Source organism: Bradyrhizobium sp. AZCC 1719, from assembly GCF_036924525.1.
Taxonomy (GTDB): domain Bacteria; phylum Pseudomonadota; class Alphaproteobacteria; order Rhizobiales; family Xanthobacteraceae; genus Bradyrhizobium.
On sequence record NZ_JAZHRU010000001.1, the window covers coordinates 6646002 to 6761344 of the forward strand.

Annotated in this window: 103 protein-coding genes and 3 pseudogenes (2 of these 106 cut by a window edge); 55 read left to right on the plus strand and 51 right to left on the minus strand. The window is 63.0% G+C overall.

Going from position 1 to position 115343, the window contains the following annotated elements; translation table 11 throughout:
* Positions 1-427, minus strand: the 5' portion of a protein-coding gene (locus tag V1292_RS31405) for a response regulator transcription factor (RefSeq protein WP_028348898.1). The gene continues 245 nt to the left of window position 1, outside the view; only the first 427 of its 672 coding nucleotides appear in the window; it begins with the start codon at positions 425-427; its stop codon lies off the left edge, out of view.
* A 270-nt stretch (positions 428-697) separates the two neighbouring features.
* Positions 698-850, minus strand: coding sequence for a hypothetical protein (locus V1292_RS31410; protein ID WP_176722012.1), 153 nt, complete (start codon positions 848-850; stop codon positions 698-700).
* Positions 851-1110: 260 nt separating this feature from the next.
* Between V1292_RS31410 and ku the strand changes: the two genes are divergently transcribed.
* Both ku and V1292_RS31420 read left to right on the plus strand, forming a co-directional pair.
* On the plus strand, positions 1111-2076 hold the full coding sequence (ku, locus tag V1292_RS31415; RefSeq protein WP_334376401.1) for a non-homologous end joining protein Ku: 966 nt from the start codon (positions 1111-1113) through the stop codon (positions 2074-2076).
* A gap of 40 nt (positions 2077-2116) precedes the next feature.
* Positions 2117-2353, plus strand: a complete 237-nt coding sequence (locus tag V1292_RS31420) for a hypothetical protein (protein ID WP_334376402.1) — start codon at positions 2117-2119, stop codon at positions 2351-2353.
* Positions 2354-2585: 232 nt separating this feature from the next.
* On the opposite strand, the gene V1292_RS31425 is transcribed toward V1292_RS31420, so the two are convergent.
* Positions 2586-2750 carry a Flp family type IVb pilin gene (locus V1292_RS31425; RefSeq protein ID WP_334376403.1) on the minus strand — a complete coding sequence of 55 codons (165 nt, stop codon included), beginning with the start codon at positions 2748-2750 and terminating at the stop codon, positions 2586-2588.
* A gap of 216 nt (positions 2751-2966) precedes the next feature.
* Between V1292_RS31425 and V1292_RS31430 the strand changes: the two genes are divergently transcribed.
* A complete protein-coding gene (locus V1292_RS31430; protein WP_334376404.1) occupies positions 2967-3158 on the plus strand; it encodes a hypothetical protein in 192 nt (63 codons plus the stop codon).
* A 42-nt stretch (positions 3159-3200) separates the two neighbouring features.
* On the opposite strand, the gene V1292_RS31435 is transcribed toward V1292_RS31430, so the two are convergent.
* On the minus strand, positions 3201-4784 hold the full coding sequence (locus tag V1292_RS31435; protein WP_334376405.1) for a porin: 1584 nt from the start codon (positions 4782-4784) through the stop codon (positions 3201-3203).
* A gap of 356 nt (positions 4785-5140) precedes the next feature.
* Between V1292_RS31435 and V1292_RS31440 the strand changes: the two genes are divergently transcribed.
* The 5 genes and pseudogenes from V1292_RS31440 (at position 5141) to V1292_RS31455 (ending at position 12424) form a co-directional block, all read left to right on the plus strand.
* Positions 5141-6775, plus strand: a complete 1635-nt coding sequence (locus tag V1292_RS31440) for a thiamine pyrophosphate-requiring protein (RefSeq protein ID WP_334376407.1) — start codon at positions 5141-5143, stop codon at positions 6773-6775.
* 440 nt (positions 6776-7215) lie between these two features.
* A pseudogene (locus tag V1292_RS33980) lies at positions 7216-7797 on the plus strand (GAF domain-containing protein); the annotation flags it as partial.
* Complete coding sequence (locus V1292_RS31445) at positions 7795-10788, plus strand: GAF domain-containing protein (RefSeq protein WP_442895641.1); 2994 nt, start codon at positions 7795-7797, stop codon at positions 10786-10788. The pseudogene V1292_RS33980 and the gene V1292_RS31445, both read left to right, overlap by 3 nt.
* A gap of 2 nt (positions 10789-10790) precedes the next feature.
* Positions 10791-11180: a response regulator gene (locus V1292_RS31450; RefSeq protein ID WP_334376409.1), complete on the plus strand. Its 390-nt coding sequence runs from the start codon at positions 10791-10793 to the stop codon at positions 11178-11180.
* Positions 11177-12424 (plus strand): adenylate/guanylate cyclase domain-containing protein, encoded by a 1248-nt coding sequence (locus tag V1292_RS31455; RefSeq protein ID WP_334376411.1) that lies wholly within the window; start codon positions 11177-11179, stop codon positions 12422-12424. Before V1292_RS31450 ends, V1292_RS31455 begins: the two co-directional genes overlap by 4 nt.
* Before the next feature lie 10 nt (positions 12425-12434).
* Here the strand turns inward: V1292_RS31455 and V1292_RS31460 are convergent, their stop codons facing one another.
* Positions 12435-14009, minus strand: coding sequence for an MDR family MFS transporter (locus V1292_RS31460; protein WP_334376413.1), 1575 nt, complete (start codon positions 14007-14009; stop codon positions 12435-12437).
* Positions 14010-14170: 161 nt separating this feature from the next.
* A complete protein-coding gene (locus V1292_RS31465) occupies positions 14171-14686 on the minus strand; it encodes a YcgN family cysteine cluster protein (protein ID WP_334376415.1) in 516 nt (171 codons plus the stop codon).
* A gap of 276 nt (positions 14687-14962) precedes the next feature.
* Between V1292_RS31465 and V1292_RS31470 the strand changes: the two genes are divergently transcribed.
* From V1292_RS31470 to V1292_RS31485, 4 genes are all read left to right on the plus strand, one after another.
* Positions 14963-17248 (plus strand): transglycosylase domain-containing protein, encoded by a 2286-nt coding sequence (locus V1292_RS31470; RefSeq protein ID WP_334376417.1) that lies wholly within the window; start codon positions 14963-14965, stop codon positions 17246-17248.
* 152 nt (positions 17249-17400) lie between these two features.
* A complete protein-coding gene (locus V1292_RS31475) occupies positions 17401-17979 on the plus strand; it encodes a DUF1214 domain-containing protein (protein ID WP_334376419.1) in 579 nt (192 codons plus the stop codon).
* The gene (locus tag V1292_RS31480) at positions 17976-18590 is read left to right on the plus strand and encodes a DUF1254 domain-containing protein (RefSeq protein ID WP_334376420.1); all 615 of its coding nucleotides are present in this window, start codon (positions 17976-17978) and stop codon (positions 18588-18590) included. Before V1292_RS31475 ends, V1292_RS31480 begins: the two co-directional genes overlap by 4 nt.
* A gap of 235 nt (positions 18591-18825) precedes the next feature.
* Positions 18826-19428, plus strand: a complete 603-nt coding sequence (locus V1292_RS31485; RefSeq protein WP_334376421.1) for a DUF4337 domain-containing protein — start codon at positions 18826-18828, stop codon at positions 19426-19428.
* Between the two features lie 185 nt (positions 19429-19613).
* Here the strand turns inward: V1292_RS31485 and V1292_RS31490 are convergent, their stop codons facing one another.
* Positions 19614-20468 (minus strand): MBL fold metallo-hydrolase, encoded by an 855-nt coding sequence (locus V1292_RS31490; protein WP_334376422.1) that lies wholly within the window; start codon positions 20466-20468, stop codon positions 19614-19616.
* Positions 20469-20561: 93 nt separating this feature from the next.
* Here V1292_RS31490 and V1292_RS31495 point away from each other — a divergent pair, with 93 nt between their 5' ends.
* Positions 20562-21443 carry a LysR family transcriptional regulator gene (locus V1292_RS31495; protein ID WP_334376423.1) on the plus strand — a complete coding sequence of 294 codons (882 nt, stop codon included), beginning with the start codon at positions 20562-20564 and terminating at the stop codon, positions 21441-21443.
* 130 nt (positions 21444-21573) lie between these two features.
* On the opposite strand, the gene V1292_RS31500 is transcribed toward V1292_RS31495, so the two are convergent.
* The 3 genes from V1292_RS31500 to V1292_RS31510 form a co-directional block, all read right to left on the minus strand.
* Positions 21574-21960: a hypothetical protein gene (locus V1292_RS31500; RefSeq protein WP_334376424.1), complete on the minus strand. Its 387-nt coding sequence runs from the start codon at positions 21958-21960 to the stop codon at positions 21574-21576.
* 168 nt (positions 21961-22128) lie between these two features.
* Positions 22129-22902 carry a hypothetical protein gene (locus V1292_RS31505; RefSeq protein ID WP_442895582.1) on the minus strand — a complete coding sequence of 258 codons (774 nt, stop codon included), beginning with the start codon at positions 22900-22902 and terminating at the stop codon, positions 22129-22131.
* 16 nt (positions 22903-22918) lie between these two features.
* A complete protein-coding gene (locus V1292_RS31510; protein WP_334376426.1) occupies positions 22919-23119 on the minus strand; it encodes a hypothetical protein in 201 nt (66 codons plus the stop codon).
* Positions 23120-23360: 241 nt separating this feature from the next.
* Here V1292_RS31510 and V1292_RS31515 point away from each other — a divergent pair, with 241 nt between their 5' ends.
* Positions 23361-24338 carry a DUF2336 domain-containing protein gene (locus V1292_RS31515; protein ID WP_334376427.1) on the plus strand — a complete coding sequence of 326 codons (978 nt, stop codon included), beginning with the start codon at positions 23361-23363 and terminating at the stop codon, positions 24336-24338.
* Here the strand turns inward: V1292_RS31515 and V1292_RS31520 are convergent.
* Genes V1292_RS31520 through V1292_RS31530 form a run of 3 tightly spaced genes read right to left on the minus strand, consistent with a single transcriptional unit; the run spans position 24335 to position 27254 of the window.
* Entirely contained in the window at positions 24335-24679 is a 345-nt protein-coding gene (locus V1292_RS31520; RefSeq protein WP_028348916.1) for a DUF1491 family protein, read from the minus strand. The genes V1292_RS31515 and V1292_RS31520 overlap by 4 nt on opposite strands.
* 33 nt (positions 24680-24712) lie before the next feature.
* Positions 24713-25435, minus strand: coding sequence for a peptidoglycan-binding domain-containing protein (locus tag V1292_RS31525; protein ID WP_334376428.1), 723 nt, complete (start codon positions 25433-25435; stop codon positions 24713-24715).
* Entirely contained in the window at positions 25428-27254 is a 1827-nt protein-coding gene (locus tag V1292_RS31530; protein WP_334376429.1) for a PAS domain-containing sensor histidine kinase, read from the minus strand. The genes V1292_RS31525 and V1292_RS31530 overlap by 8 nt, the downstream gene beginning before the upstream one ends.
* 422 nt (positions 27255-27676) lie before the next feature.
* Here V1292_RS31530 and V1292_RS31535 point away from each other — a divergent pair, with 422 nt between their 5' ends.
* Positions 27677-28108, plus strand: a complete 432-nt coding sequence (locus V1292_RS31535; protein WP_334377221.1) for a DUF5330 domain-containing protein — start codon at positions 27677-27679, stop codon at positions 28106-28108.
* An 82-nt stretch (positions 28109-28190) separates the two neighbouring features.
* Entirely contained in the window at positions 28191-28622 is a 432-nt protein-coding gene (locus V1292_RS31540; RefSeq protein ID WP_334376431.1) for a SufE family protein, read from the plus strand.
* Between the two features lie 66 nt (positions 28623-28688).
* Here the strand turns inward: V1292_RS31540 and V1292_RS31545 are convergent, their stop codons facing one another.
* Together V1292_RS31545 and V1292_RS31550 are read right to left on the minus strand one after the other, a co-directional pair.
* Positions 28689-29102 (minus strand): MucR family transcriptional regulator, encoded by a 414-nt coding sequence (locus V1292_RS31545; RefSeq protein WP_065728006.1) that lies wholly within the window; start codon positions 29100-29102, stop codon positions 28689-28691.
* A gap of 172 nt (positions 29103-29274) precedes the next feature.
* Positions 29275-30156: a DUF308 domain-containing protein gene (locus V1292_RS31550; protein WP_334376432.1), complete on the minus strand. Its 882-nt coding sequence runs from the start codon at positions 30154-30156 to the stop codon at positions 29275-29277.
* 358 nt (positions 30157-30514) lie between these two features.
* Here V1292_RS31550 and V1292_RS31555 point away from each other — a divergent pair, with 358 nt between their 5' ends.
* Positions 30515-32164 carry a glycosyltransferase family 39 protein gene (locus V1292_RS31555; protein WP_334376433.1) on the plus strand — a complete coding sequence of 550 codons (1650 nt, stop codon included), beginning with the start codon at positions 30515-30517 and terminating at the stop codon, positions 32162-32164.
* 108 nt (positions 32165-32272) lie between these two features.
* Complete coding sequence (locus V1292_RS31560; protein ID WP_334376435.1) at positions 32273-33256, plus strand: NAD-dependent epimerase/dehydratase family protein; 984 nt, start codon at positions 32273-32275, stop codon at positions 33254-33256.
* Between the two features lie 228 nt (positions 33257-33484).
* Here V1292_RS31560 and V1292_RS31565 read toward each other — a convergent pair whose 3' ends face one another.
* The 3 genes from V1292_RS31565 to V1292_RS31575 all read right to left on the minus strand — a co-directional run bounded on the left by V1292_RS31565 (position 33485) and on the right by V1292_RS31575 (position 37975).
* Positions 33485-34888 (minus strand): M20/M25/M40 family metallo-hydrolase, encoded by a 1404-nt coding sequence (locus V1292_RS31565; RefSeq protein ID WP_334376436.1) that lies wholly within the window; start codon positions 34886-34888, stop codon positions 33485-33487.
* A 6-nt stretch (positions 34889-34894) separates the two neighbouring features.
* Positions 34895-36217, minus strand: coding sequence for a glycosyltransferase family 87 protein (locus V1292_RS31570; RefSeq protein WP_334376437.1), 1323 nt, complete (start codon positions 36215-36217; stop codon positions 34895-34897).
* Positions 36218-36355: 138 nt separating this feature from the next.
* Positions 36356-37975 carry a helicase HerA-like domain-containing protein gene (locus V1292_RS31575; RefSeq protein WP_334376439.1) on the minus strand — a complete coding sequence of 540 codons (1620 nt, stop codon included), beginning with the start codon at positions 37973-37975 and terminating at the stop codon, positions 36356-36358.
* Between the two features lie 327 nt (positions 37976-38302).
* Here V1292_RS31575 and V1292_RS31580 point away from each other — a divergent pair, with 327 nt between their 5' ends.
* The 9 genes from V1292_RS31580 (at position 38303) to V1292_RS31620 (ending at position 46385) form a co-directional block, all read left to right on the plus strand.
* Positions 38303-38668, plus strand: a complete 366-nt coding sequence (locus tag V1292_RS31580; RefSeq protein ID WP_334376441.1) for a DUF2267 domain-containing protein — start codon at positions 38303-38305, stop codon at positions 38666-38668.
* A 52-nt stretch (positions 38669-38720) separates the two neighbouring features.
* Positions 38721-39128, plus strand: a complete 408-nt coding sequence (locus tag V1292_RS31585; RefSeq protein WP_334376443.1) for a DUF4332 domain-containing protein — start codon at positions 38721-38723, stop codon at positions 39126-39128.
* Positions 39129-39217: 89 nt separating this feature from the next.
* On the plus strand, positions 39218-40072 hold the full coding sequence (folP, locus tag V1292_RS31590; RefSeq protein WP_442895642.1) for a dihydropteroate synthase: 855 nt from the start codon (positions 39218-39220) through the stop codon (positions 40070-40072).
* Positions 40069-40440 carry a dihydroneopterin aldolase gene (gene folB, locus V1292_RS31595; protein ID WP_334376447.1) on the plus strand — a complete coding sequence of 124 codons (372 nt, stop codon included), beginning with the start codon at positions 40069-40071 and terminating at the stop codon, positions 40438-40440. Before folP ends, folB begins: the two co-directional genes overlap by 4 nt.
* Position 40441: 1 nt before the next feature.
* Positions 40442-40933, plus strand: a complete 492-nt coding sequence (gene folK, locus V1292_RS31600) for a 2-amino-4-hydroxy-6-hydroxymethyldihydropteridine diphosphokinase (RefSeq protein WP_334376449.1) — start codon at positions 40442-40444, stop codon at positions 40931-40933.
* A 92-nt stretch (positions 40934-41025) separates the two neighbouring features.
* Positions 41026-42894 (plus strand): methylmalonyl-CoA mutase family protein, encoded by a 1869-nt coding sequence (locus tag V1292_RS31605; RefSeq protein ID WP_442895583.1) that lies wholly within the window; start codon positions 41026-41028, stop codon positions 42892-42894.
* Positions 42891-43358 carry a GFA family protein gene (locus tag V1292_RS31610; protein WP_334376451.1) on the plus strand — a complete coding sequence of 156 codons (468 nt, stop codon included), beginning with the start codon at positions 42891-42893 and terminating at the stop codon, positions 43356-43358. Before V1292_RS31605 ends, V1292_RS31610 begins: the two co-directional genes overlap by 4 nt.
* A gap of 42 nt (positions 43359-43400) precedes the next feature.
* Entirely contained in the window at positions 43401-45557 is a 2157-nt protein-coding gene (gene scpA / locus V1292_RS31615; protein WP_334376452.1) for a methylmalonyl-CoA mutase, read from the plus strand.
* 108 nt (positions 45558-45665) lie between these two features.
* Positions 45666-46385: a DUF3298 and DUF4163 domain-containing protein gene (locus V1292_RS31620; protein ID WP_334376453.1), complete on the plus strand. Its 720-nt coding sequence runs from the start codon at positions 45666-45668 to the stop codon at positions 46383-46385.
* A gap of 7 nt (positions 46386-46392) precedes the next feature.
* Here V1292_RS31620 and V1292_RS31625 read toward each other — a convergent pair whose 3' ends face one another.
* Positions 46393-46863, minus strand: a complete 471-nt coding sequence (locus V1292_RS31625) for an SRPBCC family protein (RefSeq protein ID WP_334376454.1) — start codon at positions 46861-46863, stop codon at positions 46393-46395.
* A 222-nt stretch (positions 46864-47085) separates the two neighbouring features.
* Between V1292_RS31625 and V1292_RS31630 the strand changes: the two genes are divergently transcribed.
* From V1292_RS31630 to V1292_RS31655, 6 genes are all read left to right on the plus strand, one after another.
* Positions 47086-48081, plus strand: a complete 996-nt coding sequence (locus tag V1292_RS31630; protein ID WP_334376456.1) for a tripartite tricarboxylate transporter substrate binding protein — start codon at positions 47086-47088, stop codon at positions 48079-48081.
* A gap of 42 nt (positions 48082-48123) precedes the next feature.
* The gene (locus V1292_RS31635) at positions 48124-48609 is read left to right on the plus strand and encodes a tripartite tricarboxylate transporter TctB family protein (RefSeq protein WP_334376458.1); all 486 of its coding nucleotides are present in this window, start codon (positions 48124-48126) and stop codon (positions 48607-48609) included.
* 3 nt (positions 48610-48612) lie between these two features.
* Positions 48613-50124, plus strand: a complete 1512-nt coding sequence (locus tag V1292_RS31640) for a tripartite tricarboxylate transporter permease (RefSeq protein WP_334376460.1) — start codon at positions 48613-48615, stop codon at positions 50122-50124.
* A 53-nt stretch (positions 50125-50177) separates the two neighbouring features.
* Positions 50178-51170: a methylmalonyl Co-A mutase-associated GTPase MeaB gene (meaB, locus tag V1292_RS31645; RefSeq protein WP_334376462.1), complete on the plus strand. Its 993-nt coding sequence runs from the start codon at positions 50178-50180 to the stop codon at positions 51168-51170.
* On the plus strand, positions 51167-51808 hold the full coding sequence (locus tag V1292_RS31650; RefSeq protein WP_334376463.1) for a pyroglutamyl-peptidase I: 642 nt from the start codon (positions 51167-51169) through the stop codon (positions 51806-51808). Before meaB ends, V1292_RS31650 begins: the two co-directional genes overlap by 4 nt.
* A gap of 212 nt (positions 51809-52020) precedes the next feature.
* Positions 52021-53391, plus strand: coding sequence for a TIGR03808 family TAT-translocated repetitive protein (locus V1292_RS31655; RefSeq protein WP_334376464.1), 1371 nt, complete (start codon positions 52021-52023; stop codon positions 53389-53391).
* Between the two features lie 18 nt (positions 53392-53409).
* Here V1292_RS31655 and V1292_RS31660 read toward each other — a convergent pair whose 3' ends face one another.
* From V1292_RS31660 to V1292_RS31675, 4 genes are all read right to left on the minus strand, one after another.
* A complete protein-coding gene (locus V1292_RS31660; RefSeq protein ID WP_334376466.1) occupies positions 53410-53949 on the minus strand; it encodes a TIGR03809 family protein in 540 nt (179 codons plus the stop codon).
* 537 nt (positions 53950-54486) lie between these two features.
* Positions 54487-56220 (minus strand): S8 family serine peptidase, encoded by a 1734-nt coding sequence (locus V1292_RS31665; RefSeq protein ID WP_334376467.1) that lies wholly within the window; start codon positions 56218-56220, stop codon positions 54487-54489.
* 35 nt (positions 56221-56255) lie between these two features.
* Positions 56256-56966, minus strand: coding sequence for a hypothetical protein (locus V1292_RS31670; protein WP_334376468.1), 711 nt, complete (start codon positions 56964-56966; stop codon positions 56256-56258).
* Positions 56963-57532 (minus strand): sigma-70 family RNA polymerase sigma factor, encoded by a 570-nt coding sequence (locus tag V1292_RS31675; protein ID WP_028348949.1) that lies wholly within the window; start codon positions 57530-57532, stop codon positions 56963-56965. The genes V1292_RS31670 and V1292_RS31675 overlap by 4 nt, the downstream gene beginning before the upstream one ends.
* Positions 57533-57951: 419 nt before the next feature.
* On the opposite strand from V1292_RS31675, the gene V1292_RS31680 reads away from it, so the two are divergent.
* Positions 57952-59100, plus strand: a complete 1149-nt coding sequence (locus tag V1292_RS31680) for a GGDEF domain-containing protein (RefSeq protein ID WP_442895584.1) — start codon at positions 57952-57954, stop codon at positions 59098-59100.
* A gap of 62 nt (positions 59101-59162) precedes the next feature.
* Positions 59163-60275, plus strand: coding sequence for a DUF2336 domain-containing protein (locus tag V1292_RS31685; protein WP_334376470.1), 1113 nt, complete (start codon positions 59163-59165; stop codon positions 60273-60275).
* 189 nt (positions 60276-60464) lie between these two features.
* Here V1292_RS31685 and V1292_RS31690 read toward each other — a convergent pair whose 3' ends face one another.
* Positions 60465-61103: a DUF1109 domain-containing protein gene (locus V1292_RS31690; protein WP_334376471.1), complete on the minus strand. Its 639-nt coding sequence runs from the start codon at positions 61101-61103 to the stop codon at positions 60465-60467.
* 2 nt (positions 61104-61105) lie between these two features.
* A pseudogene (locus V1292_RS31695) lies at positions 61106-61652 on the minus strand (sigma-70 family RNA polymerase sigma factor).
* A 347-nt stretch (positions 61653-61999) separates the two neighbouring features.
* Here V1292_RS31695 and V1292_RS31700 point away from each other — a divergent pair.
* Together V1292_RS31700 and V1292_RS31705 are read left to right on the plus strand one after the other, a co-directional pair.
* On the plus strand, positions 62000-62677 hold the full coding sequence (locus V1292_RS31700) for a hypothetical protein (protein WP_334376472.1): 678 nt from the start codon (positions 62000-62002) through the stop codon (positions 62675-62677).
* Between the two features lie 113 nt (positions 62678-62790).
* A complete protein-coding gene (locus V1292_RS31705) occupies positions 62791-63570 on the plus strand; it encodes an enoyl-CoA hydratase (RefSeq protein ID WP_334376474.1) in 780 nt (259 codons plus the stop codon).
* Between the two features lie 82 nt (positions 63571-63652).
* Here the strand turns inward: V1292_RS31705 and V1292_RS31710 are convergent, their stop codons facing one another.
* Entirely contained in the window at positions 63653-65524 is a 1872-nt protein-coding gene (locus V1292_RS31710) for an acetyl-CoA hydrolase/transferase C-terminal domain-containing protein (RefSeq protein ID WP_334376476.1), read from the minus strand.
* 336 nt (positions 65525-65860) lie between these two features.
* Here V1292_RS31710 and V1292_RS31715 point away from each other — a divergent pair, with 336 nt between their 5' ends.
* The 5 genes from V1292_RS31715 to V1292_RS31735 all read left to right on the plus strand — a co-directional run bounded on the left by V1292_RS31715 (position 65861) and on the right by V1292_RS31735 (position 70802).
* Complete coding sequence (locus V1292_RS31715) at positions 65861-67276, plus strand: TolC family outer membrane protein (protein ID WP_334376477.1); 1416 nt, start codon at positions 65861-65863, stop codon at positions 67274-67276.
* A 355-nt stretch (positions 67277-67631) separates the two neighbouring features.
* Positions 67632-68054, plus strand: coding sequence for a hypothetical protein (locus V1292_RS31720; protein WP_334376478.1), 423 nt, complete (start codon positions 67632-67634; stop codon positions 68052-68054).
* Entirely contained in the window at positions 68047-69147 is a 1101-nt protein-coding gene (locus tag V1292_RS31725) for a hypothetical protein (protein WP_334376479.1), read from the plus strand. The genes V1292_RS31720 and V1292_RS31725 overlap by 8 nt, the downstream gene beginning before the upstream one ends.
* Positions 69137-69478 carry a hypothetical protein gene (locus V1292_RS31730; RefSeq protein ID WP_334376480.1) on the plus strand — a complete coding sequence of 114 codons (342 nt, stop codon included), beginning with the start codon at positions 69137-69139 and terminating at the stop codon, positions 69476-69478. Before V1292_RS31725 ends, V1292_RS31730 begins: the two co-directional genes overlap by 11 nt.
* 151 nt (positions 69479-69629) lie before the next feature.
* Positions 69630-70802: a LysM peptidoglycan-binding domain-containing protein gene (locus V1292_RS31735; protein WP_334376482.1), complete on the plus strand. Its 1173-nt coding sequence runs from the start codon at positions 69630-69632 to the stop codon at positions 70800-70802.
* 329 nt (positions 70803-71131) lie between these two features.
* On the opposite strand, the gene V1292_RS31740 is transcribed toward V1292_RS31735, so the two are convergent.
* Entirely contained in the window at positions 71132-72730 is a 1599-nt protein-coding gene (locus V1292_RS31740; protein ID WP_334376484.1) for an FAD-binding oxidoreductase, read from the minus strand.
* A 117-nt stretch (positions 72731-72847) separates the two neighbouring features.
* On the opposite strand from V1292_RS31740, the gene V1292_RS31745 reads away from it, so the two are divergent.
* Positions 72848-73411 carry a hypothetical protein gene (locus V1292_RS31745; protein ID WP_334376485.1) on the plus strand — a complete coding sequence of 188 codons (564 nt, stop codon included), beginning with the start codon at positions 72848-72850 and terminating at the stop codon, positions 73409-73411.
* A 150-nt stretch (positions 73412-73561) separates the two neighbouring features.
* Entirely contained in the window at positions 73562-74527 is a 966-nt protein-coding gene (locus tag V1292_RS31750) for an amidohydrolase family protein (RefSeq protein ID WP_334376486.1), read from the plus strand.
* Here V1292_RS31750 and V1292_RS31755 read toward each other — a convergent pair.
* From V1292_RS31755 to V1292_RS31765, 3 genes are all read right to left on the minus strand, one after another.
* The gene (locus V1292_RS31755) at positions 74515-75423 is read right to left on the minus strand and encodes a hypothetical protein (RefSeq protein ID WP_334376487.1); all 909 of its coding nucleotides are present in this window, start codon (positions 75421-75423) and stop codon (positions 74515-74517) included. The two genes, V1292_RS31750 and V1292_RS31755, sit on opposite strands and share 13 nt — an antisense overlap.
* Before the next feature lie 15 nt (positions 75424-75438).
* The gene (locus V1292_RS31760) at positions 75439-76914 is read right to left on the minus strand and encodes a hypothetical protein (RefSeq protein ID WP_334376488.1); all 1476 of its coding nucleotides are present in this window, start codon (positions 76912-76914) and stop codon (positions 75439-75441) included.
* 182 nt (positions 76915-77096) lie between these two features.
* Positions 77097-78494 (minus strand): CoA transferase, encoded by a 1398-nt coding sequence (locus V1292_RS31765; RefSeq protein ID WP_334376489.1) that lies wholly within the window; start codon positions 78492-78494, stop codon positions 77097-77099.
* A gap of 149 nt (positions 78495-78643) precedes the next feature.
* On the opposite strand from V1292_RS31765, the gene V1292_RS31770 reads away from it, so the two are divergent.
* The 4 genes from V1292_RS31770 (at position 78644) to V1292_RS31785 (ending at position 81717) form a co-directional block, all read left to right on the plus strand.
* Positions 78644-79414, plus strand: coding sequence for an SDR family NAD(P)-dependent oxidoreductase (locus tag V1292_RS31770; protein ID WP_334376490.1), 771 nt, complete (start codon positions 78644-78646; stop codon positions 79412-79414).
* A 418-nt stretch (positions 79415-79832) separates the two neighbouring features.
* A complete protein-coding gene (locus V1292_RS31775; RefSeq protein WP_334376491.1) occupies positions 79833-80105 on the plus strand; it encodes a PilZ domain-containing protein in 273 nt (90 codons plus the stop codon).
* A 170-nt stretch (positions 80106-80275) separates the two neighbouring features.
* A complete protein-coding gene (locus tag V1292_RS31780) occupies positions 80276-81193 on the plus strand; it encodes a hypothetical protein (RefSeq protein WP_334376492.1) in 918 nt (305 codons plus the stop codon).
* Positions 81194-81285: 92 nt separating this feature from the next.
* The gene (locus V1292_RS31785) at positions 81286-81717 is read left to right on the plus strand and encodes an MgtC/SapB family protein (RefSeq protein ID WP_334376493.1); all 432 of its coding nucleotides are present in this window, start codon (positions 81286-81288) and stop codon (positions 81715-81717) included.
* 662 nt (positions 81718-82379) lie between these two features.
* Here the strand turns inward: V1292_RS31785 and V1292_RS31790 are convergent.
* The 5 genes from V1292_RS31790 to V1292_RS31810 all read right to left on the minus strand — a co-directional run bounded on the left by V1292_RS31790 (position 82380) and on the right by V1292_RS31810 (position 90932).
* Positions 82380-83195 carry a slipin family protein gene (locus V1292_RS31790; RefSeq protein ID WP_334376494.1) on the minus strand — a complete coding sequence of 272 codons (816 nt, stop codon included), beginning with the start codon at positions 83193-83195 and terminating at the stop codon, positions 82380-82382.
* Positions 83196-83206: 11 nt separating this feature from the next.
* The gene (locus V1292_RS31795) at positions 83207-84607 is read right to left on the minus strand and encodes an NfeD family protein (RefSeq protein ID WP_334376495.1); all 1401 of its coding nucleotides are present in this window, start codon (positions 84605-84607) and stop codon (positions 83207-83209) included.
* Positions 84608-84884: 277 nt separating this feature from the next.
* Complete coding sequence (locus tag V1292_RS31800) at positions 84885-88361, minus strand: error-prone DNA polymerase (protein ID WP_334376496.1); 3477 nt, start codon at positions 88359-88361, stop codon at positions 84885-84887.
* Positions 88358-89851: a Y-family DNA polymerase gene (locus V1292_RS31805; RefSeq protein WP_334376497.1), complete on the minus strand. Its 1494-nt coding sequence runs from the start codon at positions 89849-89851 to the stop codon at positions 88358-88360. Before V1292_RS31805 ends, V1292_RS31800 begins: the two co-directional genes overlap by 4 nt.
* Before the next feature lie 286 nt (positions 89852-90137).
* On the minus strand, positions 90138-90932 hold the full coding sequence (locus tag V1292_RS31810; RefSeq protein ID WP_334376498.1) for an ImuA family protein: 795 nt from the start codon (positions 90930-90932) through the stop codon (positions 90138-90140).
* A 208-nt stretch (positions 90933-91140) separates the two neighbouring features.
* Here V1292_RS31810 and V1292_RS31815 point away from each other — a divergent pair, with 208 nt between their 5' ends.
* Complete coding sequence (locus tag V1292_RS31815) at positions 91141-92502, plus strand: UdgX family uracil-DNA binding protein (protein WP_334376499.1); 1362 nt, start codon at positions 91141-91143, stop codon at positions 92500-92502.
* A 257-nt stretch (positions 92503-92759) separates the two neighbouring features.
* Here V1292_RS31815 and V1292_RS31820 read toward each other — a convergent pair whose 3' ends face one another.
* Positions 92760-93230 (minus strand): VOC family protein, encoded by a 471-nt coding sequence (locus V1292_RS31820; RefSeq protein WP_334376500.1) that lies wholly within the window; start codon positions 93228-93230, stop codon positions 92760-92762.
* Positions 93231-93631: 401 nt separating this feature from the next.
* On the opposite strand from V1292_RS31820, the gene ppk2 reads away from it, so the two are divergent.
* Positions 93632-94558: a polyphosphate kinase 2 gene (ppk2, locus tag V1292_RS31825; RefSeq protein ID WP_334376501.1), complete on the plus strand. Its 927-nt coding sequence runs from the start codon at positions 93632-93634 to the stop codon at positions 94556-94558.
* Positions 94559-94702: 144 nt separating this feature from the next.
* Here the strand turns inward: ppk2 and V1292_RS31830 are convergent, their stop codons facing one another.
* On the minus strand, positions 94703-95875 hold the full coding sequence (locus V1292_RS31830) for a M20 aminoacylase family protein (protein WP_334376502.1): 1173 nt from the start codon (positions 95873-95875) through the stop codon (positions 94703-94705).
* A gap of 173 nt (positions 95876-96048) precedes the next feature.
* Between V1292_RS31830 and V1292_RS31835 the strand changes: the two genes are divergently transcribed.
* Positions 96049-97671, plus strand: a complete 1623-nt coding sequence (locus V1292_RS31835) for a GMC family oxidoreductase (protein ID WP_334376503.1) — start codon at positions 96049-96051, stop codon at positions 97669-97671.
* 52 nt (positions 97672-97723) lie between these two features.
* On the opposite strand, the gene V1292_RS31840 is transcribed toward V1292_RS31835, so the two are convergent.
* Positions 97724-97990, minus strand: coding sequence for a hypothetical protein (locus V1292_RS31840; protein WP_334376504.1), 267 nt, complete (start codon positions 97988-97990; stop codon positions 97724-97726).
* Positions 97991-98129: 139 nt separating this feature from the next.
* Between V1292_RS31840 and V1292_RS31845 the strand changes: the two are divergent.
* Positions 98130-98222, plus strand: a pseudogene (locus V1292_RS31845) (tautomerase family protein); the annotation flags it as partial.
* Positions 98223-98325: 103 nt separating this feature from the next.
* Positions 98326-98640, plus strand: coding sequence for an EthD family reductase (locus tag V1292_RS31850; RefSeq protein WP_334376505.1), 315 nt, complete (start codon positions 98326-98328; stop codon positions 98638-98640).
* A 317-nt stretch (positions 98641-98957) separates the two neighbouring features.
* Here V1292_RS31850 and V1292_RS31855 read toward each other — a convergent pair whose 3' ends face one another.
* From V1292_RS31855 to V1292_RS31885, 7 genes are all read right to left on the minus strand, one after another.
* Complete coding sequence (locus tag V1292_RS31855; RefSeq protein WP_214492169.1) at positions 98958-99110, minus strand: hypothetical protein; 153 nt, start codon at positions 99108-99110, stop codon at positions 98958-98960.
* A gap of 159 nt (positions 99111-99269) precedes the next feature.
* Complete coding sequence (locus tag V1292_RS31860) at positions 99270-100736, minus strand: flavin-containing monooxygenase (protein WP_334376507.1); 1467 nt, start codon at positions 100734-100736, stop codon at positions 99270-99272.
* An 81-nt stretch (positions 100737-100817) separates the two neighbouring features.
* Complete coding sequence (locus V1292_RS31865) at positions 100818-103007, minus strand: hypothetical protein (RefSeq protein WP_334376508.1); 2190 nt, start codon at positions 103005-103007, stop codon at positions 100818-100820.
* A 29-nt stretch (positions 103008-103036) separates the two neighbouring features.
* Positions 103037-104191, minus strand: a complete 1155-nt coding sequence (gene grrM / locus V1292_RS31870; RefSeq protein WP_334376509.1) for a cyclophane-forming radical SAM/SPASM peptide maturase GrrM/OscB — start codon at positions 104189-104191, stop codon at positions 103037-103039.
* 417 nt (positions 104192-104608) lie between these two features.
* Complete coding sequence (gene ahcY / locus V1292_RS31875; protein WP_334376510.1) at positions 104609-106042, minus strand: adenosylhomocysteinase; 1434 nt, start codon at positions 106040-106042, stop codon at positions 104609-104611.
* A 128-nt stretch (positions 106043-106170) separates the two neighbouring features.
* Positions 106171-107364, minus strand: a complete 1194-nt coding sequence (gene metK, locus V1292_RS31880; protein ID WP_334376511.1) for a methionine adenosyltransferase — start codon at positions 107362-107364, stop codon at positions 106171-106173.
* 60 nt (positions 107365-107424) lie between these two features.
* A complete protein-coding gene (locus V1292_RS31885) occupies positions 107425-108777 on the minus strand; it encodes a hypothetical protein (protein ID WP_334376512.1) in 1353 nt (450 codons plus the stop codon).
* Positions 108778-108976: 199 nt separating this feature from the next.
* Here V1292_RS31885 and V1292_RS31890 point away from each other — a divergent pair, with 199 nt between their 5' ends.
* Positions 108977-109180, plus strand: a complete 204-nt coding sequence (locus V1292_RS31890; protein WP_334376513.1) for a hypothetical protein — start codon at positions 108977-108979, stop codon at positions 109178-109180.
* On the plus strand, positions 109173-110036 hold the full coding sequence (locus V1292_RS31895) for a TIGR02281 family clan AA aspartic protease (RefSeq protein WP_334376514.1): 864 nt from the start codon (positions 109173-109175) through the stop codon (positions 110034-110036). The genes V1292_RS31890 and V1292_RS31895 overlap by 8 nt, the downstream gene beginning before the upstream one ends.
* A gap of 245 nt (positions 110037-110281) precedes the next feature.
* Here the strand turns inward: V1292_RS31895 and V1292_RS31900 are convergent, their stop codons facing one another.
* The 6 genes from V1292_RS31900 to V1292_RS31925 all read right to left on the minus strand — a co-directional run.
* The gene (locus V1292_RS31900; RefSeq protein ID WP_334376515.1) at positions 110282-111400 is read right to left on the minus strand and encodes a cobalamin-independent methionine synthase II family protein; all 1119 of its coding nucleotides are present in this window, start codon (positions 111398-111400) and stop codon (positions 110282-110284) included.
* 35 nt (positions 111401-111435) lie between these two features.
* Positions 111436-112152, minus strand: coding sequence for an ABC transporter ATP-binding protein (locus V1292_RS31905; protein WP_334376516.1), 717 nt, complete (start codon positions 112150-112152; stop codon positions 111436-111438).
* Positions 112145-112897, minus strand: a complete 753-nt coding sequence (locus V1292_RS31910; protein WP_334376517.1) for an ABC transporter ATP-binding protein — start codon at positions 112895-112897, stop codon at positions 112145-112147. Before V1292_RS31910 ends, V1292_RS31905 begins: the two co-directional genes overlap by 8 nt.
* Positions 112894-113925: a branched-chain amino acid ABC transporter permease gene (locus V1292_RS31915; protein WP_065744262.1), complete on the minus strand. Its 1032-nt coding sequence runs from the start codon at positions 113923-113925 to the stop codon at positions 112894-112896. The genes V1292_RS31910 and V1292_RS31915 overlap by 4 nt, the downstream gene beginning before the upstream one ends.
* Before the next feature lie 7 nt (positions 113926-113932).
* Entirely contained in the window at positions 113933-114802 is an 870-nt protein-coding gene (locus V1292_RS31920) for a branched-chain amino acid ABC transporter permease (RefSeq protein ID WP_334376518.1), read from the minus strand.
* A 127-nt stretch (positions 114803-114929) separates the two neighbouring features.
* A protein-coding gene (locus V1292_RS31925; protein ID WP_334376519.1) for an ABC transporter substrate-binding protein crosses the window boundary here: on the minus strand, positions 114930-115343 show its end. Its footprint extends 759 nt past the window's final position; 414 of the gene's 1173 nt are visible here — the last part of the coding sequence; the start codon falls outside the window, past its right edge; its stop codon occupies positions 114930-114932.

Genomic DNA, 115343 nt, shown 5'->3' on the forward strand with positions numbered 1-115343 from the left:
CGCTGACCCGCCCGGTGCGGGTATCCAGCGAGACCGGGCCGCAGGTCAGTTCCGACTGGGCATGGCCGGTGGAGCGGCGCAGCAGCGCGCGAATGCGCGCCAGCACTTCTTCGAGGTGAAACGGCTTTGCGACATAGTCGTCGGCGCCGGCATCAAACCCCTGCACCTTGTCGCTCCAGCGGTCGCGCGCGGTGAGGATCAGGACAGGCATGGCACGGCCGTTGCGGCGCCACGCCTCCAGGACCGAGATGCCGTCCATCTTCGGCAGCCCGATGTCGAGCACGACGGCGTCATAAGGCTCGCTGTCGCCCAGATAGTGCCCCTCCTCGCCGTCGAACGCGCGATCAACCACATAACCGGCATCCGTCAAAGCCGTCGTAAGCTGACGGTTGAGATCCGGATCGTCCTCAACAACAAGCAGGCGCAAGCTGGCCTCCAATAGTGAGCCCTACAATATCAGTTCTCATGATGAGGCTCAGCGGGGTGAACGGGCCATGAACGAGGCACACCGGCAGTGCGACTTTTTCGTCATGACGCTTTCTGCGGCCCCGGGCGCGCCCGCAAACCGCAGGCCAAACGCCTAACATGCCCGATCGGATGGCCCAAGGGGCCGGCAGGTTGCTTACAACGGCTCCCGAAAAAGCGGGACCCACGTCTCAGCCGCGCAGATCCTGGTCGCGCAGCCTCGGTCAGTCCCTTACGTGCGGAAGAATATGAACCAGACGATGCCAAGGATCAGAATCGCGAGCCCGGTCGATACTGTCAGGAGCGCAAGCACGGACGGACCGGGTTCGGCTTGGCGTGCCTCGGTCGGGGTTTCGACGATCTGGCCATGTCGTTTCGTTGCCATGGGGACCTCTTCGAGTAAGTGCCTGTAATGTCAGCGAATGCTCCGACATTGCCTGTGAAAGCAACGCATGATCGAATGTGATGTTCCGGTATTGGGCCGTGTCGCGCGGCCGCCGTGTTCAAAAAGGTCGCAGGCCGCGGCCGCAGAACGGCCCCTCGAGGGTTAACGCCGTTCCGAGATTCCGTAGCCCGGCATGTTTGAGCCGGGGTCATCCGGTGGTATCCTTCCCAGTCGTCTGTTGCGTATTTTCGGAGTAGCCCATGGCCCCCCGCGCCAATTGGAAGGGTTTTCTGCGCCTGTCGCTCGTGACCTGTCCGGTCGCCCTCTATCCGGCGACGTCGGACACCGAGAAGGTCTCGTTCAACCAGATCAACCGCAAGACCGGCCACCGCATCAAATACGCCAAGGTCGACGCCGAGACCGGCGAGGAAGTCGCCAGCGAAGACATCATGAAGGGCTACAAGATCGACACCGACACCTACATCGAAGTGTCGAAGGATGAGCTGGACGACATCGCGCTGGAATCGACCCGCACCATCGAGATCGACGAATTCGTTCCGAAATCCGATATCGACGGCCGCTATCTGATCCGCCCCTATTATCTGGTGCCGGACGGCAAGGTCGGCCACGATGCGTTTGCGGTGATCCGTGAAACCATCCGTAGCATGGACAAGGTCGCGATCGGCCGCGTGGTACTGACCAACCGCGAGCACATCATCGCGCTGGAGCCGCTTGAGAAGGGGCTGATGGGAACGCTGCTGCGCTACCCCTATGAAGTGCGCAACGAGCAGGAATATTTCGACGATATCCAGGACGTGAAGATCACCAAGGATATGCTTGATCTGGCAAGACATATCGTCGAGCAGAAATCCGCCTCATTCGAGCCCGAGCAGTTCGAGGACCGCTACGAGCAGGCGCTGATCGATCTCATCAACCAGAAGCGCAACGGCCTGAGCACGAAGGCCAAGGCGCCGCCGAAGACCAGCGGCAACGTCATCAATCTGATGGATGCGCTCAAGCGCAGCCTTGCCAGCGAACAGCAGGCCGCCCCTGCCGCCGCCAAGACCAAGGGCAAGAAGCCGAAGAAGGCCGCCGCCGGCCAGCGCGAGATGCTGTTGCCGATCAGCGGTAGCGGAAAGCGCGCCGCCAAGGAGACGGCGAAGGAAGCGCCGAAGAAGGCGGAAAAGCCGGCGCGTACCGCCGCCCGCACCAAGAAGGCCGGATGATCGGGCAAGGAGCGCGATAGATAGAACCATCTAGCGCGCGATGCCGTGGTCGACCCCGTTCGATGATCCGATACCGCTTCGCGGCGGCCGTAAGCTCGCGACGCTGCAGCAGGCCGCCGACTATGTCATGACATTGCCGGAAGAAGTGCAGCACGAGGCGCACTGGCAGGTCGCGGTGGAAAATCTGATCAACGCGGCCGAGACCGGCGGCGGCTGGCTGATGTTCGCGCGGATCGCGATGCTGCGGGCCCTCAATGCGGACCCAAAAGACAAGTAGCGCCGGTTTCAATCCCCGCCGCCGTCCCCGTCCCCACTGCCAAAGTCCAACCCGCCATCGCAACCACCAGACGACCGGTCGCTGACCATCCAATCGATCAACAAGGCTGCGACCAATATCGCGGAGAACACGCGCCACGGATTTTGCTGGACGTAGGCTAGAATTGGCGGCCCCCAGGACACCAACAGCGGCCCAAACAGCAGTTCCAGCATGTGTCTGTGCGGCCTTGCCGCTACTTGAGCGAGGTGCTGATGTCGTTGAATTTCGTGCCGAGCGCGATGCCGACGCCGTTGACGGCGGTGACGATCACGATGCCGATGCCGGTCGCAATGAGGCAATATTCGATGGCGGTAGCACCGCATTCATCGTCGACAAATCGTTCCAGTAATCGACGCATGGACAAACTCCTGTCGACGCTCCCCGAAATTCTCCCGCGCCGTACTGCTTAAACTCTAGGTCGGAACGGTTGAAGAGGCCTTGCGGAACAGAATGAACGACTGATTAAGACTGATGAGGAATCCCGCCCCGGAATCATGCGGTACGGAAAATTTACCATCGATTGTGTGCCGACCGGCCACCCTCGCCCGACCGGCGTCTTGCGGAGTAAGCGCACATGATTGCGCAGAAGCGCGAAGCGGGAAGGAATTACATCGGTCTCTTGCACGACGAGACCGAGGAGCGGCGCGTCGCCGACATCTCGGCGGCCGCGAACTACGCTATCGTGGATCTGGTACTCGAGCTGATTGCGGCGATGTTCAGCCGCCGGAGCGAAGCGGGGCAGTCACCCCGCCCGCCGTGGCGTTGAGTTGAACTAGGACCGGGCAGGAGCCCGGTCCGAAGGTCGTTCTCAGAAGTTACGCTGGGCGCGGAACTGGAGCAGGACGGTGTCCTGATCCTTGAACTCGTACAGCGCGTTCGGCTTCGGCGCGGTCGCCGTGAAAACCGAAGAGCCCGACATCTTCTGATCGAGGTGGAACCACTGGACTTCGCCCGAGAACGTCAGGTTCTTGACCGGGGTCCAGCGGGTCACGACGCCGAGCTGCGAGACGTTGAAGTCGGGGTTACAGCTATAGGTGCCAGCCGCGGAGGCAACACCCGTCTGGCCGGCGTGGCTCGCGGCGAAAGCGTTGCAATAAGCGCCCTTGGCCGTCGTGGTTCCCGCACCCAGCAGGTTGTCGTCGGCTCCGCCGTCATACCTGACGGCGGCATAGCTGCCGAACAGGCTGGTCGACCAGTACGGATTCCAGTTGTGATTGAATGCTCCGCGGACGCCCCAGGCCGTCGTCAAAGCGATACCGCCGGTGCCGGCCGCGCCCGGGAAGTAGACGCCGTCGGTGGTCGCGCCGAAGCCGACGCTCTGATAGCCGAAGCCGCTATCGCCGAACATCGCAAAATTCGGTGAGGAGCCGCTGGTGGAGATGACGTACTTGGTGGCGCCCTTGGCGTAGGAAACGTCGAGCTTGATGTCGTCGCCTGCACCGGTCGGAATGTTCTTGATCTGCAACGCCGCCATCACCGCGCCGCCCCACTTGCTCTCGGGGTGGCCGCTGATTTCGGAAAGTGCGTTCGGGGCAGCGCCGGCGCCTAACGTGTTGTACGAGCCGTTCACCTCATGCGCGGCAGCCGAAAGCTGGAACAGACCCCAGGCCTGATCGACCCGGATTCTGCCGACGATGTCCGGAGCGTGCACGCCAGCATAGGCATTCGACCCAGTTCCGTTGGCGCCGATCGCGCTGGGGATGCTCAGATTATAGACGGCAGTGCGCTCCCACACGGTCGGATCGTCGAGACCGATCGAGGCCGATACACCGTTGCCGAACTCGGCGGTGTACTGGATGTTGTTGACGCCGGTGTCGGTATTCTGACCGCCGAGCAAGTTGGAGTTGATGTTGCCCGGGAACCCCTGCCACGGCGTGGAATAGGCCGATGCGGATTTACCGAAGGTGAAACCGGCGAACTGAATGAAGAGGTATTCGACTGCGACATAGCCGCCGCCGGCGGTCGACAGCGAATTCGAACTGAATGGCAGAGTCGGATTGGCGCTGCCGCCACCGATATTGTTGAACTGGAAGTCGCCCTGGCCGAAGGTGCGGACCACGCCATACTCGGTCGCGGTGCGGGTGTCGACCGTCAGCGCCATACGGGAGCGGGCGACGAAATAATCGCGATAGCGGTTTTGCTGGCCGAGATCGCCGCTCCAGGCCGGCGTACCGTGAGCCCCGCCATTGAAGGTCACGTCCGCACGCAGGTAACCGCCGATCTTGATGCAGGTATCGGTACCCGGGATGTAGAAGAAGCCGGCGCCGTAAAGCGAACAGATCCTTACGTATTCGACTGCCTTGGCCTTGACCGGAAGATCGGCCGCCTGTGCACCGCTCAGGGCGATCAGACTTGCCGCTGAGCCGAGAATGAGTGTGCGCGCCCCAATCATTTTAAACTCTCCTGTCCTGCGATTCATGCAGTTGCATGCTGCACTGGTAATCCAAAAATCCTTACTGTGAATGACAAGCCCGTGATGCCGCTTCACTTGGGCTGCGGCTGTGATGTTTTCGCAACGCAGTGGGATCGAACCGCAGGTCGGACGATACTTTTTCAGTCAGATAAGCCGCGCTTATAGCAACAACGTTCTCACCCTGTTGACGGCCGATCGCGGCCAAAGCTTACGAAACGCATATCAGCACTTCCGCGCGCACGTGCCGCTTCGCTTTACCGCGCGCGGAAATCCTGTTCCTACTGTCGCAAATCGGCCGGACCCAAACCGGCCTGCATCCAGGGGGAGAGACCGTCATGAAACTCGGCGCCGCCATCGCAGAAATCATGAAGCGCGAGGGAATCGAAATCCTCTGCGGCTATCCGGTCAATCATCTCATCGAATATGCCGCCAATGCCGATATCCGCCCGGTGATGGTGCGGCAGGAACGCATCGGCGTTCACATGGCGGATGCGATCTCGCGCGTTACCTCGGGCCGCTCGATCGGCGCGTTCTGCATGCAGCACGGGCCCGGCGCCGAGAACGCGATGGGCGGCGTGGCGCAATGCTACGGCGAATCCGTTCCCGTGCTGGTGCTGCCGATGGGCTATGCGCGCAGGCTCGCCAATGTCGACCCGAACTTCAATTCCAGCCAGGCGATGAAGGCGTTCTCGAAGTCATCCGAGCCGATCAATATCGCGGCAGAAGTCTGCAACATCTTCCGGAGAGCGTTCACCAAATTGAAGAACGGCCGGGGGGGACCTGTCATTGTCGAAATCCCGGCCGACATGTGGAACGAGGAAGTGCCGGAGCCTCTCAACTATACGCCGGTGCTGCGCACCCGCTACGGTGCAGACCCCGTGCATGTAAAGGAAGCGGCGGCCCTGCTCGTCGCAGCGAAGCGTCCGGTGATCTATGCCGGTCAGGGCGTGCATTACGCAAAGGCCTGGCCGCAGCTCAGACGGCTGGCCGAGCGCCTCGCCATCCCCGTCACGACAAGCCTTGGCGGCAAGTCGTCATTTCCCGAGACCCATCCGCTATCGCTGGGCTCGGGCGGCCTCGCCGTGCCACGCGCGGTGCCGAAATTCTTGGGCGACGCCGACGTGATCTTCGGCATCGGCTGCTCGTTCACCGAAACCTCGTTCGGCATCGCCATGCCGAAGGGCAAGACCATCATTCATTCGACGCTCGATCCCAATCATCTCAACAAGGATGTCGAGGCCAAAATCGGTCTGGTCGGCGATGCCGCCCTGGTCCTCGATGCCTTGCTGGAAGAGATCGGCAAGACCGTTACGTCCGATCGGGACGCAACCGCGGTCGCCGCCGAGATCGCCGCCTCTCACAAGGAGTGGCTGGCGAAATGGATGCCGAAGCTGACGCATAACGAGGCGCCGCTGAGCCCCTATCGCGTGCTGTGGGACCTGCAGCACACTGTCGACATCAACAACACCATCATCACCCACGACGCCGGCAGCCCGCGCGACCAGCTCTCGCCGTTCTGGAAATCGGTCGAGCCTCTGTCCTATATCGGCTGGGGCAAGACCACGCAGCTCGGCTACGGCCTTGGCCTTGCGATGGGCGCCAAGCTGGCAAAACCCGACAAGCTCTGCATCAACGTCTGGGGCGACGCCGCGATCGGCTTCACCGGCATGGATTTCGAAACCGCGGTGCGCGAGCGCATCCCGATCATGTCGATCCTGCTGAACAATTTTTCCATGGCGATCGAATTGAAGGTGATGCCGATCTCGACCGAGAAATACCGCTCCACCGACATTTCCGGCGACTACGCCGCGATGGCGCGCGCGTTCGGCGGCTATGGCGAGCGGGTGTTGAGGCCGGAAGACATCATCCCCGCCATCAAGCGCGGTATCCAGAAGACGCAAGAAGGCGTCCCGGTGCTGTTGGAATTCATCACCAGCAAGGAGACCGAGGTGTCGCGACCGGGGACTTGAGGCCCGAGCAACCGCCCTCGCCGATGCGCGCGTCACCATCATCTAAACCGGGCTTCGGCAGTGCACCGGAGGGTCCCCAAACAAAAATCTCGAAAACAACCCCATGCAAAGTAGAGGAGGCTCGGCGGCCGCGGTAACGCCTTACTCCGCCGGGCCGGCGAGCGGCCGCTCTTTCATGAGGACATCACCGCCCGGCAGCAGGCGTGTATGACGGATTCGAATGGATCGCGCCGCTCATTCCCGATGGTCGCCGAAAGGCCACCTTTAGACCTCCATGAGCGCTGGCTCTAACGCTTCCAAGATGAAATAATCCAGTTGGAACCGCGGCGCGAGTGACCAATCGATCATGCGCCGCGCTCCGGGCATGGACAGTTGGAATGGCGACGCTTCCCGAGAACAGGTCGGTCGCGATCGATGAGCTGGAATCAGCCATCACCGAGATGGAGTCGCGCCTCGAATCCGCCCGCGCCGAACGCAACGAGGCGAAGGCACGCCAGGTCGAGCTCGAGATCGAGAATGCGAATCTGCGTCGAGAACTGAACCTCGCGCGTGAGCAGCAGAAGGCTTCCGCCGGCATTCTCAGTGTCATCAGCAGTTCGGTGGCCGATACCAAACCGGTATTCGAAAGCATCCTCTCCAGCATCAAGCATCTTTTTGACAGCGAGGAGAGCCTGATTTTTCTCGCCAGCGAAGAAGGCCTGTTGCAAATTGCCGCCGCGCGCGGGGCAAACGCCGAGGCGGCGCGCGAGCGGTTTCCAATTCCGATTGAAGGAACGGCAAGCGAGCTTGCGATTCGCGAGCGACGCCTGGTGCGTTCTGCCGACGTCCAGAACGATCCGGACGTGCCGATCGACCTGCGCGAGACCGCTCGCAGGATCGGGCAAAACTATTCGATGGCCATTGCACCCATGCTCTGGAAAGACCAGGCAATCGGCACGATTTTCGTGGGCCGCACCTCGATGGTGCCGTTTACGGACCGGGAGTGCGAACTGCTGAACAGTTTCGCCGACCAGGCGGTCATTGCAATCCAGAACGCACGGCTGGTCAACGACACCCGCGAGGCGCTGGAACGGCAGACCGCGACCGCCGACATCCTCAAGGTGATCGCCTCCTCGCCTTCGGACGTGCAGCCGGTGTTCGAAGCCATCGCAGAAAGCGCCAAGCATTTGCTGGGCGGGTTCTCAACCACGGTACTGCATTTCATCGGCGATGAGCTTCATCTGGTCGCCTACACACCGACCAGTCCTGAAGCCGATGAAGCGCTGAAGGCCTCCTTCCCGCGCAAGCTCGCGGAATTCCCGACCTTTGCACTGGTCCGCAACGGCGAGACCATCCAGTTTGCCGATACCGAAGCCGAAGAGGTGCCGGACGCAAACCGTGAATTGGCCCGGCTGCGCGGCTTCCGCAGCGTGCTGTTCACGCCGCTGATGAACCGCGGCACGCCGGTCGGCATGCTCAGCGTGACGCGCAAAGAGCCCGGCGCCTTCGCGCCTCACCACGTACAACTGCTGCAGACCTTCGCCGACCAGGCGGTGATCGCAATCGAGAATGCGCGGCTGTTCAACGAAACCAAGGAAGCGTTGGAACGGCAGACCGCCACGGCCGATATCCTCAAGGTCATTGCGTCCTCGCCGTCCGACGTACAGCCGGTGTTCGACGCCATTGCACACAGCGCCAATCGCCTGATCGGCGGCTTCTCGGCCGCCGTGTTCCGCTACATCGACCACAAGATCCATCTGGCGGCCTTCACGCCAACTGATCCGGCCGGCGATGCCGTGCTGCAGTCCTCATTCCCGGTGCCGCTGGAGGAGTTTCCGCCCCACCGGCTGACGTGCGACGGCGCGCCGGCTGAACTGCCCGACACCGATCTCGAACCGGCGGCGCGCGACATCGCGCGCGCCCGCGGCTACCGCAGCATGCTTTTCGCACCGCTGATGAATGACGGCGCGGCGACCGGCATCATCACCGTCACCCGCGTCGCGCCCGGCCCGTTCGGCGAACAACATACCCGCTTGCTGCAGATGTTCGCCGACCAGGCCGTGATCGCGATAAAGAATGTCCGCCTGTTCGATGAGGTGCAGGCCAAGACCCGTGAGCTTGAGGAAGCTCTCACCTATCAGACCGCGAGCAGCAACATCCTCGGCGTCATCGCCTCTTCACCTACGGAGGTTGCACCCGCGCTGCAAGCGATCGTAGAGAGCGCCTGCAAGCTTTGTGATGCCTATGACGCCAATGTGCTGTTGAAGATCGGCAACGATCTGCATTTCAGCGCGCATCACGGGCCAATACCGACAGGTACGCACGCGCGTCCGCTCAATCGGGAATGGGTCACGGGACGCTCGGTTGTCGACAAAGTGCCGGTGCAGGTCCCGGATTTCGAGGCTCCGGACGCGGCCGAATTCCCCGAGGGGCAGCGGCAGTCGCGCGAACAGGGTCACCGCTGTACACTGAGCGTACCGTTGTTGCGGGAGGGAGAAGCAATTGGCGCGATCGCCCTTCGCCGGATGGAGCCCGTTGCCTTCAGCGACAAGCAGATCAGCCTGTTGCAGACCTTTGCCGATCAAGCCGTGATTGCCATCGGCAATGTGCGACTTTTCGAAGAGGTGCAGGCCAGGACGCGCGATCTGCAGGAAGCCCTCACCTACCAGACCGGCAGCGCCAACATTCTGCAGGTGATCGCCTCCTCGCCGACCGACCTCGATCCGGTACTGCAGTCTATCGTCGAAAGCGCCTGTGATCTGTGTGCGGCAAGCGATGCGGTCGTGCAGCTCCGGGACGGCGACGATCTGCGCTTCAGGGCGCATCATGGCCCCATCGATATCAATGTCGAGAAATGGCCGATCGGACGCGACTGGGCAGCCGGTCGGGCTTTCCTGGACCAGACCACAGTCCACGTGACCGACGTTTTCTCGGAACAAGCGAACGACTTCGCCGGCAGCCGGGAGCTGTCGCATCACACCGGCGGCGACGGCGTCCGCACCGTCCTGAGCGTCCCCCTGCTGCGCGAGGGCGAGAGCCTGGGAGCCCTCACGCTTCGCCGCCAAGAGGTGGAGCCATTCAGCGACAAGCAAATCGCCCTGCTCCGGACCTTTGCCGATGAGGCGGTGATCGCCATCGGCAATGTGCAGCTGTTCGAGGAGGTGCAGGCGCGGACGCGCGAGCTGTCAAAATCCCTCGAGGACCTCCGCACCGCGCAGGACCGCCTCGTGCAGACCGAAAAGCTCGCCTCGCTCGGGCAGCTCACCGCGGGCATCGCCCACGAGATCAAGAACCCGCTGAACTTCGTCAACAATTTCGCAGCCCTATCAGCGGAGTTGACCGACGAGCTGAACGACGTCCTCAAGCCCACTGAGCTCGCCGAAGAGGTCCGTGCGGAAGTCGATGAGTTGACGGGGCTGTTGAAAGACAACCTGGAAAAGGTCGTACAGCACGGCAAGCGCGCCGATTCCATCGTCAAGAACATGCTCTCGCATTCGCGCGAAGGCGGCGGCGAGCATCGGCCGTCCGACATCAATGCGCTGGTCGATGAGAGCCTCAACCTCGCCTATCACGGCGCCCGCGCCGAGCAGCCGGGCTTCAACGTCACACTCGAGCGCGATTTCGATCCGGCCGCCGGTCAGGTCGACCTGTTCCCGCAGGAGATCACCCGCGTCCTCCTCAATCTCGTCTCGAACGGGTTCTATGCCGTGACCAAGCGCCGAAAGGAAAGCGGCGAACCCGGCTTCGAGCCGACACTGCGGGCCGGCACCAAGGACCTCGGCGATGCCGTCGAAATCCGCATCCGCGACAACGGCACCGGCATTCCGCCCGAGGTAAGGGAGAAGATGTTCAATCCGTTCTTCACCACCAAGCCGGCCGGCGAAGGTACTGGTCTGGGCCTATCGATGAGCCACGATATTATCGTGAAGCAACATGGCGGCACCATTGACGTCGATACTGAACAAGGCCATTTCACCGAATTCCGCATCGTGCTGCCGCGAACAAGCAATTTTGCGGAAAAGTCCAGAGGATAGCCGTGAGTGTTCTGGTTCTAGTTGTGGATGACGAGCCCGACGTGGAAGCGTTGTTCCGCCAGCAATTCCGCCGCGACCTGCGTGCACAGCGATTCGTCATGGACTTCGCCAGGTCAGCGCCTGACGCTTTGGCGCGGGTCGGCTCGACCATCGAGCATTCGCTGATCCTGATCCTGTCCGACATCAACATGCCCGGCATGACCGGGCTGGAAATGCTGCCCAAGGTCAAGGAGATGCGGCCAGAGGTACCGGTCATCATGATCACGGCCTATGGCGATGCCGACACCAAACGCAAGGCGCTCGAGAATGGCGCAACTGACCTTCTGACCAAACCGATCGACTTCGTGACGCTGCGTCAGGAGATCGATGCCAGGCTCGAGCAAGCCGCATGACCGCAACCATCCTCGTGGTCGATGATGAGCCGGATCTGGAGGCGCTGATCCTTCAGAAATTCCGACGGCAGGTTCGCGACGGATTGGTCAGCTTCATGTTTGCGCGTGATGGGCTCGAGGCGTTGCAGTCGCTCGAAGCGCATCCGCACGTCGACCTGGTGGTCTCCGACATCAACATGCCACGAATGGACGGCTTGTCGCTGCTTGCCAAGCTGCAAGAATTTGAGGACAAGAAATCGACCATTGTCGTGTCGGCTTACGGCGACATGAACAACATCCGCACCGCGATGAATCGCGGCGCATTCGATTTCGTGACCAAGCCGATCGATTTCGCCGATCTCGAAGCGACGATCGACAAGACCCTTCGGCACATAGAAGTGCTGCGCGAGGCGCGTCGCCGTCAGGTGGAAGCCGAGCGCGCCCATGCTTCGCTCTCCCGCTATTTCTCGCCCGCGCTCGCCAAGCGGCTGGCGGCCAGCGTAGGCGACGGCACGGAGGTAACCTGGCGCGACGTTGCGGTCATCTTCACCGACATAACCGGCTTCACCTCGCTCGTGGAGACTGCCGCGCCCGAACTCCTTGGAGAATTGCTTAACGAATATGTGGCCGGAATGACCGATGTCGTCTTCGCGCATGAGGGGACCGTGGCAAAGGTGATCGGCGATGCGATCGAGGTACTGTTCAATGCGCCCAGCGACCAGCCCGACTATGCGACGCGTGCAGTCGCCTGTGCGCGGGAGCTCGACGCATGGGGGGAAGCGTTTCGCGAACGGTGGAAGGCGAGAGGCGTGAATTTCGGCGCCACCCGCATCGGCGTTCACGCCGGTCCTGCACTGGTCGGCAATTTCGGGGGCAGCCGCTTCTTTGACTACACTGCTTACGGCGACACCATCAACACGGCAGCCAGGCTTGAAGCGGCGAACAAGTTTCTCGGCACACGGATCTGCGTCAGCGCGACAATTGTAAACGCAGTGGAGAATTTCATGGGCCGACCGGTCGGCGATCTCGTGCTGCGTGGGCGCAGCGAACCATTGCGCGCCTACGAGCCCCTATCGGCTGCGAGTTTCGGTGCTCCGGCGGCATCGCAGTATGGCGAAGCTTTCGCCAGGCTCGAGGCCGGTGATGGCAATGCAATGCCGGCCTTTGCCGCGCTCGTCGGCTCGCACGCCGAGGATCCTCTGGCCAACTTTCACCTAAAGCGGCTCCTCAACGGCGCGAAGGGTGTCCGTATCCAGCTTGAATAGCCAAGCAGCCCTACTCCGCCATCTCCGCCGGTGTCGACGGGCCGGCCAGGGGCCGCTCCTCCATCGCAACAATGCAAAGCGCGGCGCAGGCCAAGAGCGCGGTGGCGGCGCCGAACACGTAGCGGAATGCGGTGATCATGTCGGCTATTGGTATCGCATTCGCCGGTCCCCGGTGTTCGCCGAGCGAGATCCCGGCGCCCAGCGCCATCAAGAGGATCGCGCTGAAGGCAGCGACCGTGAACGACGACATCAGCGCCCGGAAGAAGTTCATCGCCCCGGTGACGGTGCCGATCTGCGGGCGCGCCACCGCGTTCTGCAGCGAGACCACGCTGACCGGGAACGTCGTGCCAAGCCCGAGCGCGAACAGCGACAGGACGATCAGCAAGCCCCACAGCGGCAGCGTCGTCACGGTCAGCACCATACCGAAGATCGCCGCCGCCGAAGTGCCCACGATGGCCACGCGCTTGTAATGCTTGGCCCGCGCCATGGTCCGTCCGGCGATCGCGGCACCACAGGTGGAGATCGCGGCGAGCGGAATCAGCGCGAGCCCCGCTTCGCTCGCGGTCAGATGATAGACGACCTCGTAGTACAGCGGCAGATGCACGGTCAGCCCGGTGATGGCGCCGAGCGCGCAAGCGCCCGCCACCATGGCGTATGGCACCACCGTCCCACCGAGGAGCGGCAGCGGCAGGAACGGCTCTTCGGCATTGCGCGCGTGCCAGACAAAGGCGAGCGCCAGCGCCACCGAGGCGCCGATCATCGCCATGATCGCGGGCGACAGCCAGGCATAACGGTTGCCGCCCCAGGTGAGCACCAGCATGACCACGACGGCTGACGCCATCAGCAGCACGCCGCCGAGCCAGTCGACCTTGCGGCGCCGGTGGAACACCGGGATCTTGCCCATCTTCGGCAGCAGCAGAAACATCGCGCCGACCGCAAGCGGCACGTTGATCCAGAAGATCATCGACCAGTGCAGATGCTCGGCGAAGACGCCGCCGAGCACAGGGCCCATCAGCCCAGCCGCCATCCAGACGCCGCTGAAATAGGCCTGATACTTGCCGCGCTCGCGTGGGCTCACGACGTCGGAGATCACGGTCTGCACGACCGGCATGATGCCGCCGCCGCCAAGCCCCTGCAGGCCGCGCGCAACGATCAATACCGGCATGTTCGGCGCCACCGCGCAAAGAATCGAGCCGACCGTGAACAGGGCAAGCGAAACCGTGATCATGACGCGGCGGCCGTAGATGTCGCTCAGCGTGCCGAATACGGGTGCAACCGCGGTCGAGGCCAGGAGATAGGCGGTGATGACCCAGGACAGATTGCTGACGTCGTTGAACTGGCGGCCGATGGTCGGCAGCGCCGTCGCCACGATGGTCTGGTCGAGCGCCGCCAGGAACATCGTCAGCAGCAGGCTCATCAGGATGGTGCGGACCTCGTCCGGCGTCAGCGGCGCGGGCGGCGCAATCGGCGGCGCATCGCTGACCTCAATGACCTCTGTCGTGATGCGCGAGAGCTCGCCGCCGATATCGTCGGGCAATGTCGTCTGGTCGGCAGGTTCACGGCCCTGCCGTTGGTGCTGGTTCATGTCGGACGTAATATTGTTCTGCGCGACCAAAGCCGCCGAGATGGATTCGCCATATAGCGAGCACCTTAGAGGGCAAATTCCTCTCGGGGCAGCGCCTCGTGCGCATGGGTGCATCCCGCGAGAATATCGTCGCGTTTCCGTGATCGATCAGGTCGGGAGGTTCAGGCTTTGGGCCGCTTCTTGAGCCGCGCCCGCTTCGGCAATAAGGCCGGCCATTGCACGATGTGGTCCTCGAGCTCTTCGTCGGGGATCTCGTCCTCGGTGCCCTGGACCCGCCCGCGCACCGAAACGCCGGCTTCATGCACGGTATTGGGATCGCCCGAGATCAGCGGATGCCACCAATAGAGATCGCGTCCCTCGGCGACCAGCTTGTAGCCGCAGCTCGGCGGAAGCCAGGTCAGGGTGCGGACGTTCTCGGGCGTCAGGCGGACACAATCCGGAACCTTGTCGGAACGGTTCTGGTAGTCCTTGCACGTGCACAGGCCGGAATCGAGCAGCTTGCAGGAAACATGGGTAAAGTAGATTTTGCCGGTATCCTCGTCTTCGAGCTTTTCCAGGCAGCAGCGCGCGCAACCGTCGCACAGGCTTTCCCATTCGGCGTTGGACATCTCCTCCAACGTCTTGGTTTTCCAGAAGAAACCCTCCTGGCCGGAAGGCGATTTGCGCGGCGCGGTCATGCAATCAATCGTTTTCTCAGGCTCGGTCGGCTGCGGCCCTTCTAGGAGGTCCGGCAACGGAAGCGCAAGCGGGGCACACTACGGAGCCAAAAGCCAACGGCAGCGTTAGGCCTGACCGTCAAAATGGTGAGCGAGAGCATTGGTTTATAGCCCCCGCTCGGATAGAACAATGGCGAGTCTCCGAGGCCGTAAAAGCGCCTTGGGTTTGCCGCAACATCCAAGCAAGACGTCTCGACCGGCCCCGCCGGACGCGACCAGAACAGATCAAGGGCCCCGGTGCGCCAGATCGTACCTCCAGAGCTGCAGCAGAAGATCCGGAACTTCCTTCTGGATCTGGATGCGCGTATCGACTCGACGCTGTTCTCGTCGGGCAAGGGCCTGCGCGAGCTGTACGAGCGCTACTCCACCTTCATGGACCGCTTCTATGTCGGCCGCTGGAAGCGCTGGGTATTCATCGAACCATTTTCGGAAGCCGCCACCATCGGCCTGGGTGGCCTGATCGTGATGCTGGCGCTGGCGATCCCTGCGTTTCGCGAGACCGCCGACGACGACTGGCTGAAGAAATCCGATCTCGCGGTGCAGTTCCTCGACCGCTACGGCAACCCGATCGGCAACCGCGGCATCAAGCATAACGACTCGATCCCGCTGGAAGATTTTCCGGACAATCTGATCAAGGCGACGCTCGCGACCGAAGACCGCCGCTTCTACGACCATTTCGGCATCGACTTCCCCGGTACCGCGCGCGCGCTTGTGACCAACGCGCAGGCCGGCGGCGTGCGCCAGGGCGGTTCTTCGATCACGCAGCAATTGGCGAAGAACCTGTTCCTGAGCAACGAGCGCACCATCGAGCGCAAGGTGAAGGAAGCTTTCCTTGCGATTTGGCTCGAGACGCGGCTGACCAAGAACGAAATCCTGAAGCTATATCTGGACCGCGCCTATATGGGCGGCGGCACGTTCGGCGTCGACGGCGCGGCGCATTTCTACTTCAACAAGTCGGCGCGCGACGTCACTTTGGCGGAATCGGCGATGCTGGCCGGGCTGTTCAAGGCGCCGACCAAATACGCCCCGCACATCAACCTGCCCGCCGCCCGCGCCCGCGCCAACATCGTGCTCGACAACCTCGTCGATGCCGGCTTCATGACCGAAGGCCAGGTGTTCGGCGCCCGGCGCAACCCGGCCTTCGCCGTCGACCGCCGCGACGAAAACTCGCCGAACTACTATCTCGACTACGCCTTTGAGGAAATGCGCAGGCTGGTCGATACCTTCCCGAAATCCTACACCGAGCGCGTCTTCGTGGTCCGTACCTCGATCGACATCAACGTGCAGCGCGCCGCCGAGGAAACGGTCGAAAACCAGCTCCGCCAGTTCGGCCGCGACTACCACGCGACGCAGGCATCCGTCGTGGTTGCCGACCTCGATGGCGGCGTCCGCGCCATGGTGGGCGGACGCGACTATGGCGCGAGCCAGTTCAACCGCGCGACCGACGCCTACCGGCAGCCGGGCTCCTCGTTCAAGCCCTATGTCTATGCCACGGCGCTCATGAACGGTTACACCCCGAACTCGAAAGTGGTCGACGGCCCGGTCTGCATCGGCAACTGGTGCCCGCAGAATTATGGCCACTCCTATTCCGGCTCGGTGACGCTGACCCAGGCGATCACCCGCTCGATCAACGTCGTGCCGGTGAAGCTGTCGATTGCGCTCGGCGGCAAGGTGGCGAACCCGGCCAAGGCTGGGCGTGCCAAGATTACCGAGGTGGCACGCCGGTTCGGCCTCACGGCGCCCCTGCCCGATACGCCCTCGATGCCGATCGGTTCCGATGAAGTCACCGTGCTCGAACACGCGGTCGCCTACGCGACCTTCCCGAACAAGGGCAAAGCGGTGAAACCTCACGCGGTGCTGGAAGTGCGCACCGGCGCCGGCGACCTGGTCTGGCGCTTCGACCGCGACGGCAAGAAGCCGGTGCAAGCCATTCCCGCCTCCGTCGCCGCCGACATGTCGGAAATGATGAGCCATGTCGTCAGCGAAGGCACCGCCCGCCGCGCCGCGATCGACGGCATCCCGACCGCGGGCAAGACCGGCACCACCAACGCCTACCGCGACGCCTGGTTCGTCGGTTTCACCGGCAACTTCACCTGCGCGGTCTGGTACGGCAACGACGACTACTCGCCCACCAACCGCATGACCGGCGGCTCGCTTCCCGCGCAGACCTGGCACGACATCATGGTCGTCGCGCATCAGGGCGTCGAGGTGAAGGAGATCCCAGGCTACGGCATGGGCACGAAGCAGCCCCAGCCCGCCCAATCCGCCAGCGCCGCGGCCAATGGCGCGGCACGGGCGCCGGAGACCAAGCCGGGGCCGCCGCCAGTATTGACCAAGCGCGGCGCGGATATTCTGGTGCGCGTCGAGAAACTGCTCGACGAGGCCGGGAGGGCCGCGGGCAAGACCTCGTCCAACGACCAGAAGCAGCCCTCCAAGCCGATCACGTCAGGCGCGCTGGCGTTCCCGGAGAACTATGTGGCAGCCGCTGGCGAGCGGGCCGCGCCGGCGGAGCGGAAGAATTAAAAGGCATGATCCGGCAGAATCTTAACCGGCGTTCCTCGGAACAGATGCGAAGCGTCCGCCCCGACATGTTCGAAACAAGAGCAGCGCTTCAGGTTTCGGATGAAGCCGGTTCAAGCGGAATCTGACGCCGTGAGAGTTCGGAGCACTGGCCTGTGCGGCTGATCTTCATCACCTTGCTGGCATTGGCGCTTGCCACGGCCGTAGGTCTCGGCTCGACCTACCTGACGGCGACGCGCGGCACCGATCTCGGCACGCTCACGATCGGCGCCTGGACCGCGCGGCCCAAGGCCGGCAGTTCCGAAATCGATCCCTATTCGCGCGCCTCGATTGCCCGCAGCGGCGAATTGCCTGTTGGCACCGGCGACGGCATCGCCTTCACGGCCACCACCGACGACAAGAACAAGCCGCTCGACGGGCGCTGCGACGTAGTCGTCAGCGGGGTGACGCCGGCGGCCCGGTTCTGGACGCTGACGCTGTTCGACCGCAAGGGGCATCTGGTCGCCAATTCGCTGCAACGCTACGGCTTCACCAGCCAGGAAATCGTCCGTGGCTCCGACGGCGGGTTCGAGATCCGGGTGGCGGCGCGCTCGCGAGCCGGCAACTGGCTGCCGACCGGCGGCATCGAGCGCTACGCGCTGATGCTGCGGCTTTACGATACGCCGGTCGGCGTTGCGACGCGCACGCAGCGCGACGCGCCGATGCCCGCCGTCACCACGGTGAACTGCCCATGATCCGGCTGGCATTCACCATCATCGCAGGCGTGCTGCTGGGCGGCGTGGTGCATCTCGTCAGCGTGCTCGCGCTTCCGCGCATCGCGACGCAAGACGCCTATTCGCGGCTGACGCCGATGACCAAAGAGAACGCCGTCACGGCGCTGCCGCTCGCCGAACCGAACAACGCGCCGATGCCGTTCATGGACCCGGCCTTTGCAGTCGCGATCTGCCGCTACGACCTCTCCGGGGGACCGCTCAAGCTGACGGTGCCGGTCAGTCAGGCCTATACGTCGGTGTCGTTCTATACCCGCAACGAAGTCGCCTACTACGCCATCAACGACCGCTCGGCCGGCCGCAAGGTGATCGAGCTCGATCTGATGACGGAGGAGCAACACGGCGAGTTGCCGGAAGATGAGGAAATCACCGCCGCCGACCGGCTGATCATTGACTCCCCGACGACGACCGGCCTGATCGTGCTGAAGGCCTTGGCGCCGGAGCCCGGCCTGATGCCACAGGCGCAAGCCGCGCTCGCGGCGTCGCGTTGCGCCGTGGAGACCGAGCCTCCGCCGGCCAAGCAGCCCGAACCGCCCCCGCCGGCGCCGCCCCCCGCGCCGCGGTCAAAACGCTGATCACGGGCTGCTGGTGAGCAACACATCCCCGTGTTGCCCGCAACGGCAGCGCTCGTAATCCATGGGATCGTGGCTGTTGAAGATCGTTACGGCATCGCCGTGCTCCGATCCCTTCGTATGACCGATCGCGCCTGCCGCATTCTACGGAACAAATCAACGTGCTCGTGCGTCGCGATGGTGACATAACGCCGTTGTTTATCGTGCCTGCCCTTTAGGAGCGAGGAGGAGCCGATCGATGAAAGCCGAAGACGCCGCCGACATGATGGATCAGGAGAAGGCGAACGACCGCTTCAAGCAGCGCGCGGCCGTCGGCATCGCCATTCTGGCGATGCTGCTGGCCATCACCGGGCTTGGCGGCGCCAACGCCGGCAAGGAGGCGACCAACAACAACATCTATGCCGCGAACCACTATGCCTTCTACCAGGCCAAGAACATCCGCCAGACCGACTACAACCTCGCGGCCGATGCGATCGAACTGGCGTTCCTGCAGGACGGAAGCCTCAACGCCGAGGCCAGGACGGCCCTGAAGGCAAAAGCGGAGGCCTATCGCAAGACGGCGGCACGCTACGAGTCCGAGCCCGAGACGCAGGAGGGCAAGAAGGAATTGATGGTGCTGGCCAAGGACTACGAGAGCAGGCGCGACCATGCGCTGAAGCAGGATCCCTACTTCGACTATGCCGAAGCTCTTCTGCAGATCGCCATCGTGCTGATCTCGGTCTCGATCGTCGCGACGCTGCCCTGGCTTGCGATCGTCGGCGGCATCGTCGGTGCCGCGGGTGGCCTGCTGATGGTCAACGGCTACACACTGGCGGTCGAGATACCGTTTCTGGCAACATAGAGGTCCCCACGCGGATGGTGGTGCAAGTGCTGTTTGGCAAGAACGAGGGGAGCGACGACAATGTGATGCAGGCACAAGCAGCGCTCGCCGCGTCGCGTTGCACCACGGAGATCGAGCCGCCACCGGCGAAGCAACCCGAACCGCCCCCGCCAGCCCCCGCCCCCGCGCCGCGGTCCAAGCGCTGATCACGGGCTGCTGGTGAGCGACACATCCCCGTGTTGCCCGCAACGACAGCGCTCGTAATCAACGGGATCATGGCTGTTGAAGATCGTTACGGCATCGCCGTGGTTGGCCTTGAGCGTCCGCAAGCGCTCCTGGTTTTGGACGCGCATGGCGCGATCCATGTCGCCGCGGCGCTGAAACATGCCGAGCACTAGCGGCATTCGTGGCGAAGCGTGCATCTGGCCATGGAAGAAATAGGCATCGCCGGCGTGCAGCAGCCATTTGTCGCCGCTGCGCACGGCGATGCCGCAATGACCTGATGTGTGACCTGGCAGTGGGATCATCAGGATATCGGGTTCGCGGTCGCCGAGCGCGCGCACGCCCTTGAAGCCGAACCAATCCTCGCCACCCTCCCCGTAGAACGCCCAATCCGGACCGTGCTTCCACTGATCGGTGATGTAGCGGCCCTTCGGCGCGGGCGCCGTCCGCGCCACCGCCATGTCGTATTCGCGGCGATGGACATGCACCTTTGCGTTCGGGAAATCCGGAATGCCGCCGGCATGATCGCGGTCGAGATGCGTCAGCAGCAGATGCCGCACGTCGCCTTTCGAATAGCCGAGCGCCTCGACCTGCCGCACGGCCGTCTCGGCCGGATCGAGCCGCGGTGTCGTCTGCCGGACCCATTTGGGACCGAGCCGCGGCGGGTTCGCGATGTCGTCCAATCCGATGCCGGTATCGACCAGCGCCAGCCCGTCATGGGTCTCCACCAGCAAGCAATGACAGACCATCCGTGCCCGCTGAAAAATGCTGCCGGTGCCGTTCACCAGACGCCGGCCGATCGGGCACATGGTGCCGGTGTTGAAATGATGGACACGCATTGACGATCCCTCCTTGGGGTGAGGCACCTTGCTTGCCATCCGGTCTATCATAGGTAAAATATTGATATCCGATAATATCAATAGGATAAACCTATGGATATCCGCGAGCTCCGCTACTTCGCCGCCGTGTTCAGGGAGCGCAACCTGACGGCAGCCGCCAAGCGCTGCTTCATCTCGCAGCCCTCGATCTCGGCGGCCATCACCAACCTGGAGGCCGAGCTCGGCACGGCGCTGTTCATCCGGCACAAGAAGGGCGTGGCGCCGACGGAAGCGGCCGAACAATTCCACGCAGTCGCCCGGCGCATCATCGACGAGGCGGACGCCGCGAAAAACCTGTTCCGAAAACCTGCAACGCGAAACGCGCTGACGCTCGGCCTGATGCGCACGCTGGATATGCCCCGCACGATCGCGCTCCTGAAACCGCTGACCAACACGTCAGATGTCGCGCTCCGTCTCGTCGGCATCAACGAGCCAGCCGACGCCAGAATCATTTCCAAAAATATTCTCCAGTCCGACGAGCACTTCGTCTCGCTATGGATCGAGCGCTACGTCGCGGCGCTGCCGCCGTCGCATCCACTGACGCTGAAGGAGCGATTGCGCACGGCGGATCTCGCCGCCGCCGCCATGGTCGATCGCTGCCATTGCGAGCAGAGCGAATTCTTCGGTCGCGCCGCATTACCGTCGCGCGTGCCCGCGGCGATTGCCGAATCGGAAGACTGGGCGATGGCGCTGGTGGCCGCCGGCGTCGGCATTGCCATCGTGCCCGAAGGCGTGGCGCGCGCCAATTCCGACGTCGTCGTGCGCACAATCGACGTCGACGTGAAGCGTGAGGTCGGGCTCGCCTACAGCGCGGCGCGACCGCCGTCGGAAACCTTACAGAACTTCATCACGAAACTGCAGCGGCAACGGCCCAAAGCGGGTCGCGCCAAATCGGCCGGCAAAGACCGGGCGCTAGGACGAGCACGGATTAAATAAGAGATGTCTGCTTTTGAAGCAAAAGCAGACATGCGCTGATCACTCCGGAACTTTGCCTTTGACTCAAAGCAGACTTGGGGTCAACGTCACAGGTGCCGACTGGTACTTATTTGCTTTCAGCCGAAATGGCCTAGCTCGGCTTTCTGAACTTCCGATAAAAGACCCACGTAGGGGCATGTGGGCCGACTTCGCTGCACTGAGCATATCGAAATAGCTCATCCCGCAGGTAGTGCCCTGGCGGAAAGCGAAGCCTGGCATGGTTTCGTGCAGCTTCCGCGAACATAGGTGGCACGTCGCTGTATGGGCACAGATCATACTGCAGGCGCAATTTTGCGACGATCTCATCAACGGCGGCTTGAAACCCGCTGCCCGGTATAAGTTCGCTTCCACTGCGAACCTCAGCAAACCACCCGCCGTCATCTGAACGGAGTACATAAATGCCAAGCCCCCCGGGATCGCCGATTTCTTGGACGATCTTGCGAAGGAGCTCTTCCGCTGTAACCTTCATCTTGCTCATGTTGATAATCTAAAGAGGTCCGCCTTAGTTGGCGGCCTCTTCCATTCGCCGATGTGACTTTCCGTGTCGCCTATTGAAAGGCTCAGTTGTACCGACAACCTAGTGGCGAACTAAACTAGATTAAGGGAATTTGTTCAATTGCCCGGATGTTATGAGTAACGCGCTGGTCTACCCCTTCACCGTCACGGCCCGCCCGATCACCGGATGGGCCGCAACCGGCGGATTGGCGGTTTGCGCAGCGAGTTCGCCGATCAGGCGGTCGGCGTCGGCTGCGATACCGTCCGGCGCGTGGATCACCAGCCGCTCCAGCGCCCAGCGATACGACGAGATACGCCGCTCCAGGCATTGCTGGACCCATTGCACGATCAGCGTGTTCTCTTCCATGCGCGCGATCGCATCGGCCTGTTCGCGCGGCGACAGTTCCGACACCATCTTCAGGCTGGCGCTGCGCTTGCGGTCGAGTTCGATGACGCGGATGGCGGAGGCAAAGAACGGCTCGAACCTCGTGATGTCGTTGCGAACGTCTTCGATCAACTGCTGGTAACGCGAGGTGTGCGAGCGGTGCGGCTCGTCGATCAGCGCCCGTCCGTAGGTGGTGCGGTCGAACACCACTTTCTGCCGCCATGGCGAGGGCAGCGGCTGATAATCGCCGAACACGCTCTTCCAGGCGGGCCGCGAATGCGGCGGTTCGATGAGGGGATAGGCGAGATCGCGAAGCTGGCGTTCGTTTTCGGTGAGTTGGAAGTGTGAAGGCTTGAGGCCGACGCTGGCCGTGGCCTCGGCGCCTAGCCAGCGGTGCATGTCGTCGTTACGCATGTCGGCGCGGGTGCGGCCGAAATCGCCGCCGCTGCAACCGCCGAGCGCTGCACCTGCAACAAGCAGCATGAAGGCCGGGAGTGACCGAAGCCCGGTGGTCCGGATCGGGAGGCACTTTTCCGGCATTGCAAACGTCCGTCGTTCAGGGGCGCCGCCGGCGACGGCGACCGGGCGCCGTCCCCTCTTCCGGCCCGCGCCCGTCACCGGTTCCGCCGGCTTCGCGTTCGATACGGACAACAGGAAGAATAAGCACGGTACCCAGGCCATCGCGTGGAGCGCCATCCATGGCTGAGCCCGGCCGTCGCGAAGCCGCATCCGCCGGAAATTCAATGATGGTGCCCATATTCCGTTCTCTCTGGTTGCCGCCGACACCACTTGGCCGGCGACACGCCATCATTCAGAACAGAACGTGGTTAACGGCATCTTAATTTGAGGGACCGGTACAGTTACGGGTTCGGCGCCTCTACTCCGTTCGAAAAGCTCGCATTTTATCGAATTCCTTCACGGGCTGTTTTCCTTAACCAACCATTAAAGCGCGCTGCGTAGCCTGACGCGAGGGATTACCGAAGTCGCGTACACCTGACATGACTGCAGCTCCATTGTTTCCGGGATTCGACGGGCTGATGACGCTCTCGCGCCGCGAGGGCGTCGATATCCGCCCGACCTTGCTGCGCGTGCTGACCGACCTTTATGTCCAGGCCAGCGCCCATTCCGCCGACGAGGAGCGGCAGTTCATCGAACTGACGTCCCGCCTGATCGACCAGGTCGACGACGCCACCCGCGCGGCGGTGCGGGCGCGGCTCGCGATCTATCCGGCGACACCGGCCGAGGTCATGGACAGGCTTGGGCTGCGGCGTGCGCACCCCGACCAGCCCCTGCCGCTCGCGGCTGCAATCACCGCTCCCCCGACCGACGCGCCGACGGTGAAGGCGCCGACCGAGGCGCAGTTGCGGATGGCGTCCAATCTGGCAATGCGGCCCAACGATGCCGCCGAGATCAGCGATATGTTCTTCACGGCCGGTCCCAGCGAGCGCGCGCTGATCCTGCACAATCTCGCCGATACGCCGCTGAAGGCCTCGGCGCGAATTCCCGCAGCCCGCGCCGCCCGCGCGCTTCATATCCTGGAAATGGCCGCGTTCGCCGAGGACGCCGAAAGCTTCGCGCTCGAACTCGGCGACGCCCTGATCCTGCCATCGCGGATCGCAACGCAAGTTGTCAATGATCCCGGCGGCGAGCCGCTGGCATGCGCAGCGAAGGCGCTCGACATGCCGAGCGCAATCTTCCAGCGCGTGCTGCTGTTCCTCAATCCGGAATTCGGCTCATCCGTGCACAACGTCTATCGCTTGTCGCGACTTTACGACTGCTTGAGCGAACGATCCGCGCTCGTCATGCTGGCCGCATGGCGCGGCTCGACCATGGCAGTCAGCCGCGCCAAATATCGCGCCGCGCTGTACGACGAAGAACGGCACCGCGCGCGTGCGGCGGGTTCGCAAACACGTCCCGCGGTGCAGCCTGGAACCGCGCCGGCCGCACGCACCGGCACCGACGGCTCGAAGCGCTAAGCTTTCGCCAAATCGAGAAAATGCCGCCCTGCGCGGTCTTCGGTCTCGACGATCCAGGCGTCGGGATCGAAACGGAGTTCCTTGGCGAGACGCTCCTCCACCGATTGCTCGGGCACCGGCTGCGGCGAGGCCGGCGCGAACAGCCGCTCGGCTGGACGACTCTCGTCATAGACGGTCTGCGGCGCAGGCGCATAAAGCATGGCGTTGCCGTCGAGCAGCGCCACCTTGACGAAAACCGCCCCCGCCTCCTCAGCCCCGCGCTTGCGCACGGCGCCAAAAATTCCCTCATTCTGGCAGCGGCGCAGGTAAGCGGCCACCCAGATGGATGATTTCAATCGCATGAGATCAACGATAGGCCGACGAGCGGGCAGATGCTAGTCGATCGGATGCCCGATCATCGCCGTGAGTTCGCGCACCAGGCGATCGGACATCTGGCCGGTCACCGGCAGCTTGCGGTCGCGCTCGAATTTCGAGATCGCGGCCTGGGTGTCCGCACCGACCGCGCCGGTCGGCTTCAACTGGCCGTAGCCATATTGCGTCAGCGCGCGCTGCACCGCCGCCACGCGGCGCGCGCCGGCACTTTGTCCATTCGCCGGAATCGGCGCCGGCGGACGCACCACATTGCTAGGGGGCGCGGCGGGCGCGCCGGTCGACTTGACCACCAGATTGGTCATCGAATCGGCGTTCTTGGAATCATTGTTCCTGGGCTCGGCGCTCTTGGCCTCGACGTGTTTGGGATCGGCGCCCCTCACCTCGACCGGCCTGATTTCCGGCGGATCGGAATCGACCGGCCTTGTTATTTCGACCGGGCGCGGGCGCGGCAGCGGGCTCACGAGGGCAGCTTGCGACGCCGGCAGCGTGACGACCGAGCCGAACATCGGCGAGGGATGGCGGCCGGCCTGCAGGAACAGCGCATTGGCGACGATGGCGCAGATTGCGGCAGCCGCGAGCAGGCCCGCGATCATGTCTTTCGGGCTGTGCAGGAGAATGCGCGTCACGAGGCCGCGCTCTTCCTCCGCTGCTTCGATCGCAACCGCTTTCGCGCCGCGACGGCGGCGGCGCGGCATCTCGTCATCGTCGTCAATACGCCTAGGCACTTTTCTTCACCTGATGGACTTCATCCTGAGATTCGGGATCCTGAGATTCGGGTCGCAGCGCCGGCTTCAGCGTCGCGACGTTGCTCGAAGTGGTCAGCGACGGCGCAAAGTCAAGCGGCAAGGTAACAGCCACCGTGGTACCCTCGCCGACCCTGCTCTGCACGTTCATCTCGCCGTTGTGCAATCCAACCAGACCTTTGACGATCGACAGGCCGAGGCCGGTGCCTTCGTGCTTGCGCTGATAGGTCTTGCCGGCCTGGAAGAACGGATCGCCGATCCGCGCGAGATCCTCGGCCGCGATACCGACCCCGGTATCGGTGACACTCAGCATCAGCCGCGATCCCTCGACCGCGGCGGAAACCGTCACGCTGCCGCCGCGCTCGGTGAACTTGATGGCGTTGGTGATGAGGTTCAGCGCGATCTGCTTGAACGCGCGGGGATCGCCGTTCATCACAGGCAGGTCCTCTGATGCGCGGGTGATCAGGTCGACGCCATTGTCGCGCGCCTTCAGCGCCAGCAAATCGCAGCAGTGCAACAGTGCCGCGCGCGGCGCGAACGGCTCCGGCGAAATTTCGAAATTGCCGGTTTCCATCTTGGACATGTCGAGGATGCCGTTGACGACCGACAACAGATGCTGGCCGGAGTCGTTGATCAACTGCGCGTATTCCCTGCGGCGCGCGGCGTCGAGCATCATCGCCTCTTCGTGCACGATCATCTCGGAGAAGCCGATGATGGCGTTCAGCGGCGTGCGCAGTTCGTGGCTCATGGTAGCCAGGAACCGCGTCTTGGAGGCATCCGCCTGCTCGGCGGCGGTGCGCGCCGTTTCAAGGGCCTGCTCCTGGATCTTGCGGTCGGTGACGTCGCGCATCACGGCGACGACGTCGGCCTCGGGCGAAACCTGCTCGAGCGGCCGGCAACGCATCTCTACCCAGATGAAATCGGCGGAAGCGTTCTGGCCGCGGACCGCGTCGCGGCGCAGGCGGAATTCGACGCTGCGCTGCTCGCTGCCGCGCGCGGCATCCGACAGGGCCGTGAGATAGGCCGGACGATCGGCGACATGGACGCGGTCGAACAGGCCATGGCCGGTGAGCCGGGCGCCGGGCGTGCCGAGCATGGCTTCCGCCGCCGGCGAAATGAACTCCACGGCGCCGCTGCGGTTGTGACGCGAAATCACGTCGCTCATGTTTCGCGCAAGCAGACGGTAGCGGTCTTCCTCGAGATAAAGCAGCGACACGGAAGTGCGCGCCAGCGATTCCGCGCTGACAGCCAGTCCCGCCGCATAGAGCGTTGCCGAAGCAACGCCGGCACCCATCAAGACGGTGCGCAGCGCCGCGTTCGGCTCCGCCATCGGCAGCAGGTGAAAATGCCCGAGCGCGATCAGCGAGGCGGCGCATGACAGCGCAAGCGCAGAGGCAAACACGACCACGCGGCGCGAGGCCGACAGCGCCGCTTCCAGGGGAACGACGATGAGCCAGACCGCAGCGAACGATTCGATGCCGCCGGTGGTCACGGCGACCATCATGACAAGGCCCGCCAGCGCCAGCGCGGACAGGATATGCGCGCCCTCGTAGCGGCCGGTGCGCGACAGGAACCAGGACAACAGGATGGGTGCGATCAGCCAGGCGAAGGCAGCGACCTCGAGCGCCGTGGGCGCACCGCGCATCGCCAGATAGACCGGAAAGGCCGCAAGCGCCACCAGGCTGCCGAGCAGCCGCGGCGCCATGAAAGCGCGATGACGCGCACTCGTCAGCGCATCATATCGTGCCGAGGGATGCAGCAGCGCATCGAGACAATCGCGGATGATACTCAAAACAGTCACGGCTCTCGCGCTTCGGCTTGTTCGTCAGACAGACGCGCCGGAACGCCCCCTTATCTTTGCGTCACCGTGTCAGAGTGAGCTTAAGCGAACGCTAAGGCCCGGCGCATGGCCGACCAACAACGCGCATCCGCGGAGTTTTGACGTCCCACACGACGGTCATTCGACCCGGATGGTGAACGACAGGTTTCCAGCGCGATCGATCTATGGTTTCGAAATGGTGGATACGCGAGCGGCGCGAATTTTCGCGCGGCGGTGATCGTCAATCGAAAATTTACGCCGAATCGAATCGTTGCGGTTTTCAGAAAATTTTCGGCGATTTTACCTCAATGCAAACACTTGCGATTTATCGAGGGCTGTTAGTCAGAAACAAAGCTAGCGGACTTAACCGCAACACAACCATAAGAGACGACCGGGGTCGCGAGATGTTTTTTCTGCTTCGCATGGCATTCTGGCTCGGGCTCGTGCTCGTGCTGTTGCCCAGAGAAAAGACGCCTGAATCGGACAAGGTGCCGCAGATCGGCGCGTCCGAGGCCGTATCGGCTGCGACCGCCGCCGTCTCCGACATGGGACAGTTCTGCAAGCGCCAGCCGGCGGCCTGCGAGGTCGGTGGCCAGGCCGCCACCGCGCTCGGCCAGCGCGCCCAGGACGGCGCCCGCCAGTTGTACAAGATCATCACCGACAAGAAGCCGGAGCCGCCCGCCGTCCCCGAAAAGAAGCCCGACCATACCAGCTCGATCGGCACCGCCGGCGACGCCGAGGCCGTCATCGCGGCCGCCTCGCCCACTGACGCGCTGACGGAGGACGATATGGCGATCGAATGGCGGATGCCGCGGACGCCCTTGGCTTCAAAATAAGGCCGCGGAACCGGTTCCGTTTCCGTCGCTTTCGTTCAATCCGCATCCTATATAAGGCTTACGAAAACGGACGCGGGCCAAGATGACGATCGACGAAATCAGGGACAATTTCGAACTGCTTGACGAGTGGGACGACCGCTACCGGTACGTCATCGAACTCGGCCGCACCCTCGACCCGATGCCGGAGGCCGAGCATTCCGCCGCGAACAAGGTCAATGGCTGCGTCAGCCAGGTCTGGCTTTCCAGGCAGATCGACCGCAGCGGCAACGGCGAACCGAGGCTGAAATATCTGGGCGACAGCGACGCTCACATCGTGCGCGGCCTGATCGCGATCCTGCTCACGCTCTATTCCGACCGCACGCCGCAGCACATCCTTTCAACCGATGCGCTCGAGGTATTCGACGAATTCGGATTTCGCGAGCACCTGACGCCGCAGCGTTCCAACGGCCTACGTTCCATGGTCGAGCGCATCCGCTCCGACGCGCGTGAGGCGCTTGCCGCGGCCTCGTTATAGATAGGCCTATATTTGGCGCGTTTTCTTCACGCGAACCGGTTCCCACTTCGCTTGAAAACGCTTTGGCTACTTCCGCTTCCGCGCCTGCTGGCCAAGTCCCATCTTCTTGGCGAGTTGCGAACGCGCCACCGCGTAGTTCGGCGCCACCATGGGATAATCCGGCGGCAGCCCCCATTTGTCGCGGTATTGCTCCGGCGTCATGTTGTACTGCGTGCGCAGATGGCGCTTCAGCGACTTGAAGCGCTTGCCGTCCTCCAGACAGACCAGATATTCCGGCGTCATCGACTTCTTGACCGATACGGCCGGCTTGGCTGGCTCGAGCGGGGTCTCGGGCCGGCCGCTCGACACCCGCATCAGCGCGGCATGGACCTGGCTGATCAGGTTCGGGATTTCCGAGGCCTGGGTCGGATTGTTGCTGAGATAGGCCGATACGATATTGGCGGTCAGTTCGACGGGCGTCTTGCCTGCGGGATCGGTCATGGCTCAACCTTCTGGGATCACGATGCATCTGTACGGTTCGGACAGTATCCAACCGCACCTATACATCGGCGGCATCCTATACAACTTGGCGTATATGAACGAAGTGCCGGGAAATTGACAAGAACGGCGCTGCTTTATTTCCAATAGTCGCCGTCCGGCAAGTATTGCCGGTTCAGGACCGCTGATCGAGATGCGCGCGCAGTTCGTCGATCGAGGCGAAGCGCATCATCCCCTCGGGCATCTGGGCCTCGATCGAACCGTCGGAGTAGAGGGAGTAGGCCATGCCATCGACGACGCCGGACTTCAGCACTGTCACCGCCGGCTGATCCTCCGTGCGCGGCGGTCCACCATTGGCTTCCTCGGGCGCCGGGGGAGTGCGGCCGCCGCGGCGCTGCAGCGGGGTTTCGCCGGATTTTGCGCGCTCCGCTTTCGGCCAGGTATCCTCGAACGACGGCCGTGGCGGTTCGGCCGGCGGCACGGCGGGTGGATTGGAACGAAGGTCCGATGACAAAAGGTCCGGCGGCAGCAGCTCACTGGCGCGCCCCTGCGCGCGCTCGCGCTCTCTTCGTGACGTCGAGGAAAACAGCAAATTGCGCTTCGGTTTCGGAGCCGATGGTGGGGTTTCGGGGTGTGTCGGCTCCGGGATCGGGTGATCCCGCAGGACAGCCTCGTTCTGCCAAGGCGGCGGCGCCGCCGGCGAGAAAGGCGGCGGTGCGGTTGGGGAGAATGGTCCGGGACCAGTGGGCTGCTCGGCGGCCGGGAAACCGCCGCCGAATGCAGCGGAATCCCGCGTCGCCGCAGCAGGAAGCACCGGCCGCACCGCAGCCTCGCCGCGCGCTTCAGGCATACTGGCGCCGAGCCGCCGCGCAACGTTCTTCAGCTCCCGGACCGCTATCCAGAGCGCGAGCATGATCGCGCCGGTGCAGACGCCGATCACGCCGGCGATGATCAGCGTGTTGCCGGTGCTGAATTCCTTGATCGGTATCCCGAAGCCGATCGCCAGCAGCCCCGCCAAAACGAGGCCGATCCCGGCGACCAACATAACAACCATCATTGAACTAACCCCTCAGCCGCGCCCGAAACGCTCGCAAGCCGCCCAACGCCACGATACCGTCATACTGTGCGCATCGCCACCCCGCCAATTGCACACCGGGTTCCGCATGGCGTTGTTCGGTTGCAGGAATTCTGACAGGAATCCTGGTCGCAGGTGTTTCGTGCCATTCAGGTGCCGTTCACTCCGGCACCCGTAACTTTACCGCCTACCAATTACTGCCCTTTTGTTGCATTGCATCAGGGATTTACGCCACAATTCCCAATTACTTGGTAATGGAACTGCGCTATATGGGTACCCGGGGAATGAGGCTCAAGAATATCCACGCTGGGCCATAGGGGACGCTGGGTTACCAATCGCCATGTCATCCATTACGACTTCTGCTCTCGATACGCCTGCGCGGCGCTCGGTGGAGCGGACCTGTGACGACCTCGCCATCTTCGCGTTGGCCGTTGTCACGCTCGTTGCTGGCCTGACCTTCCGCGACTATGGGCTGGGCTGGGACGACTACACGCACGCCGAATATGCCGATCTGCTGCTGCGGATGTACGGTTCCGGCTTCACGGACACCGGCGCGCTATCGTTCGCCAATCTCTACATGTATGGCGGCGGCTTCGACATGGCGGCGGCCCTGCTGCACAAGGTCATTCCACTCGAATTGTTCGAAACGCGCCGCCTGCTCGGCGCCGTCGTCGGCCTGATCGGCCTTGCCGTGACCTGGCGGCTGGCGCGGCGCGTCGGCGGCCCGCTTGCCGGGCTCGCGACGCTGCTGCTGCTGGCGCTGTGCCCGACCTTCTACGGGCACATGTTCATGAACCCGAAGGACGCGCCGTTTGCCGTCTCGATGGTGATCCTGATCCTGGGTCTGGTGCGCCTCGCCGAGGAGTATCCCGCGCCCTCACCGCGTACCATCCTGATCATAGGCCTCGGCGCCGGTCTCTCGATCGGCTGCCGGATTCTCGGCGGGCTGGCGGTGGTCTATGCGATGGTGGGCTTCGTCCCGCTGTTGATCGAGGACGTTCGCACGCAAGGCTGGCGCGAGGCGATCCGCCGCTTCGCCCATGTCGTGTACGTCCTGGTCCCGGGGCTCGTGTTCGGATACCTGATCATGGGCCTGGTGTGGCCGTGGTCGATCATGGAGCCCGGCCATCCGTTCCAGGCGCTGACCTATTTCTCGCATTTCTTCGAAAAGCCCTGGAAGGAAATGTTCGACGGCGCGCTGGTCTCGGTGCCCGACATGCCCTGGTCGTATCTGCCGACGCTGTTCGCGCTGCAGCTTCCCGAGATATTGCTCGCACTTCTGGTTGGCGGTGTCGTCGGCACTTTCATGTCGCTGTCGCGCGCTGACGTAGCTGCCCGCCGCAAAACCATCCTGTTGATGCTGACGCTGGCGGCGACGCTGCCGCTGGTGATCGCGATGGTGAAGCGGCCGGCGCTCTACAACGGCATCCGGCATTTCATCTTCGTCGTTCCGCCGATGACGGTGCTTGCGGGCGTCGCGTTCGCCTGGGGAATGAAATGGCTGAAGCAAAATCGCCGCAGTTGGCAGCCCGCCGCGCTTGCAGTGTTCTCGTTCGGTTTGCTGTTGCCGCTCAGCGAGATGATCCGCCTGCACCCTTATGAATACACCCATTTCAATCACATTGCCGGCACGGTTCGCGGCGCCGACAAGATGTTTATGCTGGATTACTGGGGGCTGGCGCTGAAGCAGGCTTCCGACGGTCTGCGCGAGGATCTGGTCGAACGGCAGGAATTTCCGCCACTGGGACGCAAGTGGAAGGTCGCGGTGTGCGGCCCGCAGCGTCCGGCGCAGGTGGCGCTCGGCCCGGACTTCACGATCGGTTGGGACAGCCAGTCGGCCGACTTCGCGATGACGCTGGGCGAGTTCTACTGCAAGGGCCTCACCGCGCCCGTCATGGTGGAAATCAAGCGCGACGACGTCGTGTTCGCGCGCGTCTACGACATCCGCGGCCGCGCCATCTCGACGTTGCTGGCAATTCCGGCGCCCTGATCCCGCATAACAGCCGCGCCCGGCCCGTGCCTTGCTGCTGAGCTGGCGCAGGGCTACGTTCGCTCCCGAAAATCAACAATTCTCGAGCGCGCGAAAGGTTGTGGCGGCGTGACGGTACTGGTGACCGGCAGTTCCGGCCATCTCGGCGAGGCGCTGATGCGTACGTTGCAGGCGCAGCGGCGCAAGGCCATCGGCATTGACGTTCTGCCCGGCGTGTTTACGCACCATTTGGGCTCGATCGCTGACCGCGCTTTCGTGCGCCGTTGCATGAAGGGCGTGACGACCGTGCTGCACGCCGCGACGCTGCACAAGCCGCATGTCGCGACCCACAGCCGCCAGGAATTTATCGACGTCAACATATCAGGCACGCTTAATCTGCTCGAAGAAGCCGCTGCAGCCGGCGTCACGGCGTTTGTCTACACCAGCACCACAAGCGTCTTCGGCGAGGCGCTGGTGCCACCGCCGGGCGAGCCGGCGGCATGGATCACCGAAAACGTCACGGCGGTGCCGAAAAATATCTATGGCGTCACCAAGGCTGCCGCGGAGGATCTGTGCCAGCTCTTCGCGCGAAATCACGCGCTTCGCACCATCGTGCTGCGCACCTCGCGTTTCTTCCCTGAAGAGGATGACAATCGCGCGACACGCGAGGCCTACACCGACGCCAACATCAAGACCAACGAGTTCCTCTATCGCCGCGTCGATATCGAAGACGTGGTCAGCGCGCATCTGATGGCGGCCGACCGCGCGCCATCGGCCGATTTCGCGAAATACATCATCAGCGCCACCACGCCATTCTCACGGAACGACACGGCGGAACTGCGCCACGACGCGCCGCGTGTGGTCCGCCGTTACGTGCCGGAGTTTGAGGCCGAATTTGCGCGGCGCGGCTGGACGATGATTCCAGGCATCGATCGCGTCTACGTCAACGACCGCGCACGTGCCGAACTCGGCTGGCAACCGCGCCATGATTTCCGCGCACTGATTGCGCGGCTGCGGGCCGGCGAGGACATCCGCAGTCCACTCGCGCGGGAGATTGGCAGCAAGGGCTATCACGACCGCGTTTTTCGCGGGGGACCTTACCCGGTGGAGTGACGGCACCGCGAGAGTAACCGGTGGACAAGCCGCGTGGATGCGCTAAACTGCCTGTTACACACCCTCTACACGTCTCGGAATCAAACGCCGTCCAATCCCGGGCGGCGTTTTTGTTTGTTGGCCTGTAGGGTGGGCAAAGCGAAGCGTGCCCACCATTCAAAGGCTATGGCTCGGAGAGATGGTGGGCACGTCGCTAGCGCTCCTTTGCCCACCCTACATGCTACACGCTTAGCGCGGCGTCTCCGCGAACGCGCCCAGGATCCGCGCCCAGGAGCGGATGCCCTTGTGATAGCTCCTGAGATCGTACTTCTCGTTCGGCGAATGGATGTTGTCGTCGTCGAGGCCGAAGCCGACCAGCACGGTGTCGAGGCCGAGCGTGCGCTTGAAATCCGCCACGATCGGGATCGAGGCGCCCGAGCCGATCAGGAGCGCTTCCTTGCCCCACTCGTCCGTCAGCGCTTGCTTGGCGGCGGCCAGCGGCTTCATGTTCCAGTCGAGCGCAATGGCCGGCGCGTTGGAGTGGTCGGTGAACTCGGCCTTGCAGTCGGCAGGCACGCGCGCCCGAACGTAATCTCGGAAAGCCTTGCGGATCTTTTCCGGGTCTTGTCCCTCCACCAGGCGGAACGAAACTTTCGCGGAAGCTTCCGCCGGGATCACGGTCTTGGAGCCTTCCCCTGTATAACCGCCGATGATGCCGTTGATGTCGCAGGTCGGGCGCGAGGAAACCTGCTCGATCAGCAGGCGATCCTTTTCACCGGCCGGAATCGAAAGACCGATCGGCTTCAGGAATGACTCCGGCGTGAGGTTCAGATTCTTCCACTGCGCCAGGATGTCCGGCGGCAGGTCCTTCACACCATCGTAGAATCCGGGAATGGTGATGTGGCCGTTCTCGTCATGCAGGCCGCCGAGAATGTTGGTCAGCACCCGGATCGGGTTGCGCGCGCCGCCGCCAAAAATGCCGGAATGCAGGTCGCGATTGGCAGCCTTGATCTTGACCTCGTCATAGACAAGCCCGCGCAGCGAAGTCGTGATCGCCGGCGTGTTCTGATCCCACATGCCGGTGTCGCAGACCAGCGCGAAGTCCGCCTTCAGATCGGCCTTGTTCGCTTCCAGGAACGGCACGAAGTTCTTCGATCCGATTTCCTCTTCACCTTCGATAATGATGGTGATGTCGACCGGCAGCGAACCTGTGACCTTCTTCCAGGCGCGGCAGGCCTCGACGAAAGTCATCAACTGGCCCTTGTCGTCCTCCGCACCGCGCGCGACGATGATCTTGCGGCCGTCGGCATGGTCGGTGACGACGGGCTCGAACGGCGGCCGGTGCCACAGATTGAGCGGATCGACCGGCTGCACATCGTAATGCCCGTAGAACAGAACGTGCGGCCGGCCGTCGCTGCTGCCATTGAGCTTGGCAACGATCGCCGGATGCCCCGCCGTCGGCCTCACCTCGGCCTTGAAGCCGAGTGTGGCGATATCCTTCGCCAGATGATCGGCGGCCGCCTTGCAATCGCCAACAAAAGCCGGATCGGCCGAGATCGACTTGATCCGCAACAGCGCGAACAGCCGCTCGAGACTGTTGTCGAAATCGGCGTCGATGTGATCGAGGACCGGCTGGATCTTGGCGTTGGACATGGCTTGCTATCCCTGGCTATGAGCCTTGTTGTTAGCGTCAAGTTGTAGCTGGCCCGCGGCCTGAGGCAAGGCAACATCCGCGGCAGGCGGATGCAATATGTGCCAGACCAGCCCCGCCACGAGCAGGATGGTGGCGGCGAGATTGTTGCCATAGGCCTGCAGATCAACCGGGAACAGCGGCAGCGACAGGCACAGCAACCCGCCCGCGACGGCGAGCAACGTCCATGTCCCGGTTTTGACCGCCGGGCGCGGATCGTAAGCGGCACGGTGGATCAAAACAGTGATCGGGAAGAACAGCCACAGGAAGTAGTATTGCCGGGCAAGCGGCGAAGCGACCGTGATCAGGCAAAACAGGATGGCGATCTCTTCGGCATCCGACCGTTCCGTGCGGCGCGAAGCCGGCGGCATGACAGCGAGATAGCCGAGCCCGATCGCGAGCGAGATCGCCACCACGATCCAGTTCGCCGTCCTGAAATCGACGTCGACGATGTTCATCGTGCGCACGGGTTTGGCCGGATTGTCCTGGTTGTAGTTGACCGGCCGCGTCAGCCGGTGCGTCACCGCGATGATCGACTGGTTGACCCACGACCAGTTCTGCGTATCGCGCTGCCCGAACCCCTTCTCCGAGCTCGAACCCACCATGCCCTGGTACCAGGTCCTCAGTTCCGTGAAATTGTGCTGGAAGCCGCGAAACGGCGCCGGCAGCACGAACAGAAACAGGCCGATGAAAACCAGCATGCTCGCGGCTGCCGCCCACTGTCTTCGCCACACCAGATAAGGCAACACCGCGACCGGAAACACCTTGATCGCGGTAGCGAGCGCAAACATGCTTCCTGCCATCCAGCCACGGTGATCGCGTAGCAGCCAGAATCCGTAGAGCATCAGCGCCAGCAGCAGCAAGTTCGGCTGGCCGAGGTCGAACATGTCGAACACGAAGGTGACGGTGACGAAGCCGGGCAATGCTTCCAGCCATGGCCCGGGCTTATGTCCTGATCCCGCCATCGCGTGCGAGAATTGCGCCGTCATCCACCACGCGACGACGTTAAGAAACGACAGGCAGAGATAGAGCGGGATCTTGCCGAACCAGCTCGGGATCGCCAGCAGCACCGCCGACAGCGGCGGATAGATGAATTCGAAATAGGCGGCGGGGTCGTCAGGGTAGAGATTCTTGCCCTGCAGCACCTGCTGACCGGCCCAGAACCAGAGCGGATAGTCCTTGGTCTTGCCGTTGCCCCAGAGTTCCGGGACGAGGACATCGGCGGTCAAAGCGATGCAACATACCAGAAACAGGATATCGAGCGGCCTTCGTAGCGACGGATATCTCAGCACACGCTCGTTCCGGATTCAGAGGAGATTACGTCGCAGCTCTTCACGCGAACCGACAACACCTTCGCTCGAAAAAGTCTCATCTCTTTGTTTGAGCATGATCTTTTCGGAAAACCGCTTCGCACTTTTCCGGATCATGCTCTAGCGCCGCAGCAAGCCGCCGAGCGCGCCGCGCACCAGCGCGCGACCAACTGAACCGCCGAGCGAGCCACCAACCGATTTGCCGAGATCGGCGACGATGCCGCCGACCACCTTGTTGGTGACGGACCGCGTAACGTCTCGTGCAATCACCTGGCCGGTCGACAGCCTGCCGCGCCTGACGTTGGTGCCGAAGATCGTGCCGACGATCGAGCCGATCTGGCCGAGAATGCCGCCGCCGCCACCATCCTGGCCCTCCGCAGGCGCCGCCGTCGTGGCTACCCGCTTCTGCAGCATCTCGTAGGCGGATTCGGCGTCGACCGCGGTGTCGTATTTGCCTTTGACCGGGCTCTTGCCCATGATCGCCTTGCGCTCTTCCGGCGTGATCGGCCCGATCCGAGCCGTCGGCGGCCGGATCATGACGCGCTCGACCATGGTCGGCGTACCACCGCCTTCAAGGAACGACACCAGCGCCTCGCCCTTGCCGAGCTCCATGATGACGCGAGCGGTGTCGAGCTTGGGGTTCGGCCGGAAGGTCTGCGCCGCCGCGTTCACTGCCTTCTGGTCGCGCGGCGTGAAGGCGCGCAGCGCGTGCTGCACGCGGTTGCCTAACTGCGCCAGCACCTTGTCCGGCACGTCGATCGGGTTTTGCGTGACGAAATAGACGCCGACGCCCTTGGAGCGGATCAGGCGGACCACCTGCTCGATCTTGTCGAGCAATGCCTTCGGCGCATCGTTGAACAACAGATGCGCCTCGTCGAAGAAGAAGACCAGTTTCGGCTTCGGCAGGTCGCCGGCTTCCGGCAGCTCTTCGAACAGCTCCGACAGCATCCACAGCAGAAACGTCGCGTAGAGCCTCGGGTTCTGCATCAGCTTGTCGGCGACCAAAATGTTGACCATTCCCCGGCCGTCGCTATCGGTCTTCATGAAGTCTTTCAGCAAAAGCGCCGGCTCGCCGAAGAATTTAGTGCCGCCCTGGTTTTCCAGCACCAGAAGCTGGCGCTGAATGGTGCCGATCGTTGCCTTGCTGACATTGCCGTAACTCTGCGCGGCCTTTCGGATTTCGGCCAGCTCATCCTCCTCGGCATCCGGCCCCCTTTTGCCGCCGGCGGGCGCGATCGCATCCAGCAGCGACCGCAGATCCTTCATGTCGATCAGCGTCAGGCCGTTTTCATCCGCCACACGGAACGCGACGTTGAGGACGCCTTCCTGCACGTCGTTCAGGTCGAGCATTCGCGACAGCAAAAGCGGTCCCATTTCCGTGACCGTGGCGCGAACCGGATGGCCCTGCTCGCCGAACACGTCCCAGAACACAGTCGAGAACTGGTCGGGCTGGAAATTGAGGCCCATCTCGCCGGCGCGTTTGAGGATGAAGTCCTTGGCCTCGCCGATCTCGGAAATTCCGGACAGATCGCCCTTGATATCGGCCGCGAACACGGGAACACCGGCGCGGGCAAAGCCCTCCGCCATCACCTGCAGCGACACGGTCTTGCCGGTGCCGGTCGCTCCGGTGACGAGGCCATGCCGATTGGCAAGCGCCAACGTCAGCCAAGCCGTCTGTTCGCCCTTTCCGATGAAGATCTTGTCGTCAGTATCGGCTGTCTTGTTATCGGAAGTCGCCATCGCATCGCCTCTTCGCGCGCCGGGGGATTTGGTGGGCGATCATATCGCATCCTGCCCGCCGATTGAAACCGTCGGCGGTACATACGTGAGCATTCGCCCGCCTCTTCGTTCATGCTTTCTCATACTTTTTTCCAACCTTCGGCAGAAAAATCGAGAGCGCAGCGCAACAAGTCAGCATGAATCCGGCCTTCACTCTTGCATTGCTGCAACACTCGCGAGTCGATCTGGGCCTTCGCACCCGCGGATCGCTTGTATTTCAGGTCGCAGGCGCTCAAGATCAATTTGCAAGTAGACGACCGGTAAAGCCGGTTTGGGGACGGGGCAAATATGGACGAACTGGTAGGGCGACTGGCCTCCAAGGTCGGTATCGATCGCGCTGTCGCTGAAAAAACCATCGGCATCGTTCTGGGTTTTCTCCGCACCGAGGGCCCCTCCGACAAGGTTCAGGCCCTGATCGACCAAATTCCGGGTGCCGAGGCTGCGATTGCGGCTTCCAGCAGCAATAGCGGATTCGCGCGGCTGATGGGCGGAGGCTTGATGGCGGTTGGCACCAGGCTGATGGCGCTCGGTCTTGGCATGAGCGAAATTCAAAGCGTGGCGCGTGAACTTTTCAGGTTCGGTCGCGACAAAATCGGAGCAGATCAAATGGGCGAAATCATTTCGGGGACACCGGGCCTCAGCCAGTTCGCATAGTCAACTTGGTGAGCACATTCGGCCCGGGCACATTCTCTTTTCATCTGGTATCATGACTTATCCCCTTTCCGAGATCGACGGCCTGACCGCCTACTCTGCCTCGAAACTGAAATCGTTGGGCATTCGCACGACCGATGCGCTGCTGGAAGCTGCTCGCACCGTGAAAGGGCGCAAGTCGCTCGCAGCGAAGACCGGCATCAGCGAGCAGCAACTGCTGGAATGGGCCAATTTTTCCGACTACATGCGCATTCCCGGGATGGGCAAGGCCAAGGTAGGCCTGATGCGCGCCGCGGGCGTTACCACGGTACGCGAACTCGCCCATCGCAATCCGGCGCGACTCGCCCAGAACATGAAAGACGTGAACACGAAGTGCAAACTCGTCCGGGTTTTGCCCTCGGAGCGATCGGTCGAGCTACTGATCGAGCAGGCGCGCAAGCTGCCGCCCAAAATTAGCTATTGAAGATCAGCGACTGAAGCGCCCGGCCGGCCCCGCAGTGCCGGCTCTCACGCCTTGACTCGGCGGCGCGGACCGCGCAAAGCCACCGCATGATGGCAGCCCAGCCCAGACCTCCCGCTGCGTCCGGTCCCGCCGGTCAATCGGTGCTGCCTGCGCTGCTGTCCAAGCCCTATCCGGTGGTGATGGGCGTGCTGAATGTGACGCCCGATTCATTCTCCGACGGCGGTCAATTCGCCGCCCCGGAGCGGGCGCTGGCCCGGGCCCGGCGGATGATCGCCGAGGGCGCCGACATCATCGACATCGGCGCGGAATCGACCCGGCCCTACGGATCGGAACCGGTCTCGGCGGAAGACGAATTGAAGCGCCTGCAGCCGGTACTGTCCGATGTCGTCGCGCTCGGCATTCCCGTGTCGATCGACAGCATGAAATCGGCCGTCGTCGCCTGGGCGCTCGATCAGGGCGCCGCCATCGTCAACGATGTCTGGGGGCTGCAGCGCGACTCCGGCATGGCCGGGCTGGTCGCGGAGCGTGGCGCGCCGGTCATCATCATGCATAACCGCGAGCGTGCCGATCCTGCTGTAGACATCATGCAGGATATCGCCGCTTTCTTTGCGCGTTCGCTCGACATCGCAGCAAAAGCCGGAATTTCATCCGACAATATCGTGCTCGACCCTGGCATCGGCTTTGGCAAGACGCCCGAGCAAAGCATGACCGCGCTGGCGCGGCTCGGCGAGTTGCAGTCGCTCGGCCTTCCAATGTTGGTCGGCGCCTCGCGCAAGCGTTTCATCAGCACGGTGACGCCATCGGAACCGCATCAGCGCCTCGGCGGCTCGATCGCCGCGCATCTGTTGGCGGCCCAGAACGGGGCGCGGATCATCCGGGCGCATGACGTCGCCGAAACCGTACAGGCGCTGCGCGTGGCCACGGCAATCAGGGAACAGGGATGAGCGATACGATCTTCATCACCGGCGTCGTCATCCATGCCCGCCACGGCGTGATGGAGCACGAGACGAGAGTCGGGCAACGGTTCGTGATCGATCTCGAACTCTCCATCGACCTGTCGGAATCCTCGCACTCTGACCGCCTGTCCGACACGGTGTCTTATGCCAGCGTGGTCGAGACCGCCACCGCCGCGTTCACGAACACCAACTACAAGCTTTTGGAGCGTGCGGCCGGCGCCGTTTCAGACGCGATCTTCGCCGCGTTCCCACGCGTCCATGCGGTCAAGGTCACGGTCCACAAGCCGCATGCGCCGATCGCCGAGATCTTCGAGGATGTCGGCGTGGTACTCATGCGCAAACGGCAATCGCCCTGACATGGCGGACGTGCTGATCGCGCTCGGCGGCAATGTCGGCGATGTCCGCGCGACGTTCAAAAAGGCCATCTCCAATATCTGCGGCATGACCCAGGCTGCGCTGCTCGCGCGTTCTTCTGACTACATCACCCCGCCCTGGGGCGAGGAGCACCAGGCGCCCTTCATCAACGCCTGCATCGAGATCGAAACCAGCCTCGATCCGCATGCGCTGCTGTTTACGCTGCACAAGATCGAGAAAAAGTTCGGCCGCGACCGCGCCCATGAGACGCGCTGGGGTCCGCGCACCCTCGACCTCGACCTGATCGCCTATGATGACGTTAGCCTCGAAAAGCCGGAACTGACGCTGCCGCACCCGCGGGCTTTCGAGCGCGCCTTTGTGCTGGTGCCGCTGGCCGAGATCGTTCCCGACCGTGTCATTGCGGGACGCTGTGTGCGGGATGCGCTGGCACAATTGTCGACCGAGGGGATTGAGCGGTTACCCGACCTCGATTGACCCCGAAACGACCCAAAACACCGTTTGGCTTGGCGGCCGCCCCGTGGCAATTTCCGGCCAAATCAAGAGACGACCAGGGATTAATGGGCCGGATGACTGATAATGATGAACTGACATTGGCCGCGGAGTTTCCGCAAGCGACCTACGAGGATTGGCGCAAGCTGGTCGACGGGGTGCTGAAAGGCGCGTCGTTCGAGAAATTGGTCAGCAAGACGTCCGACGGGTTGAAAATCGATCCGATCTATCGCCGCGCGAAAGGCGCCGCGGTGGTCGCCGGCCGTGCGGCCGCCGCGCCCTGGCAGGTCATGCAGCGGATCGATCATCCCGACGCCAAAGCGGCCAACGCGCAGGCGCTGCATGATCTCGAAAACGGCGCGACCGGGCTCACGCTGGTGTTTGCCGGCGCCAATGGCGCCCACGGGTTTGGACTGGATCCTTCGGCCGAAGCCGTCGAAGCGGTTCTCGACGGCATTTATCTCGACGCCGGCATCAGTATCGAGCTGCAGATCGGTCCGCAGTCGCGCATGGCGGCCATTCACGTCGCCGAATACATCAAACGCAAAGGGCTTAATCCCGGGGCCTGCGATATCCGTTTCGGTCTCGACCCGCTCGGATCCTGTGCGGTGTCGGGCTCCAGCCCCTATAGCTGGAACGAAATCGTGCCCGCGGTTACGAGTGCGATCCAGGGCCTCACCGCCATGGGCTTCAAGGGTCCGTTCGCAGCGGCTGATGGACGGGTGATCCACGATGCCGGCGGATCGGAAGCGCAGGAGCTTGCATTCGTGCTCGCCTCCGGCGTCGCCTATCTGCGCGCGATCGAGCAAGCGGGAATCGCGCTCGAAGATGCGCAAGGGATGGTCTACGCGCGGCTTGCCGCAGACGCGGACCAGTTCCTGACGCTGGCTAAATTCCGCGCGCTGCGGCTGTTGTGGGCGCGGATCGAGCAGGCCTGTGGCCTGACGCCCAAACCGCTGTTCATCGCCGCCGATACCGCTTGGCGCATGCTGACGCAGCGCGACCCTTACGTGAACATGCTGCGCGCGACGATGGCGACCTTCTCCGCCGGCCTCGGCGGCGCCAACGCCATTACCGTATTGCCGCACACGGTGGCGCTGGGACTGCCCGATCCGTTCGCGCGGCGTGTCGCGCGCAACACGCAACTGGTGCTGCTGGAAGAGTCAAACCTCGCCAAGGTGAGCGACCCCGCCGCCGGCTCCGGCGGCATCGAAACATTGACGAAGCAGCTTTGCGAAGCTGCATGGTCGCTGTTCCAGGAAATTGAGAAGGCCGGTGGCATCTTCGCAGCGCTCGAGCAGAACCTGATCCAGAAGAAGGTCGCCGCGACGCGGGCGGCACGTGAAACCAACATTGCCAAGCGCAGGGACGTGCTCACCGGCGCGAGCAAATTCCCGAACCTGCACGAGGACGATATCGCGGTGCTCGATGCCAAGCCGATCGTGCTGCCGCCGTATGGCGAGGCGAAGTACAAGTTCGATCCGCTCACGCCGATACGGCTGGCCGCACCTTTCGAGGCGCTGAGGGACAAATCGGACGAAAAGCTCAAGGCGTCGGGCGCGCGGCCGAAAATCTTTCTCGCCAATCTTGGTACGCCCGCCGCTTTCACGGCGCGTGCGACCTTTGCCAAGAGCTTCTTCGAGACTGGCGGAATCGAGGCGCTGGACACTCAGGGGTTTGCCGACCCGGCGGCGCTTGCCAATGCCTTCGCGGCGTCCGGCGCGGCAATGGCTTGTCTGTGTTCCTCCGACAAGGTGTACGCGGAACACGCTGAACACTCCGCAAAGGCCCTTCAAGCCGCTGGCGCCAAGCATATCTATTTGGCAGGGCGGCCCGGCACACAGGAGGCCGCGCTGCGTTCCGCCGGCGTCGGCGATTTCATCTTTGCCGGCGGCGACGCGCTGGCGATGCTGCGGGAAGCCTGGCAGCGGATGGAGCGAGCATGACGGAAACCAACCACAAGACGGTCCTGACCGGCGGCTGCCAGTGTGGCGCCATCCGCTTTGCGGTGTCGAAAGTGCCGCCCAAGGTCAGCATCTGCCATTGCCGGATGTGCCAGAAGGCATCGGGCGCGCCCTTCGCCTCCCTCGCCGATATCGAGCACGAGCATTTCACCTGGACCCGCGGCAAGCCGGCCTCGTTCCAATCCTCCTCCATCGCCGAGCGAGATTTTTGCGCGGCCTGCGGCACGCCCCTGACCTACCGGCTGATTGGCGGCCCCCGGATCGAGATCATGACCGGCGCGTTCGACCGCCCAGACCTGGTCGTGCCGACCCGGCAATATGGCACCGAATCCCGGCTCGGCTGGGTGGTCGGCATCGCCAATTTGCCGAGCCAGACAACGCAGCAGAATTACGGGCCGGAGAAGATGGCGACCATCGTCAGCCACCAGCATCCGGACCATGATTAGGGATTGGCGGCCCTCGATTTCACATGTGCTATGATGGGTACCATGAGCCGTATACCGAATTTCGCAGACGTCGCCCTTGAACCCACCGCGCCCGCGCAGCCCGCCGGCAGTGCCGAGCCGTGGCTGACGCCCGAGGGCATTCCGGTGAAGGCCGGCTATAGCGAGGGCGATCTCGAAGGCATTGATTTCCTGGAGACGTGGCCGGGCGTCGCGCCCTATCTGCGCGGCCCCTACCCGACCATGTATGTCAACCAGCCCTGGACGATCAGGCAGTATGCCGGCTTCTCCACGGCGGAGGATTCCAACGCGTTCTATCGCCGTAACCTCGCCGCCGGTCAGAAGGGCCTTTCGGTCGCGTTCGACCTCGCTACCCACCGCGGCTACGATTCCGACCATCCGCGCGTGTCCGGCGACGTCGGTATGGCGGGCGTTGCGATCGATTCCATCTACGACATGCGCACGCTGTTTGCGGGCATTCCGCTCGACCAGATGAGCGTGTCGATGACCATGAACGGCGCGGTGCTGCCGATCCTCGCGCTGTTCGTCGCGGCCGCCGAGGAACAGGGCGTTCCGCCGGAAAAACTGTCGGGCACCATTCAGAACGACATTCTGAAAGAGTTCATGGTGCGCAACACCTACATCTATCCGCCGGCACCCTCGATGCGGATCATCTCCGACATCTTTGCCTACACCTCGCAAAAGATGCCGAAGTACAATTCGATCTCGATCTCCGGCTATCACATGCAGGAAGCCGGAGCTACCCAGGATCTCGAGCTCGCCTACACGCTGGCCGACGGCGTCGAGTATTTGCGCGCCGGGCTTGCGGCGGGCCTCGATGTCGACCGCTTCGCGCCGCGGCTGTCGTTCTTCTGGGCGATCGGCATGAATTTCTTCATGGAAGTCGCCAAGATGCGCGCGGCGCGGCTGCTCTGGGCCAAGTTGTTGAAGCAGTTCGACCCGAAGGATCCGCGCTCGCTGTCGCTGCGCACGCATTGCCAGACCTCCGGCTGGTCGCTGACCGCGCAGGACGTCTTCAACAATGTGATGCGCACCACCATCGAGGCAATGGCGGCGACGCAAGGCCATACCCAGTCGCTGCACACCAATGCGCTCGACGAGGCGCTCGCGCTGCCGACGGATTTTTCGGCCCGCATCGCGCGTAACACGCAATTGTTCCTGCAGCAGGAGAGCGGCACCAACCGCATCATCGATCCCTGGGGCGGCTCCTATTATGTCGAGCGGCTGACGCGGGATCTCGCGGTGAAAGCCTGGGGCCATATCCAGGAGGTCGAGGCGCTCGGCGGCATGGCCAAGGCGATCGAAGCCGGCGTGCCGAAGCTGCGGATCGAGGAAGCTTCCGCCAAGACCCAGGCGCGGATCGACGCCGGCAAGCAGGCCGTGATCGGCGTCAACAAGTACAAGCCGGTCAACGAAGCGCCGATCGACGTGCTCAAGGTGGAAAACTCCACCGTGCGGCGGCTGCAGATCGACAAGTTGAAGCGGCTGCGCTCCGAGCGCGACCAGAAGGAAGTCGATTCTGCACTGGCCGCGCTGACGCGCAGCGCCGGCGAAGGCAACGGCAATCTCTTGGCGCTCGCGATTGATGCCGCGCGCGCCAAGGCTACCGTCGGCGAAATTTCGGACGCGATGGAAAAGGTGTTCGGGCGGCACCGCGCCGAGATCAAATCCATCACCGGCGTCTACAAGCGGGAGGCGTCCGCCATGTCAAACCGGGTCGAAAAGGTGCAGGCGCTGATCGATGCGTTCGAGACTGCCGAGGGCCGCCGGCCTCGCATCCTCGTCGCCAAGATCGGACAGGACGGCCACGACCGCGGCCAGAAGGTGATCGCATCCGCCTTCGCCGATGTCGGCTTCGACGTCGATATCGGGCCGCTATTCGCTACCGCCGACGAGGCGGCGCGGCAGGCCGTGGAGAACGACGTGCACATTCTCGGGGTCTCCTCGTTGGCCGCCGCGCACCTCACCGCCGTGCCGGAGCTCAAGGCCGCGCTCAAGAAACATGGCCGCGAGGACATCATGATCATCATCGGCGGCGTGGTCCCGCCGCAGGATTATGAGGCGCTCTATGCGGCCGGCGCCGAAGCGATCTTCCCGCCCGGCACTGTGATCTCGGACGCCGCCGAGGAGCTGATCCACAAGCTCAACGCCCGGCTCGGCCATAGCGAGGCGGCGGAGTAGGCCGCCGCTGTTTCAAGCTTTTCCAAAGGATCGCTCTTGCGCGGCATTGCATTCCTCCCCCGGACAATCGGTTTGGCCGGCGCCCTCGCATGTACAGTGGCGCTGGGCATGGCGTCTGCCGCCGAGCCCAAGCCGGACTTTTCCATCAAGACCAAATGGCTCGAGGCCAGCGTCTTCCTCGACGCCAAGATCAAGGCCGATCCAGCGCTGGCGGCGAACTGCCTGGCGGAGGGAAAAGCGTGGGCGCAGAAGAACCGCGCCGATGCCGACAAGGAACGCAAGCAGGATCCGGACCTGTTCCGCAACGCGTGGTCGTATGAACGGAAATACGAGACGCGCTCGGTGGTCGACGGCCGCTATGTCAGCATCGTCAGGGCCGACTACGAATATACTGGCGGCGCGCACCCCAACAGCTCGTCGGACACGATCCTCTGGGACAAGTCAGCGGGCAAGCGCATCAGCATCCGTCCGTTCTTCACCGAAACGGCCGACAACGGCCCGACGCTGAAAGCGATGCGGCAAGGCGTCATTGCCTCCCTCACGGCCGAGAAAAAGAAACGCGGCGCGGAAGACACGGACGCCAGCGCCATCGAGGGTATCGAATCGAAGCTTCTCAAGATCGGCCCGATCGCGCTGGCGCCATCGACTGAGGAAGGCAAGAGCTCCGGCCTGAACTTCTACTACCCACCTTACGCGGTCGGCTCCTATGCCGAAGGCGAGTATGTCGCCTTCGTGCCGTGGGAGACGTTGAAGCCATATCTGACGCCGGAGGGCGCCAGAATTTTCGGCGGCGCGCGACCGAAGGAAGACGAAGACCGGCCGCACTGACGGCGGATCAAGCAGCAAGCCGGCCGAGCGACCGTTCGAGCGAATGCGTCCAATCCGGAATCCATGACTGGAACAACGCTTGCCAGCGATCGGCGTCCTGCGGCGCGGTGTCGAGCTTCACGAACCATTCGATGAAGGTCCGGTTGCCCTCGACGACCGGAAGCAAGTGCATCGTTCCCTCATAGCGCACCGGCGTGGGTGCGTCCGGAGTAAGCCCGGCAGGAAACGGCAGCGGCTCGATGCCCGCATAGGTCAGCGAATGCGCTTCATCGGAGTGGCCCGCCAGCCGCTGCCTGATCCAATTGCCGAGATAGCAAAAGCGCCTGACCGCGCCGATTTCGTCGCCGTCCTTGTCATCCTCGATCACGCTCTCACTGACCCCTTCGATATAGGCCGGATAATTGTTGAAATCGCGGATCAGGGCCCACACGGTTTCCATGGGATGGTCCAGCACGGTGCTGTAATAGGCTGTCGTCATGGCTCTCTCTTCGCAATTGATCGCGGCGCGATGACTGGGCCGCATGGATACCTATTCCGGGTGGCCCGATCGCCGCCACCCGATTTCCGGATGTGGCGAGATGCCACCCGGCGGCGGCGATCTCCATCATTCGCCAATGCCTTGCGACCCCAACGCAAAGCCGCCTAGAATGTCTCATCACAAGAGCGCCCGGCATCACGGACGCCGCAGGGAGGACCATCAATGTCCAAAAAGATCACGCGCCGCACCTTTGCGGCTTCATCCGCTGCTGCCGCGGCCGTCGCAGGCTTTGGTTTCAAGCCGGCTTCAGCGCAGGCCTATCCGTCCCGGCCGGTGACCGTGATCGTGCCATGGGGTGCCGGCGGCGGTACTGATGCGACCGCGCGCATTGTCGCGGCGCTGTTGGAAAAGGATCTCGGCCAGCCGTTCAACGTGGTCAACCGCACCGGCGGCTCCGGCGTGGTCGGCCATTCCGCGATCGCGACCGCACAGCCCGACGGCTACACCATCGGCATGCTGACGGTGGAAATCTCGATGATGCACTGGCAGGGGCTCACCGAACTGGCGCCAAAGAGCTATACGCCGCTGGCGCTGATGAACGAGGATCCGCCCGGCATCCAGGTCAGTTCCACCTCGCCCTACAAGACCGTGAAGGAGCTGGCGGATGCGATCAAGGCCGCCCCCGCCGGCAAGTTCAAGGCCTCCGGCACTGGCCAGGGCGGCATTTGGCATCTCGCGCTGGTCGGCTGGATGCAGGCGATGGGACTTGCCCCCAATCATGTGGCATGGGTGCCGTCGAACGGAGCGGCGCCCGCGATGCAGGATCTGGCGGCCGGCGGTCTCGACCTCACCACCTGCTCAGTGCCGGAAGCCCGCGCGATCATCGAGGCCGGCAAGGCGCGCAGCCTCGCCGTCATGGCTACGGCCCGCAACCCCGCATTCCCGGACGTGCCGACGCTGAAGGAAGCGATGGGCATCGACTATTCGACCGGCGCCTGGCGCGGCATTGCCGGCCCCAAGGGCCTGCCCGCCGACGTGGCCACGAAACTCACCGCGTCGCTGAAGAAGGTCTACGACTCCAAGGAGTTCAAGGATTTCATGAGCAATCGCGGCTTTGGAACGGTGTGGGGCGATGCGGCGCAATTCGCCGCGTTCATGGAGAAGGGCGACGCCCAGATGGGCGTGGCGATGAAGGCCGCCGGTCTCTCCAAGGCCTGATCTTGATCGGCTGACATCGCCCGATATCCGCGGAGCCAGTTCATGCGCCTACCCGATCGCGTCACGGGATTGTTTCTCGTTGGCCTCGGCGCGGCTGCCGCCTATGGCGGCTGGCAGTTGCCGCCGGTGCCCGGCCAGCCGGTCGGGCCCAATGTCTTTCCGCTGGTGATCGGAACGGGCCTGGCCCTTTGCGGGCTCGCGATTGCATTCGGGATCGGCCGCAGTTTTGAAGAGGAAGAACACCTCATTCCCGTCGAGGGCGGCCAGCCGCAGCCGCCCACCGGAAAGCTCTATGGCCTGCGTGCCCTGCTCCCGCCGGCGCTTTTGCTGTTCTACGTGGCGATCGCCGACCGGCTCGGCTTCATCCTCACGGCGGCGATGATCGTCTACGTGACCTCGACTGCGCTCGGCGCCCGCTGGAAGGTCGCACTGCCGCTCGCGCTGCTGGCGCCGATCGGCATCCACCTGATTTTCTCAAAATTGCTGCGCGTGCCGCTGCCGCCCGGCGTTTTGCCGATGCCCTGGTGATCGATGCTCAATACCCTGACGCAAGCCTTCGCGCTCATCACCACCTGGGAAGTCATCGTCGCGATGTTCGCGGCATCGGTCTATGGCCTCGTCATCGGATCGCTGCCGGGGCTATCCGCGACCATGGCGACCGCACTTCTGGTCCCCGTCACCTTCTATCTGTCACCGATCGCCGCGATCGCTACCATCGTGGCGGCATCCACGATGGCGATCTTCGCCGGTGACATTCCCGGAGCGCTGCTTCGCATTCCCGGCACCCCGGCCTCGGCGGCTTACGCCGACGAAGCCTATGCGATGACGCGCAAGGGCGAGGCCGAACTCGCGCTCGGCGCCGGCGTGTGGTTCTCCGCCGTCGGCGGCATCGCGGGCACGCTGTCGCTGATGATCCTGGCGCCGCCGCTGGCCGAAATCGCGCTGTCGTTCTCGACCTTCGAATATTTCTGGCTCGCATTCCTCGGCCTGATGTGCGCCACGCTGGTCGCGCGGTCTTCCCCGGTGAAGGCGATCGCCAGCATGTTCATCGGTCTGCTTGTCGCCTGCATCGGCATCGAAAACCCCGGCGGCGTGCCGCGCTTCACCTTCGGCATGACCAATTTGTTCGGCGGCATCGAACCGATCCCGGCACTGGTCGGTGTCTTCGCCGTGGCGCAGGTGATGCGCGCGATGCTGACACCGGAGCCGCCGCCGATCCCGCGGCGCAGATTCGGAAGCATCTTGGCGGGCCAGTGGAAGCTCACCAAAAAATACAACTGGCAGATGACGCGCGGGAACATCATCGGGATCATCATCGGCGTGCTGCCGGGCGCCGGCGCCGACATGGCCGCTTGGGTCAGCTACGCCATGTCCAAGCGCTTTTCGAAAGAACCCGAGAAGTTCGGAACCGGCCATGTCGAGGGCCTGGTCGAGGCCGGCGCCAGCAACAACGCCAGCATCGCCTCGGGCTGGGTGCCCTCGCTGTTGTTCGGCATTCCCGGCGACACCATCGCGGCGATTGCGATCGGCGTGCTCTACATGAAGGGCCTAAACCCCGGTCCGACGCTGTTCACCGAAAAAGCGTCGAGCATGTATGCGATCTACCTGATGTTCATCATCGCCAACATCATCATGATCCCGCTCGGCATCGTCATGATCCGCCTGGCGAGCTACGTGCTGCGCGCACCGCGCTCCACGGTGATGCCGGTCATCATGCTGTGCTGCGCGGTCGGGTCCTTCGCCATCGGCAACAACATATTCGGCGTGGTTATCGTCGCGACCTTCGGCGTCATCGGCTATGTCATGGAAGAAAACGGCTACCCGGTCGCCGCGATGGTGCTCGGCATCGTCATGGGCACCATGATCGAGCAGAGTTTTGTCACCTCGCTGATCAAGTCTGACGGCAGCGTGTTGCCGTTCTTCGAGCGGCCGATCGCCGCTATCCTCGCCGCCATGGCGATCGGCGCGCTGATCTGGCCGGTGCTGGTCTGGGTATGGCGGAAGCTCAAACGCGCGCCCGTCGCCGCCACATCGGCGCGCTGAAGGATTGCGCGGGGCCCCCTCGCCTGCATGGCGCGGGCGTTGTAAACCAAGCCATGACCCTGCCGAAGAATCCTTCCCCCGATGTCGGGAAACTCGCCAAAGAACTCCGCTCCGGCCAACGTGCGGCGCTGGCGCGTGCGATTACCCTGATCGAAAGCAGGCGTTCCGATCACCAGGCCGCGGCGCGCGATCTGGTGCAGACGCTGTTGCCTGACACCGGGAAGGCGGTGCGCGTCGGCATTACCGGCTCGCCGGGCGTCGGCAAATCCACCACGATCGACGCGCTCGGCATGTTCCTGATCGAGCGCGGCCACAAGGTCGCGGTGCTGGCGGTAGACCCCTCCTCGGCCCGCACCGGCGGCTCGATCCTCGGCGACAAGACGCGGATGGCGCGGCTGGCGAATTCGGAAGCCGCCTTCGTCCGCCCCTCGCCCTCGTCAGGCACGCTCGGCGGGGTCGCCGCCAAAACCCGCGAGGCGATGCTGCTCTGCGAGGCGGCCGGCTTCGACGTGGTGCTGGTCGAGACCGTCGGCATCGGCCAGTCCGAAACCGCGGTCTGCGACATGACCGATTTCTTTCTCGCCCTGATGCTGCCCGGCGCCGGCGATGAGCTGCAAGGCATCAAGAAAGGCCTGGTCGAACTCGCCGACATGATCGCGATCAACAAGGCCGACGGCGACAACGTCAAGCGCGCCAATCTGGCGGCGGCCGACTATCGCTCCGCGCTGCATATTCTCAGCCCGCGCTCGGAGCATTGGCATCCGCCGGTCGTGACCTATTCGGCGCTGACCGGTATGGGCATGGACACGCTGTGGCAGAAGATTTTGGATCACCGCACCGCCATGAACGCCTCGGGCGAGTTCGCCGGCCGGCGGCGCGAGCAGCAGGTGAAATGGATGTGGTCGATGCTGGAGCAGCGCATGATGGCGCGGCTCCGCTCCGATGCCGCGATCCGCGCCAAGGTAAGGAAGACCGAGGCCGAGGTCGCCGACGGCCGCATCACGCCGGCGGTCGCCGCCGAGCAGATCGCGGAGTGGATGCGGTGAGCGACAAGCTTCGCATTCTCATCACCGGATTCGGTCCGTTCCCCGGCGCGCCTTACAATCCGACGCAGCCGCTGGTGGCGAGGCTGACGCGCTTGCGACGTCCGGCCTTTAGCGACGTCGAACTGTCCAGCCACATCTTCCCCGTCACCTATAAGGCGGTCGACCACGAGTTGCCGCTGGCGCTGCAACAGCACCGGCCGCATGCGCTGTTGATGTTCGGCCTCGCATCTCGCACGTCGCATCTGCGGATCGAAACCCGCGCCCGCAACGCCGTCACCATGCTGTGGCCTGACGCCGCGCAAACCCGCGCCCGAAAAGGCTCCATTGCCGACGGCGCGGACGCGCAGATGTTTGGCCCTCACACTGCCAAGCTGCTGCGCGCAGCCAGAGGTACCGCGATCGATGCCCGCGCCTCGCGCGACGCCGGAAGCTATCTTTGCAACTATCTGAGCTGGCGCGCGATCGAAGCCGTGGATGCCGACAACTGCCCCCGCCTCGCCGCCTTCATTCACATCCCGCCGCTGGCGCGCGGCGGCGCGGTCAAACGAAAAGGCTTTCCGCGGATCACGCTGGAAGAGCTGGTCGATGCCGGCGAAGCGATGCTCATGGAAATGGTGCGGCTGGCCCGGAGAGCGTAGGGTGGGCAAAGCGCAGCGTGCCCACCATTGCGGTCCGCAAATGGAAATGGTGGGCACGGCGCAAACGCGCCTTTGTCAGCGCCGCACCCAACATTAACCCTACCCCTAACAATCGCCGCCTCTCTTCCCGGTCTTCACCATGCCCGGACGCATTTTCGCGATACCTATGAAACGCGAATGCCACGACCTGCATCGCGCTAGGGTCATCAGCCATGGATATGAATCGCCGCCATCTCATTGGAGCGTCCGCCGCCGGTGCAGCCGGTGCGCTGGCGATGTCGCCTGACGCTGCGCGCGCAGCGCCCCTCACCTCCATGCTCGGCCGCGACGTCACGCAATATGGCGTGCGTCCCGGCAGCCCCGACGATCAAACCGCGAAACTGCAGCGCGCGATCGACGAGGCGGCGCGCGCACAAGTGCCTCTGGCGCTACCGCCGGGCGTCTATCGCACCGGCATGCTGCGCCTTTCGAACGGCACGCAACTGGTCGGCGTCCGAGGCGCGACCAAGCTGGTGTTTACGGGCGGCGCCTCGATGCTGCAGAGCGAAGGCGCCAACAGCGTCGGCCTGACGGGCATCACCTTCGACGGCGGTCGCATTCCGCTGCCGACGCGCCGCGGGCTGGTGCATTGCCTCGGCGGTCGCGACGTCCGCATCGCCGACTGCGAAATATCAGGCAGCGGTGGCAACGGTATCTGGCTCGAGCAGGTCTCGGGCGATATTTCCGGTAACATCTTCACGAAAATCGCGACGACCGCGGTCGTATCCTTCGACGCACTCGGCCTGATCGTGGCGCGCAACACCATCACCGATACCAATGACAATGGCATCGAAATCCTGCGCACCGCGATCGGCGACGACGGCACGCTGGTTCTCGACAATCGGATCGAGGACATCAAGGCCGGCCCCGGCGGCTCCGGGCAGTATGGCAACGCCATCAACGCCTTCCGCGCCGGCAATGTGATCGTGCGCGGCAACCGCATCAAGAATTGCGATTATTCAGCCGTGCGCGGCAATTCGGCGTCCAATATTCACATCACGGACAACAGCGTCAGCAATGTCCGCGAGGTTGCGCTCTATTCGGAATTTGCATTCGAAGGCGCCGTGATCGCCAACAACACCGTGGATGGCGCCGCCGTCGGCATCTCCGTCTGCAATTTCAACGAGGGCGGACGCATCGCCGTCGTCCAGGGCAACATCATCCGCAATCTCCTGCCGAAGCGGCCGATCGGCACCGCGCCCGACGACGACGCCGGGATCGGTATCTATGTCGAGGCGGATTCGTCCGTGACCGGCAACGTGATCGAGAACGCGCCCTCGTTCGGCGTCATCGCCGGATGGGGCAAATATCTCCGCGACGTCGCGATATCAGGCAACGTGATCCGCAACGCCTTCGTCGGCATCGGCGTATCGGTGCTGCCAGGCGCCGGCACGGCCCTGGTCAACAACAACATGATTTCGCAAACCCCGCGCGGCGCCGTGGTCGGGCTCGATCACGCCCGCACGATTACGACCGATCTGTCGGCTGAAGGCGCGCAGCGTTACGCGCAGGTGGTTGTCGGCGGCAACGCCGTGCGACGGTAGTTCGCCCTTCTCGCCCGCCTACAGCGCGTTGCGCAACGCCGGATAGCGTTCCTTCATCGCGTCGAAATCGATCGCCGGGAATGGCATTTCCTCCAGCGCCAGCACATCCGGCACGGACGGCGCCTCGTCCGCCACGACGAGTTGGCTTTCCAGCGCGACCAGAACATCAGCAGGAATATCGGGCGGCGGCGCGGGCGCGGTCGGCGGTGGCGTCACGGGCATCGGCGCCGGTTGCGGCTGAAGCTGCACGACCGGCGGGCGATAGCCCTCGTCGCGCGGCAGCGGCGTCAGCAGTAGCGGCGTCGTTCGACGGCGGCCAAGCCAGGCCATGTCGATCTGCGTGTTGTCGAGCGAGGCTTCGCGGCTCAACAGGTCACGCCAGGTTGCCACGGCGGCCTTGGCTTCCTGGATGTTTTCGAGGAATTCGCGTTCGGTGTGAAAGCGGCGCCAGCGCCCGGTCTCGAACAGTTCAGTGAGGTATTCCAGCCGTTGCTCGGCAAGGCTGCACCAGCGCGCAACGATGTTGCGGCCACGTGCCACGTCTGCAGGATGTGCCATAAATCAGCCCGTAAGAGAGGGACGGACGCAGACGCAACCGAGACGAATCAGTGGGGTGTGACTGGGATATTCTGTGGAAAACTTTTTCGTTGTCCAGTGCGTGAAGCTACGGGAGTACGCAGCAATCGAAGAAACCCGCACAAATACGGGTTAATCCGCTCTATTCGCGATCAAGCAGCATGGCCGCACCGCGGCGAGCCTCGATCATTTCATTTGAGAAGATGCACGGGAAAATTGCGGCATCGCGCAGATGAGTCGGAAAACTTGCAGTTGCAAGCCGTCACGGTGCCGCACGCAACGCAGCTGCGTCCAAAAACCTGCGCTGAAAATGAAAGACCCGTCCGGGGGGACAACCGGACGGGTCAAGCTATATGGGCGCTTGGGGTGGATGGGCGCTCGCGCCGAATACAGCCTATGGGGAGGGATTACCGCTCCCACATAGATAAGTCGCAGGACCCTCGCCTGACGTTCAAAACGCCGGACGGTTTTTTAACCTTGCGTTCGGGGACGATCGTCGGAAAATCGCTGCGCGGCAGGCTATTTTGCGGCGTTTGCCGCCGATTTGTCCGCTGCCATTGAGGGCACGGGCTCGTTCAGTGCGCGGCTCACGGAAGTGTTATCCGCAGCCGGGTCATGCGTCGGCGCTTTCTCCCCCGCAGGCCTACCGGAGACCGAAGCAAGCGGAACCGCCGGTGCGGCGGCCGTGGCGGTAACGGCGGCAAAGGCGTCGGCTCCGCCTGCCCCAAACTGATCGTCACGGCCGGGGGTGCCGAGATCACGGGCGGTCCTGGTCAGGATTGCGCGAACATCGCCCGGCTTTAACGAAGGATTACGCTCCAGCATCAGCGCCGCGACGCCGCTGATATAGGCGGCGGAGAACGAGGTGCCCGACGTGATCTGGTATTTTTCATCGGGCGCCGGCAGGAAGATATCCGCGCCCGGTGCGGCTACCGCGATGTGGTTGCCCCGGTTCGATGCCGCAAACAGTCTTTCCTGCGCGTCGGTGCCACTCACCGCAATGACATTGGGATTGGCGGCCGGATAGAGCGGCGGCGATTTCGCACCGGCATTGCCGGCCGCAGCCACCATCAGGATGCCACGGGCTGCCGTCGCGGCGATGCCTCGCTCGATCAGCGGATCCTTCGGACCGGCAAAGCTCATATTGATGATCTGCGCGCCGTGCTCGGCCGCGTAGTCCAATCCCCGGAGGATGACATAGGATGTGCTCTCCGCACCCTTCGATCCCGCGCCGAACGCGCGGATCGCGATCAACCTCGCCTCCGGTGCGCTACCCATCAGCTTGGCATGCGCCACGATCGCGCCGGCAATGCCGGTGCCGTGGACATGCGGACCTTCCTTGCTTCCGAGCGCATCGAAACTGTCGGCAACCGAATTGGCGAGTTCGGGATGCTTGGCGTCGACACCTGAATCGATCACCGCAATGGTGACGTTCATGCCGCGGACGAGCGCGTGCGCCTGAGGCAGCCGAAGCTGGGTGACGGCGTATTGCGCGGCATCGCCCGCGGTCGAAGCCTTCTTCTGATCCTGCAGGAAGTATCGCAAATTGAGCTGCACCGAACGCACGCTGGCGTCGGCCGCGAGTTCGCGGCGCACGGTGTCCACCGGCCGGTTATCGACGATGCGGAACAGACCGATGGTGCCGCCGAGCAGCGGGAAGTTCTGCGACGCGATGCGCTCCAGGCCGTGGCGCCGCGCCAGTTCGTCGGCCTCGGCAGTAGATAACGCGCCGTCGATTTCGGCGACGAGCTCGTTCTTGACCGCGCGCAGGTTGACCGCCGCCTGTGCGTTGTTGTTGCCCGATCCGCCCTTGCCCTTCTTGGCCGAGATACCGTTGCCGCCGCCGGCCGACATCACCGGACGATCGAAGCACTCGCCGTCGGGACCGCGGAGCGCATAGGCGCAAGCCGGATAGAGGTTGGGCGAAAACCGCGCATGGGGAAGCGTCGACTGCACACCGGCCCCCGGACGGACTCGCAGGGTCGAACTCATGGTGCCGATCCGGGACGGCGGCGTCCGTGCGACGGTATCGGCGCGCATGGCCGGCCGCGCCGCAACGGTCGGACTGATCCGCGGCGTCACCGTCGGATTGATGGTGGGTACTCGCGCGCCGACGTTGAGATTGGGGGTGCGCATGATGCTTTGCGCATGCGCCGCCGAGGGTCCGACAGCGATCAGCGGCAACAGCGCGGCCGACACCACCCATGCCGCACACTGGGTCCTTGTCCACCAACTCACGCCATCATGAACCATGGGACCTCAGCTTGCCCTGACAGCGCCAGGCGGCCTTACGGCGTTGCCACCGCCAGGCTGACGATTTTCTCACGCTGCAGCCTGCTCAGCAGGCCAGCAACCTCGTCCTTGCTCATCGCCTTGTTGCCGAACTGCAGCCGGAACATGCCGCCCTTGGCGCCGTCGATCGATGCCTGGTAGTTGTCGAGCAGCGCCGTGATGTCGGCGATGCGCGCTTCAGGCGCGAACCGCACCAGCGCGCGCGGTGGCGCGAGGCTGCCTGCGAGATCGCGCGTAATCGGCGCCGATGGCCGCTCGTTCAGGCTTAGCGACGCCGTCTCGAACAACGCGGTCTGGCTCTTCATCAGCACGGCGCCGATCACGCCGGCCTGCAACACGAGCGCTACGGCACCGAGGCTCGCCGACCAGGCGAGCGTACGCGGCGACAGGCTTGCGAAAAATTCCGATACGCGCGTGGACAGGCTCACCGAGCGTGAGGGCTCGCGCACAGGCTCCGCGTCGATTGCGGCAAACAGCTTCTGCATGGCGCGCGTGGACGGTGCACCCAGGCTCTCGTTGAGGCTGATCGTCCCGGCGTATTCTTCGCGGATGACGGCATATTGCCGGGCAAGCTCGGGATCCCCGGCAAGCGCTTCCTCGACGCGGCGTGCATCGCGCGCGCTCAGGGTGCCGGCCGCGTGGAAGGGCAACAGCATCTCAACTTCGCTGGGCTCGTGATCCAGCATTTTCTTGCTCGCTGCCATCATGGCCAACCTCGCTCTATGCCTGCTGCCTTGAGCAACTCGGCCAATTTCTTGCGCGCATAAAACAGGCGCGTCTTGACGGTGTTCTCCGGAATACCGACGATTTCGGCCACCTCTTCCACGGACTTCTCGTGGTAGTAGACGAGATCGACGATCTCCCGATGCTCTGCCGAAAGTGCCGTCAGGCACTTGCGCAGCGCTTCACCCGTATCCTTCTTCTGCACCACCACTTCCGGATCGTCGGACGTATCCTCGATCGCGTTCGCGGTTTCCTCGTCCAGCCCAACGTCCTTGCGGCGCCTGAGTGCCGAAAGAGCCTTGAACCGCGTAATCGCCAACAGCCAGGTGGTAACGGCGGATCGGCCTTCGAACTTGCCAGCCTGACGCCACACATCGAGAAAAACCTCGCTGATAAGGTCTTCCGCGACCTGTTCGTCCCTTACGAGCCGAAGCCCGAAACGGAACACCCTGACATGGTGCCTTCCGTAAAGCACCTGCATGGCGAGCCGGTCGCCTTGAGCGATCCGAGCGATCAGAATTTCGTCTGAAGCCGCCTGTGTCGCGCTCAATGGCCGTCTCGCAAGGTTGGTCTGACGGGGGTGGCCGGCGGTTCGATGTGAAGAGTGAGATTCTTCACATTACGGCAATGCCCGAATCGCATGTGTGATTTATCCCACAGATGGCCATTGCCAGGCCATTTTGCCGCCAGAAAGGAGCTAAATCCCGGGATTGGTAGCATAATACGGAAACACTTTCCTGAAAACGCGCCGCCCAGACTTTAGCAAGGCTTCGCCGGCAGGGCAGCATTTGCGTGAAGCCCCAGGGTTCCCGCACGGGCAGGCTCCGCACTATCGGAATTCGGCAGATTTCCGTTGCGAAATCAGTGCAATGGCCGGGTTTTAACGGAGCCGATTCGGCCTCAAAAGATACCAAACCTAAAGGCTTTGTTCCCTAAAGTTTCGTCCGGCATCACCAACAGCGGCGGGACATGAGCAGCGCGGCATCATTGCTTCAGGGGCAAGGCTCCCACAATGCGACCACGCGCGTCGCCCGCCTGCCGCTGGAACTATTGAAGCGCCGAACCAGCCAGCGCCGCCAGATGCTGGCCGTGCAAGGCGTCAGCTATTTGCTCATCACCTCGGTCCTGCTGGTCTATTGCTACGCCGGCACCGTCCCGATCATCATTCCATCGACCTATTTCCTTTCCGGCATCGGATTGGTGTCGGTCTTTGTCGTGTTGTCGGAAGCCCACTTCAACGACCGGTTCGAGGACCATTATCTCACGATCTTCCAGGTCGCCGGCCACGTCGCGCTCCAGCTCTGTTTTCTGCTGGCCGCGCCACAGATCGGGTTTGCCTTCCTGAGCGTCGTATTCCTGATCTTCGGATTCGGCGCGCTGCGAATGACGTCCTGGCAGGCGATCATCACCTGGACCCTCACCATCGTAGGCCTGGCGCCGATCTTCCTGTTTGCCAGCACCCCGATCGGCCTGCCGATTACCACCCAGACCGAACGCGTCGCGGCCATGCTTTCCTTTGTCCTCACCATCGGACAATGCGCCTTCGTGGGGCTGTATGGCTCTACCATGCGCAAGATGCTCTACGACCGCAGCTTCGAACTGAAGGCGGCGTACAAGCGGATCGAGGAGCTTGCCGAACTCGACGAACTGACCGGGTCGTCCAACCGCCGCAGCATCATGCGAATGCTGGAGGAGGAGATTGCCCGCGCGAGCCGCAGCGGATCGCCCTGCTCGATCGCACTGATCGACCTCGACTGGTTCAAGCGCATCAACGACGCCTACGGTCACCCGACCGGCGACGAGGTGCTGCGGACATTCTCGATCACCATGTTTGCCAACATCCGCAGCATCGACCGGTTCGGCCGATATGGCGGCGAGGAATTCCTGCTGGTGCTGCCCGACATGGACGTCGACCAAGCCATGCAGGCGCTCGACCGGTTGCGCGCCATTATTGCCGATCTCGACTGGAGCGCGTTCTCGCCCGGCATGAAGGTGACGATGTCGGCAGGCGTTGCAACGCTGAACCCAAACGAAACATCAGACACATTCCTCGCGCGCGCCGATAGCGCGCTTTATGCAGCCAAGGCGCAGGGACGTAACCGTATTACCAGCGCCTGATCCGACATATTTCAGCTCCGGCGGCGAAGAAGCTCCGCCGCTTTTTGCTCCAGGACAGAGTCATGATTTCGAAGACCGCCACCTCTCCTTCTCCCGGAAACCTGCTCGACGAACTGCAGTCCACGCTTGCGCACGGAACCGTTGCTCGCCGGGTAGAGACGCTGCGCCGAGTGACCGATCTCTTCATCAACGGCGCGGTGGATTATTCGGACGAGCAGGTCGGGCTATTCGACGACGTCTTCCAGTGCCTGATCGACCACATCGAAACCTCGGCCAAGATGCTGCTGGCCAACCGTCTCGCCCCGATCGACACTGCCCCGCCGCTCACCATCCGCGCGCTTGCATTCGACGACGTCATCGAGGTTGCGGGTCCTGTGCTGTCGCAATCGATGCGGCTCGACGACAAGACCTTGATCGAGAATGCGCGCAGCAAGAGCCAGGCGCATTTGATGGCGATCTCGACCCGCAAGACGCTGAGCGGCGCGGTCACCGACGTGCTGGTTCAGCGCGGCAACGATCAGGTGATCCAGTCGACCGTCAACAATCCCGGCGCGGAATTCACCGAGCGCGGCTTTACCCGCCTCGTCAGCCGCGCCGAAGGCGACGACGATCTCACCGCCTGCATCGGCATGCGTCCGTCCGTGCCGCGGCATCTCTACCTGAAACTGCTCGCCAAGGCCTCCGACACGGTGCGACGGCGGCTGGAGGCCGCCAATCCGCAACAGGCGTCCGAGGTCCCGAACGTGGTCAAGGAGGCAACGCGGCGCGCGCGCTCGGCGACCTCTGAGATCACCAAGGACACTGAGATTGCGCACGCGCTGGTCAAGTCGCTGTACGAGCACGGCCGGCTCGACGAATCCGAACTGGCATCGTTTGCCGATGCCGGAAAATTCGACGAGGCCAACGCCTCGATTGCGGCGCTCGCCAACGTGCCGGTCGCAATCGCCGAGAACATGATGATCGAAAGCCGAGCCGAAGGCGTGATGATTTTGGCGAAGGTCGCAGGGCTGTCATGGTCGACGGTCAGGACCATCATCAGGATGCGCGACGAACTGTCCGGCGGGGAGCCGACCGATCTGGCGGCTTGCAAGGACACCTATGAGCGGCTGCGGCCTTCGACGGCGCAGCAGGTGCTGCGCTTCCACCGCATGCAGCAGAACGTGCCGGCGGCATGAGCTTCTTACCCTCCCCTGGAGGGGGAGGGTCGCCGCGTAGCGGCGGGGTGGGGTGACGGTCTCTCCACATCCAACAGTGCCCGAGTGGAGAGATCACCCCACCCCGTCTCGCATTTCGCTTCGCTCATGCGAGCCGACCCACGAGCGAGCTTCGCTCGTCTCGGACCCCTCCAGGGGAGGGTAAGAGCATCAATATTTCAGCAGCTTCGCTCCGGCGAGCGCGCCGATCGCTGCCACCAGCGCGGTCGCGATCGTGTACCAGGTCGCGACAAACAGCGGTGAATCATCCGTGCAATGCGAGGCATAGAGCGTTGCCGCCAATCCCGCCGACAACAGTCCGGCGATGGCGCCCGCCAATGCAGGCCGCGACGGGGCACCGTGACGCAATCCGAGCAGCGCGCCGGCCAGGATGGGCAGCGACAGCAGCAGAATTGCCGTCAGACAAACCCACGAATTCTTGCCGACCAGCCGCGTCATCATCGGCAGCCGTTGCGGCATCATCATTTCGCCGCCGATCCCGGCGGTCAAAATTCCCACCGGCGCCAGCAGCAGCCAACCAAATCCGCGCAGCGAGGCTTCGGGCCGCGACAGATGCAGGCTGACGGCAATTGCCGAGATCGCGAGCGCCAGCGTCACCGCGAATTTCAGGTCGAAGAACGGATTGCGCATCGCAACCATCACGTCGGGCCTGACGCCGAGCTCGGTGAAGAACATCAACAGCGAAACCGGCGCCGCGGCCAAGAGCGCCAGCATCAGCGCGAAGCCGACCGGCCGCGCGCGGTGCGCGTTGTCGGCCGCCAACGTTCGAATGAGCTGATCGGTATCCATGCTCAATTTTCCCGCAACTTCGCCGTCAAGCTGGTCAGCCCCCGGTGCAGCGCCACCCGCACCGCGCCCTCGCTCATCGAAAATTTCGCCGCCGTATCCTTGATCGAGGCGCTGTCGACCGCGATCGACTGCAGCACGTCGCGCTGCCGGGCCGGCAGCGTCTGGAGCTGGGCGGCAACTTCGCTTGGCGAAGCCGTTTCGGCCGGCGTTTCGCCCGGCAGAGTCTCGGCGAAATCGTCAATATCGACGAAAATCCGCCGGCCGCGGCGGCGCAGCGCGTCGATCAGCTTGTTGCGGGCGATCGCGAACAGCCATGGGGCAAATGGGGCGGTGACATCCCAGGTATGCCGCTTCAGATGGACCGCCAGCAAAATGTCCTGCACGATGTCCTCGGATTGATCGACCGGTTGCCCTGCCCGCGCCAGACCGCGGCGCGCCGCGGCCCGGAGCACCGGCGTGACGGCCTTGAGCAGGCGATGATACGCCGCGCTGTCGCCTGCAATGGCCGACCGCATCAGGCGCGGTCCATTCGTCATCCCGTTCGCGCACCCGCGCTCCTACCCTGCAATTCGATCGATCTTTCAATTTGTTACATCAGGACAACCCGATCACGAACTCGTGATCGGGGGGCCCCGTCGGCAGCTTGGGCTGGCTCCCCATCCGGGAATCGGGGACGGCCGGCCGCGCGATGGCAGGCTCATAACATCGATTGCGCAGGCTCGCATCCGGCGTAGCTCGCTAATTCCGCGTCGGCAAAATGCCCGCCAGCACGTCGGCTGACCGACATTGCCCAGCTTTTGCCCGGTGTTGCCCGAAGATTCCCATTTTCCGCCGCGCTGTGGACACCTCAGGGGTCTCATTTCGCCGCCGGGCGGCGGCCAATGGGGAGATTCCACATGACGATCCGAGCCAGCGCGGGGTCGGCCTTCATTCTTGCGGCAGGGCTTTTGTTGGGTTTCGCAGCACCATCGCCGACGATGGCCGCCGGTGCCGATGACGCTGCGGTATCGAAACCGGAAGGCGCGACGTCCGAGAAGTCCGCCAGGCAGGGTTCGCGTTCCCTGAAGAAGCGCTCCGCCCATCGCAAATCCACGCGTGCGGCATCGAAACCTGTCGAGAACAAGCAGCCTGAGGAAAAGCAGGTGGCCGATGCGAGTGGCGGCACTCCGTCCGGGATGCCCGAATGGCTCGCCAACGCCAACGCGCAAATGACGGCAGCCGATGCGCCGGCCGACAGCGCCAAGGGGATGTCGGCGGCGATGTCTGAGAAGGCCAATACCGTCCTGCAATCGGCCGCGGACAAGCCGGCTGACGCCGAGGCGCCGGCCGATGCCACCGTAATTGCCTCCGACGAGCTCAACGATGTCGATCGGGCGCTGCAGGCGACACCGCCCGAGGGCTCGGCCACGCAGACGGTCGCGATGGCTTCGACCAAACCTGCATCGGAAACCTCCGATCAGGTCGCCAGCAACGAGAGTTCCACCCTGGACAAGACCTCGCTCATCGGAAAGATCTTCATCGCCTTCGGTGCCCTGCTGACGGTGGCCTCGGCCGCGCGCATGTTCATGGCGTAGCTATCGGCATACCGGACGCGGCACCCCCGCATCCGGGATCCGTGCCAGCCCACTTGAAGCCCACCCCGGCAGCGGGCACATTGCCCGCGAAAAGGACCATCCGGGGTGGAATCATGGCAACGTTCGAGAACATCATTGTCGAGAGCAAGGGCGCGGTCGGCATCATTACGCTGAACCGGCCGAAAATGCTCAACGCGCTGTCGTTCGGCGTGTTTCGTGAAATCGCTGCCGCGGTCGATGACCTCGAGGCCGACGACAAGATCGGCTGCATCCTGCTCACCGGCAGCGAAAAGGCGTTCGCCGCCGGCGCCGACATCAAGGAGATGCAGCCGAAAAGCTTCATCGACATGTTCTCCAGCGATTTCACCGCCATTGGCGGCGATCGCGTCGCCACCTGCCGGAAACCGACGATCGCGGCCGTCAGCGGCTATGCGCTCGGTGGCGGCTGCGAGCTCGCCATGATGTGCGACATCATCATCGCTTCCGATACCGCCAAATTCGGCCAGCCCGAAATCACGCTCGGCACCATCCCCGGTATCGGCGGCACCCAGCGGCTGACGCGCGCAATCGGCAAGTCCAAGGCGATGGATCTCTGCCTCACCGGACGCATGATGGATGCGGCCGAGGCGGAGCGTTCCGGCCTCGTCAGCCGCGTCGTGCCATCAGACAAATTGATGGAAGAAGCGCTCTCGGCCGCGGAAAAGATCGCCTCGATGTCGCGGCCCGCGGCTGCGATGGCCAAGGAAGCCATCAACCGCGCGTTCGAGACGCCGCTGTCGGAGGGCATGAATGTCGAGCGCAACCTGTTCCACTCGACCTTCGCGCTGGAAGACCGCGCCGAAGGCATGGCGGCGTTCATCGAGAAGCGCAAGCCGGTGAACAAGAACAGGTAGGGCTCGGTTTCGTAGGGTGGGCAAAGGCGCGCAGCGCCGTGCCCACCAATCTTACGCTCCGCACAAAGTGATGGTGGGCACGCTACGCTTTGCCCACCCTACGGGACCTCCCGCTTCGCGCCAGCGCCGCGTTGACCAGCGCGCGATAGGCACGTTCGGCGAACGTCGTGGGACGATCGAGGCCCAGCCGCGCCAGGCATTCGCGGTTCGGGGCATCCGGCGGCTGGGTCATCCCCTGCCACAGCAATCCCGGCAGAAGCATCGGCCTCCGCTGCGCTTCTCGCAGCAACTGCAAGGCCGGTATCAGCCGCTGCTCGACCTCGGTAAAATCGCTGCCGAACGGAAATGACGGCAGCAGCCCGTCCTCGCGCGCAGGCTTCAAGGCATCCGCGATCCGCTCCGGAAAGTTCTCGCGATGCGCGCGCGGAATTTCATGCTCCTTCGGCAGCTTGCCGGCGTCCTTGGCGATCTTCACCAGTTCATCCTGGAAACGGGAATCCGTGACCGCGAGCATCGCCGCGATGGTCTCGGCGTCCGATTTGCCCCTGACATCGGCAACACCGTATTCGGTGACGAACACGTCGCGCAGATGCCGCGGGATGGTCTCGTGACCGTAGTTCCAGCGGATGTTGGAGTGCGTCCTCCTGCCCGCCTGCCGCGTCGCTTCCAGCGCAAGAATCGACCGTGCGCCTTGAAGCGCGAACGCCTGCGCGACGAAATTGTACTGGCCGCCGACGCCGCTGACGACCTGGCCATTGTCGAGACCATCAGAGACCGCCGCCCCCATCAGCGTTGCCATCATCGCGTTGTTGACGAAGCGGGCATCGACACGCGCGCGGCGCTTGGCATCCTCGTCGCCATAGAGCTCGTTGGTGAACGATACCGGCATCATCTGGATGCGCGCGAGCTGGTCGGGCGGCATCTCGCGCAACGCGCGATAGAACGATTTCGGTCCGAGGAAAAATGCGCCGTGCAGCACGACGCCGTCGAACTCGCGCTTGAGAATATCGGCCTCGATCAGGCTGAGAAACGCCTCGATCAGCATTTCGCTGACCCCATACAGCCCCTTCGCGAACGGCGCGCTCTCCACCGGCTCCACGCCGGGCGCGAGCCGCTTCATGATGGCCCGGAACTGCGTACTGTCCCGATGACGGACGATCAGCCCCTGCGCCAGCGCATCGCCGACTTGCCCGATGCCGATCTGCAGCGTGCCGCCATCAGGCACGAGACTCGCGGCGTGAAGCCCGATCGCGTATTTGGTGTCGCTGACCGGCTCGGCCGGCGGGGCGAACAGCGGGAAATCCGTCGCGGGGCTGTCGAGCACCGCGGAAAATTCGTCCCCCGGCAGATCGCCCGCACCCGGCATGAACGGCAGTTCTGAATTGACTTGCGCGAACACTTTGAACGAAGCGCGCCCCTCGGCGCGCGCACGCAGCAGATCAAGCGCCGTGTCAGTGTTGCAGCTCAGGCTGTAACGCGTCACGCCATCGACGACGCGCTTGGCCACCAATGGCGTGACGACATTGAGTCCGCGCGCCAGCAAATACGATGCAGCATGGGTATAGTTTGCGGAGATGTAATGCTGCTGCGCGAACGGCACGTGCAGCCATTTGCCGGCCAGGAAGAAAAACTCGATCACCTTGACGTTGGGCGGCAGTTCTCCGGCGTGCAGTGCATTTGCATAGGCGAGCTCGGGATAACCACCAAAGAGGCGATCGATCACCGGGCTGATGAAACGTTGTTCAAGCAGGCTCGAGGGCCGCGGCTTCTCCAGCGTCAGTGCCGAAAATAACGTCAGCTTGATCGAACGATCGGCAGCGGCGCGTGCGTACAGTGCGTTGATGATGTGGTTGGCCTTGCCGAGCCCGAGCGGCAATCCGACCACGAGATTGGTTCCGACATCGCGGATGATATCCTCCGCGATCGCTTCGGGATCGGAAAACAACTTTTGCATCACATGCGAACCTGGGCGTAGCTAGCAGGCAGCCGCCCTGGAATCGGACGCCAGCCACGAGAGCTATAGCCTATCTTCACCCAAGATTCGTCTGTGACGAACCGGCAACAGCCAAGCACGGACTTTCACCGAATTAATGTACTGATGTCGCGCGGCAGTTTGCCTGTGGCCATGGCGCCCCCTAAACAGGTAGACGACTGTCGGCGGGGGCGGACGGACAGTGCATGATCCGGATGGCGGGCAACCGGCACTCCTGAAGGTCATGCTCAAACTGGAAGATAGAACGGGATGGCTCGAAGCAGGGTTATCACGTTCTTGTGTTGACTACGGAATCAAATGACCAGGCGCGCCGCTAGGGTTGGCTACGTTGAAAGACGCTTGCTTCGATCGGGCATTGGCCTTGCTGCGGCTTGCCTCGCATTTGCGGCGCCGGCCGCGCATGGTGAAAGTCTTCCCGATGCGCTGGCCAAGGCCTACCAAACCAATCCCGCGCTCAATGCCGAACGCGCCCGCCAGCGCGCCACCGACGAGAACGTGCCGCAGGCACTTTCGGGTTATCGACCGCAGATCGTCGCCACTCTCTCCGCCGGCTTTCAGGCGGTGCGCAACCTCTTGCCCGACAACACCGTCCAGTCGGCGAATCTGAAGCCTTGGACCATCGGCGTGACCGTGTCCCAGACGTTGTTCAACGGCTTCAGGACCGCCAACAGTGTACGCGTGGCGGAGCTGCAGGTGCAGGCGGGTCGCGAGGCGCTGCGCAATGTCGGTCAGGGCGTGCTGCTGGATGCAGTCACGGTCTACACCAACGTTCTCGCCAACCAATCGCTGGTCGAAGCCCAGCGCGCCAACGTGGAATTTCTGCAGGAAACGCTCGGCATCACCCAGAAGCGTCTGAATGCCGGCGACGTCACGCCAACCGACGCTGCGCAGGCCGAGGCACGTCTGAGCCGGGGTCGCGCCGATTTGAATGCCGCTGAGGTCAATCTGGCCGTCAGCCAAGCGACTTATCTTCAGGTCATCGGCAACGCGCCCACCGTGCTCCGCCCTGCCGAAGCCGTGGATCGCCTGCTGCCGCGCAGCCGCGATGACGCCACCGGGCAGGCCTTCCGCGGGCATCCTGCCGTGATGGCGGCAAGCTTCGATTTCGACGTCGCCACCACCTCGATCCGCGTCGCCGAAAGCAGCCTGATGCCGACCATCACGCTGCAGGGAAGCGTCAGCCGCAGCAAGGACTCGGATCCCACGCTTGGCACCCTCGGGACCGACCAGGCTTCCGTGACCGGCCAGCTCACGCAGCCGATCTATGATGGCGGCATGGCCGCCTCACAGACCCGGCAGGCTAAGGAAATCGCAGCGCAAAGCCGGCAGGTGCTGGACCAGGTTCGCAACCAGGCTCGCACCGCCGCGGTCGGCGCCTGGGTCGCCAATGAAGGTGCCAAGATTGCGGTCACGGCATCCGAAGCTGAAGTGCGCGCTGCCACCGTCGCGCTGCAGGGCGTGCAGCGAGAGGCGGCGGGCGGCCAGCGCACCACGGTCGACGTGCTTAACGCGCAGCAGGACCTGATCTTGGCAAAGGCGCGGCTGATCGGCGCGCAGCGCGACCGCGTCATCGCCTCCTATACGCTCTTGAGCGCAATCGGCCGGCTCGACGTCAAGAATCTCGGCCTCAAAACGCCGGACTATCTGCCGGAAGTACACTACCACCAGGTGCGCGACGCCTGGCACGGCCTGCGGACGCCGTCCGGGCAGTAGGTTGTTTAACGTACCCTCCCTGGAGGGGTCCGAGACGAGCGAAGCTCGCTCGTGGGTCGGCGGCTCGCATTGAGCGCAGCGAAATGCGAGACGGGGTGGGGTGATCTCTCCGCTCGGGCACTGTTGGATGTGGAGAGACCGTCACCCCACCCCGCCGCGCGTTGCACGCGCGTCGACCCTCCCCCTCCAGGGGAGGGTAAACAAGACCGCGCACGAGCAAAGCTGTGGCTGCCTCCGCCATCGGTCCTGCCAGATCATTCCGCAGATCGAGGACCCCGGCCTGTTCAACGACGCCCTGCTCAAGACAATTGGAAAACTCTAGACTGGCCCGAGATTCGAACCGGCCGGAGACATCATGGACATCATTAGATTGTGCGCCTGGGGCTACGCCGCCCTGCTCGGCTTCGTCATCCTCACCGGCTACATCCCGGCCTTCATCGATGCCAATGACATGATCTTCGGCCTGTTTCGCCGCACCTGGTATGCCGACGGGCTGCATCTGGTGTCGGCGCTATGGGCCGCAACTGCGGCGATGACCTCGCGTCGCGCCTCGGAATTGTTCTTTCAATTGTTCGGCGTGTTCTATTTTGCCGATGGCGTGCTCGGCCTGCTCACCGGCAGCGGCTATCTCGACTTCGGCATCCTGATCAACGGCGTCCTCAACCTGCCGCTCTCGACGCGGTTTTTCGCCAACGCGCCGCATCTCGCCCTCGGTGGCGTCGCGATCGTGATCGGCTATCTGCTCGCGCCGCGGACGCGGATCGCCGTTCATGCTTAGGTGGCTGCGGCGTATCCTGGCTGTCGTCGCGATCCTGATTGCGCTGACGGTGCTTTTGCCACTGGCCTATATCGAGGGCACGTGCCGGCCCGCGGCCAGCACATCGACCTCGACTGCGCCGGCCGTCACCCTGCCCGCCATCGATGAGCCGGGCTACCGACGCAAGCTGAACAACACGTTCTTCACGTTTCCCGAATGGTACATCGTCTACTCCTTCGAGGATTTCGGCCGCTTCCTCGATCGCTCCAGCGAAAGCCATTTCAACTATCTCGGCCACATCTTCGGCTTCTGGCGCAGCTTCTGCACCATCAATCGCGCCGTGCCCGCAACGGGAGAATCGCTGGCCGAAGTGAAGACGATGATTTACGTGATCGGCATCAGTTATTCCGTCGAATACGCCGTCAAGGGATTCTACGAGAATACGATCGGCCGCGCGTTCGAATGGATCAGGGGCGAGAAGCGCACCCCACAGGATGAGTTCGGCCGCGCCGTACTGCAGGACTATGCCGCGTTCCTCTACACTGTTCCCTGGTACAAATACCCATTCAGCGAGAAGCTCGACGGCCTGATGGCAATTTCGGCGCCGACGCCGAGCAGCTTGCGTAGCCGGGAGCGCGACTTCGCGCTCGGCGCGGAATACTTCGTCAAGATCGGTTACGCCGCGCTGATTCAGAAGGCGCTAGACGCCAGCAATGACAGTGAGCCGCGCGACATCATGTTTGCCGTCGCGACATTGCCGCCGGAGATGCTGGCAAAAGAACCGCGCATCAAGCCGATTCGCGCGCTCAACGCACAATGGCAGCTCGTGCAGACGCCGCGCTACAAGGCGTTCACCGACATCCTGCAGCGGCTGCTGGATCAGGGTTATGGGGTTGCAGAGATCGCGGGCAATCACGACATCCATATCACCGTGATAGCGCCCGACGCCGCCAAGCTCGATATCAAGGGTACGACGGAGCTGTTTTCACTGGAACTCGATGCGAAGCCCGGCTTCCGCCGAGCGGGTCTGAAGGCAAGGATCGACCGTCTCGTCGATATCAACCGCGAGCTCAAGGCCAGGGGTGCAAGCATTGAGCACTTCTATGATTACTGACGGACAGCGCGGCGGTGGGCGTTGGGGCCAGATTGCCGGCGCGATCGCCCTCGTCGTGTGCGGCTGGCTTGCCGTCGTCACCGCGTTGACCTTCGGCTCAGCCCCCGGCAAGTCGATGGCGGTCATAGGTCCGCCGTCCCAGGCCCTGGCTGCGATCGCCAAGGCCAACGGCCGCATTCTTGCGTCGAATAACTACGTCACCATCGCGCGTTCCGACGACGCCGGTTTCGTCGGCCGTCTCTACGCGGCCGGCGCGCTGCTGGTGCTCGACGCCGAACAGGCGGGCGGCTGCAGCGGCCTGCCGCCGAATCGGTTCACCGCGCAGCTTTGAGGGACCAGGGTTCCAGCCATCCTCGCCCCGCCCGGCTCGAACGGTTTAATCCTTCTGTACTTGCAGCCTGTCTCCCGGCTTTAGTATCCATTTCGGCCGAAATCCCTGTATAATGAACGCGGGCCGACCTTCCGGCCGATGGGCTGAGACCATGATCAAGACACCAATGAACCGAATGGTCGTGCCCCTGATAGGGCTTGTTGTGGCCACTGGCATCGCAACGCTGGTCGCCATCCAGTACATCTGGCGCGAGCCGATTGCTGACAAGACCGCAAGCGTCGCGCCAAAGCCGGCCACTGACGAGCGGCTTAAGGGGCCGACGCTCGCAAGCGCGCAGGCGGAGGCAAACGCCGTGGCAGCCGCGCTGGCCGGATCGACCGCCGCGCCCGAGAGCGGCGATGGCGGACCGGCGTTCGACGTCGCGCGCGTCGAGCCGACCGGCGAAGCTGTCATCGCGGGACGCGCGGCGCCGGGCGTCACCGTGGAACTGCTGCGCAATGGCGAACTGCATGATCGCGCGGTCGCAGATCAATCCGGACAATTCGTGATGATCCCGCGCCCGCTACCGCCAGGCACCTACGATCTGACGTTGCGCGCCAAGCAGCCCGACGGCAGAGAGATCATGTCCAAGCAGAGCGTGACGGTGGCGCTTGAGCCGAACCTGACGGAACGGCCGGTCGTGGCCCTGATGACGCCAAACAAGCCTACCGTCGTGATGTCACAGCCGGCCCAGGCGAAGCCGGACACCGCTGCGGTGGTTGTGGAGGCGGTCGAGATCGAGGCCGGCGGCAAATTCCATGTGAGCGGCCGCGCGCGCTCGGGCGCTCCGGTGAGGCTCTATCTCAACGACAGCTATATTGCGTCGGTAACGGCGGCAGCGGACGGACGCTTTGCCGTCACGATCAATGAAGGAATCGGCCCCGGGAACTATCGCGTAAGGCTGGACGAGGTGGATTCGAAGTCCGGCGTGGTGCGTGGACGCGCCGAGGTGCCGTTCAATGCGCCCGACCCGGTGGTTACCGCCTCCGTACCGCCGCAGACCTCACCGTCCAGGCGGCCCGACTCCGCCGTCCCGTCCCAGGTGGCGGATGCTGCGGCTGCCACCCTGCCGACTGTCGCGGACTCCTCCACCGCGGTGGTGCCGAAGGTCACGACCACGACGGTATCGCGCGGCGATAGCCTGTGGCGCATCAGCCAGGCCACCCTCGGCGCGGGCACGCGCTATGCGACGATTTACAAGGCCAACCGAGAGCAAATCCGCAATCCCAACCTCATCTATCCCGGCCAGACCTTTGTCATTCCCAACCGGGAAGCCAATCCTTAAGGGGTGCTCAAACGGACTTTCATGCTCCTGCCGTTCTTAAGAAATGGCCTTCGAAAAATAACGAACGCGTCAAAGGCACTGCCTGGTCGGCTCCGTACTCGGTGCTTGATGGCACCTTGGACGAATGCATCACCAAGTTTCTGGAGCAACCGCTCAGCCAACGTCATCTCTACGAGATTCATACCGTCCCACAGGGCGATTTGATCCCTAAAATAATCTCCGCCGAACTCGTCGTTGAACTTGCGAGGCTGCGAGATTTCTTGTGATGTCCATGATTACCGTCTCGCTTTGCCGAGCGATGCACGATGCTCCCGGATGGCAGACAGGCATCACGACGCGTACTTCTGGTAAAACGTATTCGTGAACAACTCGCCCGGATCATACTTCCGCTTCGCTGCGAAGAAATCTCTGATCTCCGGGTATGAGCGCTGCAACTGGTCCTTCGAATAGTAGAGTTGGTAAGGCAGGAAGAACCGGCCCTTGTGCGCGATGGTGAGGTCGATCAGTTCTTCCGTCGCCTTCTTCATCCGCCGGTTGCCCTCGTCGTCCGTCGTCTGGTTGATGTAGAGCACCAGCGAGAATGCCGGCTCCGGCGAATAAGTCAGGAAATTGTTTTCCTGATGCACGACCCGCACCGACGCGTTCAGCAGATTGGTCTTGTTGTCGATCAGCACCTTGCGCATGCCGTCGACAAACGAGACGAACTGGCTGCGCGGGATGAAATATTCGTGCAGGATGTCGGTATCGTCAGGCAGCGAGTTGCGCAAATAAGGCACGGAATCGTGCATGGGATCATTGCGGTTGACGAGACAGGCCTCCGCGGATCCGATCGCTTGCGCGCGCGTCACCGTGCAGTTTTCCATCCGATGCTCGATGTGCTTCTCGGACAGCCATTTTATCTCCTGAAACAACGGCCCTTGCTTGGAAAGGTTGATGGTCAGCCGCCGCAGCTTGGTGCCGCTGACCTCGCCGAGCGGCTGGCGCTTGAAATCGGTGCCGTCGATCTTGGTGTAGGTATAGAGCAGCAATTCCCTTAGGAACGTGCTCGGCGCGGTCGAGAGATGGCCGTACATCAGGCCGATACTGGCGTCCTTCTCGATCTCGCCGGCGAACAGCGCGGGAAATTCCTTGTAGTCCATTACGCGACGGCCGGTCTGGTAGACGAGGTTGTCAGCAATATCGAGCTCGGCATCGACGATCACGCCGAACAGGCCGTAGCCGCCGACCACGAGGTTGAACAGATCCGCATTCTCGGTCGACGATACCGTGCGCAGCGAACCGTCCGCCAGCATCACCTTCATCGACTTGATCGATTTCGCAAGCGCGCCGGCCTGATGGTCCATGCCATGGGCATTGACCGAGATCGAGCCGCCGACGGTGAAGATGTCGGTCGACTGCATGGCGCGCACCGCAAAGCGCGGATGCAGCACGTTCTGGATGTCGTGCCAGGTCGCGCCCGGCTGCACGGTGATCGATCTGGCGCTCTCGTTGAGCACGATTCTGTTGAAGCCGCGCATGTCGAGCACGATGCCGCCCTTGCGGAAGGCGTGCCCACCCATGCTGTGGCGGACGCCGGCGGTGGTGACGGAGAGCTTGTTGTCGCGCGCAAAGGCCAGCGTCTTCGCAATATCCTCGACGCTGCGCACCGCGACCACGCCGTAGATTTCGGTCTTGTTGAGACAGCTCGCATCATTGATGCTGCCGCCAAGCTGCGACCATTTCACGTCCTTGAGCGGCGCTATCGCCTTGATCCGCTCCAGATCGATTTTCGCCTGCTCGCCGCCGCCGACCGCCGGGCCGCAATCCTTTTCGCCCGCGGGATCGGCCGCCAGCGCCTGAAGCTTGCGATAGCTGTAAACGCCGAGCAGCACGACGACCACGGCGGCCACGGAGACGCCGGTTTTGAATTTTTGCGAAAATTTCTTCATGAATTGATTCCAGGGGATTGCGAGATATTCCGGGAGGGCGAATGTTTAGTCAAATTTGGGCGGCTTCTGGTTCGATAGACCGGTTGCGTTACCGAAGCGATAAACCGGAGCGAACGAATGAAGAGCTGCCGCATACACGTGATGGGAGCATCGGGCGCGGGCGTCACCAGCCTCGGCCGTGCTCTCGCCAGTGCGCTGGCCATCCCGCATCACGACACCGACGATTACTTCTGGCTGCCGACCGATCCGCCCTACCGGCACATGCGCGACGTCGCGGAGCGCCTGAAGCTGATGCAGGACGTCTTCCTGCCGCGCGCGGCCTGGGTATTGAGCGGATCGCTTAACGGGTGGGGCGATGTGCTGATCCCGGATTTCGACGTGGTGATATTCCTCACAACCCCTCGCGAGATACGATTGCAGCGGCTGCGCGCCCGCGAGGCCACCCAATTTGGCACTGAGGCGGTGGCGCCCGGTGGCTACCGGCATGCAGAGACCGAGGAATTCATCGAATGGGCGTCAGGCTATGAGGAAGGCAATGTGAGCCGTACTCGAGCAAAACATCAGGCCTGGCTCGCCAAACTGCCCTGTCCCGTGCTGCGGATGGATGGATCGCGGCCGTTGCCCGAACTTGTCGCCGACGTTCGCGCAATGATCCCCGGCCAGCACGACGGACCGGCGTGATGGATACCTTCCCGCGGCCCACTTCTGCCGATATTCTCTCCGCGCAGACCGCGGCGAAGCAATGCCGCTCGCTTGGGAAACGCTGAAGGTGACGGGCAACACCTGTCCGAACGCCAGCAATCAACAACACAAATCGCAGGGAGGACACCAATGCTGACGCGACGCAGTATGATGTTCGCCTCCATCGCGGCCGGAGTGATCATGAACAATAGAACCGCCTCTGCCAAAGCGGCGCAGCCGGCGACGCCGGTGAATTTCGACGTGCCCATGGGCGCCTGCGACTGTCACACCCATATCCACCCCGATCCCGAAAAATTCCCGTTCTTCCCCGGCCGCGTCTACACGCCCGAACTGGCTTCGCCCGAGGAAATGACCGCCCTGCACAAGGCGCTGCACATGGAGCGCGTGGTGATCGTCACGCCCTCGATCTACGGCACCGACAACTCGGCCACGCTGTTCGGCATGGCGGCACGGGGGCCGACCGCGCGCGGGATAGCCGTAATCGACGACAAGACGTCGGAGGGCGATCTCGATGTCATGGGCAAGGCCGGCATTCGCGGTGTCCGCCTCAATCTCGCAACCGGCGGCGTCAACGATCCGAGCGTCGCCCGGCCACGCTTCACAGCCGCCGTCGAGCGCATGAAAGCGCGCGGTTGGCACGTGCAGATTTACACCAACCCGGCGATGATCACCGCGATCAAGGATCTGGTGATGGCCTCGCCGGTGGCGGTCGTGTTCGACCATTTCGGCGGCGCCAAGGCAGGCCTCGGCGTTGAGCAGCCGGGCTTTGCCGACCTCGTGGATCTCGTCAAATCGGGCAAGGCCTATGTGAAGATTTCCGGCGCCTATCGCGCCTCCAAACTCGCGCCCGATTACACCGATTGCATCCCGCTCGCCAAGGCGCTGATATCAGCCAATCCCGACCGTATCGTCTGGGGCACCGACTGGCCGCACCCCAACTCGGTCACGCCTGCTGACAAGAAGATTACCGACGTCACGCCGCTATTTCAGATCGACGACGGGCGGCTGTTGAATCAGCTTCCGGTGTGGGCGCCGGATGCGGCGATCCGCAAGAAGATCCTGGTCGACAATCCCGCACAGCTCTACGGGTTCTGAAGCCCGGCAGTCGACATCGCGGCCTGCTGCTGTCCGAACAGATCGCGGTCGTAATTGCGCAACCAGTCACCGGCCTTGCGCAGGCCGCCGAACGGGAACAGGTGGAATCCGGCGATCGGCGCGGTTGCCGCCGCAGGCGCCGCTCGCAATCCCCTGACGACGTCGTCAGGTCCGGTGTCCGTCAGCAGGCGGCCGAACCGGCCGATCTGGGCCCGCAGCGCGCGCATGGAATTGCCGATGCCGCAGCGGAGCGCGAACTTTGTCAATGTCGCCGGCGTTGCCGGTCCGGCCAGGCCGACGATGATGGGCAGATCGATGCCCGCGCGATCGAGGGCGCCGATCCATTCCAGGATCGGCGTGCTCTCGAAGCAGAATTGTGTGACGACATCGACCCGCGTTCCCGTCCGCCGCCCCCAGTCGCGCCACGCCTTGAGGCCGTTCAGCGCGTCCGGCAGATCGAGATAGGGGTGCCCCTCGGGATGACCGGCAATGCTGACGGCTGCAATCGCATGCGCCTCGAGCAAGCCGCTGGCGGCAATATCGCGCGTTGATTTGAACGGGCCTCTCGCAGCGGCAACATCGCCGGCAATCAGGAGGATGCGCGAGACATCGGCTTCGCCGCGCGCCCGCGCCAGGAAATCGTTGAATGCCTCCCGCGAGGCCATTTCGCGCACCGCGATATGGGGCACCGGATTGTAGCCGGCGCGGCGCAGCGCGGCAGCCGTCTCAATGTTGTGACGGTAATTGTCGCCGGGCAGGAACGTAATCGTGACATCGGTGCCTTCAGCGAAATGGTCGCTCAGTTCCGCGATCTGATGTCCGCGCGAGGAAATTTCGACGGAGGCCTTCGACAGTAGTGCGGCTAATCTGGCGGATGCTTGATCGGAGACGATCACGAGCGCCTCCCTTTGTCATGCCGGCGCGCGGCGGCGCGAGATCACATAGGTCTCGTCGTTGAACCACAGGCCGCCATGTTTCCTCAGCACGCGATCGGTGGCTTCAAGATAGCGGCCATCGCGAACCACTTCCGACAACCTGTTATCCTCGATCTGCGCCACGTAGATCGCGGCGTTCCAGGCGGCGAACAGCGTCGAGGTGCCGATCGGGCCGCTGACCTCGTCCGGCAGCGTGTGCATCTGGTAGCGGAAGATCGAGCGCGCATCGGAGGACGCATTGAAATTGTAGTGGCGTGCGGCCGCGCCAAGCTCGTGCTTGACCTGGCGCAGGATCGCGTAGCGGTCGGTCTTGAAGGGGTCGTCGCCCGGCCAGACCTGATCGATGATCTCGATGCCGGGATCCTTGCCATGCGAATGGATGCCGATCAGCCGCCCACCCGGCCGCAGGGCCTTGACCAGCGGTGTCACCACTTTCGAAGCCTTGAACTCGACGCTCGCCCGCGCCCGATAGGGTTGCGAGGCGATGACCAGATCGTAATCGGCCATCACGCGGCCGGGCCGCGGCATGATCGGATCGAGCAGGAAGGAATGGTCCTCGCGCCGCAGCGTCAGGATCACCGGGCGCTGATAGACCGGATTGCCCGTGGTCGGGCTGATGCCGGCGCGCCAGTTCTCGGCGAGAAAGCTTTCGAGCTCGCCGATCTGCTCGGCGAAGCCGTGCGCGGTGTTGCCTGATAGCGTGACGTCTTTCCAGATCAGGCCTTGCGCTGACGTCACCGAGCGTGGCGTCAACCACGGCGCCTCGGCGTAATAGAGGTTGGTCACGACCAGCACGGTGGCGGGATGCTCGAACAGGCGGTCCGCCATCTTCTCCAGCATCAGGCGGACGTCTTCGTAAGAGATCTCCTTCGCCACGACATAGAGCGGCATGGTGGGAAATCGCGCATGCACGGCCCGCATCACCCGCGACAGCACGGTGCCGTCGCCGACGCCGGCATCGAAAATGCGAAGCGCCGGCGGCGCCGGCTGCAGATTGCCGAGCTCGAGTGAAATACGGTTGCCGACCTCGGTCTTCTCGCTGCAGGTCGAAACGAACAGCAGGTACTTTTGGCGGTTGTCGAAGAACCGGAAGCCCGGCGGCGCGACGGCATTGGCGGTGGCCGCGTCGTTCAGTGGTTTGGCCGAGAGCGAATTGGCCGGCGCGCCGTCCGATTCCGGCCGGTGCTCGGCGAGATACGCGCGGACCTTGTCGAGCGTGCCTGTCGTGATCCGGGCGCCATCGCGCAAGCGCGACACCAGCTTGCCGTCATTGACCACCAGCCGCCCGAAGGTCGATTCGGCCGTGCGCGTCTGGCGGCAATAGTCGCGGATCTCTCCGAGGATCTGCTCGGCCGTGGGCGCCGATTTCGCCGGCGCCGCGTGGCCGTTTGGTTGCCCCGTAGATACTTGGCTAGATCCTTGGCTGGATCCTTGGCTTTCCTCGATCCGCATGGCTTTCTCCTGCGGTTATCCCTGCCGGCATCAAGGGACGGCCGCCGGATCGCGTCAACCACAAACCGAGTGGGCAGGAAACACGGGCATGTGCCCACAACTATCGGGATCGCCCAAAACCGAAAATAGCCGTACCGGACGCGATTAAAGTTTGGAGAGGCAGCCCTGAGCGAGGGGACCTCCTATTCGCGTACGGGCCATTGCGGCGGGTGGCTGCCGAGTGGCATCGCCGGGCGCTCCCAGAAGGCTGGCGTTTTCGACAACAGTGCCGAGTGCGTCACGTACCGCAACGGCCCGAAGCCGGAGCCAGCCTCCGCAATGAACGGCTTCACCGCTTCCCCCCTCAAATCCTCGATCGCAAGACCGTCGGAGACGCGGCCGAGATTCCACAGCCAGCGTCCGGTTTGCGCCAGCGATACCTGGACGTGCCAACTGCCGCCTTCGCGCGCCTGGCGCACTTTGGCCATCATGGCGCCGAACGCCATGAAGTAACCGGTGGCGTGGTCGAGCATCTGCGCCGGCAATTCCTTCGGTCCGTCGACACCGGCGGCCTGCCCCTCGGCATGGTTGAATCCGGTCGCCGTCTGCACCAGCGAGTCGAAGCCGCGCCGCTCCGCCCACGGCCCGGCATGACCATAGGCCGACAACGTGACGCAAATGATACCGGGATTGATGCGCGCGGCATCCTCCGGCGAGAAGCCGAGGGCGGCGAGTGCGCTGGGTCGATAGCCTTGCGAAAAGATATCCGCCTGCGCCAGCAGATCGCGCAGCACGCCACGCCCCTGCTCGCTCTTGAGTTCGACAAAGCTCGTCAGCTTGCCCCTCCCGGTGTCGATGACGAGCCAGGGGATCGCCGGCAAATCGGGTCCCGAGATTAACAGCACGTCGGCGCCATGCGCGGCGAGCGTTCGCCCCACAACGGGACCTGCGATGACGCGCGACAGATCAAGCACGCGAATACCTGCGAGCGGCCGCTCGCCCTTGGCCCACTGCTTTGGCGGAGCCTCGCCGATCTTCGTGATTGAGATCAGCGGCAATCCGGCGAGCGCCTTGGCCTGTGGTGTCGCCAGCCATTCGTCATGCGAGCGCATGAAGGCGACAACGCCACCGCTCGCATAGGCCGCGGTCTCGAACGCCTCGCCGTCCCATTGCAGCAGCGCGGCCTGCACAGCGTCACGCTCGGGCTTGCAGTTCAGCACCTTGCAGACAGCATCGCGGTGATGGGGAAAATTGGTGTGCAGGCGCACGAAGCCGTTATCGCGGGTTTTGTAGATACCCGCGATGGCGTCCCAAGCCGGCGGCGGCGGGTTGCCGTCGACGCGCAGATAACGCTCACTCCGGCACTCGACCACGGCATGGCGCATAGCCACCGCGACGTCCTGCGTCTCGCCGCTGCGCGTTTTCCAGATCTCGGCCGCGGCGAGCGCGGTTGCGGCGACGCTGACCTGCGCCGCGGCGGCAACGCGAAACGACGACGGCAATTGCGGTTCGTCGCCGGTCAGCGTGAGCGCGCCAAGCGCGGACGGATCGCCGCCGATGGAGGTCCAGATATCGGAGAGGATTTCTCCAGGGCTTTGCATCGGTGTGTCTCTCCCCTAACCTTCAAGGTCTGCCCGCCAGCGTAGCCGGGATGGAGCGCGAGCGAAATCCGGGGACGGTTTCTCGGTTTGAGCTTTCGTCGTGACCACGGTCGCTACAATATGGTTGGATCAAACGAAGGAAAAACAAAATGGATTTGGGTTTGAAAGGCAGGAACGCCGTCGTGCTCGGCGGCACGCGCGGCATCGGGCGGGCGATTGCGGAAACGCTGGCGGCCGAAGGCTCGGGCGTCGCCGTGTGCGCCCGCAATGCGGATCAGGTCGCGGCCACCGTTACTGAGCTGAAAGGGCTTGGCGTGCGCGCGACCGGCGCGCCGGTTGACGTCACCGACGCGGCCGCGCTGAAATCATGGGTGTCGGATGCGGCCGCCGAGCTGGGGAGCATCGACATGCTGTTTTCCAATGCCGGCGCCATGGCGCAAGGCGGCGATCCCGCCTCATGGGAGCAGAATTTCCGGCTCGACGTGCTCGGCGCCGTCAACGCATTCGAGGCCGCGCGGCCATTACTCGAAGCGAGCGCGCAGAAGACCGGCGACGCGGCCTTCATCATCATATCGTCGATCTCGGCGGCGCAGGCGGATAGCGCCAGCTCCTACGGCCCGATCAAGGCGGCGCTGATCCACATGGCCAAGGGACTGGCGCGGCAATACGCGGACAAGAAAATCCGCGTCAACGTGGTGTCGCCGGGCACGGTCTATTTCAGGGGCGGCATCTGGAACATGGTCGAGCAGAACATGCCGAAGCGTTACCAGGATGCGCTGGCGCGTAACCCGACCGGCCGCATGGCGACACCGCAGGAAATCGCCAACGCAGCCGTGTTTCTGGCGAGCCCGGCGTCCTCGTTCACGACCGGCTCGAACCTCGTCGTCGACGGCGCGATTTCGAACCGCGTGAATTTTTGAGAAGTTCGTAGGTGAGCTGCGTGAGCGCCGTACGTACCGTCCATCCGCCTCCCCGCCGTCATTCCGGGGCAGCCCGCAGGGCTGAACCCGGAATCCATTTCACAGCGCAAAATCCGGCCTGATGGATTCCGGGTTCGCGCTGCGCGCGCCCCGGAATGACGGACGGAGCGCCTACTTCACCGTATCCGCGCCGGCCTTGCAGGCGACGGCATCCTGGTCGCCGGTGGCACCGCTGCAACCGTATTGCGTAGGCCTTAACGTCCCGACGGGACTGGCAGAGTTGTGAGAGCTCGGCTTACAACTCGCAAACCAAACCGGTCAATTTGAATCGATAAGCTAACTGAACTTTACGAACTTTCCCTCACTGTGGCGCCTGCTTCGATGACCCAGCCACTGGGTCCAATGACGGATGGCCACGATGATTGTCGACGAGCAAAGGACAAAAGTGCAGCGCGAACCGCGACGCGAACTCCGCAAGCGGCCGACATGGATGACGACCGACAACGGGATCACGAGGATTGAATGCTTTGTCCTGGACGTCTCACCGGGTGGCGCCAAGATCGTGACCGATGTCGCGTTCGACGTCAGGGATAGCTTTCAGCTGGCGCTGGTGCCCGACCATACGACGCGCCAGTCATGCGAGGTGGTGTGGCGCCGGGGCAAGACCTACGGCGTGAAATTTTTATCCTGAGCAGCGGCGTCTTCGCTCGCGGCTCGAAGGCTGCGGGCCCGTCTGCCGCCGCATGGCCTTCCTCGCCGGCGGAGTGCCATCCCGCCCCGCCCCACTCTCGTCGCCATTGGCTTCGATATGTGACTGTATTATTACAGTCAGATGTCAGTTCGATTACGGCGGAGCGGCGAATGAGCTTGGAATGGCAGGCGCGGTCAGGTTCCCTGGCCTGGTCGAATCCCGTGTCCTGGTGGTGGGGCCTGCTGACGCTGGTGAGCGGCGTCAATATCGCCATCTGGTTCGCGCTGTATCGCGAGCTTCCCGTGCAGCCGACCGGCGCTGCCAGCGGCTCGTCCGGCATCCGGATGATGCTGCTGTTCTGCGCGGCCTATGTGTTCGGCTGCGCCTTCAGGTCGTTTCTGCCGCGCGCCGATGTCCAGCGGATCTGCCTGGTCGACACCTGGCTGTCGAGCGTCATGGTCGGACGTTCCGTGGCAACCGTGGCCGAGATCTGCTTCGTGGCGCAATGGGCGATTATCCTGCACCAGCTCGGCACGATGACCGGCGCGGATACGGCCGTGAATGTCGCGTGGGTGATCGTGCCGCTGATCCTGATCGCGGAATGCCTTTCATGGTATGCGGTGCTGACCAGGAATTATCTCGGCAACGCCATCGAAAATTCGCTGTGGGCGGTTGCCTTCTTCGCCGTCGGCGTCGGACTTTGCCGCCTGCTTCCGGAATTCAATGGTGCGGTTCGCATAGGCCTCGTCGTCGCCATCGCGGGCATTGTGGGCTTCCTGGCGTTTCTGATGACGATCGACGTCCCGATGTACCTGAAGCGCTGGCGGACCGGAGACGCCGATGGCGACAAGCGCCTGACGCCGCGCGAGGGCTTGCGCGACGTCAGCACGCGCTGGGTTGTGACGCACGACCTTGCCGAGTGGAAAGACGAGATTGCCTGGATGTCGCTTTATTTCAGCCTGGCCGTCTGGTCCAGCCTTGCGCTGTGCGTCTTCTATTCGCTCGAGCATCATTTGCCGCAGTACCGGACCGAAGCAGCGATCACGAGCGCAGCGCCGGGCACGACCGTCGTCGGCAGCACCCGGTAGCACAACCGCCGCCGCGCTGAAACTTGCGCCGCTTTGCGGCGTTACACGCCTGCGTCGCGGGTTGGGCGACCTTTGTTTCAGAAGGGCGTGTTTTGGACTGGACTCAGATAGGCATCCATTTTCTGGCGCTGGCCGCGGCTTTCGCGCTGGCCATACCGATCGGATGGGATCGCGAGAAGCGGGCGCGCAGCGCAGGCCTGCGAACGTTCCCGCTGGTGGCGCTGGCAAGCTGCGGCTTCGTGCAGGCCAGCGAACAGTTGATGGTGAATTCACCCGATGGCATGTCGAAGGTGATCGAAGGTGTGATCACCGGCATCGGCTTCATCGGCGGCGGCGCGATCCTCAAGCACGGCACGACCGTGCAAGGCACGGCGACGGCGGCGAGCCTGTGGGCCACCGGCGCGATTGGCCTCGCCGTCGGGCTAGGCAGTTATGACGTCGCGGTGACGATCGCGGTGTTGACGTTCCTGACGCTGAGGCTGCTGACGCTGGTGAAGGACGAAAAAGACATCAAGATGGATTGAGGTCCAAAGGAAGGGCTGCGGCAGCCAACGTAAGGGGAATAACAGTCACGGCGCCGTGAAGGTGTTTCGTCGCCCGCGGGCGCAAAAATATTCCGCGCCTCTGGCGAAGCCATTTTCCCGGCCGACGAAGAAATCCGGAAACAACATGGTGGTAGGCTGGCGCAATGATCAAACCTGGAGTTCGATCATGTGGAACCTCATCAACATACTATATCGGGAATATTGCCTGGCTCGGCTAAAGGACATGCGCAGGGTTCACCTCTCGCACTGAACACCAGTGGCGCGAGCAATCTGTCGCAGCCAACATCCAAGGCGTGTGACTTGCGGTGAAGCGGCGTCAGGAGAATTCAATTGGGATCGAGATCGAGGGAGGATGACATGCAGCCATCGACAGACGATCTGCTGATACGCCAAATCAGTGCTCTGATATCGGCGACCGCTAATGCGGTGTCCAGCAACAGAGAACACGCCCCATTCGTGGAGGCAAGGATATACGAAAAGCTTGCTGCACATTGCGCCGAAAAGCAGATACTTGCAGCAGCATTTGCGAAAAACGGAGTCGGGGCGACGCGGAGCGGATTGATCTACTGGTAAAGGGAGACGTGTCCAGACGAAAGAGGCCGCAGGTTTCGGCTTCCGATCTCGGACCAACCGGAAAAACGTCACGCCTGGGCAGCTTCTGATCCCCTCCGGCGATTTGCGGTCTCGCGCTGTATTGTCGCCGGCGCGGCCAGCGCTTGAAGAAACTCCACGGGCACCGGGAACACGATCGTCGAATTCTTCTCACCCGCAATGTCCTGCAGCGTCGACAGGTAGCGCAATTGCATGGACTCCGGCCTCCTTGCGAGCATCTCGCCTGCTTCCACCAGTTTCTCGGCGGCCTGCTGCTCTGCTTCGGCGCCTATGATTCTCGCGCGGCGGTACCGCTCTGCCTCGGCTTGACGGGCAATGGCACGAATCATGCTCTCGTTGATATCGACGTGCTTGATTTCGACATTCGCGACCTTGATGCCCCACGCATCGGTCTGGCTGTCGAGAATTTCCTGAATGTCGCGATTGAGCTTGTCCCGCTCTGCCAGCATTTCATCCAGCTCGTGCTTGCCAAGCACGGACCGGAGAGTGGTCTGTGCGAGCTGGCTGGTGGCCGCCATGAAGTTTTCCACCTGGATAACCGATTTGTCCGCATCTACCACGCGGAAGTAGATAACCGCGTTGACCTTTACGGAGACATTGTCGCGAGAAATCACGTCCTGGCTTGGAACGTCGAGCACGATCGTACGAAGATCTACCCGAACGAATTGTTGGACGATCGGCACCAATATGATGAGCCCGGGACCTTTCACGCCGGAAAAGCGCCCCAATGTGAAGACCACCGCACGCTCGTATTCCCGCATGATGTGAATCGCCGACAGGAACACCGCAATGATTATGGCTCCGATCACGATGTACGGGAGGGTGTCTGTTACGAATGTTGGCATGGTTTCACTCCTCATGATTTCGGTGGGGCGTCAGGATCTGGCTCGACAAGCAGCTTCAGGTTTTGACGTTCGAGAACACGCACGCGGTCACCCCGGGTGAACTCGCTTTCCGATTTCGCTGCCCAGCGTTCTCCTCCGACCAGGACCTCGCCTTTGCCGTCGGCCCACCACAGCACCTGCCCCGCGCTGCGAAGCAGAGCCGCTTCGCCCGTGACCACGTCGCGCCGATGCGCCCGCCAGACCGCCGCGAGTGCAATCACCAGGAATCCCGCGCTGGCAATGGTGGCGGTGGCGACCACCGCCCATGAGAGATGGAAACCCGGCACGTCGCCGCGAAACAGGAACAGCGAGCCAACGGCGAACGAGATGACGCCGCCAATTCCGAGCACGCCAAACGAGGGGAGAAAAGCTTCCGCAATCATCAGCGCAATACCGAGCAACAGCAGGCCGGCACCGGCGTAGCTGATTGGCAGGAGGTTCAAGGCATAGAGGCCGACGAGGAGAGCGATTCCGCCGATCACTCCGGGGAAAACAGCGCCTGGACTGATGAACTCGAATAAAAGTCCGTAGAGCCCGATCAGCATGAGTATGTAAGCGATGTTCGGATTGGTAATCGTAGCCAGAATGCGGTTGCGCCAATTGGCCTCGATTGCCGTTGTGCTCAGGCTTCCGGTATGCAGCGCGACCTGTTGATCATTGATCGTTACGGTTCGGCCGTCGGCTTGGGACAACAGATCGGCTAAGTCCTTCGCAACAATCTCGACGACACGCTGCGACTGGGCCTCGCTCGCGGTGAGCGTGGCGGCTTCCCGGACGGCCTTCTCCGCCCAGGAAACATTTCGTCCCCGAAGCTCTGCCAGTCCCCTGATGTAGGCAACCGCATCGTTGATCGCCTTCGCCTCGCCTGCACTGGTCGGCGACGGGGCTCCTTTCTTGTCACCGTCTTTCTTGTCTCCGTCTTTCTTGTCATCATCTTTTTTGTCATCGGTGCGCCAGCCGGAACCACCGCCGCCAAGCTGAACGGGCGTGGCTGCACCGAGATGCGTGCTCGGCGCCATGGCGGCGAGATGGGTCGCATAAACGATGTAGGTGCCGGCGCTGGCGGCTCGCGCACCGCTCGGGGTCACGTAGGAGACCACAGGAATGGGGGACCTGAGTATTTCTGCTACGATCTCGCGCATTGAGGGGTCGAGACCGCCAGGCGTATTCAGTCTCAGCACGATGAGCTTCGCCTGTCGCCGACGCGCCTCCTCAAATCCGTCGCGGACATATTCAGAAGTCGCTGGCCCGATCGCTCCATTCACATCCAGAAGGATGGCGACGTTCGCCGGCTCGCTACTTTGTCCAAGTGCTGCTCCGGAGCCAAATACGAGCAATGCTACGGTAATAAGCCTGTAAAGAAAGTGCACCATGGTAAGTCGCTCAAAAGCTTGCGCGACGAGACAGTCACAACTGTGTGGCCCATTCGCAGGTGAACCTGACTGTTACGGCTGGAGCGCAGGAACGGTGCCGACGGTGACATGTGCTGAAGTCCTGTTGCGCAAGAGCGCGCTCCGCAGGTCATGTGAAGCGAACGCACATCCGAAATCCCGGTTCCCCAAACATACGCCTCCGGGAAGGATTTTCATCTCCGTGTGCTGGCAACAGCCGGATGATGCATGGCGATCGCCGCCGTCCGAAAGGAGCGGCTCAATGAAAATCGCGGGACGGCGGCAGGATGCGGACGTCGCGGGGGTGACGGATTTTCTGCGCGGGTGTGTCAGGGTGATCGCGGCGGTCGTCGTTGAGCGGTTCGACCAGCGCGGGCCCTGCGGGCACCGGGTGCTTGCGGCTTAACGCATCGTTGGCGAGACCGATCAAATCGTGGGAGCGGTCGAACATCCGCTGCGCCACCAAATGCGTCACCTGCTCCGGGCTGCTCTGGATGTAGCCCTCGACCAGGATCAGGCGGGCGCCCATCACCTCTTTGCGGTACTGCTCCATCACCTTGGGCCACACCACGATGTTGGCGATGCCGGTCTCGTCCTCCAGCGTCATGAAGACGACGCCCTTGGCGCTGCCCGGCCGCTGCCGCACCAGCACCACGCCGGCGCAGCGGACGCGGCGGCGGTCGTTGCTGTGATTGACGTCCTTGCAGGCAACGACGCGCTCTTTCGTGAACCGCTCGCGTAAAAATTCCATCGGGTGGCCCTTCAGCGACAGCCGGACCGTCTGGTAATCGGCGACCACCTGCTCCGGCAGCGGCATCTGCGGCAGCGGCTTGGCGTTCTCGTCGGGCTGTTCGCGGGCGATCGCGGCCTGAAACAGCGGCAGCGGCACGTCGTCAGGCAGCCGCCGCACCGCCCACAGCGCCGCGCGGCGATCGAGCCCGATCGAACGGAAGGCATCGGCGTCGGCAAGCAGGATCAGCGCGCGCTTCGGCAGGCCGGTGTCGCGGGCAAATTCCTCAAGCGAGGTAAAGGGCCGGCGTTGGCGGGCGGCGACGATGCGGTCGGCCCAGTCGATCTCGTCATTCCGGGGCTCGCGAAGCGAGAACCCGGAATCTCGAGGTTCCTTGATGTGCAATTGCACATCAGAGTTCGTCGCTACCGCGACGCCCCGGAACGACGATGAGTAACCCCGGAACGACATCTGCATTCGCTTCAGCCGCTCCTCGTCTTCATCGAGCCAGTGAAAACCGTCGATCTGGCGGAAGCCGAGCCGGACGGCGCAGTATTTGCCTTGCCCCTCCTCCAGCGTGTTCTGCGCAAAACTGTAGGAGACGTCGATCTCGCGCACCTCGACGCCGTTCTTGCGGGCGTCGCCGACGATCTGCGCGGGGGCGTAAAAGCCCATCGGCTGCGAATTGAGCAGGCCGCAGCAGAATGCATCCGGATGATAATGCTTCAGCCATGACGAGACATAGACGAGCTGTGCAAAACTTGCGGCGTGGCTTTCCGGAAAGCCGTAAGAGCCAAAACCCTTGATCTGATCAAAACAGCTCTTGGCGAATTCCGGGTCATAGCCGCGCGCGATCATGTTGTTGATCAGCTTGGCCTCGAATTTGCCGATGGTGCCGACATTACGAAACGTCGCCATCGCGCGGCGCAAGCCGTTGGCTTCCTCGGGCGTGAATTTTGCGGCTTCGATCGCGATCCGCATCGCCTGTTCCTGGAACAGCGGCACGCCGAGCGTCTTGTGCAGCACGCGGTACAATTCGTCCGAAGGGCCGTGCTCGGGCGCCGGCGAGGGATAGCTCACCTTTTCCTGGCCGTTTCGCCGCCGCAAATAGGGATGCACCATGTCGCCCTGGATCGGGCCCGGCCGCACGATCGCGACTTCGATGACGAGGTCGTAGAAGGTGCGCGGCTTCAGGCGCGGCAGCATGTTCATCTGCGCGCGGCTCTCGACCTGGAACACGCCGAGGGATTCGCCTCGCTGCAGCATTTGATAAACTTCGTCGTCGTCCTGCGACTTGATGTCGGCCAGCTCGTAACGCCGACCCTTGTGGTCGGCGATCAGATCAAAGCTCTTGCGGATGCAGGTCAGCATGCCCAGCGCCAGCACGTCGACTTTCATCATGCTGAGCGCATCGACGTCGTCCTTGTCCCATTCGATGAAGGTGCGGTCGTCCATCGCGGCGTTGCCGATCGGCACATAGGTGTCGAGCCTATCCTGCGTCAGCACGTAGCCACCGACATGCTGCGACAGATGGCGGGGGAATTCGATCAGTTCGGAAGCGAGCGCAACCGCGAGTTCGACCATCGCATTCGCAGGATCCAGCCCGGCCTGGCGGACCTGCATCTCGTTGAGGCCCTTGCCCCAGCTTCCCCACACGGTATCGGCAAGCGCTGCGGTGACGTCCTCGGTCAGCCCCAGCGCCTTGCCGACGTCACGGATCGCGCTGCGCGGGCGGTAGTGGATGACGGTCGCAATGATCGCGGCGCGGTGGCGGCCGTAGCGGCGGTAGACATATTGCATCACCTCCTCGCGCCGCGAATGCTCGAAATCGACGTCGATGTCGGGCGGCTCCAGCCGTTCCTTGGAAATGAAGCGCTCGAACAGCAGGTCGACCTTGGTCGGATCGACCGAGGTGATGCCGAGCACGTAGCAGACGGCGGAGTTGGCCGCCGATCCCCGGCCCTGGCACAGGATGTTCTGGCTGCGCGCGTAGCGGACAATGTCGTGCACGGTGAGAAAATAATGCGCGTATTTCAGCTCGGCGATCAGGTCGAGCTCCTTGCGCAAGGTGGCGCGCAGCTTCTCGTCGATTACGCCACCGAAATATTTGTCGACACCGGCCCAGGTCAGGTCTTCCAGGTGCTGTTGCGCGGTCTTGCCCGGCGGCACCGGCTCATCCGGATACTGGTATTTGAGCTGGTCGAGCGAGAAGTTGATGCGATCGGCAAAGCGCATGGTTTCCGCAATCGCCTCGGGCAGATCGCGAAACAGCCGCGCCATTTCATGAACAGGCTTGAGATAGCGTTCGGCATTGGCCTCGAGCCGCCTGCCGATCGTATCGATCGTGGTCTTTTCCCTGATACAGGTCAGCACGTCCTGCAGCGGTCGGCGCGCGGGATGGTGGTACAGCACCTCGTTGGTCGCCAGCAGCGGCACTTTGGCCGCGAGCGCCAAGCGATGCAGCCGCGCGAGGCGGCGTTTGTCGTCGCCGCGGTAGAGCAGGCTTGCGGCGAGCCACACGCCATCGGCATCAGAGTTCTTCAGGCGCTCCAGCGTTGCCTGCGCGCTCGCCACGTCAAAACGATGCGGCAGCGCCAGCACCAGAAGCTGGCCCTCGGCGAAATCGAGGAGGTCATCGAATTTCAGGTGGCATTCGCCCTTTTCGATCCGCGTGATGTCGTCGCCGCGCTTGCCGCGGGTGAGTAACTGGCAGAGCCGGCCGTAAGCCGCGCGGTCGCGCGGATAGACCAGGATATCAGGCGTGCCGTCGATGAAGACCAGCCGCGCGCCGATCAGAAGCTTTGGCTTATGCATGACGGCAGGGTTGTCGAGCTCGCTCCAGGCGCGCACCACGCCGGCCAGCGTGTTGTGGTCGGCGATGCCGATCACGGGAATACCAAGCTCGCTCGCCTGATGCACATAGGCGCGCGGGTCCGAGCCGCCGCGCAGGAACGAGAAATTGGTGGTGATGCCGATTTCGGCATAGTCGGGCACAGGGCTTTTCATGCGAACAATCCATGCACGAACCACCTGGGCGGAACGGGCTCGCCCTCCGCATCTGCCGGTTCGCTTTCATAGAGGCCGTCGCGAAAGATCCAGAAACGAAGTCCCGCTTCATCCTCGATACGGAAATAATCCCGCGTCGGGCCGTTGCCGTTTGGCTTCCACCATTCCATCGCGATGCGTTCGGGCCCCTCCACCCGCACCACCGCGTGCGTAACGCGCCGCCAGGTAAATTGATGCGGCGGGCCGTCGGGCACGGTTGCGAACGGCACTTTTATCGGTTCCGGCTTGTCGAACAGGCGCAAGGGACGCAGTGGCGGCTCGCCCTCGATACGCTCGGGCCATGCCGCCTGCGCTGCGGCCGCCAGATGATGCTGCGCAGGCACTGACAGCACCGCGCGTTCGGGGATGTGGGTATCCTCCGGCAGATGCACGACGACGCGTTTTCCGCCGATGCGCGCGGCGATGCGGTCGATCAGCGCGGACAGTTCGTCATTGTCATGGACATTGGCATCGAGGTCACGCTGCTGCTGCACCACGATCTCGGTGCGGCTGGCGGAGAGACGAATGAGATCGAAACCGAAGCCGGGGTCGAGGGGATCGTTGAGCGCATCGAGCCGCTCGCGAAACAGGCGGTCGATCACTTCAGCCTTCGTCACCGGACGCCCGGTATCGACCGAGATCGTGCGCACCGCGCCGTCGGTGCGGAAGAAGCTCGCCTCCAGCCGCCGCGCGCCCTTGCCCTGCTTGTCCATCGCCGTAACCAGCATTTGAGCGAGCGCGGACAGGTTCATCGCGATCACGGTGTCAGTGGCGACCGGCTCGGGAAAGCGTTTCTCGACGATGTAATCCGGCGGCGGTTTGCGCGGGCTGATCGGCGCATCGCCCTGCCCGAGTGCCTGCTGCAATAGCGTCGTGAAGGGCGCACCGAACCGCGCCGTGATTTCGTGCGGCGCGCGCGAGGCGACGTCGCCGATGGTCTTCAACCCAGCGCGGCGCAGGCCGGCAGTGATGGCATCGCCGGCGCCGAGCGCAGATACCGGCAGCGGAGCGACGGCTTCGGCCTCCTCGCCCTCGGCAACGATTTTTCCGGAAGTCTGGCGCGTCAGCGTGCGGGCGCAGATCGAGGTGCTCGCGATCGCGGCGCTGACGGCAAAGCCGCGGCGGCTCAGCGCGCCGCTGACGATCTGCAGCAACGTACGCTCGCCGCCGAACAGATGGGCGCAGCCGGTGATGTCGAGGAACAAGCCGTACGGCGGATCGAGCGCCACCAATGGAGTGAAGCGGTCGCACCAGTCGGCGATGTCTTCGAGCGTTTTGCGATCGGCGACCTCGTCCGCGTCGAATACCGTCAACTCGGGGCAGATCGCGCGGGCATTTGCGAGCGGCAGGCCGATCGAGAGGCCGGCCTGGATAGCGGCCTCGTCGAGAGAGTGGATCAGGATGGCATTGTGCTGCTTGGCGACGACGACGGAGGGGTAGACGTGCTTCATCCCGAGAGTGTCACTCGCGGCGAGACCCCCACCCCAACCCTCCCCCGCAAGCGGGAGAGGGAGTGCATCGGTCGTGTGGTGAGAGGTGTCAGCCTGCGCACCGCTGTCGTTCCCTCCCCCCTTGCGGGGTCCGAGGCGAGCGGAGCTCGCTCTCGAGGCTAGGGAGAGGGGTAAGCCACGAGCACTGCCGTTGCCGCCACCCCTCTCCCCCGCCCTCCCCCACAAGGGGGGAGGGCGCGCACCGCCCGTGTCGCAGACAGCGTTGCACGATACCGCTTGGCAATTTTCAGCTTGCGCGGCGCTGGCCGGCGAAAGCTTGCGCTTGATGCGGTCGATGGGCAGGCGTGGCAGCCAGAGGCTGAGGATACGCCGACGGTTCACTGAATAGGCACTCATCACAATTCCATTCCATGATCCAGCGGCCGACCGGGCCATGACGGTTACGAACGAGCTGCGCGTCGAACACCGGCGCGCCCCACGCGCTCCACGGAGCTGACGGCGGCGAATGCGCCGCGCGCACGATCCATCTTGTCTCCGCGGTCGAGGGGCGCGGCTCCGCCGCCACCCGCAGCAGCAATGCGGTGACGCCGGAGGCTGCTGCGGCCAGCGTAAGCTTGCGGCTGGCGACGAGATCGAGCTGACGCGCCTGCCCCCAGACTTCCAGCACGACGGCGCCGAGCGCGTCGCAGGCCAGCGCATCGGCGGCGGTCCGTAGCGCGGCGTCGGTGTCAGTCGCGCGCACGGTGACGAGCAATCGCGGATCGAGCCCGAGTTCGGCGAGCCCGCTCATCGACAGCGCGCCCGATTCAATTTCCGAAAAATCCTGCCGTACCCAGACCAGCGGCTGGCGCGGCGACACCCTTCCCGCCAACCCTGCGATGAAGCCGGTTGCGGTCGCGCTCTGGTGTCCCTCGGCGAACACTTCATGCACCGCCGCGAGCGCAAGCCCGCCGTGCAGCACAGCATCCGCCGCCTTATGGCCAAGCGTAATCTTGTTGAGGTCATGCGCATCGCCATGCGCCTCCAGGCGCTCGATGCTTCCGCGCAAACTCGCAAGCGTGCTTGTGCGTGCGGTGCTCATCCGCCGTTCCTTCAGAAAATTGGCCTTTACCGCTTCTTCCCTAAGTGAACGCGCGGCTGGCTCATTTGTTCATGATATGTTCTAATATAAAGCTAACAGCGCTGGCAGAGTCAATCGAGATCGACGCTCTGGCGATTCATGAGCGGAATCAAAGGGATTCGTGGCCTCTACGACAACGGGGATGCCGGCGGAGAGGTGGAGTAAGCACATGCACCACATCACCCTCGATAGCGAAACTGATTTCGACGGCTGGCGCCAAGCGGCCCGCGCGCTGGCGCTGAATGACGTGAAACCATCCGACGTGAGCTGGCGTGTGGCTGCGCCCGAACTGTTCGCGCCGACCGCGCCGCCGCTCGAGCCGCCACAGGGCACCTTCAACGTGCCGGCCAGATTCGTCGAACTGGCGGAGGTTGCCATCCTGCACCGCAGCCCCGAGCGCTTCGCCCTGCTCTATCGCCTGCTGTGGCGGTTGCGGACGCATCACGATCTGCTTGAACTCGCGACCGATGCTGACGTGGCTGAGATCACCGCGATGGCCAAGGCCGTGCGCGGCGACGAGCACAGGATGCATGTCCTTGTCCGCTTCCGCGAAATAGGCCGCGAGCAGAAATCGCACTTCGTCGCCTGGTTCGAGCCGGAGCATTACATCGTCGAACTGGCCGCCCCGTTCTTCGCGCGCCGTTTCGCCGACATGCCCTGGTCGATCCTGACGCCTGATCTCTGCGCGCATTGGGACGGCCACGTCATCTCGTTCACGCCGGGCGTCGGCAGAAGCGAAGCCCCTGGCGCGGACCGGCTGGAGGAAACCTGGCGGCGCTATTACGCCAGCATTTTCAGTCCCGCCCGGCTGAAAGTGCAGACCATGCAAAAGGAGATGTCCCGGAATTACTGGCGGAACCTGCCGGAGGCTTCATCGATTAAACCCCTGGCAAGCGACAAGGCAAGCGAGATGCCCCGCAAACACGCCGATGATCTCGAGACGCTGCGCGAAGAAGCCGCCGATTGCCGCGCCTGTCATCTCTACAAGAATGCCACCCAAACCGTGTTCGGCGAAGGCCGGCAAACCGCGCGGATCATGCTGGTCGGCGAGCAGCCCGGCGACAAGGAAGACCTCGCCGGAAAGCCGTTCGTCGGGCCCGCGGGGCAAATGCTCGACCGCGCGCTGGAAGAAGCCGGCATCGACCGCCGCACGGTCTACGTCACCAATGCGGTGAAGCATTTCAAGTTCGTGCCGCGCGGAAAGATCCGCCTGCACCAGAAGCCGAACACCCCGGAGATCAAGGCCTGCCGGCAGTGGTACGAGCGCGAGCTGGCCGCGATCAAGCCCGACCTGGTGGTGGCAATGGGCGCAACCGCAGCGCAAAGCGTGTTCGGGAAAATTACGCCGATCAACAAGAACCGCGGCCGCGCGATTGATCTCGACGACGGCACCAGGGCGTTGGTGACGGTGCACCCGTCCTATCTGCTGCGATTGCCGGACGCCGATGCCAAGGCACGCGAATATCGGCGCTTCGTCCACGACCTCAAAATCGCCGCCGACGTGCTGCGAAAATCGGCACATGCGGCCTGAATTCCGCCAATCCAATAGCCGCAATTTCTGGTGAAATATAACGGGAAAAATTGACAATCCCGCCTGCAACTATTAATTGATAGGTGACACAATCGCATTCTCAAGGGAATGTGGCAAAGGAATGTGGGACGTCTGCTCACGCTATGATGCTCCCACATGGTCGACGCGCTGCGCGGTTCCCTACCTCCAGCCCCGGCGCCGTGCAGCGCGCGACCCACTTTTCTCTCCGCGCTTGGGTTAGCCCAGCGGCGCGAGTCCTAACCTCTCGCCACGGCCTCCAGTTCTGCAATATCGAACTTGACCATCTTCAGCATGGCCTCGGCAACGCGCTTGGCTTTTGCGGGATCGGGATCGTTCATCAACTCGCCGAGCCGTTTGGGCGCGATCTGCCAGGAGAGGCCCCAGCGGTCCTGCAGCCAGCCGCATTGCTCGATCTTGCCGCCTTCCCTCAGGGCGTCCCACAAGCGGTCGATCTCGGCCTGCGTGTCGCATTCGACCATGATCGAAAAACTGTGGTTGAACGGGTCGAGGGGCCCCGCCTCGATCGCCATGTAGCGCTGGTCGCCCAGGGTAAAGGCCGCGATCTTGACGCTGCCGGGCGGGCCGCTCGGGCTCTCGGCAGACAGCGACGAGACCCGCTGGACTGACGAGCCGCGTATCAGCGAGGTGTAGAAGCCGATCGCGGCCTCCATGTCCTTTTCGAACCAGAGATGCTGTGTGACCTTCATCGACGCTGCCTTTCTCCATCAGCTACTACCCGGCGCACGGCCGCTCCTGTGACAAGGACGGATGGAGGAGGCGGCGTTCCGACAGGGGCGATCAAAAATATTGTGGAATTTCCTTGGACCACCTGTGGCCTGGATAGCGCGCATCCCTGGCCGTACGCGGCCGGGATAGCCCAACTGGGTGCTACCCTGCCGGCCGCGATCTGCCTGTCGGCGAGCCTCCACGTACTGCTCTCGGTTCTGACGCCATCGGCGATGCGGTCGGGGCAGGCCCCGACCGATAGCGGGAGACCGGAACCAAACTGCGGCCTTCTGCTTTCAGCAAAGTACCTGATGGATGATACGGCAGGGCATCGACGTTCACACGTCACGCGAACCCAACAGCTCTGCAGCCGGAGCCCGCCATGACCAAGAAGTCCCCGAAGGGCACCAAGCTGATCCACGACCCGATTCGGGAGGAAATGCTGGACAGTTTCGATGAAGAACTGGAACTTGAGATCGACGACGATCGCCTCGATGCGCTGACCAATGAATTTGCCGACCATACGGCAGAAGAGACGATCGATCGTCGCGTGTACTTCAAGGAATTATTCCGTCTGCAGGGTGAACTGGTAAAATTGCAGACCTGGGTGCAGCACCACCAGCTCAAGGTGGTGGTGATTTTCGAGGGGCGCGATTCCGCCGGCAAGGGCGGCGTCATCAAGCGCATCACCCAGAGGCTCAATCCGCGGGTCTGCCGCGTCGCGGCACTGCCGGCGCCGAATGAGCGTGAGCGCACCCAATGGTACTTCCAGCGTTACGTTTCGCATTTGCCGGCCGGCGGTGAGATCGTGCTGTTCGACCGTAGCTGGTACAACCGCGCCGGCGTCGAGCGCGTGATGGGCTTCTGCACCGAAGATGACGTCGAAGAATTCTTCCGGTCGGTGCCGGAATTCGAGCGTATGCTCGTGCGCTCCGGCATCACCCTCATCAAGTACTGGTTTTCCATCACCGACGAAGAGCAGTATTTGCGCTTCATGATGCGGATCCATGATCCGCTCAAGCAGTGGAAGCTCAGCCCGATGGATGTCGAATCGCGCAGCCGCTGGGAGCAATACACCAAGGCCAAGGAAGCGATGCTGGAGCGTACCCACATTCCGGAAGCTCCCTGGTACCTCGTCGAAGCCGATGACAAGAAGAAGGCACGATTGAACTGCATCGCGCATCTGCTCGAACAAATTCCCTACCAGGAAATCAAGCGTGAGCCGGTGGTGCTGCCGCCGCGGGTTCGCAATCCGGAATATAGCCGCGGACCGATTCCACCCGAAATGTACGTACCTTCGCGCTATTGAGCGCCGCGCCGTATTTTCAGTATGTCTTCTGCCCGTCCGGCTGCATCCCGAACAAAAATAAGGAAGGCCCGCACTGGAGATACGGGCCTTCCTTGATGTGACCTCGCACTTCACGTGCGGTCGAAGTTGAAGTGGCGCGCGCCCTTACGACGCCGCCAGCTTGTTCTCGACCAGCTTGATCCAGTACGAGGTGCCGTACACGATCGCCTCGTCGTTGAAATCATAGGCAGGGTGATGAAGCCCCGCGCTGTCGCCGTTGCCGCAGAAGATGAACGCGCCCGGCCGCGCCTCCAGCATGTAGGAAAAATCTTCCGCGCCCATCAGCGGCGGCATCTCGTGGACGTTCTGGGCACCGGCCACCTCCTTGGCCACTTGCGTGGCGAACTCGGTCTGCTCGGCGTGGTTCTTGGTCACGGGATAACCGCGCTCGTAAGTGAGGTCGATCTTGGCCCCGGTCATCCTGGCTACGCCCTCACACACCTCGCGCACCCGCTTCTCGACCGTTTCGCGCACTTCCGGCGTCAGCGTCCGCACGGTGCCTCGGAGTTCCGCGGTGTGCGGGATCACATTGCGGGCGTTGCCGGCGTGGAACTCGCAGATCGAGATTACCGCCGACTCCAGCGGATCAATGGTCCGCGAGACGATCGACTGCAGGGCGGTAATGAGCTGTGAGCCGACGAAGACGGAATCGATGCATTTGTTGGGGCGCGCGGCGTGCCCGCCGAGCCCCTCGATCTTGATGTCGATCGAGTCGGTTGCCGCCATCACCGGGCCGGAGCGGATGGCGAAGGAGCCGACCGGAATGCCCGGACCGTTATGCATGCCGTAGACCTGCTCGATCCCGAACCGGTCCATCAGCCCGTCCTGGATCATGGCGGCCGCGCCCGCGCCGCCCTCCTCGGCCGGCTGGAAAATCACGACCGCATCGCCGGCGAAATTGCGGGTTTCGGCGAGGTACCGCGCTGCACCCAAAAGCATCGCGGTGTGACCGTCATGGCCGCAGGCGTGCATCAGGCCCGGCGTCTTGGACGCATGAGGAAGGTTGGTCGCCTCTTCGATCGGCAGCGCGTCCATGTCGGCGCGAAGCCCGATCACCTTGATCTCGCCGTTGCCGGGCTGCTTGCCCTTGATGACGCCGACAACGCCGGTACGGCCAAGGCCGGTGGCGACCTCGTCGCAGCCGAATTCGCGCAGCCGATCGGCCACGAATGCTGCAGTGCGGTGCACGTCGTACAGCAACTCGGGATTTTGATGGATAACGCGGCGCCAGGCCTGGATATCGGGTTGCAGATCGGCGACGCGGTTGACGATGGGCATGGGAATTCTCGAACCTCAGGTTGGAACGTTAGACCTCTGTAGCATGCAAGCGGCGGTCCACCCAACAGAGCCTGGAGACGCCGCCCATTCCCGGACGTCATGGCCGGGACTTGTACGAGCCATCCACGTCTGACTATTAGGCATAAGGGGCGCGTGATGGGCGGAAACTGAGCATGCCGAAAAGGCTTGAAGGCGATTTCGATTATATCGTGGTGGGCGCGGGCACCGCCGGCTGCATCATGGCCAACCGGCTGTCGGCCGATCCCAAAAACCGCGTACTGATCCTGGAGGCCGGCGGCAACGACAACTGGATCTGGTTTCACATCCCCGTCGGCTACCTCTTTGCGATCGGCAATCCCCGCTCGGACTGGATGTTCAAAACCGAGCCGGAGCCCGGCCTGAACGGCCGCTCCCTTGCCTATCCGCGCGGCAAGGTGATCGGCGGCTGCTCCGCCATCAACGCGATGATCTCGATGCGGGGCCAATCAGCCGATTACGATCACTGGCGCCAGCTCGGCCTCACCGGCTGGGGCTATGACGACGTAAAGCCGCTGTTCAAGCGGCTGGAGGATCATTTCCTCGGTGAAAGCGAACATCATGGCATTGGCGGCGGCTGGCGCATCGAGGCGCCGCGGCTGTCGTGGGAGGTTCTCGACGCGGTCGGCGACGCCGCCCAGGAAATGGGCATCAAGCGCATTGCAGATTTCAACACCGGCGACAATGAAGGCGTCAGCTATTTCCACGTCAACCAGAAGCGCGGCCGCCGCTGGTCGTCCGCGCGCGGTTTTCTCAAGCCGGTGCTGAACCGCGCCAACCTGCGGCTGGAAAAGCACGTGCTGGTCGACCGGCTGATTGTCGAAAACGGCCGCGCCGTCGGCGTGCGCTTTATCCAGGGCAATGAGGTGATCGAGGCCCGCACCAAAGGCGAGGTCGTGTTGTGCGCGGGATCGATCGGCTCGACGCAGGTGCTGCACCGCTCCGGCATCGGTCCAGCCGACTGGCTGTCACCGCTCGGCATAGATGTGGTGCTCGACAGACCGGGTGTGGGGCGCAATCTGCAGGACCATCTGCAGCAGCGCGCGATCTACAAGGTCGAGGGCGTCCGCACGCTGAACGAGACCTACTGGTCGCTGGTCCGGCGCGGGATGATGGGGCTCGACTATGCCTTCCGCCGCCGCGGGCCGCTGACGATGGCGCCCTCGCAGCTCGGCATCTTCACGCGCTCGGATCCACGCCGCGCGCGCGCCAATATCCAGTTCCACGTGCAGCCGCTGTCGCTCGACAAGTTCGGCGATCCCCTGCACCGCTTCCCCGCCATCACCGTGAGCGCCTGCAATCTGCAGCCGACCTCGCGCGGCACCGTGCGCATCCGCTCGGCAAAGCCCGACGAAGCGCCGTCGATCGCGCCGAACTATCTCTCAACCGACGACGACCGCCAGGTCGCGGCCGACGCCATCAGGACCACGCGGCGGTTGATGAAGCAGAAACGGCTGGCGCGGTATCGGCCGCAGGAGTACCTGCCCGGCCCGACTGTCGGCGACGATGATGCGTCGCTGGCAAAGGCCGCCGGCGATATCGGCACCACGATTTTCCATCCCGTCGGCACCGCGAAGATGGGGACCGCCAACGATCCGATGGCAGTGGTCGACGAGCGGCTGCGCTTTTACGGCATCGGCGGCTTGCGCGTCGTCGACGCGTCGGTGATGCCGACGATCACGTCGGGCAACACCAATACGCCGACGGCAATGATTGCGGAGAAAGGTGCGGAGATGATTTTGGAGGATGGGCGCAAATAGCTGCGTAACGAAGCAGCGCAGATGATCCAACGGGGCCTCCAGGCTGCTCACGCTACTGCGCCCGTCGATGATTCCTCGGCGCGACCGGCCTCTGCCGCAACCGCGGCGTGGGCACGGCCTCGTTGTAGTAAGCGTTGGAATTGTAATAGGCATTGGATTGATCGAACGACCGGTATGCCGGCCGGCCGCCGAGCACATCGGCATTGGGATGATAGAATGAATAAGCACCAGGCTCCTGGATCGCGGCTTGCGCGAACACGGGCGTTGCGATCGCGGTCATCAGAAACGCCGCGGCGAGTGTTGGGATAGACTTGGTCATTGGTGATATCCTCTTTTATCGTGAAATCACTCCATCCAATTGGGTATCGCACCGCAAAAGCGGATAGCTGGGCGACGGCTCTCACCGCGATTTGAAAAGCCGTGCTTGAAAGCGCGCGATGGCGTGAACGCGCGCAATCATCATCATCGAGGAAGTCGACACCGACAATTGGGGTTGGGGCGGCCTGCCCGCTCTGGAATATCGGCGGAGACGTGCCGCGGCGGCAGGATGAGATGAAGGCCCGCCGACTTCCGGTTGCAAGATCCGCAAAACTGACACAGATTTCGGGCATTGCCGGAGAATAACGGCGAACGCGAGAATCGGAGGGCACGTCCATGATCAAGGTAAGCGTAATGTATCCCAATACGCCCGGCGGGCGCTTCGATCACGACTACTACCGCGACAAGCATATGCCGCTCGTGAAAGCGCGCATGGGTGACGCCTGCAAGTCCTACACGGTCGACAAGGGCCTGGCCGGCGGCGCGCCCGGCGCTCCCGCCACTTATGTCGGCATGTGCCACATCTTCTGCGACTCGATCGAGGCGTTCCAGACCGGCTTCGGGCCGCATGCCAAAGAGATCATGGCAGACATCCCGAACTATACCGACCAGGCTCCGGTGATCCAGATCAGCGAAGTCGTCGTCGGCTGATGGCGCAGCCGCGGCTCGCAATGATGTAGCAATGAAGTAGGGTGGGCAAAGGCGTGAAGCGCCGTGCCCACCATCTATCATCGAGCATGTTTTGTGATGGTGGGCACGCTGTCGCTTTGCCCACCCTACGAGACCGCCGACTGATTTGCCTTGCGCGCAAGCACAATCTCGATGCACCGCTGCGGCAAATCGGATGTTGTCTTGCCACGATGGTCGACGACTTTCCTTCAACAACTAACGCACGTGGTTAGGGGTCCCTGCGCCGAGTGCGCGATTGCGCACGGAGGCAGGGACGACGGACGGGACTACCGTTCGCCTTACCCCCGCAGCGCCTGCAGTCCCTTGAAGGTCAACCGCTTCGGGTCGCGGACGCCCGCCAGATAGAACTTGCGGATGAAGGCGGCTGCGGCCTCACGGTCGCAATCGGTCAGCGCCACGATGGCGTCGACGGCAATTCGTTGGGCGTCCATGGGCTTCCTCGTGCTGTCAGGGGCCGCAAGCCACACAGCGTGCGACACGCCGGTTAATCCGGCGTTAACCGTGAGGACATGTTGGACGATTCGAAGCCATCTACGTATACGCGAAACGACGCATCGGATGGCCGGACGCACCCTCGCAAGGTGCTTCGCTCACGAATACTGCATCACGCCATCATCGACCTTGCCATAGCGGAGCGTGACGATGTCGAGCGCGTAGTTCTGGTACAGCCGCCACGGCCGCTTCGAGCCCTGCTTGGGCAATTTGGCGATCGAGCGCTGCACATAGCCGGAGGAGAAATCCAGCGACGGCAGTTCGGTGACCGACGGATCGACATTATGCGGCATGCACTGCTTGTAGCCCTTGCGGTCCATATAGTTGATGAGCCGGCAGACATATTCGCAGGTCAGATCGCATTTTAACGTCCACGACGCGTTGGTGTAGCCGAACGCCGCGGCCAGATTCGGAATGTCCGAATACATCATGCCCTTGTAGTTCAGCGTTCGCGCGAAATCGACCGTGCGGCCGTCGACGCTGACTTCGAGCCCGCCGAGCACCTGCAGAACCAGCCCGGTCGCGGTGACAATGATATTGGCCTCAAGCTCGCTGCCGTCCTTCAGCTTGATGCCGCTCCTGGTAAAAGTGTCGATCTCGTTGGTGACGACGGAGGCGCGCTTGTCGCGGATCGACTTGAACAGATCACCGTCCGGCACCAGGCAGAGCCGCTGCTCCCACGGATTGTAGCGCGGCGTAAAGTGCTTTCCGACATCGTATTCCGGCCCCAGCGCCATCTTGACGCCGCCGAGGATCAACTGCTTGGCGCGCTCGGGCTTGCGGCGGCAGAGCTGAAAGAAATACATGCCGAACAGCACGTTGCGCCAGCGGATCAGGTGATAGGCGAGCTTGGCGGAGAGCTTCTGGCGCAGCTTGTTGGCGAGCGCATCTTCGGCCGGCCGCGCCACCACGTAGGTCGGCGAACGCTGCAGCATCGTGACGTGCGCAGCGGTCTTGGCCATCTCCGGCACCAGCGTCACGGCGGTCGCGCCCGAGCCGATCACCACCACGCGTTTTCCCGCATAGTCGAGGTCGTCGGGCCACTTTTGCGGATGTACGATCTGGCCGGCGAAGTCCGCCGTGCCCGAAAACTCCGGCGTGTAGCCTTCCTCGTATTTGTAATAGCCCGAGCACATGAACAAGAAATTGCAGGTGAAGCGCACGGTCTCCGCCGCGCCCTCGCCGACGTTGCGTTCGGCCTCCACCGTCCAGCGCGACTCTGGCGACGACCACGAGGCGCGTTTGACGCGGTGCTGGAAGCGGACGTGCTTGTCGATGCCGTTGTCGGCAGCGGTCTCGCGAACGTAGTTCAGGATCCGCGGCCCGTCCGCGATCGCCTTCGGCTCGGTCCACGGCCGGAACGAATAGCCGAGCGTGTACATGTCCGAGTCGGAGCGGATGCCGGGATAGCGGAAGAGATCCCAGGTGCCGCCGATGCAGTCGCGCCCCTCCAGGATCACGTAGCTCTTGCCCGGGCACTTCTCCTGCAAGTGATACCCCGCGCCGATGCCGGAAAGGCCGGCACCGACAATCAGGACGTCGAAATGTTCGTTGTGCGTTTCCATGACCCGATTAACTCCCGAACCATGGAAAAATCAACCGACAAACCAGCGTCTCCGACTTCCACGATTCGTCGTGTATCGAGATCAGGCGACAGTCCGCAAGTGTGGCACGATCGGTTGGCTGCTGGGCTGCGCGTTCATATTATCCGCCAGCCGTGCACGGAATGTTGGATATCGCAATGCTTCGAGCGGGGAAAGCTTCGCCAGATCGTAAAGCGGTTCGCGCAGCCAAGCTTCCCTTTCCTGCTGCTCTTTCGGCACGTAGTCCGGCAGCTTCCTCAGCGTCAAGCTGTCCCACAATTCCTGCCGCCTATAGAGCAACACCGAGACGGCAAAGACGCCAGCCATCGCTGCCCACATCAAGCTCGCCAACAGCGCGTTCGGCCATTGCCGATGAACCGCATTGACGAGGGTCACGTAGTTCTGCAGAGCAGCGAATGTCGGCTTCAGATTCTTGATCTGCCCCTGCAGGTTATACAGGTTTGGCAGCACATCGCCCTTGAACGGTATGGTCTTCAAATATTCGCCGAGTTCGCAGCCAGGCTTGAAGAGGCGTCGACCGCCTCCCAGGTCGCCCATGCTGTCGCACTCCGCCACGATCGCAGCCAGCGTTTCTGGCTGGTAGGTGCGGTTGACGATATTCGACTTCACCTCGTGCAACTTAGCGTCCAGATTATGAATGGCCGTCTGCGAGGCGGACTTGTGGAACCAGTTATCGTCCTCCCTGTTTGCTGCACTCGAGGCGCTGATATTGTTGAGGCTGGTGATGGCAGATTCGACGTATTGCAGCGGCGTGCTGTTCACGATGGTGTAATCCGACGGCCAGTACAGCACGAATGCAAAAACGAAAGCGATGGCCGAATAGATCCCGCCAGCATAGAGCACTGTCCTGAACAGTTCGGATGGATTTGTCCGGTACCCCACCCTCGCGGCGACCGCCTCCCTCGTCGGCGTCGAAGTCGCAGCCCAGCGCATCAACAGTTGAAACAGCAGGGTCGACGGAAGCGCCATGCCGAACGCCATCAGAAGCATCGCATAGAACCGCCCGCTTCCGCCCTGGTGAATAGCGAATGCCACAAGCGACGAAACAATTGTAACGACGATCGTGGTAACAATCGTGCAGCGGATGATGACATCCGAACTGTATTTCCAGTCGCCGCTCGCGAGCTGCTTCTCGCGCCAGCGGGTAACGAAAAACGCCGTGAGCAGAAATACGAGGAAGGCCAGCGTGAGGTGCCATTTCTGCTCGATCGACTCATCATGAAACTGCATCGACCGGATTTTCAGCGCAATGAGGAAGACCGACGCCGTTGCTCCGAGATAGAACATCAGCTGAAACATGAATGTTGCGGACGACCGTGGCGCGGGTGTGCTGACATTGAGTTTGAGCGATCTCAGCTTGGCATTGACGGCCGTTTCGTTTTCGCACGCACGCCACAGGATCGATGCGAGGAATACCGCGAGCGCATTCTTGAACGCGTCGATCTTCCGGGCCGTACCTTCATCGGGGTCGCCACGATCCAATTCCTTGGCCAGCGCGTCACGCTGGTCGCGCACGAAGCCAAACGCGCGCTCGTTCTCCGGTTGCCTCATCACCGGTTTGAACTGATCATCGCGATCACGCAGCAATTCCAGCCGCGAATAGAGAAACTTGGCGCGAATCCAGTTCTGCCTGGAGCCCTCCTGATTGTCTTGCACCAGGCTCAGCGTTGCCGGGGAGAACTCCCCAGCAGCCCGCAGCTCTTCATCCGCAAGAGGAAAGCTCCCGTCGAGCGCGACCGAGAGGTTGGTCACGGCATAGGGAATATAGGCCGCTTCATGGGCAATCGACCGCAACCACCCTTCCATCCGGCCGAGATATTTGTTGTCGTCCCGGCTTCCGATCAAGGTGATGATGGAGGTCGCCGCAAGCGGCCAGACCGAATTATCGATCTTGCTGTCCGAACTGCCGGGAAGGAAGGACAGGATCGGCGCAATCGCGGTCGGGCCGATCGCCAAAAGAATGAAATAGAAGCCCAGCATCAGAGCAATATAGATTCCCAAACCCTTCATGTATCTCGAATGAGAGGTCAATGACTCCGGAGCAAGCTCGATGAATTCGCCGATTGTCGTCTTGGCGTAAGTGGGCACCTTGTAGTGATCAGTCGAGAAAACAACCACCACGAGGACGCCAAACAGGAACGACGCAATCTGCGGTCCAGTGATCTGCTGAACGAGAGGGACATACTGCGTCCACTCGCACAAGGTGGAAAGAAAAGCGGGGCATTGCGTCATCGTAGCCCTCCATCGAAAATAACTTTCGGCTAAGCGTGCTGCTCTGCGAAAAATCTCGGACTGGAAATAAACTGGTCCTCAGGCCTCTGCCGCGCCCAATGAACAAATTTGCGGAAGGCCTCGGCCGCCGGTTGCACGGACAACCTGCAGAATTCGGTCTCGGCCGACTCCAGCGAGCCGTTTTCCTGCATCTTGTTCGAGGGAGCACCGCCGCCGCAAACCGCAAAGTATCGACAGCGCGCCCGGCAGAGATCAACGCCCTTGCGGATTTCCGCCTGAGTGCGGGCTACAAGAGCGCTGGCAAAAATCCGGTCGAAATCATCAGTCAGAATGTTTCCGAAATTGAAATTGCGATGTGCCTGCGAACGCACTTCCATGAATTCCGGCGAGAACGTCGTCACATCGCCGTTTGCCGCAACGACCAGCACCTGCCAGGCATCGATCTGCTCGTTATGCAGCTCGCCGCCGGCAAGGATGCTGGCCATCCGTTCGACCTCCTTGATGTGAAGCGGATACCGCTCGGTATAGGCGCGCTTGAGCAAGCCAAGCAGGAATTCAGCGCTCCCCTGCCTCTGATCCTTTCCGTTGAACGAACTAGAGGCATGACAGCCTTCTGCCTCGTCGATCGAGAAGGACACGTGGGTAATTCCGTTATCGCGATAGAACTCGAAATATTCGTCGACCGCCTGCAACGAAAGCGGATGGAGAACGGTGACCACTTTGGGACTGATGCGCGCGGCCTGCAGCTCACGCAGCGTTTGCATGACGAGCGACCAGGTCCCTTTGCCGCTCTTGGTCTTCCTGCGCGAATCGTGAAACGCCTGCGGCCCATCTATCGACAGCCCGATCCGGGTCTCGGTTTCCTTCAGGAACGGGATCCAGTCCCGTCCCAGCGCAATTCCGTTGGACTGGACCGTGAAGCTCGCATCCGTGGGCGCGGTCCGGCGCAGTTCGGAGTATGCCCGACGGTACCAAGAGACGGGAACGACCGTCGGCTCACCAGCATGCCAGATGATGGCAGGCGCGGCGTCTGGAGAAATGCGCGGAAGGACCTTGTCGCGGATGGCGCTCAGCACTCCGGCGCTCATGACCGATCGATTGTCCCGGCCGCGCAGATAGCAGTAATCGCAACTGATGTTACAGAAGGGCGTCGGTTGCAGCACAATGAGGACGGGTCGCCACATCGCTCAACACCTTCGCCAAACCCCACTGAAGCAGTTGAAGAAATTGGCCCACTGCGACAATTGGATCCGGCTCGGCTCCGCGCTGCTCTCTGTTCCGCCGGACGCATCCGGATAGCTGCGCAACGTATCTGCGAGACTGCCAGAACGGAAAAATTCTGCCGGATTTGTGTCGATCGGCGCATCCGCGTGCACCGAACTGGACGCAGTCGCGAGAACGAAGGCCAAAGGCCAAACTTCCTTAAGGCTCGACATCTTAGTCCTCCAGCCAGGACTTACGTACACAACCTTAGAGTTTACGACTATGAAATGCATCTACTCCCAAAACTTCGGCTGCCATGTAATCCAGTTCACATATCTGAAATAAAACGGCCCCGGAATTCCGGGGCCGAGGGCTTCAGGAAATCTGATCGACAGCAATCAGTACCGGTAATGATCCGACTTGAACGGGCCTTCCGGCTTGACGCCGATATAGTCGGCCTGATCCTTGCGCAGCTCGGTCAGCTTGACGCCGATCTTGGCGAGATGCAGCCGCGCCACTTTCTCGTCGAGCGTCTTCGGCAGCACGTAAACCTTCTTGGCGTACTTGCCGTCCTTGTTGTTGGCGAACAGTTCGATCTGCGCCAGCGTCTGATTGGTGAAGGACGCCGACATTACAAACGACGGATGGCCCATGGCGTTGCCGAGGTTTACGAGGCGCCCTTCCGACAGCAGGATAATGCGGTGCTTGTCGGGGAATTCGATCTCATCGACCTGCGGCTTGATGTTGGTCCACTTCAGGTTACGAAGCCCTGCGATCTGGATCTCGTTGTCGAAGTGACCGATGTTGCAGACGATGGCGCGATCCTTCATCGCGCGCATGTGGTCGATGGTGATGATGTCCTTGTTGCCGGTTGCGGTGACGAAGATGTCGGCGCGCGGCGCGGCGTCTTCCATGGTTACGACTTCATAGCCTTCCATCGCCGCCTGCAGCGCGCAGATCGGATCGACTTCGGAGACCATGACGCGGCAGCCGGCCTGGCGCAGCGAAGCGGCCGAGCCCTTGCCGACGTCACCGAAGCCCGCGACCATCGCGGTCTTGCCGGACATCATCACGTCGGTGCCGCGGCGGATGCCGTCGACCAGCGACTCGCGGCAACCATAGAGATTGTCGAATTTCGATTTCGTCACGCTGTCGTTGACGTTGATGGCGGGGAACAACAGCGTACCCTTGTTCGCCATGTCATAGAGGCGGTGCACGCCCGTGGTGGTCTCCTCCGAGACGCCCTTGATGTTCTTGGCGATCTCGGCGAAGTAGCCCTTCGGCTTCTCCTTCAGGAGGCGCTTGACGAGCGCATAGAAGATTTCCTCTTCCTCCGAAGTCGGCTTGTCGAGGAAGGCGGTATCGCCCTGCTCGGCGCGGTAGCCGGCATGCACCAGCATGGTGGCATCGCCGCCGTCATCGAGGATCATGTTGGGCGTGCCGCCGCCGTGCCAGTCGAACAGCTTTGCGGTGTAGTCCCAGTATTCGGCGAGCGTCTCGCCCTTCACCGCAAACACCGGAATGCCGGCGGCGGCGATCGCGGCGGCCGCATGGTCCTGCGTCGAATAGATGTTGCAGGACACCCAGCGGATGTCGGCGCCGAGTGCGGCCAGCGTTTCGATCAAGACCGCGGTCTGGATCGTCATGTGCAGGGAGCCGGCGATGCGGGCGCCCTTCAGCGGCTGCTTCGGACCGTATTCCTCGCGCGTCGCCATCAGGCCCGGCATCTCGGTCTCGGCCAGCGAGATTTCCTTGCGGCCGAATTCGGCGAGCGAAATGTCCTTGACGATGTAGTCGGTGAAGGCGGGCTTCTTGGCGGCGGCGGTGGTCATGGGGAGTTTCCCTCTGTTGAGCTCGTCATTCCGGGGCGCGCGTGAGCCACGAACCCGGAATCTCGAAATCATGGAAAAAGATTCCGGGTTCACCGCTATCGCGGTGCCCCGGAATGATGCTGTTAAAACTAAACCGCGCGCTTGAGCGGTTCGACCAGATCGGTCTTCTCCCAGGAGAAGCCGCCTTCATTGTCAGGCGTGCGACCGAAATGGCCGTAGGCTGCGGTACGCGCGTAGATCGGGCGGTTGAGATCGAGATGGGTGCGGATGCCGCGCGGCGTCAAATCCATCGCCTTCGCGGCTGCCTTCTCGAGCTGGTCCTCCGGCACCTTTCCAGTGCCGTGGGTATCGATATAGATCGACAGCGGACGCGCCACACCGATCGCGTAAGCGAGCTGCAGGGTGCAGCGATCGGCGAGACCGGCGGCGACGATGTTCTTGGCGACATAGCGCGCGGCATAGGCGGCCGAACGGTCGACCTTGGTCGGATCCTTGCCGGAGAAGGCGCCGCCGCCGTGCGGGGCCGCGCCGCCATACGTATCGACGATGATCTTTCGGCCGGTGAGCCCGGAATCGCCATCGGGACCGCCGATGTAGAATTTTCCGGTCGGGTTGATGTGCCAGATGGTCTTGCCGTTGATCCATTCCTTCGGCAGCGCCTCACGGACATAGGGTTCGACGATGTCACGAATCTGATTGGAGGTGAGGTCCTCGATCAGATGCTGGTGCGAGACCACGATCTCGCGCACGCCGACCGGCTTGCCGTTCTCGTACTGCACGGTGACCTGGCTCTTGGAGTCCGGACCGAGCACCTTCTCGCGGCCGGAGTGGCGCGCTTCGGAAATCAACCGCAGGATCTTGTGGGCGTAGAAGATCGGCGCCGGCATCAGGTCGGGCGTCTCGTTGGTGGCGTAGCCGAACATGATGCCCTGGTCGCCCGCGCCCTCTTCCTGGTTGCTGGGCTGCTTGGCATCGACGCCCTGCGCGATATCGGCCGACTGCGGATGCAGCAGAATCTCGATGTCGGCTTTCTCCCAGTGGAAGCCTTCCTGCTCGTAGCCGATATCCTTGATCGCCTCGCGAACAACGCTCTCGATCTGGTCATTGGTCACCGAGCTCGGACCGCGCGTTTCGCCAGCGATGACGACCTTGTTGGTGGTGGCAAGCGTTTCGCAGGCCGCACGGATCTGCCATGGGTCGATGCCCGCCTTCGGGCCTTCCCGGTAGAACAGGTCGACGATCTCGTCCGAGATTCGATCGCAAACCTTATCCGGGTGACCCTCGGAAACCGACTCGCTGGTGAAGAGATAGGAGGCGCGCATCAACAAACCCCTTGTTCCCGCCGGACCCCGGCGGCTGTCTGTGTTGTGTATCCTGGAATGTCAGTCGCGACGCCGCGAAATGACGTAGGATTCGTCGTAAAACCAAAGCCCGTTATGCTTGCGCAGAACCTCTCTGGTGGCATCGAGGGTCCGGCTGTTTTCAGTCATTTCCGTCAACCGGTCGTCTTCGATCTGGGCGACATACACCGCCGCATTCCACGCTGCAAAGGCCGTCGAGGTTCCGATCGAGCCGGTGACCTCGTTGGGCAGCGCTTCCATATCATAACGGAAGATGGAACGGTTATCGGCGTAGGCATTAAAGTTAAGGTCCCGCCCAGCCGACCCCAGCTCGTATTTCACCGCGCGCAATAGCTCATGACGGCTCACGGCGAAAGGATTTTCTCCCGGCCAGACCGACTGGATGATTTCCAGGCCCGGATCCTGCCCGTGGGAGTGAATTCCAATCAAACGGCCCCCTGCCCGGAGCGACCGGGCCAGCGGTGCAATGATCCGCTTGGCGCGGAAATTCACAGAGGATTTTGCCCGATAGGGCTGGGAAGCGATCACAAGGTCGAAATTGGCCTCGGTCCGGCCGGCCCGTGGGATGATCGAATCAAGCAGGAACCTGTGGTCTTCCCGGTACAGCACCAGCGCCACCGGGCGTTCATAGATCGGCATGCCCGATTTGGGGCTGATATTGGCGCGCCAGTTTTGTTCCAGAAACGGCCCAAGTTCTGCGATCTGGGCCTCGAATTCCCCCGACGAGGCCCCCCGCAGGGCCACCTCGTGCCAGATCATGCCCGCCGCTGCCGCAGGCGAGGCCGGCGTCAGCCAGGGCGCCTCCGCGTAATGCATGTTGGTCAGGACGATGACAGTCGCCGGATGCTCGAACAGCCGATCCGGCACCTTGTCGAGCGTCAGCCGGACGTCCTCCAGGCTCAACTCCTTGCCGGCGATATAGAAGGGCATATGGGGAAAACGGCCGTGCATCGAGCGCATCACCCGCGCCAGCACCGTGCCGTCTCCGACGCCCGCGTCGAATACCCTGAGCGCCGGCGGCCGCGGATGCAGGCTGGACAGTTCCAGCGCCACCCGCTCGGCAATCACCCGCTTTTCGCTGCAAGTATGGACGAACAGCAGGTATTTCTGCCGATTCTCGAAGAAGCGGAAATTGCCCCGTGGATCGCGCTTCTCCGGCGGCACTTCAAGGCCGCGCGGCGGCGGCAGCGCGCCGGTGGACGCTGCGATATAGGCCTGGATGCGGTCCAGCGTATCGATGGTGATGCGCTTGCCCTCGCGCAGCCGCTGCACCAGCTTGCCGTCGTTGACCGACCGACGCCCGAACGTCGTCTCCGCCATGTCGGCCTGGCGGCAGAATTCAGTGATCTGCCTGAGGATCTGGTCGTTTTTCATCGGGCCAGTGGGCTGAAACAGCTTTGGGAAGCGCCGGTGGGCAGTGCTGGGTGATGTGCGCGTCCTACCACCATCTGCCCAACGGGTCTATGCCCGAAAAACAGAACAGCGTCATTGGAACCCGCCGCACTTGCCAATATACAAAATGATAAAATGACACTTTGGGGTGCGAATGCTTAGACGATATTGCGCCGTCGCCTTGCTGCTGTTTGCAGCGCAGGGCGGGGCTATTGCGGGCTATCTGGACGAAAATCCCGACGAGGTCTTTTCCACGGTCTATGAGCGACTCGGCGCGCTGCCGGCAAAGGCCGCGCGCGATCCCTACGTCTGGCTTCGGCTTGAAGAACTCAAGCGAGCCATGCGACCAGAAAAGCATCGGCGATCTTGCGCTCGCATTGGATAAAAGCGGTTATCGGCGCGAGGCGGCCAACGGGCTCTACAAATTCGTCATGAATTGCGGCGCGCCGGCTACGGCCCTGCACCGCTCGATCGACATCTATCTGCGGCTGACTGACTATCCGAAGGCGGTCGAAGTGGCCGATGAATTCATCCGCCGTGCGCCGTCTAATCGCGACGCACACTATCTGCGCGGCGCCGCTCTCGAAGGCGCCGGGGACTACCAGCGCGCGCTGGTCGACTTCGCCAACGCCATTGAACTGTTCGGCTCGGACAAGAAAGGCATCTCCAGCCGCGTGTTCATGCGCATGGCGAGCGCTTACGCGGCGCTCAATCGATTCTGCGAGGCGGCTGCGCCAATCAATATGTGGGTCGCGCTCGATCCCGCCGCGCGCGACAACAGCCAGACCCAGAAGATCATCGCCGACTACGAGGCGAAGGGAAATTGCGCCTCCGCAAAGGAGTTTCACAAGGAGAGCTATCCCTTGCGCGGGCAAAAGAACGTCGTCACGGTCAAGGCTGAAATCAACGGCGTGCGCGGCCTGTTCATTCTGGACACCGGGGCAAGCTATGTCAGCATGCGAACGGGCTTCGCCGAGCGTGCCAAGATACCGCTGGCCGGCGCCGGCGAGATCACCCTCATGACGGCCAACGGGACGACCAAGGGCAAGCTTTCAAAGGCCGACCGGGTGAGGCTCGGTAAACTGGAAGCGACGAATGTCCCGGTTGCCGTCCAAAACGTCGACGGAAAGAGTTATGGCACCGGGGTCGACGGACTGCTTGGCATGAGCTTCCTGTCACGTTTCGAGGTTCAGATGGCCGGCGGATCGATCGAAATCCGCACGCGCCGTCCGAAGAAATAGGACCGGGATTGTCGGAGGCAGCAACGCGACCAAGGGCAAGCAGGTGCCGCGGTCGAATTCGTCGCTGCTGGGGAAGTCTATCTGGCGGAGAAGTGACGGCGTGATTTCACGCCGTCATTCCGGGATGGTGCGCAAGCACCAGACCTCAGGTGCGCAATTGCGCACCGGGGAATCTCGAGATCCTCAGATGCGCAATTGCGCATCATAGTTCGATGCTGCGCATCGCCTCGGGATGACGCTGCGCGTCACTTCCCCCAAACCTCGTTGGCCACTTCGACCGCGAGGCTCAACTTCGCCCACTGCTCCTCCTCGGAGAGAATGTTGCCTTCCTCGGTCGAGGCAAAGCCGCATTGCGGGGACACCGCGAGTTGGTCGAGCGGGGCGAATTTGGCGGCCTCATCGAGGCGGCGCTTGATGTCGTCCTTCTTCTCGAGCTCGCCGAACTTCGAGGTGATAACGCCGACCACCACGACCTTGTTGCCCTTCGGCAAATAGCGCAGCGGCTCGAAGCCGCCGGCGCGGTCGGAATCATATTCGAGGAAATAGCCGTCGTAATTGGTGCCGGCCAGCATGGTCTCGGCCACCGGCTCGTAGCCGCCGGACGAAATCCAGGTCGAGCGGAAATTGCCGCGGCAGACATGGGTGGTGATCACCATGTCGGCCGGCCGCTCGGCCAAAGCGTAGTTGATGACGCGCGCGTAGATTTCCTGCAGGCCGTCGGGATTGTCGCCGCGATCGCGCGCCTTCTGCAGTTCGTCCTGCGAGCAGAGATAGGCCCATACGGTGTCGTCGAATTGCAGGTACCGGCAGCCGGCGTCGTAGAACGCCTTCACCGCCTTGCGATAGGTCTTGCCGAGGTCGAGGAAGAATTCCTCCAGATCAGGATAGACCTCCTTCGAGATCGACTTGCGGCCGCCGCGGAAATGCAGCACGGCCGGCGACGGTATCGTCATCTTCGGCGTGACGTGGGCCGTGTCGGCATGCTTCTTCAGGAAGCGGAAGTGATCCAGCATCGGATGGTTGTCCGGGAAATCGAGCTTGCCGATCACGCGGACGGCGTCATGACGGGTCTCGACGCCCGCGAACTGAATGCCGGTTTCGGGGTGGAACAGCTCGCATCCCGTGAGATGGCTAAGAAAATCGAAATGCCACCAGGAGCGGCGGAACTCGCCATCGGTCGCGAGCTTCAGGCCGATCGAGGCCTGCTTATGCACGACCTTTTCGATCTCGAGATCTTCGGCCTTGCGCAGGTCCTCCGCCGTGATCTCACCCTTCTCCAGCTTGGCGCGCGCTTCCTTGATGCGCGGCGGCCGCAACAGACTGCCGACCTCGTCGGCGCGGAACGGGGGCTTTGTTCTCTGCATGGTCTCAACTCCCATAAAATCTAGTGGGCGGCAATCTAGTGGGCGGCCGCGCCGGCGACGCCGAGATAGCGTTCGAGCACGGCGGGATCGGCCTTCAACGCGCTGCTGGCCGCATCATGCACGATTGCGCCGCGTTCCAATATCACAACCCGATCGGCCAGCCCCAGAATCTTTTGCGCATTCTGCTCGACGATGACAGAGCAGATGCCGCCAGCCCGGGTGATGGTGCCGAGCGCCCGCAACAATTCCTCGACGATGATCGGCGCCAGCCCCTCGGTCGGCTCGTCCAGCAGCAGCACCTTAGGATTGAGGGTCAGCGCGCGGCCGATCGCCAGCATCTGCTGCTCGCCGCCGGAAAGCTGGTTGCCGAAATTGTTGCGGCGCTCCTTCAGCCGCGGAAACATCTCGTAGACCTTTTCCACGGTCCATGGGCCGGGCTGGGCCACCGCAGTCATGTTCTCCTCGACCGTCAGGGAGCGAAAGATGTTGCGTTCCTGCGGCACCCAGCCGATCCCGGCCCGCGCCCGCTGGTCCGGGCGCATCGCGGTAATGTCGAGCCCGCCGAGCGCAATCGTGCCGCCGAAATGGCGGGTGATGCCGACGATCGAATTGATCAGCGTGGTCTTGCCGGTGCCATTGCGCCCCAGCAGCGCCAGCACCTGGCCCTCGCCCAGCGACAGCGACATCGAGGGCAACACCACGGCTTCGCCATAGCCGGCGCGCAAGGCATCGATGGCGAGAAGCTCAGGCATGGGCTGCCTCGCCGAGATAGACCGCCTTCACTTGCGGATCGCGCGCCACTTCGTCCGGCGGACCTTCCACCAGCATGGCGCCGTTGACCAGCACCGAGATACGGTCAGCGAACGAGAACACCAGATCCATGTCGTGCTCGATCAGCAGCACGGTGACGTCGCGCGGCAGTGCGGCGACGGCAGCCAGGATGTCATGGCGTTCGCTCTCGGGGACGCCGGCGGCGGGCTCGTCGAGCAGCAGCACACGCGGTTTGGTCGCGATCGCGACCGCAATCTCGAGCAGGCGTTGCTTGCCGTAGGGCAGCGTCGCCGTGCGCTCGTTCATCACGTCGAACAAATGAAACCGTCCGAGCGTCTCCGCGACCTCCTGATTGACGTCGTCGCGCGTGCCCATCCGCCGCCACCAGTCGCCGCCGCGGCCGAGACGTTCGGAGACGGCGAGCCCGACCGTTTCGAGCGGGGTCAGATCGGCATAGAGCTGATTGATCTGGAAGGTGCGCGACAGCCCGCGCAGCACCCGCGTGTGCACCGGCAGCTCGGTGATGTCATTGCCCTCGAGCAGGATCCGTCCGGCATTGGGCTTGAGCACGCCGGTCAGCAGATTGATGACGGTGGTCTTGCCGGCGCCGTTGGGCCCGATCAGGGCATGGCGGGCGCCCTGCTCCACCTGCAGCGACAGCTCGCGCGTGACCCGCAAGCCGCCGAAAGATTTTTCCAGCCCCCTGGTTTCGAGCGCAATCGTCATGGCGCATCGCTTTCGGGAACGGCAACGACGGCCTTGCGTCCGAAGACCTGACGGATCACGAGGTTCGGCCCCCAAAGCACCCAGCGATGGATGCGTTCGCGGCCGACCAGCACCATCACGACCAGGACGAGCCCGATCCAGAACAGCCAGTATTGCGGCGTGATGGTCTGAAACAGTTCCTGCAGCATCTTGAACACGACGGCGCCGATCAGCCCGCCATAGAGATAGCCGGTGCCGCCGATCACGAGCACCAGCATCAGATCGGCCGAGCGCTCGAACGCGAACACGTCAAGCGAAGCCAGCGCCGTGGTCTGGGTGAACAGCGCCCCGGCAATGCCGGCGTAAAACGCTGCAATCGTATAGATCGCGATCAGGCGCCGGTTGACGGGCACGCCGATGGCCGAGGCTCGCAGCGGGTTATTCTTGATCGCGCGCAGCGACAGGCCGAACGGCGAATTCACGATCCGCCGCGCCAACAGAAACAGCAGGAACAGCACGATCAGCGAATAGAAGAAACCGGTCTTGCCGAACATGTCGAACGCGAACAGGCCGAGGATCGGCTGCATCTCGATGCCCTGCAGCCCGTCGGTGCCGCCGGTGATATTGGAGAACCGTTCCGCCAGAGCTTCGAGTAGCAACGCAATGCCGAGCGTCACCATCAGCCGTGTGAGGTCGACGCCGCGGATGACGAGGAAGCTGGTGAGGAAGCCGAGCACCATGGCGACGAGGCCGGCGACCACCAGTGCGATCACCGGCTCGTTGATGATGCCATGCAAGGCGAGCAGCCCGGCCGAATAGGCGCCAACGCCAAAGAACGCGGCGTGCCCCAACGAGACAATGCCGGCGTAGCCGAGGATCAGATCGAGCGACAGCGTGAACAACGCCAGCCGCAGGATATCGGTCATAATCAGATAACGGGACGGAAACAGGAACGCGCAGGACAAGGCAAGAATCCAGAACGCGATCTCGGCCGGGCGCCAGCGGGCGCGGGCGATGGCATGGGATGAGACGTCGGAGGCTGCGGTCATCGCGGACTCATCGCGCGGCAGCGCGGCCGAACAGACCGTTCGGACGCCAGATCAGGATAACGATCATGATGGTGTAGATGACGAAGGGCCCCATCTTCGGCACGTAATATTTGCCGGCGACGTCGCCGATGCCGAGCAGCAGCGACGCCAGGAACGGCCCGGTGATACTGGAGGAGCCACCGACGGTGACCACGATCAAAAAGTAGATCATGAATTTTAGCGGAAAATACGGATCGAGCCCGAGGATCTCGGCGCTCAGCGCGCCGCCGAGGCCGGCAAGGCCGCAGCCGAAGGCGAAGGTGAACGCAAACACCTGGGGCACGTTGATGCCGAGGCCGCTTGCTGCGCGCGGATCGTCCACCGCGGCGCGCAGGCGGCTGCCGAAACGGGTTTTCGCCAGGATCAATTGCAGCGCCACCGTGAGCAGGCCGCAGATCACGATGATCATCAGCCGGTAGCGGCCGATGCCGACGCCGAAGAAATCGAACTGTCCCTCCAGCGCCGCCGGCAGTTTGATGAAAATCCGCGACGATCCCATGATGTAATCGACCGCCGCCACCGACATGAAGGTGAGGCCGATCGTGAACAGCACCTGGTCGAGATGGCTGCGGGTGTAGAGGTGGCGATAGAGCGTGCGCTCCAGCGCGACGCCAACCAGCGCGGCCGTAACAAAGGCCAGTGGCAGCGCCGAAAAGAACGGCCAGCCAGAATTGTTGACCAGCACCGCGCAGATATAACCGCCGGTCATGGCGAAGGCGCCATGGGCGAGATTGACGAAATTCATCAACCCGAGCGTCACCGCCAGCCCGCAGGCGAGCACGAACAGCAACATGCCGTAGGCAACACCGTCGAACAGGATGGTGAACAGCGTGGTCATTGGATGAGATCGGGCCCTGCTCGTCATTCCGGGGCAGCGCAGAGCGCTGAACCCGGAATCTCGCGCTACAATTTCGAGATCCCGGGTTCGCGCTTGCGCGCGCCCCGGGATGACGCCGAAGCCGGCGTCACTTCTTCGTCTTGCCGGAATCCTTCACCGCCTCGAAGGTCGCGAACTCGACATTGTAGAGTTCGCCGTCGACCTTCTCGACCTTGCGGATGTAGATGTTCTGCACGATGTCGCGGGTTTCCGGATCGATCATGATCGGGCCGCGGGGGCTTTCCCACTTTGCGCCCTTCATCGCCGCGATCAGCGCATCGCCGTCAGTCTTGCCGCCGGTCTTCTTCAGCGCCTCGTAGATCAACCGGATACCGTCATAGCCGCCGACCGCCATGAAGCCCGGGCGCTGGCCGAACGCCTTCTTGTAGGCGGCGACGAATTCCTTATTTGCCGCAGACGGATGGGCCGCGGAGTAGAGATGCGCGGTGACCGTGCCGAGCGCGGCGTCGCCCATGCCGTTGAGCAGGTCGTCGTCCATCAC

Coding starts and splice junctions, on each gene's coding strand:
- V1292_RS31410 (WP_176722012.1), bottom strand. CDS start 850: ATGGCAACGAAACGACATGGCCAGATCGTCGAAACCCCGACCGAGGCA.
- ku (WP_334376401.1), top strand. CDS start 1,111: ATGGCCCCCCGCGCCAATTGGAAGGGTTTTCTGCGCCTGTCGCTCGTG.
- V1292_RS31420 (WP_334376402.1), top strand. CDS start 2,117: ATGCCGTGGTCGACCCCGTTCGATGATCCGATACCGCTTCGCGGCGGC.
- V1292_RS31425 (WP_334376403.1), bottom strand. CDS start 2,750: ATGCGTCGATTACTGGAACGATTTGTCGACGATGAATGCGGTGCTACC.
- V1292_RS31430 (WP_334376404.1), top strand. CDS start 2,967: ATGATTGCGCAGAAGCGCGAAGCGGGAAGGAATTACATCGGTCTCTTG.
- V1292_RS31435 (WP_334376405.1), bottom strand. CDS start 4,784: ATGATTGGGGCGCGCACACTCATTCTCGGCTCAGCGGCAAGTCTGATC.
- V1292_RS31440 (WP_334376407.1), top strand. CDS start 5,141: ATGAAACTCGGCGCCGCCATCGCAGAAATCATGAAGCGCGAGGGAATC.
- V1292_RS31455 (WP_334376411.1), top strand. CDS start 11,177: ATGACCGCAACCATCCTCGTGGTCGATGATGAGCCGGATCTGGAGGCG.
- V1292_RS31460 (WP_334376413.1), bottom strand. CDS start 14,009: ATGAACCAGCACCAACGGCAGGGCCGTGAACCTGCCGACCAGACGACA.
- V1292_RS31465 (WP_334376415.1), bottom strand. CDS start 14,686: ATGACCGCGCCGCGCAAATCGCCTTCCGGCCAGGAGGGTTTCTTCTGG.
- V1292_RS31480 (WP_334376420.1), top strand. CDS start 17,976: ATGATCCGGCTGGCATTCACCATCATCGCAGGCGTGCTGCTGGGCGGC.
- V1292_RS31485 (WP_334376421.1), top strand. CDS start 18,826: ATGAAAGCCGAAGACGCCGCCGACATGATGGATCAGGAGAAGGCGAAC.
- V1292_RS31490 (WP_334376422.1), bottom strand. CDS start 20,468: ATGCGTGTCCATCATTTCAACACCGGCACCATGTGCCCGATCGGCCGG.
- V1292_RS31495 (WP_334376423.1), top strand. CDS start 20,562: ATGGATATCCGCGAGCTCCGCTACTTCGCCGCCGTGTTCAGGGAGCGC.
- V1292_RS31500 (WP_334376424.1), bottom strand. CDS start 21,960: ATGAGCAAGATGAAGGTTACAGCGGAAGAGCTCCTTCGCAAGATCGTC.
- V1292_RS31505 (WP_442895582.1), bottom strand. CDS start 22,902: ATGCCGGAAAAGTGCCTCCCGATCCGGACCACCGGGCTTCGGTCACTC.
- V1292_RS31510 (WP_334376426.1), bottom strand. CDS start 23,119: ATGGGCACCATCATTGAATTTCCGGCGGATGCGGCTTCGCGACGGCCG.
- V1292_RS31515 (WP_334376427.1), top strand. CDS start 23,361: ATGACTGCAGCTCCATTGTTTCCGGGATTCGACGGGCTGATGACGCTC.
- V1292_RS31520 (WP_028348916.1), bottom strand. CDS start 24,679: ATGCGATTGAAATCATCCATCTGGGTGGCCGCTTACCTGCGCCGCTGC.
- V1292_RS31535 (WP_334377221.1), top strand. CDS start 27,677: ATGTTTTTTCTGCTTCGCATGGCATTCTGGCTCGGGCTCGTGCTCGTG.
- V1292_RS31540 (WP_334376431.1), top strand. CDS start 28,191: ATGACGATCGACGAAATCAGGGACAATTTCGAACTGCTTGACGAGTGG.
- V1292_RS31545 (WP_065728006.1), bottom strand. CDS start 29,102: ATGACCGATCCCGCAGGCAAGACGCCCGTCGAACTGACCGCCAATATC.
- V1292_RS31550 (WP_334376432.1), bottom strand. CDS start 30,156: ATGATGGTTGTTATGTTGGTCGCCGGGATCGGCCTCGTTTTGGCGGGG.
- V1292_RS31555 (WP_334376433.1), top strand. CDS start 30,515: ATGTCATCCATTACGACTTCTGCTCTCGATACGCCTGCGCGGCGCTCG.
- V1292_RS31565 (WP_334376436.1), bottom strand. CDS start 34,888: ATGTCCAACGCCAAGATCCAGCCGGTCCTCGATCACATCGACGCCGAT.
- V1292_RS31575 (WP_334376439.1), bottom strand. CDS start 37,975: ATGGCGACTTCCGATAACAAGACAGCCGATACTGACGACAAGATCTTC.
- V1292_RS31580 (WP_334376441.1), top strand. CDS start 38,303: ATGGACGAACTGGTAGGGCGACTGGCCTCCAAGGTCGGTATCGATCGC.
- V1292_RS31585 (WP_334376443.1), top strand. CDS start 38,721: ATGACTTATCCCCTTTCCGAGATCGACGGCCTGACCGCCTACTCTGCC.
- folP (WP_442895642.1), top strand. CDS start 39,218: ATGGCAGCCCAGCCCAGACCTCCCGCTGCGTCCGGTCCCGCCGGTCAA.
- folB (WP_334376447.1), top strand. CDS start 40,069: ATGAGCGATACGATCTTCATCACCGGCGTCGTCATCCATGCCCGCCAC.
- folK (WP_334376449.1), top strand. CDS start 40,442: ATGGCGGACGTGCTGATCGCGCTCGGCGGCAATGTCGGCGATGTCCGC.
- V1292_RS31605 (WP_442895583.1), top strand. CDS start 41,026: ATGACTGATAATGATGAACTGACATTGGCCGCGGAGTTTCCGCAAGCG.
- V1292_RS31610 (WP_334376451.1), top strand. CDS start 42,891: ATGACGGAAACCAACCACAAGACGGTCCTGACCGGCGGCTGCCAGTGT.
- scpA (WP_334376452.1), top strand. CDS start 43,401: ATGAGCCGTATACCGAATTTCGCAGACGTCGCCCTTGAACCCACCGCG.
- V1292_RS31620 (WP_334376453.1), top strand. CDS start 45,666: ATGGCGTCTGCCGCCGAGCCCAAGCCGGACTTTTCCATCAAGACCAAA.
- V1292_RS31625 (WP_334376454.1), bottom strand. CDS start 46,863: ATGACGACAGCCTATTACAGCACCGTGCTGGACCATCCCATGGAAACC.
- V1292_RS31630 (WP_334376456.1), top strand. CDS start 47,086: ATGTCCAAAAAGATCACGCGCCGCACCTTTGCGGCTTCATCCGCTGCT.
- V1292_RS31635 (WP_334376458.1), top strand. CDS start 48,124: ATGCGCCTACCCGATCGCGTCACGGGATTGTTTCTCGTTGGCCTCGGC.
- V1292_RS31640 (WP_334376460.1), top strand. CDS start 48,613: ATGCTCAATACCCTGACGCAAGCCTTCGCGCTCATCACCACCTGGGAA.
- meaB (WP_334376462.1), top strand. CDS start 50,178: ATGACCCTGCCGAAGAATCCTTCCCCCGATGTCGGGAAACTCGCCAAA.
- V1292_RS31655 (WP_334376464.1), top strand. CDS start 52,021: ATGGATATGAATCGCCGCCATCTCATTGGAGCGTCCGCCGCCGGTGCA.
- V1292_RS31660 (WP_334376466.1), bottom strand. CDS start 53,949: ATGGCACATCCTGCAGACGTGGCACGTGGCCGCAACATCGTTGCGCGC.
- V1292_RS31665 (WP_334376467.1), bottom strand. CDS start 56,220: ATGGTTCATGATGGCGTGAGTTGGTGGACAAGGACCCAGTGTGCGGCA.
- V1292_RS31670 (WP_334376468.1), bottom strand. CDS start 56,966: ATGATGGCAGCGAGCAAGAAAATGCTGGATCACGAGCCCAGCGAAGTT.
- V1292_RS31680 (WP_442895584.1), top strand. CDS start 57,952: ATGAGCAGCGCGGCATCATTGCTTCAGGGGCAAGGCTCCCACAATGCG.
- V1292_RS31685 (WP_334376470.1), top strand. CDS start 59,163: ATGATTTCGAAGACCGCCACCTCTCCTTCTCCCGGAAACCTGCTCGAC.
- V1292_RS31690 (WP_334376471.1), bottom strand. CDS start 61,103: ATGGATACCGATCAGCTCATTCGAACGTTGGCGGCCGACAACGCGCAC.
- V1292_RS31700 (WP_334376472.1), top strand. CDS start 62,000: ATGACGATCCGAGCCAGCGCGGGGTCGGCCTTCATTCTTGCGGCAGGG.
- V1292_RS31705 (WP_334376474.1), top strand. CDS start 62,791: ATGGCAACGTTCGAGAACATCATTGTCGAGAGCAAGGGCGCGGTCGGC.
- V1292_RS31710 (WP_334376476.1), bottom strand. CDS start 65,524: ATGCAAAAGTTGTTTTCCGATCCCGAAGCGATCGCGGAGGATATCATC.
- V1292_RS31715 (WP_334376477.1), top strand. CDS start 65,861: ATGACCAGGCGCGCCGCTAGGGTTGGCTACGTTGAAAGACGCTTGCTT.
- V1292_RS31720 (WP_334376478.1), top strand. CDS start 67,632: ATGGACATCATTAGATTGTGCGCCTGGGGCTACGCCGCCCTGCTCGGC.
- V1292_RS31725 (WP_334376479.1), top strand. CDS start 68,047: ATGCTTAGGTGGCTGCGGCGTATCCTGGCTGTCGTCGCGATCCTGATT.
- V1292_RS31730 (WP_334376480.1), top strand. CDS start 69,137: ATGATTACTGACGGACAGCGCGGCGGTGGGCGTTGGGGCCAGATTGCC.
- V1292_RS31735 (WP_334376482.1), top strand. CDS start 69,630: ATGATCAAGACACCAATGAACCGAATGGTCGTGCCCCTGATAGGGCTT.
- V1292_RS31740 (WP_334376484.1), bottom strand. CDS start 72,730: ATGAAGAAATTTTCGCAAAAATTCAAAACCGGCGTCTCCGTGGCCGCC.
- V1292_RS31745 (WP_334376485.1), top strand. CDS start 72,848: ATGAAGAGCTGCCGCATACACGTGATGGGAGCATCGGGCGCGGGCGTC.
- V1292_RS31750 (WP_334376486.1), top strand. CDS start 73,562: ATGCTGACGCGACGCAGTATGATGTTCGCCTCCATCGCGGCCGGAGTG.
- V1292_RS31760 (WP_334376488.1), bottom strand. CDS start 76,914: ATGCGGATCGAGGAAAGCCAAGGATCCAGCCAAGGATCTAGCCAAGTA.
- V1292_RS31765 (WP_334376489.1), bottom strand. CDS start 78,494: ATGCAAAGCCCTGGAGAAATCCTCTCCGATATCTGGACCTCCATCGGC.
- V1292_RS31770 (WP_334376490.1), top strand. CDS start 78,644: ATGGATTTGGGTTTGAAAGGCAGGAACGCCGTCGTGCTCGGCGGCACG.
- V1292_RS31775 (WP_334376491.1), top strand. CDS start 79,833: ATGATTGTCGACGAGCAAAGGACAAAAGTGCAGCGCGAACCGCGACGC.
- V1292_RS31780 (WP_334376492.1), top strand. CDS start 80,276: ATGAGCTTGGAATGGCAGGCGCGGTCAGGTTCCCTGGCCTGGTCGAAT.
- V1292_RS31790 (WP_334376494.1), bottom strand. CDS start 83,195: ATGCCAACATTCGTAACAGACACCCTCCCGTACATCGTGATCGGAGCC.
- V1292_RS31795 (WP_334376495.1), bottom strand. CDS start 84,607: ATGGTGCACTTTCTTTACAGGCTTATTACCGTAGCATTGCTCGTATTT.
- V1292_RS31800 (WP_334376496.1), bottom strand. CDS start 88,361: ATGAAAAGCCCTGTGCCCGACTATGCCGAAATCGGCATCACCACCAAT.
- V1292_RS31805 (WP_334376497.1), bottom strand. CDS start 89,851: ATGAAGCACGTCTACCCCTCCGTCGTCGTCGCCAAGCAGCACAATGCC.
- V1292_RS31810 (WP_334376498.1), bottom strand. CDS start 90,932: ATGAGCACCGCACGCACAAGCACGCTTGCGAGTTTGCGCGGAAGCATC.
- V1292_RS31815 (WP_334376499.1), top strand. CDS start 91,141: ATGCACCACATCACCCTCGATAGCGAAACTGATTTCGACGGCTGGCGC.
- V1292_RS31820 (WP_334376500.1), bottom strand. CDS start 93,230: ATGAAGGTCACACAGCATCTCTGGTTCGAAAAGGACATGGAGGCCGCG.
- ppk2 (WP_334376501.1), top strand. CDS start 93,632: ATGACCAAGAAGTCCCCGAAGGGCACCAAGCTGATCCACGACCCGATT.
- V1292_RS31830 (WP_334376502.1), bottom strand. CDS start 95,875: ATGCCCATCGTCAACCGCGTCGCCGATCTGCAACCCGATATCCAGGCC.
- V1292_RS31835 (WP_334376503.1), top strand. CDS start 96,049: ATGCCGAAAAGGCTTGAAGGCGATTTCGATTATATCGTGGTGGGCGCG.
- V1292_RS31840 (WP_334376504.1), bottom strand. CDS start 97,990: ATGACCAAGTCTATCCCAACACTCGCCGCGGCGTTTCTGATGACCGCG.
- V1292_RS31850 (WP_334376505.1), top strand. CDS start 98,326: ATGATCAAGGTAAGCGTAATGTATCCCAATACGCCCGGCGGGCGCTTC.
- V1292_RS31855 (WP_214492169.1), bottom strand. CDS start 99,110: ATGGACGCCCAACGAATTGCCGTCGACGCCATCGTGGCGCTGACCGAT.
- V1292_RS31860 (WP_334376507.1), bottom strand. CDS start 100,736: ATGGAAACGCACAACGAACATTTCGACGTCCTGATTGTCGGTGCCGGC.
- V1292_RS31865 (WP_334376508.1), bottom strand. CDS start 103,007: ATGACGCAATGCCCCGCTTTTCTTTCCACCTTGTGCGAGTGGACGCAG.
- grrM (WP_334376509.1), bottom strand. CDS start 104,191: ATGTGGCGACCCGTCCTCATTGTGCTGCAACCGACGCCCTTCTGTAAC.
- ahcY (WP_334376510.1), bottom strand. CDS start 106,042: ATGACCACCGCCGCCGCCAAGAAGCCCGCCTTCACCGACTACATCGTC.
- metK (WP_334376511.1), bottom strand. CDS start 107,364: ATGCGCGCCTCCTATCTCTTCACCAGCGAGTCGGTTTCCGAGGGTCAC.
- V1292_RS31885 (WP_334376512.1), bottom strand. CDS start 108,777: ATGAAAAACGACCAGATCCTCAGGCAGATCACTGAATTCTGCCGCCAG.
- V1292_RS31900 (WP_334376515.1), bottom strand. CDS start 111,400: ATGCAGAGAACAAAGCCCCCGTTCCGCGCCGACGAGGTCGGCAGTCTG.
- V1292_RS31905 (WP_334376516.1), bottom strand. CDS start 112,152: ATGCCTGAGCTTCTCGCCATCGATGCCTTGCGCGCCGGCTATGGCGAA.
- V1292_RS31910 (WP_334376517.1), bottom strand. CDS start 112,897: ATGACGATTGCGCTCGAAACCAGGGGGCTGGAAAAATCTTTCGGCGGC.
- V1292_RS31915 (WP_065744262.1), bottom strand. CDS start 113,925: ATGACCGCAGCCTCCGACGTCTCATCCCATGCCATCGCCCGCGCCCGC.
- V1292_RS31920 (WP_334376518.1), bottom strand. CDS start 114,802: ATGACCACGCTGTTCACCATCCTGTTCGACGGTGTTGCCTACGGCATG.